General features: G+C 67.0%; 107 protein-coding genes (1 of these 107 only partly in view). 74 read left to right on the top strand and 33 right to left on the bottom strand.

Annotated features, from left to right (window positions below; genetic code table 11):
- Both ASC95_RS09660 and ASC95_RS09665 read right to left on the bottom strand, forming a co-directional pair.
- On the bottom strand, positions 1–51 hold the 5' end (the start) of the coding sequence (locus tag ASC95_RS09660) for an SDR family oxidoreductase (RefSeq protein WP_057297527.1). It extends 849 nt beyond the left edge of the window; only the first 51 of its 900 coding nucleotides appear in the window; the start codon lies at positions 49–51; its stop codon lies beyond the left edge, outside the window.
- 14 nt (positions 52–65) lie between these two features.
- Entirely contained in the window at positions 66–824 is a 759-nt protein-coding gene (locus ASC95_RS09665) for an SDR family oxidoreductase (protein WP_235537858.1), read from the bottom strand.
- Positions 825–966: 142 nt separating this feature from the next.
- Here ASC95_RS09665 and ASC95_RS09670 point away from each other — a divergent pair, with 142 nt between their 5' ends.
- On the top strand, positions 967–1,860 hold the full coding sequence (locus ASC95_RS09670; RefSeq protein WP_057297529.1) for a LysR family transcriptional regulator: 894 nt from the start codon (positions 967–969) through the stop codon (positions 1,858–1,860).
- 60 nt (positions 1,861–1,920) lie between these two features.
- On the top strand, positions 1,921–2,709 hold the full coding sequence (locus tag ASC95_RS09675) for a DUF4440 domain-containing protein (RefSeq protein ID WP_057297530.1): 789 nt from the start codon (positions 1,921–1,923) through the stop codon (positions 2,707–2,709).
- 3 nt (positions 2,710–2,712) lie between these two features.
- Here the strand turns inward: ASC95_RS09675 and ASC95_RS09680 are convergent, their stop codons facing one another.
- Positions 2,713–3,630 carry a LysR family transcriptional regulator gene (locus tag ASC95_RS09680; RefSeq protein ID WP_162250749.1) on the bottom strand — a complete coding sequence of 306 codons (918 nt, stop codon included), beginning with the start codon at positions 3,628–3,630 and terminating at the stop codon, positions 2,713–2,715.
- Between the two features lie 92 nt (positions 3,631–3,722).
- Here ASC95_RS09680 and ASC95_RS09685 point away from each other — a divergent pair, with 92 nt between their 5' ends.
- Positions 3,723–5,330 carry a GMC family oxidoreductase gene (locus tag ASC95_RS09685; RefSeq protein ID WP_057297531.1) on the top strand — a complete coding sequence of 536 codons (1,608 nt, stop codon included), beginning with the start codon at positions 3,723–3,725 and terminating at the stop codon, positions 5,328–5,330.
- Positions 5,331–5,354: 24 nt separating this feature from the next.
- A complete protein-coding gene (locus ASC95_RS09690) occupies positions 5,355–7,304 on the top strand; it encodes an alkyl/aryl-sulfatase (protein WP_057297532.1) in 1,950 nt (649 codons plus the stop codon).
- 6 nt (positions 7,305–7,310) lie between these two features.
- On the opposite strand, the gene ASC95_RS09695 is transcribed toward ASC95_RS09690, so the two are convergent.
- The 4 genes from ASC95_RS09695 to ASC95_RS09710 are packed head-to-tail and all read right to left on the bottom strand — an operon-like array spanning position 7,311 to position 9,594.
- A complete protein-coding gene (locus ASC95_RS09695) occupies positions 7,311–8,450 on the bottom strand; it encodes an MBL fold metallo-hydrolase (protein ID WP_057297533.1) in 1,140 nt (379 codons plus the stop codon).
- A complete protein-coding gene (locus ASC95_RS09700; protein ID WP_057297534.1) occupies positions 8,447–8,806 on the bottom strand; it encodes a YkgJ family cysteine cluster protein in 360 nt (119 codons plus the stop codon). The genes ASC95_RS09695 and ASC95_RS09700 overlap by 4 nt, the downstream gene beginning before the upstream one ends.
- A gap of 9 nt (positions 8,807–8,815) precedes the next feature.
- Positions 8,816–9,196 (bottom strand): RidA family protein, encoded by a 381-nt coding sequence (locus ASC95_RS09705; protein WP_057297535.1) that lies wholly within the window; start codon positions 9,194–9,196, stop codon positions 8,816–8,818.
- A 14-nt stretch (positions 9,197–9,210) separates the two neighbouring features.
- Positions 9,211–9,594, bottom strand: a complete 384-nt coding sequence (locus tag ASC95_RS09710; RefSeq protein ID WP_057297536.1) for a cupin — start codon at positions 9,592–9,594, stop codon at positions 9,211–9,213.
- A 96-nt stretch (positions 9,595–9,690) separates the two neighbouring features.
- Between ASC95_RS09710 and ASC95_RS09715 the strand changes: the two genes are divergently transcribed.
- The gene (locus ASC95_RS09715) at positions 9,691–10,014 is read left to right on the top strand and encodes a hypothetical protein (RefSeq protein WP_057297537.1); all 324 of its coding nucleotides are present in this window, start codon (positions 9,691–9,693) and stop codon (positions 10,012–10,014) included.
- Between the two features lie 18 nt (positions 10,015–10,032).
- Here ASC95_RS09715 and ASC95_RS09720 read toward each other — a convergent pair whose 3' ends face one another.
- The 4 genes from ASC95_RS09720 to ASC95_RS09735 all read right to left on the bottom strand — a co-directional run bounded on the left by ASC95_RS09720 (position 10,033) and on the right by ASC95_RS09735 (position 15,219).
- Positions 10,033–11,895, bottom strand: a complete 1,863-nt coding sequence (locus ASC95_RS09720) for an AMP-binding protein (protein ID WP_057297538.1) — start codon at positions 11,893–11,895, stop codon at positions 10,033–10,035.
- Between the two features lie 89 nt (positions 11,896–11,984).
- Complete coding sequence (locus tag ASC95_RS09725; protein ID WP_057297539.1) at positions 11,985–14,042, bottom strand: HAMP domain-containing sensor histidine kinase; 2,058 nt, start codon at positions 14,040–14,042, stop codon at positions 11,985–11,987.
- A complete protein-coding gene (locus tag ASC95_RS09730; protein ID WP_057297540.1) occupies positions 14,039–14,752 on the bottom strand; it encodes a response regulator transcription factor in 714 nt (237 codons plus the stop codon). The genes ASC95_RS09725 and ASC95_RS09730 overlap by 4 nt, the downstream gene beginning before the upstream one ends.
- Positions 14,753–14,817: 65 nt before the next feature.
- The gene (locus ASC95_RS09735) at positions 14,818–15,219 is read right to left on the bottom strand and encodes a DUF1801 domain-containing protein (RefSeq protein ID WP_057297541.1); all 402 of its coding nucleotides are present in this window, start codon (positions 15,217–15,219) and stop codon (positions 14,818–14,820) included.
- A 98-nt stretch (positions 15,220–15,317) separates the two neighbouring features.
- Here ASC95_RS09735 and ASC95_RS09740 point away from each other — a divergent pair, with 98 nt between their 5' ends.
- Both ASC95_RS09740 and ASC95_RS09745 read left to right on the top strand, forming a co-directional pair.
- Positions 15,318–15,632 (top strand): NIPSNAP family protein, encoded by a 315-nt coding sequence (locus ASC95_RS09740; protein ID WP_057297542.1) that lies wholly within the window; start codon positions 15,318–15,320, stop codon positions 15,630–15,632.
- A gap of 101 nt (positions 15,633–15,733) precedes the next feature.
- On the top strand, positions 15,734–16,114 hold the full coding sequence (locus tag ASC95_RS09745; RefSeq protein WP_057297543.1) for a VOC family protein: 381 nt from the start codon (positions 15,734–15,736) through the stop codon (positions 16,112–16,114).
- Here ASC95_RS09745 and sodC read toward each other — a convergent pair.
- Entirely contained in the window at positions 16,111–16,632 is a 522-nt protein-coding gene (gene sodC, locus ASC95_RS09750; protein ID WP_057297544.1) for a superoxide dismutase family protein, read from the bottom strand. The genes ASC95_RS09745 and sodC overlap by 4 nt on opposite strands.
- 254 nt (positions 16,633–16,886) lie before the next feature.
- Between sodC and ASC95_RS09755 the strand changes: the two genes are divergently transcribed.
- The 11 genes from ASC95_RS09755 (at position 16,887) to ASC95_RS09805 (ending at position 25,177) form a co-directional block, all read left to right on the top strand.
- Positions 16,887–18,140, top strand: coding sequence for an SPFH domain-containing protein (locus tag ASC95_RS09755; protein WP_235537859.1), 1,254 nt, complete (start codon positions 16,887–16,889; stop codon positions 18,138–18,140).
- A 6-nt stretch (positions 18,141–18,146) separates the two neighbouring features.
- Entirely contained in the window at positions 18,147–19,628 is a 1,482-nt protein-coding gene (locus ASC95_RS09760; RefSeq protein ID WP_235537860.1) for a hypothetical protein, read from the top strand.
- A gap of 118 nt (positions 19,629–19,746) precedes the next feature.
- The gene (locus ASC95_RS09765) at positions 19,747–20,094 is read left to right on the top strand and encodes a YciI family protein (RefSeq protein ID WP_057297546.1); all 348 of its coding nucleotides are present in this window, start codon (positions 19,747–19,749) and stop codon (positions 20,092–20,094) included.
- 283 nt (positions 20,095–20,377) lie between these two features.
- A complete protein-coding gene (locus ASC95_RS09770; RefSeq protein ID WP_057297547.1) occupies positions 20,378–20,782 on the top strand; it encodes a YciI family protein in 405 nt (134 codons plus the stop codon).
- Between the two features lie 10 nt (positions 20,783–20,792).
- On the top strand, positions 20,793–21,335 hold the full coding sequence (locus tag ASC95_RS09775; RefSeq protein WP_057297548.1) for an SRPBCC family protein: 543 nt from the start codon (positions 20,793–20,795) through the stop codon (positions 21,333–21,335).
- Positions 21,332–21,772, top strand: a complete 441-nt coding sequence (locus ASC95_RS09780; RefSeq protein ID WP_057297549.1) for an SRPBCC domain-containing protein — start codon at positions 21,332–21,334, stop codon at positions 21,770–21,772. The genes ASC95_RS09775 and ASC95_RS09780 overlap by 4 nt, the downstream gene beginning before the upstream one ends.
- 11 nt (positions 21,773–21,783) lie before the next feature.
- Positions 21,784–22,185 carry a VOC family protein gene (locus ASC95_RS09785; RefSeq protein WP_057297550.1) on the top strand — a complete coding sequence of 134 codons (402 nt, stop codon included), beginning with the start codon at positions 21,784–21,786 and terminating at the stop codon, positions 22,183–22,185.
- Positions 22,186–22,193: 8 nt separating this feature from the next.
- Positions 22,194–22,598: a VOC family protein gene (locus ASC95_RS09790; RefSeq protein WP_057298309.1), complete on the top strand. Its 405-nt coding sequence runs from the start codon at positions 22,194–22,196 to the stop codon at positions 22,596–22,598.
- A gap of 177 nt (positions 22,599–22,775) precedes the next feature.
- The gene (locus tag ASC95_RS09795) at positions 22,776–23,267 is read left to right on the top strand and encodes a VOC family protein (RefSeq protein ID WP_057297551.1); all 492 of its coding nucleotides are present in this window, start codon (positions 22,776–22,778) and stop codon (positions 23,265–23,267) included.
- A 4-nt stretch (positions 23,268–23,271) separates the two neighbouring features.
- Positions 23,272–24,531 (top strand): RNA polymerase sigma factor, encoded by a 1,260-nt coding sequence (locus ASC95_RS09800; RefSeq protein WP_057297552.1) that lies wholly within the window; start codon positions 23,272–23,274, stop codon positions 24,529–24,531.
- A gap of 1 nt (position 24,532) precedes the next feature.
- A complete protein-coding gene (locus tag ASC95_RS09805; protein WP_057297553.1) occupies positions 24,533–25,177 on the top strand; it encodes a glutathione S-transferase family protein in 645 nt (214 codons plus the stop codon).
- 36 nt (positions 25,178–25,213) lie between these two features.
- Here the strand turns inward: ASC95_RS09805 and ASC95_RS09810 are convergent, their stop codons facing one another.
- From ASC95_RS09810 to ASC95_RS09820, 3 genes are all read right to left on the bottom strand, one after another.
- Positions 25,214–25,408 carry a PEP-CTERM sorting domain-containing protein gene (locus ASC95_RS09810; RefSeq protein ID WP_057297554.1) on the bottom strand — a complete coding sequence of 65 codons (195 nt, stop codon included), beginning with the start codon at positions 25,406–25,408 and terminating at the stop codon, positions 25,214–25,216.
- A 144-nt stretch (positions 25,409–25,552) separates the two neighbouring features.
- Positions 25,553–28,066 (bottom strand): bifunctional diguanylate cyclase/phosphodiesterase, encoded by a 2,514-nt coding sequence (locus ASC95_RS09815; RefSeq protein WP_057297555.1) that lies wholly within the window; start codon positions 28,064–28,066, stop codon positions 25,553–25,555.
- Between the two features lie 95 nt (positions 28,067–28,161).
- Complete coding sequence (locus tag ASC95_RS09820) at positions 28,162–28,722, bottom strand: DUF2242 domain-containing protein (protein WP_057297556.1); 561 nt, start codon at positions 28,720–28,722, stop codon at positions 28,162–28,164.
- A gap of 299 nt (positions 28,723–29,021) precedes the next feature.
- On the opposite strand from ASC95_RS09820, the gene ASC95_RS09825 reads away from it, so the two are divergent.
- The gene (locus tag ASC95_RS09825) at positions 29,022–29,687 is read left to right on the top strand and encodes a hypothetical protein (RefSeq protein WP_157256061.1); all 666 of its coding nucleotides are present in this window, start codon (positions 29,022–29,024) and stop codon (positions 29,685–29,687) included.
- Here the strand turns inward: ASC95_RS09825 and ASC95_RS09830 are convergent.
- Entirely contained in the window at positions 29,660–30,286 is a 627-nt protein-coding gene (locus ASC95_RS09830; RefSeq protein ID WP_057297558.1) for a DNA-3-methyladenine glycosylase, read from the bottom strand. The genes ASC95_RS09825 and ASC95_RS09830 overlap by 28 nt on opposite strands.
- Positions 30,287–30,372: 86 nt before the next feature.
- Here ASC95_RS09830 and ASC95_RS09835 point away from each other — a divergent pair, with 86 nt between their 5' ends.
- Positions 30,373–31,281: a YihY/virulence factor BrkB family protein gene (locus ASC95_RS09835; RefSeq protein ID WP_057297559.1), complete on the top strand. Its 909-nt coding sequence runs from the start codon at positions 30,373–30,375 to the stop codon at positions 31,279–31,281.
- Positions 31,282–31,378: 97 nt separating this feature from the next.
- Here ASC95_RS09835 and ASC95_RS09840 read toward each other — a convergent pair whose 3' ends face one another.
- On the bottom strand, positions 31,379–31,930 hold the full coding sequence (locus ASC95_RS09840; protein WP_057297560.1) for a hypothetical protein: 552 nt from the start codon (positions 31,928–31,930) through the stop codon (positions 31,379–31,381).
- A gap of 201 nt (positions 31,931–32,131) precedes the next feature.
- Between ASC95_RS09840 and ASC95_RS09845 the strand changes: the two genes are divergently transcribed.
- Entirely contained in the window at positions 32,132–32,587 is a 456-nt protein-coding gene (locus ASC95_RS09845) for an OsmC family protein (RefSeq protein ID WP_057297561.1), read from the top strand.
- A 63-nt stretch (positions 32,588–32,650) separates the two neighbouring features.
- Here ASC95_RS09845 and ASC95_RS09850 read toward each other — a convergent pair whose 3' ends face one another.
- From ASC95_RS09850 to ASC95_RS09875, 6 genes are all read right to left on the bottom strand, one after another.
- Positions 32,651–33,427 carry an ABC transporter ATP-binding protein gene (locus ASC95_RS09850; protein ID WP_057297562.1) on the bottom strand — a complete coding sequence of 259 codons (777 nt, stop codon included), beginning with the start codon at positions 33,425–33,427 and terminating at the stop codon, positions 32,651–32,653.
- Positions 33,417–34,178 carry an ABC transporter permease gene (locus ASC95_RS09855; protein WP_235537867.1) on the bottom strand — a complete coding sequence of 254 codons (762 nt, stop codon included), beginning with the start codon at positions 34,176–34,178 and terminating at the stop codon, positions 33,417–33,419. Before ASC95_RS09855 ends, ASC95_RS09850 begins: the two co-directional genes overlap by 11 nt.
- Complete coding sequence (locus ASC95_RS09860; RefSeq protein WP_057297564.1) at positions 34,175–34,609, bottom strand: hypothetical protein; 435 nt, start codon at positions 34,607–34,609, stop codon at positions 34,175–34,177. Before ASC95_RS09860 ends, ASC95_RS09855 begins: the two co-directional genes overlap by 4 nt.
- Complete coding sequence (locus tag ASC95_RS09865; RefSeq protein WP_057297565.1) at positions 34,606–35,178, bottom strand: SCO family protein; 573 nt, start codon at positions 35,176–35,178, stop codon at positions 34,606–34,608. The genes ASC95_RS09860 and ASC95_RS09865 overlap by 4 nt, the downstream gene beginning before the upstream one ends.
- Positions 35,175–36,203, bottom strand: a complete 1,029-nt coding sequence (locus tag ASC95_RS09870) for an ABC transporter substrate-binding protein (RefSeq protein ID WP_235537869.1) — start codon at positions 36,201–36,203, stop codon at positions 35,175–35,177. The genes ASC95_RS09865 and ASC95_RS09870 overlap by 4 nt, the downstream gene beginning before the upstream one ends.
- Before the next feature lie 155 nt (positions 36,204–36,358).
- A complete protein-coding gene (locus ASC95_RS09875) occupies positions 36,359–37,630 on the bottom strand; it encodes a Glu/Leu/Phe/Val dehydrogenase (protein WP_057297566.1) in 1,272 nt (423 codons plus the stop codon).
- A 183-nt stretch (positions 37,631–37,813) separates the two neighbouring features.
- Between ASC95_RS09875 and ASC95_RS09880 the strand changes: the two genes are divergently transcribed.
- The 3 genes from ASC95_RS09880 to ASC95_RS09890 all read left to right on the top strand — a co-directional run bounded on the left by ASC95_RS09880 (position 37,814) and on the right by ASC95_RS09890 (position 43,579).
- Positions 37,814–39,802, top strand: a complete 1,989-nt coding sequence (locus ASC95_RS09880; RefSeq protein ID WP_057297567.1) for a cation:proton antiporter — start codon at positions 37,814–37,816, stop codon at positions 39,800–39,802.
- A gap of 125 nt (positions 39,803–39,927) precedes the next feature.
- A complete protein-coding gene (locus tag ASC95_RS09885; protein WP_057297568.1) occupies positions 39,928–41,190 on the top strand; it encodes an acyl-CoA dehydrogenase family protein in 1,263 nt (420 codons plus the stop codon).
- Between the two features lie 223 nt (positions 41,191–41,413).
- Positions 41,414–43,579 (top strand): DUF1631 family protein, encoded by a 2,166-nt coding sequence (locus tag ASC95_RS09890; protein WP_057297569.1) that lies wholly within the window; start codon positions 41,414–41,416, stop codon positions 43,577–43,579.
- Between the two features lie 49 nt (positions 43,580–43,628).
- Here the strand turns inward: ASC95_RS09890 and ASC95_RS09895 are convergent, their stop codons facing one another.
- Positions 43,629–45,350, bottom strand: a complete 1,722-nt coding sequence (locus ASC95_RS09895) for an ATP-dependent DNA helicase RecQ (protein ID WP_057297570.1) — start codon at positions 45,348–45,350, stop codon at positions 43,629–43,631.
- Positions 45,351–45,379: 29 nt separating this feature from the next.
- Positions 45,380–46,138 carry a triacylglycerol lipase gene (locus ASC95_RS09900; RefSeq protein WP_057297571.1) on the bottom strand — a complete coding sequence of 253 codons (759 nt, stop codon included), beginning with the start codon at positions 46,136–46,138 and terminating at the stop codon, positions 45,380–45,382.
- A 175-nt stretch (positions 46,139–46,313) separates the two neighbouring features.
- On the opposite strand from ASC95_RS09900, the gene ASC95_RS09905 reads away from it, so the two are divergent.
- The 17 genes from ASC95_RS09905 (at position 46,314) to ASC95_RS09985 (ending at position 72,215) form a co-directional block, all read left to right on the top strand.
- Positions 46,314–46,547 carry a DUF2805 domain-containing protein gene (locus ASC95_RS09905; protein WP_057297572.1) on the top strand — a complete coding sequence of 78 codons (234 nt, stop codon included), beginning with the start codon at positions 46,314–46,316 and terminating at the stop codon, positions 46,545–46,547.
- 164 nt (positions 46,548–46,711) lie between these two features.
- Positions 46,712–47,944: an AGE family epimerase/isomerase gene (locus ASC95_RS09910; protein WP_082567664.1), complete on the top strand. Its 1,233-nt coding sequence runs from the start codon at positions 46,712–46,714 to the stop codon at positions 47,942–47,944.
- A gap of 327 nt (positions 47,945–48,271) precedes the next feature.
- Positions 48,272–51,154 (top strand): TonB-dependent receptor, encoded by a 2,883-nt coding sequence (locus ASC95_RS09915; protein WP_057297574.1) that lies wholly within the window; start codon positions 48,272–48,274, stop codon positions 51,152–51,154.
- 82 nt (positions 51,155–51,236) lie between these two features.
- A complete protein-coding gene (locus ASC95_RS09920) occupies positions 51,237–52,202 on the top strand; it encodes a family 43 glycosylhydrolase (RefSeq protein WP_235537871.1) in 966 nt (321 codons plus the stop codon).
- Between the two features lie 152 nt (positions 52,203–52,354).
- Complete coding sequence (locus tag ASC95_RS09925; RefSeq protein WP_057297575.1) at positions 52,355–54,109, top strand: IlvD/Edd family dehydratase; 1,755 nt, start codon at positions 52,355–52,357, stop codon at positions 54,107–54,109.
- Positions 54,110–54,118: 9 nt separating this feature from the next.
- Positions 54,119–55,705 (top strand): aldehyde dehydrogenase (NADP(+)), encoded by a 1,587-nt coding sequence (locus ASC95_RS09930; protein WP_057297576.1) that lies wholly within the window; start codon positions 54,119–54,121, stop codon positions 55,703–55,705.
- Positions 55,706–55,740: 35 nt separating this feature from the next.
- A complete protein-coding gene (locus ASC95_RS09935) occupies positions 55,741–57,294 on the top strand; it encodes an alpha-N-arabinofuranosidase (RefSeq protein ID WP_057297577.1) in 1,554 nt (517 codons plus the stop codon).
- Between the two features lie 3 nt (positions 57,295–57,297).
- The gene (locus ASC95_RS09940; protein ID WP_082532317.1) at positions 57,298–58,854 is read left to right on the top strand and encodes a glycoside hydrolase family 43 protein; all 1,557 of its coding nucleotides are present in this window, start codon (positions 57,298–57,300) and stop codon (positions 58,852–58,854) included.
- Positions 58,851–61,217 (top strand): glycoside hydrolase family 127 protein, encoded by a 2,367-nt coding sequence (locus ASC95_RS09945; protein WP_057297578.1) that lies wholly within the window; start codon positions 58,851–58,853, stop codon positions 61,215–61,217. Before ASC95_RS09940 ends, ASC95_RS09945 begins: the two co-directional genes overlap by 4 nt.
- A gap of 140 nt (positions 61,218–61,357) precedes the next feature.
- Positions 61,358–63,403 (top strand): alpha-L-arabinofuranosidase C-terminal domain-containing protein, encoded by a 2,046-nt coding sequence (locus ASC95_RS09950; RefSeq protein WP_200960118.1) that lies wholly within the window; start codon positions 61,358–61,360, stop codon positions 63,401–63,403.
- 207 nt (positions 63,404–63,610) lie between these two features.
- Positions 63,611–64,561 (top strand): ABC transporter substrate-binding protein, encoded by a 951-nt coding sequence (locus ASC95_RS09955; protein ID WP_057298313.1) that lies wholly within the window; start codon positions 63,611–63,613, stop codon positions 64,559–64,561.
- 89 nt (positions 64,562–64,650) lie between these two features.
- The gene (locus ASC95_RS09960; RefSeq protein ID WP_057297579.1) at positions 64,651–66,204 is read left to right on the top strand and encodes a sugar ABC transporter ATP-binding protein; all 1,554 of its coding nucleotides are present in this window, start codon (positions 64,651–64,653) and stop codon (positions 66,202–66,204) included.
- A gap of 41 nt (positions 66,205–66,245) precedes the next feature.
- Positions 66,246–69,176: a TIM-barrel domain-containing protein gene (locus ASC95_RS09965; RefSeq protein WP_235537873.1), complete on the top strand. Its 2,931-nt coding sequence runs from the start codon at positions 66,246–66,248 to the stop codon at positions 69,174–69,176.
- Positions 69,177–69,193: 17 nt separating this feature from the next.
- On the top strand, positions 69,194–70,180 hold the full coding sequence (locus ASC95_RS09970) for an ABC transporter permease (protein WP_235537874.1): 987 nt from the start codon (positions 69,194–69,196) through the stop codon (positions 70,178–70,180).
- On the top strand, positions 70,177–71,151 hold the full coding sequence (gene yjfF / locus ASC95_RS09975; RefSeq protein WP_057297581.1) for a galactofuranose ABC transporter, permease protein YjfF: 975 nt from the start codon (positions 70,177–70,179) through the stop codon (positions 71,149–71,151). The genes ASC95_RS09970 and yjfF overlap by 4 nt, the downstream gene beginning before the upstream one ends.
- 40 nt (positions 71,152–71,191) lie before the next feature.
- The gene (locus ASC95_RS09980; protein WP_057297582.1) at positions 71,192–71,899 is read left to right on the top strand and encodes a DUF6250 domain-containing protein; all 708 of its coding nucleotides are present in this window, start codon (positions 71,192–71,194) and stop codon (positions 71,897–71,899) included.
- Between the two features lie 16 nt (positions 71,900–71,915).
- Positions 71,916–72,215 carry a hypothetical protein gene (locus ASC95_RS09985; RefSeq protein ID WP_057297583.1) on the top strand — a complete coding sequence of 100 codons (300 nt, stop codon included), beginning with the start codon at positions 71,916–71,918 and terminating at the stop codon, positions 72,213–72,215.
- A gap of 30 nt (positions 72,216–72,245) precedes the next feature.
- Here ASC95_RS09985 and dnaA read toward each other — a convergent pair whose 3' ends face one another.
- A complete protein-coding gene (gene dnaA / locus ASC95_RS09990) occupies positions 72,246–73,706 on the bottom strand; it encodes a chromosomal replication initiator protein DnaA (protein WP_057298315.1) in 1,461 nt (486 codons plus the stop codon).
- Between the two features lie 380 nt (positions 73,707–74,086).
- On the opposite strand from dnaA, the gene rpmH reads away from it, so the two are divergent.
- The 6 genes from rpmH to ASC95_RS30515 all read left to right on the top strand — a co-directional run bounded on the left by rpmH (position 74,087) and on the right by ASC95_RS30515 (position 78,585).
- On the top strand, positions 74,087–74,221 hold the full coding sequence (gene rpmH / locus ASC95_RS09995) for a 50S ribosomal protein L34 (protein ID WP_054021782.1): 135 nt from the start codon (positions 74,087–74,089) through the stop codon (positions 74,219–74,221).
- Between the two features lie 56 nt (positions 74,222–74,277).
- On the top strand, positions 74,278–74,757 hold the full coding sequence (locus tag ASC95_RS10000; protein WP_082567666.1) for a ribonuclease P protein component: 480 nt from the start codon (positions 74,278–74,280) through the stop codon (positions 74,755–74,757).
- A gap of 26 nt (positions 74,758–74,783) precedes the next feature.
- Positions 74,784–75,083 (top strand): membrane protein insertion efficiency factor YidD, encoded by a 300-nt coding sequence (gene yidD / locus ASC95_RS10005; protein ID WP_057298316.1) that lies wholly within the window; start codon positions 74,784–74,786, stop codon positions 75,081–75,083.
- Positions 75,076–76,797 (top strand): membrane protein insertase YidC, encoded by a 1,722-nt coding sequence (gene yidC / locus ASC95_RS10010; RefSeq protein ID WP_057297584.1) that lies wholly within the window; start codon positions 75,076–75,078, stop codon positions 76,795–76,797. Before yidD ends, yidC begins: the two co-directional genes overlap by 8 nt.
- A 196-nt stretch (positions 76,798–76,993) precedes the next feature.
- A complete protein-coding gene (gene mnmE, locus ASC95_RS10015) occupies positions 76,994–78,358 on the top strand; it encodes a tRNA uridine-5-carboxymethylaminomethyl(34) synthesis GTPase MnmE (protein WP_057297585.1) in 1,365 nt (454 codons plus the stop codon).
- Between the two features lie 53 nt (positions 78,359–78,411).
- Entirely contained in the window at positions 78,412–78,585 is a 174-nt protein-coding gene (locus tag ASC95_RS30515; protein WP_157256063.1) for a hypothetical protein, read from the top strand.
- On the opposite strand, the gene ASC95_RS10020 is transcribed toward ASC95_RS30515, so the two are convergent.
- Genes ASC95_RS10020 through ASC95_RS10035 form a run of 4 tightly spaced genes read right to left on the bottom strand, consistent with a single transcriptional unit; the run spans position 78,586 to position 81,817 of the window.
- Positions 78,586–79,506: an SMP-30/gluconolactonase/LRE family protein gene (locus tag ASC95_RS10020; protein WP_057297586.1), complete on the bottom strand. Its 921-nt coding sequence runs from the start codon at positions 79,504–79,506 to the stop codon at positions 78,586–78,588.
- Positions 79,496–79,966, bottom strand: coding sequence for an acyl-CoA thioesterase (locus ASC95_RS10025; RefSeq protein WP_057297587.1), 471 nt, complete (start codon positions 79,964–79,966; stop codon positions 79,496–79,498). Before ASC95_RS10025 ends, ASC95_RS10020 begins: the two co-directional genes overlap by 11 nt.
- A 16-nt stretch (positions 79,967–79,982) precedes the next feature.
- Complete coding sequence (locus tag ASC95_RS10030; protein ID WP_057298317.1) at positions 79,983–81,053, bottom strand: aldose epimerase family protein; 1,071 nt, start codon at positions 81,051–81,053, stop codon at positions 79,983–79,985.
- On the bottom strand, positions 81,053–81,817 hold the full coding sequence (locus tag ASC95_RS10035) for an SDR family NAD(P)-dependent oxidoreductase (protein ID WP_057297588.1): 765 nt from the start codon (positions 81,815–81,817) through the stop codon (positions 81,053–81,055). The genes ASC95_RS10030 and ASC95_RS10035 overlap by 1 nt, the downstream gene beginning before the upstream one ends.
- 220 nt (positions 81,818–82,037) lie before the next feature.
- On the opposite strand from ASC95_RS10035, the gene ASC95_RS10040 reads away from it, so the two are divergent.
- From ASC95_RS10040 to ASC95_RS10110, 15 genes are all read left to right on the top strand, one after another.
- Positions 82,038–82,967, top strand: a complete 930-nt coding sequence (locus tag ASC95_RS10040; protein WP_057297589.1) for a dihydrodipicolinate synthase family protein — start codon at positions 82,038–82,040, stop codon at positions 82,965–82,967.
- A gap of 129 nt (positions 82,968–83,096) precedes the next feature.
- A complete protein-coding gene (locus ASC95_RS10045) occupies positions 83,097–84,020 on the top strand; it encodes an arabinan endo-1,5-alpha-L-arabinosidase (RefSeq protein WP_057297590.1) in 924 nt (307 codons plus the stop codon).
- A complete protein-coding gene (locus ASC95_RS10050; protein ID WP_235537875.1) occupies positions 84,004–85,128 on the top strand; it encodes an ABC transporter ATP-binding protein in 1,125 nt (374 codons plus the stop codon). Before ASC95_RS10045 ends, ASC95_RS10050 begins: the two co-directional genes overlap by 17 nt.
- A complete protein-coding gene (locus tag ASC95_RS10055; RefSeq protein ID WP_057297591.1) occupies positions 85,125–86,015 on the top strand; it encodes a carbohydrate ABC transporter permease in 891 nt (296 codons plus the stop codon). Before ASC95_RS10050 ends, ASC95_RS10055 begins: the two co-directional genes overlap by 4 nt.
- Entirely contained in the window at positions 86,012–86,848 is an 837-nt protein-coding gene (locus ASC95_RS10060) for a carbohydrate ABC transporter permease (protein WP_057297592.1), read from the top strand. Before ASC95_RS10055 ends, ASC95_RS10060 begins: the two co-directional genes overlap by 4 nt.
- Complete coding sequence (locus tag ASC95_RS10065; protein ID WP_057297593.1) at positions 86,845–88,176, top strand: extracellular solute-binding protein; 1,332 nt, start codon at positions 86,845–86,847, stop codon at positions 88,174–88,176. The genes ASC95_RS10060 and ASC95_RS10065 overlap by 4 nt, the downstream gene beginning before the upstream one ends.
- Positions 88,177–88,289: 113 nt before the next feature.
- Positions 88,290–89,813: an alpha-N-arabinofuranosidase gene (locus tag ASC95_RS10070; RefSeq protein WP_057297594.1), complete on the top strand. Its 1,524-nt coding sequence runs from the start codon at positions 88,290–88,292 to the stop codon at positions 89,811–89,813.
- A complete protein-coding gene (locus tag ASC95_RS10075) occupies positions 89,810–90,748 on the top strand; it encodes a family 43 glycosylhydrolase (protein ID WP_057297595.1) in 939 nt (312 codons plus the stop codon). The genes ASC95_RS10070 and ASC95_RS10075 overlap by 4 nt, the downstream gene beginning before the upstream one ends.
- Before the next feature lie 4 nt (positions 90,749–90,752).
- Positions 90,753–92,648, top strand: coding sequence for a glycoside hydrolase family 97 protein (locus ASC95_RS10080; protein WP_157256065.1), 1,896 nt, complete (start codon positions 90,753–90,755; stop codon positions 92,646–92,648).
- Positions 92,649–92,677: 29 nt separating this feature from the next.
- Complete coding sequence (locus tag ASC95_RS10085) at positions 92,678–93,430, top strand: FadR/GntR family transcriptional regulator (RefSeq protein ID WP_057297597.1); 753 nt, start codon at positions 92,678–92,680, stop codon at positions 93,428–93,430.
- A gap of 13 nt (positions 93,431–93,443) precedes the next feature.
- Entirely contained in the window at positions 93,444–94,424 is a 981-nt protein-coding gene (locus ASC95_RS10090) for a LysR family transcriptional regulator (RefSeq protein WP_057297598.1), read from the top strand.
- A 289-nt stretch (positions 94,425–94,713) separates the two neighbouring features.
- On the top strand, positions 94,714–95,100 hold the full coding sequence (locus tag ASC95_RS10095; protein WP_235537876.1) for a nuclear transport factor 2 family protein: 387 nt from the start codon (positions 94,714–94,716) through the stop codon (positions 95,098–95,100).
- Between the two features lie 228 nt (positions 95,101–95,328).
- The gene (dnaN, locus tag ASC95_RS10100; protein WP_057297600.1) at positions 95,329–96,444 is read left to right on the top strand and encodes a DNA polymerase III subunit beta; all 1,116 of its coding nucleotides are present in this window, start codon (positions 95,329–95,331) and stop codon (positions 96,442–96,444) included.
- A gap of 94 nt (positions 96,445–96,538) precedes the next feature.
- The gene (gyrB, locus tag ASC95_RS10105; RefSeq protein WP_082567668.1) at positions 96,539–99,088 is read left to right on the top strand and encodes a DNA topoisomerase (ATP-hydrolyzing) subunit B; all 2,550 of its coding nucleotides are present in this window, start codon (positions 96,539–96,541) and stop codon (positions 99,086–99,088) included.
- Positions 99,089–99,125: 37 nt separating this feature from the next.
- Positions 99,126–99,440 carry a nucleotidyltransferase family protein gene (locus ASC95_RS10110; protein WP_057297601.1) on the top strand — a complete coding sequence of 105 codons (315 nt, stop codon included), beginning with the start codon at positions 99,126–99,128 and terminating at the stop codon, positions 99,438–99,440.
- Positions 99,441–99,945: 505 nt separating this feature from the next.
- Here the strand turns inward: ASC95_RS10110 and ASC95_RS31820 are convergent.
- Together ASC95_RS31820 and ASC95_RS10115 are read right to left on the bottom strand one after the other, a co-directional pair.
- The gene (locus ASC95_RS31820; protein ID WP_235537877.1) at positions 99,946–100,983 is read right to left on the bottom strand and encodes a hypothetical protein; all 1,038 of its coding nucleotides are present in this window, start codon (positions 100,981–100,983) and stop codon (positions 99,946–99,948) included.
- Positions 100,953–103,214, bottom strand: a complete 2,262-nt coding sequence (locus tag ASC95_RS10115; protein WP_235537878.1) for a DEAD/DEAH box helicase — start codon at positions 103,212–103,214, stop codon at positions 100,953–100,955. Before ASC95_RS10115 ends, ASC95_RS31820 begins: the two co-directional genes overlap by 31 nt.
- A gap of 227 nt (positions 103,215–103,441) precedes the next feature.
- Here ASC95_RS10115 and ASC95_RS10120 point away from each other — a divergent pair, with 227 nt between their 5' ends.
- The 12 genes from ASC95_RS10120 (at position 103,442) to ASC95_RS10170 (ending at position 112,627) form a co-directional block, all read left to right on the top strand.
- Positions 103,442–103,807 carry a helix-turn-helix transcriptional regulator gene (locus tag ASC95_RS10120; protein ID WP_157256069.1) on the top strand — a complete coding sequence of 122 codons (366 nt, stop codon included), beginning with the start codon at positions 103,442–103,444 and terminating at the stop codon, positions 103,805–103,807.
- Between the two features lie 5 nt (positions 103,808–103,812).
- Positions 103,813–104,421, top strand: a complete 609-nt coding sequence (locus ASC95_RS10125) for an ImmA/IrrE family metallo-endopeptidase (protein ID WP_235537879.1) — start codon at positions 103,813–103,815, stop codon at positions 104,419–104,421.
- 376 nt (positions 104,422–104,797) lie between these two features.
- Entirely contained in the window at positions 104,798–105,097 is a 300-nt protein-coding gene (locus ASC95_RS10130; RefSeq protein WP_057297603.1) for a hypothetical protein, read from the top strand.
- Between the two features lie 108 nt (positions 105,098–105,205).
- Entirely contained in the window at positions 105,206–105,577 is a 372-nt protein-coding gene (locus ASC95_RS29880) for a lecithin retinol acyltransferase family protein (RefSeq protein ID WP_157256309.1), read from the top strand.
- Positions 105,578–105,707: 130 nt separating this feature from the next.
- The gene (locus ASC95_RS10135; RefSeq protein ID WP_057297604.1) at positions 105,708–106,622 is read left to right on the top strand and encodes a WYL domain-containing protein; all 915 of its coding nucleotides are present in this window, start codon (positions 105,708–105,710) and stop codon (positions 106,620–106,622) included.
- Between the two features lie 9 nt (positions 106,623–106,631).
- Positions 106,632–106,868: a multiubiquitin domain-containing protein gene (locus ASC95_RS10140; protein WP_082567670.1), complete on the top strand. Its 237-nt coding sequence runs from the start codon at positions 106,632–106,634 to the stop codon at positions 106,866–106,868.
- Between the two features lie 8 nt (positions 106,869–106,876).
- A complete protein-coding gene (locus ASC95_RS10145) occupies positions 106,877–107,281 on the top strand; it encodes an E2/UBC family protein (protein ID WP_057297606.1) in 405 nt (134 codons plus the stop codon).
- Complete coding sequence (locus ASC95_RS10150; protein WP_057297607.1) at positions 107,278–108,615, top strand: ThiF family adenylyltransferase; 1,338 nt, start codon at positions 107,278–107,280, stop codon at positions 108,613–108,615. The genes ASC95_RS10145 and ASC95_RS10150 overlap by 4 nt, the downstream gene beginning before the upstream one ends.
- A gap of 1 nt (position 108,616) precedes the next feature.
- Entirely contained in the window at positions 108,617–110,266 is a 1,650-nt protein-coding gene (locus ASC95_RS10155; RefSeq protein ID WP_057297608.1) for a phosphotransferase, read from the top strand.
- Positions 110,263–110,787, top strand: coding sequence for a DUF6527 family protein (locus ASC95_RS10160; RefSeq protein ID WP_157256073.1), 525 nt, complete (start codon positions 110,263–110,265; stop codon positions 110,785–110,787). Before ASC95_RS10155 ends, ASC95_RS10160 begins: the two co-directional genes overlap by 4 nt.
- 20 nt (positions 110,788–110,807) lie before the next feature.
- Complete coding sequence (locus ASC95_RS10165) at positions 110,808–111,323, top strand: PEP-CTERM sorting domain-containing protein (RefSeq protein WP_057297610.1); 516 nt, start codon at positions 110,808–110,810, stop codon at positions 111,321–111,323.
- Positions 111,324–111,355: 32 nt separating this feature from the next.
- Complete coding sequence (locus ASC95_RS10170) at positions 111,356–112,627, top strand: RES family NAD+ phosphorylase (protein WP_235537880.1); 1,272 nt, start codon at positions 111,356–111,358, stop codon at positions 112,625–112,627.
- Between the two features lie 199 nt (positions 112,628–112,826).
- Here the strand turns inward: ASC95_RS10170 and ASC95_RS10175 are convergent, their stop codons facing one another.
- Positions 112,827–113,411 carry a hypothetical protein gene (locus ASC95_RS10175; RefSeq protein ID WP_235537881.1) on the bottom strand — a complete coding sequence of 195 codons (585 nt, stop codon included), beginning with the start codon at positions 113,409–113,411 and terminating at the stop codon, positions 112,827–112,829.
- Between the last annotated feature and the right edge of the window lie 25 nt (positions 113,412–113,436).

The raw sequence follows: 113,436 nt of genomic DNA on the forward strand, positions 1-113,436 counted from the left end.
GATGCCGCTGGAAGCACCGGTGACGAGGATGACTTGTTGTTGGTTGTTCATGATGCTGTCCTCCTTCAGACGATGCCGCCGTTGACGCGCACCGTCTGGCCGTTCACCCAGGCGCCTTGCGGCCCGGCCAGCACGCCGACCATCGCCGCGATGTCCTCGGGCTGGCCCAGGCGCTCCAGCGGCGCCATCCTGGCCAGGCGCTCGACCTGCTCGGGCGTCTTGCCGTTCAGGAACAGGTTCGTCGCCGTCGGGCCGGGTGCCACCGCATTGACGGTGATGGCCTTGCCGCGCAGCTCCTTGGCGAGGATGTTGGTCATGGTCTCGATGGCGCTCTTGGTGGCGGCGTAGACGGCATAGCCCGGCAGGGCCAGACCGATGACGCTCGTCGAGAAATTGATGATGCGGCCGCCGTGGCGCAGGCGCTTCGCGGCTTCGCGCATGGCGAGAAAGCTGCCCTTCACGTTGATGTCGAAGAGGCGGTCAAAGGTCGCGTCATCGGTGTCGGCCAGGTGGGGCAGCTCGTTGGCCATGGCGCCGGCGTTGTTGACGAGCACGTCCACGCCGCCGAAGGCCTCGGTGGCGGCGTCGAACAGCAGCCTGGCGGCGCCGGCAGCGGCCACGTCTGCCTGCACGGCGATGGCGCGGCCGCCACGCTCCACGATCGCATCGACGACCTTTTGCGCTTCAACAGCATTGCCGGCGTAGTTGACGACGACGGCGTGGCCATCGGCCGCCAGCTGCCGGGCGATCGCCGCGCCGATGCCCCGCGAGGCGCCGGTGACGATGGCGACGGGGGAAGAGGAAGAAGAAGTGGTGTTGCTCACGGGGTGCTCCAGGTCGTTGGGTTGGAAGGCAGGACCGAGGAGCGGCCCTGTGAGTTCAATGTATTGTTCGATCGCTTTCGGATAAATCAGACGAACAAGACATCACAATCCAATTCAACTAAACAATTGGAGCCAAACGGCCATGGACCGACTCGATGCGATGCGCCTGTTCGTGCGCATCGTCGACCTGGCCAGCTTCACCAAGGCCGCCGACGAACTGCAGCTGCCGCGCGCGTCCGTCAGCCTGGCCCTGCAGCAGCTGGAGGCCCGCCTGGGCGTGCGCCTGCTGAACCGCACGACGCGGCATGTCAGCCCGACGCTGGATGGCCAGGCCTATTACCTGCGTTGCCAGCAGATCCTGCAGGACGTCGGCGAGGCCGAGGACTTGTTCCGCAGCAGCCAGTTGAAGCCGCGCGGCAGGCTGCGCGTGGACATGCAGGGCAACCAGGCCCAGCGCTTCGTGCTGCCCTTCCTCGGCGACTTCCATGCCCGCTACCCCGACGTCGAGCTGGAGATCGGCCTGGGCGACCGCTTTGTCGACTTGGTGCGCGAGGGCGTGGACTGCGTGCTGCGCTCAGGCGAGCCCAAAGACTCGTCGATGGTGGGCCGGCGCGTCGCCCAACTGCGCCAGGTGACGTGTGCGAGCCGCGACTACATCGCCCGCCGCGGCCTGCCGCGCACGCTGGAGGAGTTCGCCACCCACCAGGCCGTCAACTACATCGGCAGCAGTGGCCGCGTTTTGCCCTTCGACTTCATCGTCGATGGCGAACCGATCAGCCTGGCGCTGCCCGGCCCGGTCACCGTCAGCAGCGCAACGGCCTATGGCGCCTGCTGCCTGGCCGGCCTGGGCTTCATGCAAGCGCCGCGCTACAACTTCGAGGCGGAACTGGCGAGCGGCGAGCTGGTCGAGGTGTTTGCCGACTGGCAGCCGGCGCCGCTGCCGGTGTATGTGCTCTATCCCCACGCCCGCCAGCTGTCGTCGCGGGTGCGGGTGTTTGTGGATTGGCTGGCGGAGAGGATGGCGAGCGCGAGTTGAGCGGCGGGCGAACTACTAGGATGCGTCTTGCCGGGCCGATCCTGGCGAGGAGAGCATCCCATGCCGATCTCTTGCACTCGCTCTGGTAAATGGCGCCGCTGCGTTCGCGCCGCCGCGCTGATCGCAGCCGGTCTGCTGGGCCATGCGATCAGCTTGGCCGCCGAGACGGTGGACCAAGTGATCGCCGAGGTGAAAGCCCGTGACGCTGAACTGTCCGCGGCGCATGGACGCGGCGATATGGCCACCTATCTGCAAGGCCTGTCCAAGCACTATGTCTACATCGACGTCGGCGGCCGTCGTGTCACGGCCGAGAAGCTGTCGACGCGGCGCAGCAATGACCAGCTTCGTCAGGTCGCCTCCGAGACGCTGGAAGAAGAAAGCCTGCGCGTCTCCGAAAGCGTGGTGCTGCTCAGCGGCCTCGAGCGCGCCAGCTTCACCTATTTCGGCGGGCTGCCCCGGCAGGGCAGCACCCGCTGGACGGCGCTGTGGGCGCGTGAAGACGATGGCCAGTGGCGGCTTGTCGCCGAGACCGCGACGCCGGTGACGGGTGATGGTGGCCTGCCCTTCACCGCCGCCAGGCAGCCCGAGTCGGCCGTGCGCTCCCGCCAGGGCGCATGGCTGCTGGACCTGCCTCAACCCATGCGGCTCGAGTTGAACGCCGAACGTGGAAGGCTGATCGGCACGCTGCCGGGCCAGTCGATCAAGCTGACCTTCGTGCCGGCCTCGCCCACGCATTACTACGCCCTGGAGCGTCCGTTCGAACTGCGCTTCAGTAGCGATCGGCAGAAGCTCACCCTCGTCACCTGGGGCATCGAGACGGCCGCCCGGCGCGTGGCACCCGCGCGCTGATCGTCAGCTGCCCGAACCCGCGACCGCCCTGAAAAGCCGGATCGCCGTCTCCGCGGCCGGCGCCAGCGTGCGGCCGCGCAGCCAGACGGCGTGGGCGTCCACGTAGAGGTCGCCGAAGGTCTTCACGCCGCGCAGCGGCTGCAGGCCCAGTTCGATGGCGGTGGGCAGCGCGCGAGGCAGCAGGGCCAGCATGTCGCCGTCGGCCGCCAGCCGCGCCAGCGTGGTCACGTCGTCGCATTCGACGACGACGGGCAGCTCGCCCGGGCTGGCAAAGCCCAGGCCCTGTGCGATGTAGACGAAGAGCTGCGGCGATGTGGACACGACGCCCAGCCCGAAGCGCGTCAGGTCGGCCGTCGTCGCGTGAGTCGAGTCCAGCAGCGGGTGGCCATCGCGGACGTAGACGCCGCCGCGGATCTGCGCCACGGGCGTCATGTCCAGGCGGCTGGCGTCGGTCAACATGCGGCGGTCGGCGACGAAGAACTCGATGGCTTCGTCGGCCAACAGCGTCAGCAGGCTCGGCACATTGCCGTAGCGAACGCGCGCCACGACTTGCGGCGCCTGGCGGCGCAGCTCGGCCAGCAGCGGCGGCACCAGCACGGCGGCCGGCACCGGCCCGGCGCCAAAGGCCAGTTCGCCCAGCAGGCCGCCGCGCAACAGCTCGGCGTCGCGCTCCAGGCAGTCGGCGTCGAATACAAGGCGGCGGGCGCGCTCCACCAGCGTGCGGCCGGCCGGCGTCAGCACCGCGCCCAGCGGCCCGCGCTCGAACAGGCGCAGCCCCCAATGGGCCTCGAGGGCCTGGATGCTGCGGCTGAAGGCGGCCTGGCTCAGGTGCACGCGCTCCGCTGCGGCGACGAAGCGGCCTTCGTCGGCGAGGGCGATCAAGTGGCTGAGCTGGCGCAGGTTCATATGCAGAAAACGCAATGAATGCCGGCCAATTATGCGTTGGACGAAACGCGCGGCGGCTTCCATCCTTCGCTCCCCGGCCCGCTCAGAGGCTGGAGGAGACAAGCGCCGTGGAGTTCGATTACGTGATCGTGGGCGCCGGTTCGGCCGGCTGCGTGCTCGCCGCGCGCCTGAGCGAAGGCCCCGGCGTGACGGTGGCCCTGCTGGAAACCGGCGGGCCGGACAGCAGCGTGCTCATCCACGCGCCGGCCGGCGTCGTCGCCATGGTGCCCACGCGCATCAACAACTACGCCTACCAGACCTTGCCGCAGCCGGCCTTGATGGGCCGCCGCGGCTACCAGCCGCGCGGCAGGACGCTGGGTGGCAGCAGCTCCATCAACGCCATGCTCTATGTGCGCGGCCACCGCTACGACTACGACCAGTGGGCCGGCTTCGGCAACGCCGGCTGGAGCTACGACGAGGTGCTGCCCTATTTCCGCCGCGCCGAGCACAACGAGCAGTTCGGTGACGATCCCATGCACGGCCGCGGCGGCCCGTTGAACGTGACGCTGCCGCGCAGCGCGAGCCCCATCAACCAGGCCTTCCTCGCCGCCGCGGCCCTGCAGGGCGTGCCCCAGATTGGCGATTACAACGGCGCCGAGCAGTTCGGCTCCTTCATCTACCAAGTCACGCAGCGCAACGGCGAGCGCTGCAGCGCCGCCAAGGCCTACCTGACCCCCAACCTCGGCCGGCCCAACCTCCAGGTCATCACCCACGCACAGGCGACCAAGCTGCGCCTGGCCAACGGCCGCGCGGTGGGCGTGGACTACCGGGTCGGCAACGAGACCCGCCTGCTGCGCGCGCGCCGCGAGGTCATCGTCAGCGCCGGCGCCTTCGGCTCGCCGCAGCTGCTGATGCTGTCCGGCATCGGTCCCGGCGCCCATCTGCAGCAGACCGGCATCGACGTGCAGCACGACCTGCCGGGCGTCGGCCAGAACCTGCAGGACCACATCGACTATGTGCAGACCTGGCGTTGCAGCTCGGACACGCCCACCTTCGGCGTCTCGCTGCGCGGCGGCGCGCGGCTGGCGCGGGCGGTGGGCGAATGGCGGTGCCATCGCACCGGCCTGCTGACCAGCAGCATTGCCGAGTCCGGCGCCTTCCTGCGCTCTTCGCCCGAGGTCAGCGTGCCCGACCTGCAGCTGGTCTTCGTGCTCGGCATCGTCGACGACCACGCCCGCAAGCTGCATTGGGGCCATGGCATCTCCTGCCATGTCGACGTGCTGCGCCCGCACAGCCGCGGCACGGTCGAGCTGGCCGGGCCCGACCCGCAGCGGGCACCGCGCATTGACCCACGCTTCCTCAGCGACGAGCGTGACATGCGGCTGCTGCTCAAGGGTGCCCAGATCCAGCAACGCCTCATCGAGTCCTCACCTTTCGATGGCTTGCGCGGCGACATGCTCTACCCAGTGCGCGCCGACGACACCGAGGCACTGGCCACCGACATCCGTGCCCGTGCCGACACGCAATACCACCCGGTGGGCACCTGCAAGATGGGCCCATTGGGCCGCGACCCGTTGGCCGTGGTCGACGACAGGCTGCGCGTGCACGGCATCAGCGGCCTGCGCGTCGTCGATGCGTCCGTCATGCCCACCATCGTCGGCGGCAACACCAACGCCCCGACGATCATGGTGGCCGAGAAGGCCGCCGACATGATCCGCGCCGACGCGCGGATCTGACAACAACAACGAGAGGAGACGACGATGAAGACGATGACGACGGCGCTGATGGCCGCCCTGGCCCTGGCCGCCTGCAGCCGCGAGACGGCGGCCCCCTCAGGCGATGCGAGCTCCACAACCGTGCAGGCGAACGCGCAGTTCACGCAGACCCTGCCGCTGGACGAGGCCCAGGGCTTCGAGGACGCCAAGCGCGGCCTCATCGCCCGCCCAGAGGGCAAGATCCTCGCGGCCGACGGCAGCGTGTTGATCGACTTCGACGCCTTCAAGTTCGTCGACGGTGCGGCGCCCCCGACCGTCAACCCCAGCCTGTGGCGCCACGCCAAGCTCAATGCCCAGGCGGGGCTCTTCAAGGTCGTGGACGGCGTCTACCAGCTGCGCGGCTTCGACATCGGCAACATGACGCTGATCGAGGGCAAGACCGGCTGGATCGTCATCGACGTGCTGACCTGCCGCGAGACCGCCACAGCGGCGCTGGCTTTCGCGCGCCAGCATCTCGGCAACAAACCCGTCACGGCGCTGCTGTTCTCGCACAGCCACATCGACCATTTCGGCGGCGCCCTTGGCGTGCTGACGCCCGAGCAGGTGAAGGCCGGCGTGCCCGTCATCGCTTCCGCCGGCTTCATGGAAGAAGCCACCAGCGAGAACGTCCTCGTCGGCGCCGCGATGGGCCGCCGCTCGGCCTACCAGTTCGGCAAGAACCTGGAGCGCTCGGCCAAGGGCCTGGTCGACACCGGCCTGGGCAAGGCCGTGGGCTACGGCACTTTCGGCGTGCTGGCGCCCACCGATCTCATCACCCAGCCCACCGAAGAGCGCGTGCTGGACGGCGTGCGCTTCGTCTTCCACAACGTGCCCGGCGCCGAGGCGCCGGCCGAGATGACCTTCTCGGTGCCGTCGCTCAAGCTCTATGGCGGCGCCGAGAACCTCGCGCAGACCATGCACAACCTGCTGCCCGTGCGTGGCGCCAAGGTGCGCGACGCGCTGCGCTGGGCCGGCTACATGCAGGGCGCGCTGGACCAGCTCGGCGACGCCGAGGTTTACGTCGGCCAGCACAACTGGCCGGTCTGGGGGCACGACCGCATCGCCGACTTCATCACCAAGCACCGCGACGTCTACAAATACACCCACGACCAGACCGTGCGCCTCATCAACGCCGGCCTGACGCCGGCGGAGATCGCCGACCAGATCCGCCTGCCCAAGTCACTGCAGAACCACTTCGGCGCCCGCGGCTACTACGGCGACCTGCGCCACAACGTCAAGGCCGTCTACCAGTTCTACCTGGGCGCCTACGACGGCAACCCTGCCCACCTCGACCCGCTGCCACCGGTGGATGTGGCCAGGCGCTATGTGGCCCTGGCCGGCGGCGCCGACAAGGCCGTGGCCGCCGCGCAGACCGCCTTCGACCAGGGCGACTACCGCTGGGCCGCCGAGCTGCTGAACCATGTCGTCTTCGCCGACGCCGGCAACAAGGCCGCGCGCGGGCTGCTGGCACGCGCCTACGACCAGCTCGGCTACGTGGCCGAGGCCTCCACCTGGCGCAACAGCTACCTGACGGCGGCCGCCGAGCTGCGCGGCGGTGCGCCCAAGCAAGGCGTCAACCGTGCGGCCTTTGTCGACATGCTGGCCCAGACGCCCATCGAGCGCTTCCTCGAAGCGATGGCCGCCGGCCTCAACGGTCCCGCTGCTGAAGGCAAGGACTTCAAGATCAACCTCGTGCTGACCGACACCAAGGAAAGCTATGTGCTGTGGATTGAGAACGCCGTGCTGCACCACCGGCGCGCCGAGCCGGCGGCGGATGCCAACGCGACGCTGGCGCTGACCCAGGGCTTCTTCGTCAGGATGATGGCCGGCACGGCCGGCGCCAAGGATCTGCTGATGTCCGATGACGTCAAGGTGACCGGCAGCAAGATCGATCTCGGCCGCTTCCTGAGCCTGATGGACAAGGCGACGGGCACCTTCCCCATCGTGTCGCGCTGACGCGTCCTAGTCCAGGGGCCAGGGCATGGCCTTGGGCATCTTGGTGGGGTCTTCGGGCTCCACCGCCTTAGCGCTCCTGCGCGCCGGCGCGTCGGCCTCGCGCCACCACGGCGTCGCGGGCTCGCCCCTGGCCGGCTCCACCGCTTCGCCCAGGCGCGGCATCAGCAGCTGGGCGCCCTGCCTGGGCCCCAGTTCCAGCAGCGTCTCGGCCGGTGCATCCCAGTCGTGCAAGGCCAGCGAGAAGGTGCCCCAGTGCACCGGCAGGAAGGCACCGCCGCCGAGCAGCTGGTAGGCCTTCAGCGCGTTCTCCGGCCCGAGGTGGATGTCGCCCCAGGAGGGATGGAAGGCGCCGACTTCCAGCATGACGAGGTCAAAAGGACCGAAGCGCTCGCGGATGGCCGCGTACTCGGTCGTCAGCCCCGTGTCGCCGCTGAAGAACACGCGGTGCTTCGGCGTCTCGATGACGATGGACGACCACAGCGTCGCGTTGCGGTCGGTCAGCGACCGGCCCGAGAAGTGCTGCGACGGCGCCGCGTGGATGCGCAACTCGGCGCCCGGCGCCTGCCAGTGCTCCCACCAGTCCAGCTCGACGATGCGCTCGGGCGGCACGCCCCAGGCCTCCAGGTGGGCGCCAACACCCAGTGACGTGATGAAGGGCACCTGCTGCAGCTTCACCAGCTCCTTGATGGTGCCCATGTCCAGGTGGTCGTAGTGGTCATGGGAAATGACGACGGCGTCCAGCCGGGGCAGGGCCTTCAACGCCAGCGGCACCGGCTGGAAGCGCTTGGGGCCCGCCAGCTGTGTCGGCGAGGCGCGCTTGCCCCAGACGGGGTCGGTCAGCACGCGCAGCCCGTCGATCTCGATCATCACCGTGGAGTGGCCCAGCCAGGTGGCGCGCAGGCCGGTGTCGCTGGGCTGCAGCCAGGCCTCCAGCGGGTTGACCGAAGGCAGGGTGCCAGCGGGTGTGCGGCGGCCGTCGGCGCAGATGAAGTCACCCAGCGATGGCCGCTCGGTCCGGTCACGCAAACCCAGCTGGATGGGGTGGACGTTGCGAAAGCCCTCGCCCGCCTCCGTGGCCAGGTAGCGCGGCGAGGCCCGCATGCGTTCGAGACGGGGGCCGGTGGCGCGTTTGCCGAGGGATTTCATGGCTGCAGGTGTTGGGGCAGACCTGCCGAGATGGCGCCGTGGCGCCGGCTTTCAAGGCCGTGGGCGGCGCGGGCCTTCAGGCACTGGCTGTCGCCGGGCTGCACGCTGCGGCAGGTGCTGGAGCGCTGGGCGTAGATGGCGCAGGCCACATCGCCACCCACCTCGCCGCGCAGCGCGATGCAGCGCACCGGCCGCGCCTCGGTGCCGGCCATGCAACGGTGCAGCGAGCCGACCGGCCGCGTCAGCGCCACCGGCACCGTGCCGCCGGGCGCGTCATCGGCTTCGGCCCAGTAGAAAGACACGCGGAAGACGGCACAGCAGGCGCCGCAGCGCTGGCAGTCGAAGTCCTCGTCCATCGCTTGGGGTCAGGCCTCGGCGATCGCCGCGATGGAAACCTTCAACCCCGGCACGCGAGCCGGCAGCTTGGCGCCCTGGCGGGCCGGCGGGTCGACCGGGAACCAGCGCAGGTATTCCTCGTTCATGCCCGCGAAGTCGTCCTCGTCGGCCAACACGATGGTGACGCTGACGATCCTGTCCATCGAGCTGCCCGCGGCGTCGAGGATGGCGGCTATGTTGGTCAGGCACTGGCGGGTCTGTTCCTGCACCGTGGTGCCGACGAACTGGCCGGTCTCGGGGTCGGTCGGGGCCGTGCCGGACACAAAGACCAGCCCTGCCGCCTTGACGGCCTGGCTGTAGACGGGCGGCGGCTTGGCGGCCTTGGGCGTGTAGACGATGTTGCGAGGCACGGAGTCTCCTTGTGTCAGACCGGCTGATGCTTGGTGCCGGCACCCATCGTGACGAAAAACATGCGGCTGGGCCGGAACACCTTGGCCGTGTGCCACACGCCGCGCGGCACGACGACGGCGCCGCGGTCGGTGATGCGTTGCGAAGTCATCACCCCCTCAGCCGTCTCCATCTGGAATTCGATGTCGCCGTCCAGCAGATAGACGAATTCCTCGCCATGGGGGTGCATCTCCCAGCTGCCCCAGTCGGCGTCGCAGAGGAATTCGGACACCAGCCAGTCCTTGCCCAGCGCGTCCAGGGCTTCCTGCGGCTGGGCCCAGAACGCGCGGCCGCCGGTTTCCTGGCGGATGCCGCCGGCAGCGTCGAGCAGGGCGTAGGTTTCGTCGGGCAAGAACTTCATCAGGGCGACCTCCTGGCGTCGATTGTGCGGGGCCGGTGTGCAACATGCCGCAACCGGGTGGCTTGAAAAGTGTGGGGGTGGCGGCATGTGGGACGCATGCCTTCCGTCATCAAGCTCGCTGTCCCCGCCGAACTGCTGTCCCTCGTGCGCCTGGCCCAGTTGCTGCAGGCGCTTGAAGGCCAGGACCATGCGGCGGACCCCCACCAATACCAGCTCCTCGTGCAGAAGCTAGGCGTCGAGTTGCGCGAGCACCAGGGCCACCCGGTGCTCGCCAGCCTGCTCGACCACTTCCCTGCGGCGGCTGAGGTCTACGAGAACCTGCAATACGGCCATGCCGGCCTGGTGCGGGCGCCGCTGGAGATGTCGCTCAGCTCGGAGCTGGCGACGCGCAGCCTGCTGGACCGCATCCGCGGCGGCTGACGGCCAACCGGGCTGTGATCAGCTGCTGCTGACCTCGGCCTCGAACAGATAGCCGGCCAGCGCGCGCTCCACGGCCGCGACGGCGTCCGCGCTGGCGGCCGGCAGCGTCACCGCGACCCGCATGCCGCGCCGCCCGCCCTCGCGCACCTGCACCTGCGCGTCGGCATGGCCGAGCTGCTCGTGCACGAGCTGCGTCACCAGCCGGGACGCGGCGTCGCAGCGCAGCTGCGGCTTGTAGATCTTGCCCACCGAGGTCAGCGGGATCGCGTCGATGACGTGGATGCGCTTGGGCCAGGCCGGCCGCTCGCCGATCAGCGCCTGGGCATGGGCCTGGAGTTCGTCCTCGCTCACCTGGGCACCGGGGCGCAGCGCCACATAGCAGACCGGCAGCTCGCCGGCATAGCCGTCGGGCATGCCCACCGCTGCGGCCAGCGCAACGGCGGGATGCTCGGCCAGCGCGTTCTCAATCATCAAGGGGTCGATGTTGTGGCCGCTGCGGATGATGAGGTCCTTGGCACGGCCGGCAATGTGCAGGCGGCCGGTGTCGTCTACACAGCCGAGGTCGCCGCTGTTGAGCAGGCCGTCCTCGAAGATGCCGACGTTGTGCTCGGGGTTGCGGTAGCCCGGTGAGACGTGCGGCCCTTCGACGGTGATGACGCCGATCTCGCCGCCGTCGCAGGCCTCGCCCAGCCGCCCGTCGGCCTGCAGCCGGCGCACCACCACGCGTGTGTAGGGCAGGGGCCAGCCCACCGAGCCGACGCCGCCCGGGCCGCCCACCGCGTCGATGGCGATCAGGCCCGAGGCCTCCGTCATGCCGTAGACCTCGTACAGGCCGCGGCCCGTGACCTGGCGGAAGCGCTCGCCCACCGCCAGCGGCAGCGAGGCCGCGCCGCAGAAGCCCGCGCGCACGGCGCTGATGTCGGCCCCGGCCAGTGGCGACTCGAGCACCGCGCCCACCGAGGACGGCACGGCGCCCGCCAGCGTCACGCCGTGCTGCGCCACCAGCCGCCAGAAGCCCTGCACCATGGCCGGGTTGCGCAGGCCCGAGGGCGACATGATGAGCAGGCTGACGCCGGCCATGAAGGCGCTGAGCGCACAGAAGATGGTGCCGCCGACGTGAAAGAGCGGCAGCGTGGCCGTGAGGATGTCGGTGGGCCGCAGGTCGGCCAGCACCGCGCCGCCCAGCGCCGCTACCAGCTGGCTGCGGTGGGTGTGGGCCACGAGGCGCGGTGTGCCGGTGGTGCCGCCGGTGTGGAAATAGGCCGCCACGTCGGCATCGCGGCCCGGGTTGTCGAAGACGAGGCGGTCGGCCGGCTGCGCCGCCAGCGCCGCGGGCAGGTCGATGACGCCATCCTCGGCCGGCGTGCCGGGTGGCGCCACGCGCACCAGGATCAGCCCGGGCAGCTGCTCGCGCAGGGCCAGCGCCTTCTGCCAGATGTCCAGCACCGGATGCGGCCCTAGCGCCACCAGCACCCGCGCGCCCGAGGCCTTGAGCAGTGCGGCGATGTGCCCGGGCTGCAGCAGGAAGTTGATCGGCACCGCATAGCCGGCCGTCTCGGCGCCCCACAGTGTGGCGTGGGTCTCGATCAGGCTGGGCAGCATGTAGGCCACGCCGGGCCGCGGGCCGGCCAGCGTGTGGAAGAGATTGGCGGCGCGCCGCACCAGGCCCAGCAGCTCGCGGTAGTTGACGCGCCGCGGCACCTCGTCGGGCGCGCCGGTCATCAGCTGGGTCAGCGCGGTGCGCTCGGGCCAGCATTCGGCGGCGTTGGCGAGCACGTCCAGCACGCTGCGCTCGGGCAGGCGCGCGTCCAGCGGCATCTCGGCCTCGAAACGGCGCAGGTCGTCGAGGGTGCGGATCGGGGTCACCGGCAGTTGGGCCATGCGCGCTGCTCCAGGCAATGAGACTGGCCGACGCTACCGGATCGGCCTGCGGCGGGGAACGGCAAACACCCGCGTCGACCTGATCAAGCCTAGCCGCGCCGCAACCCGATCTCGAAGACGACACCATCTTCGACATTGCGCGCCGCGATGCTGCCGCCCATCTTGGCCAGATAGGTCTTGGCGACGAACAGCCCCTGGCCCCGCCGGACGCCGTCTTCCGGTTCGGCGTCGCTGACGCCGTAGTCGAAGATGCGCGCGAGCAGGTCCGCCGCAATCTGCGCGCCCTGGTTGTGGACGTCCACGAGCGCCAGCTCGCCTTCGACGCGCAGCGTCAGCGTGATGGGCGTGCCGGCGACGCGGTAGCGGTCGGCATTGGTCAGCACGTGGGTGATGGCGTCTTCGAGCGGATATTCGTCGGCCTGCACCCAGGCCGGCTCGCCCGGCGTGTAGGCCACGTTGGCAATGCCCGCGTAGGCGGCGTTCTCGGCCACCTGCCGCAGGAAGGCGTCCAGGTCCAGCCGGCCCACGGCCAGTGTCGCGGCGGCCAGGGCTTCGCTCGGTGAGGCCTGGCCGTAAAGCACCTTGACGGCCTGCTGCATGCGCTGCACATAGCGCCGGCTCGGGTCGGCATCGCCGGCGTGCAGCAGCATCAGCGACTGCAGCGGCGACATGATCTCGTGGCCCACCGCATGCCACTGGTCGTGCTCGCGCTCGGCGCGCAGCTGCTCGCGGCGCAGGCTGTCGCGGGCGTGCTGTAGCAGGTCCGACAGGCTGCCGGCCAGGATGCCCAGCTCATCGCGGCCCCGCAGGTCGGCCACGTCCAGCGTGCCGAGCTCGAAGCGCTCGGGCGATTGCAGCTGGTGCGACAGCGCGGCGGCGCGCTTGGTCAACTTGGCGACGCGGCGGATCAGGCCCATCTCGATGATGAGCCAGGCCAGCGCAATCGCCGCCAGCATCGCGCCCACCGGCCAGGCCAGGCGGGCGGCGCTGGCGCTCAAGGTTCGGTCCAGGCCCTGCAGATCGCCGCTCAGCGTGATGTCGAAGCGGCCCGCGGGCGTCGTCACCGTGTCCCGGGCCTGCAGGGTGCGCGGCGTGGCCGGCGCGGGCAGGTGCTGGATCAAGGCCGTCAGCCACGGCGACGGCGGCGCAGCGGTCTCGTCGGCGCCCTGCAGCAGCGCGGTGACCGTGCTGCCGCGGGTGATCTTCAGCGTCTCGCCCGGCGCCAGCGTGCCGGACAGCCGCGCCAGCGTCAGCGGCGGCTGGGCCACGGCGCTGCTGCTGTCGAACAGCACCGTGCCGCCCGGGCCCAGCAGGGCCAGGCGCAGGCCGGTGCGAGACAAATCAGCCGGCGGCCATTGCGGCCCGCCGGGGCGGAACAGCGCCTCGCGAAAGGCTTCCACCGGCAGGCGGATGGACACCGTCGTGCGGCGCGCGCAGGGTTCGCTCGTGCTCAGGCACGGCCCTTCGCGCCAGACCCAGCCGCGGAAATCGCGCTGCGGCCGGGCCTTGTACGGCAGCGTCGTCGTGTTGCCGGCGTCGTTGACAGTGAAGCCGGGCAGCTGGCCGCGCTGGGCATCGATCATCTCCACGGGTGCCAGCCAATGCTGCTCGGCGCCGTCGCGCTTCAGGCTGATGTGCACGCGGTGCATGTCGGCCAGCTCCAGCGTGCCACGCTCACGCGACACCAGCGGCGGCGCATCCAGCGCGGCCACGAGATAGACGAAGCCACCGGCGTAGGCGTTGCTGCCCACCGCCGTGCACAGGCTGGCGCCGCCGGGGTATTGCAGCGCGCAGCCGGCCATCTCTACAGCGCGCTGGGCCTTGGTCGCGTCGTCGAAATCGATGGCCGCGAAAGGCAGTACCAGCGGCGCAACCCAGCCCGCGTCCACCTGGGCGGGCTCGGGGTTCATCAGCGCCAGCTGGCCGGAGGGGTGGCGCAGCTGGGCCACGATCTCGGCCAGCGACTTGGCGAAGGTCTGCTCGTAGCGCTGGGCATTGCGCTGGCGCTCCTCGTTAAGCAGGGCCAGCGCCAGGGCCAGCGTGGCCAGGGCCAGGGCGATGAAGACGAGGTGGAAGACGATGCGGTTGCGAAAGGCCGCGACGCCCAGGCGCGGCATGTCGGGCAGCTCCACCCGGCCGAGCTTCATCCGCCCGGCGCCCACCGAAAGCCGCGCATGGGGATGTTCTCGATGCCGTCAAACGTCGGGTCCACGTCCCTGAACGCGTCGCGGATGGTCGCCACGTGCTTGCGCACGTTGTCGCGGTTGCGGCCGCTCTTGACGACGTCGAACAGCTCCTCGTAGCTGACCACCTCGCCGGCGCGGGCATGCAGCGAGGCGAGGATGCGCTGGGCCGTCAGCGGCAGGTTGATGCGCTGGCCGCGCCACATCGGCGTGCGCTGCTTCAGCGGATCGAGAAGCAGGCTTTCGTCGCCGGCCTTGATGGCAGGCGTGGCCGGTTTCAGCGCCGGTTCACGCAGCCTCGCCGTGCGCAGGATGTCCAGGAAGGTCTCGATGAACTCGGCCTCATCGAAGGTCGTCTTCTGCAGGTAGTCCCAGGCGTCCAGCGCCTTCATGATGCTGCGGTAGATGGCCGCCGGCATGGCCGACACCACCAGCACCGGCGTGCCCAGGCCCTGCTTGTTGATCTCGTTGATCAGCGCCACGCCGGCATTGCGCTCGCGGCCCAGCTCGATGTCGAGCACGACGAGGTCGTAGCGCTCGCGCAGCAGGGCGGCTTCCGCCGCGTCGCGGTCCAACCATTGGTCGACGGTCAGCTCGGGGCGGGCGGCACGAATCCAGCCGGCCAGCTGCTCGCTGGTGGTGGGGTCGTCTTCGATGACGGCGATGCGGGGCATGCGGTGATTATGTGGAGGCCTGCACAGCCGGTCGCGGAAGGATTCTTCCGCTTGGCCGCCATGGCTTAGACGTGGCGGATCCAGCCCTTCAGCACTGCCTGCAGCGCGGGCAGCTTGGCCATGAAGTCGGCTGCAGAGGTGAATTCGACTTGTGCGCGGTCCTTGCCCAGCCACTTCAGCAGGCCGGTGGGGTCTGCGATCTGCAGGCCGCCTTCGGGCAACTCGCGAGCCTTGGCGCCCAGGTGCAGGATCAGGCCCAGGCCGGCCTTGCTGCGCAGATGGGTGGTGGCGAAGTAGTCGCTCGTGCGCCAGCTCGGCGCATTCCACTTGATGCCCTCGGCGATGGACGGGTCGACGGCCCGCATGGCCCGGCGCAGCGCCTCGATCTCGGCCTTGAAGGGGTGATCGAGCGCCGCCATGAACTGGTCCACGGCAGCGGTGGTGTCGGCGGTGGCCAGCTTGGGCATGGCAGGATTCTGGCGAAAAGGCCGGCGCCCGCTGCATGTCGCCTCAGCCGGCGAATGCGCCACAGAATCAGCAAGTCACCGAACTGCGACCCGCCTCCATGATCACCTGCTATCTGCGCTACGTCATCGACCCCAACAAGGCCAAGGAGTTTGAGCACTACGGCAAGCTCTGGCTGCCGCTGGTCGCGAAGTTCGGTGGCACGCACCATGGCTACTTCCTGCCGTCCGAAGGGGCCAACAACTTTGCCCTGGCCTTGTTCTCCTTTCCGTCGCTGGCGGCCTATGAGGACTACCGCAACCGCTCGCTTCAAGACCCGGAATGCCAGGCTGCCTTTGCGTATGCGAAGGAAACGCAGTGCTTCCTGAGCTACGAGCGCAGTTTCTTCAGGCCCGTCCTGACGGACGACGCCTAGGAATCCCATCCACTGACCGGAGGTGGCGCCGGCTTGGCGCCCGTCCTATGCTCAGCGCCCGGCCAGCCTTCGCATGACCGGCACGAGCGAAAGGACTGCATATGCTGAACAGCGCTCCCGTCACGACGATGCTGCCCGTGGCCGACATGGCCCGGGCCCGGGCCTTCTACGAAGGCTGCCTGGGCCTGGTGCCCGGCGGCCTGAAGCCGGATGGCAAATTCGTCTACAACGTGGCAGGCAGCACGCTGGCGCTCTTCCCCAAGCCAGGCGGCACCAAGGCCGATCACACAGCCATCAGCTTCAAGGTGGACGACATCGCCACCAGCATCGCCGAGCTCCAGCGCGCCGGTGTCGTGTTCGAGGACTACGACTACCCGGACTTCAAGACCGTCGACCACGTCTGCGTTCTCGGCTCCGAGAAGGCGGCGTGGTTCAAGGACACGGAGGGCAATTACCTCTGCATCCACGAGGATCTGGCTTAGCCGCCAATCACGCCACAGCCCATGCGTGCACCACCGCCGCCCAGCGGCATCGGATGGTCAGCGTGGTTGTCGCCGCCGGCGTGAACCATCAATGCATGGCCTTTGACATCGGCCAGCTTGAGACGCGGGCCCAGAACGGGCGAAGTGGCCGTGCCGTCGGCGGCCGCGTAGAGCGGCGGCAGGTCGCCCAGGTGGCCATCGCCCCAGGGCTCGCCATGCTTCTTCGTACCCTGCGGGTCGAGGTGGCCGCCGGCGGCACCGGCCGGCACGACGGCGCCGTTGCTCTCGGCGGGCGCGCAGGAGGGCTTCTCGTGGACATGGAAGCCATGCAGGCCGGGCGGCAGGCCCTTCAGCTGGGGATAGAAGGCCAGGCCATAGGGCGTCTCGACGATGCGAACGGTGCCGAGGGCGGCGCCGTCGCCCTGCTTTTCGGCCAGGTTGAGGGTCACGGTGGCTTCGGCGGCCACGGCCAGCGAGCTGGCAAGCAGGCAGGCGCCGGCGATGAACAGGCTTTTCATGAGGTCTCCTTGGTAGGTTGCCAAGCGTAGGCACTGGCTCACGGCGTTCGAATGTGACATGTACCGGCTTGACGGTACATGTCGTCTGCGTTGAGGGGATGGCCCACGAAGGTGGATGCTGACATGTCCGGAAGATTCCTTCCATGACGTCGGAAGACACTCACCGCGCCTCGCTCTCGTCCCTTCCCGCATGACTGGGAACCATGGCCGCCATGCATCGAACACCGATGCACATCGCCCAAGGAACCCTCACCATGCTGCAACGCCTCAAGATCCTCACCGCCTCCCTCCGCCACGCTTTCAGCCGCGGAGCCAGCCGCGACCTTGAAGCCACGCCCACGGCCGCCCGTTCGCTGCGTCGCGCCCTGCCGCCGCTGCTCATCCTGACGGCCGTGACCGGCGTTGGCTATGCGGTCGTCACCCACCCGCCCTTGCAGGCCGTGCCCCATGGCCAGGCGGCGCTGCGCACCAACCAGTTCAGCGGCGGCACCAGCGAGTTCCGCGACGGCAGCTACGTGCGCATCCCCGGCCTGCACGAGGTGCGTCTGTTCCCGCTGCGCGATCAGAGCTACCACCCCGCCGCCATCGCCCGGGCCGGCGGCCCGGCGCCGTTGCAGTCGGTGGAAGGCCTGTCCCTGGGCCTGGACATGAACGTGCGCTGGGCGGTCGACACGACCCGCCTGGCCGAGCTGTCGCGCAAGCTGCCCGACGACATCGAGGCAGACGTCATCGCGCCGGCCGTGCAGGCCGTCGTCTACAAGCAGATTGCCAAGCGCACCGTGCGCGAGATCTTCTCCAGCCAGCGCGCCGAGATCGCCGCGGCGCTGGAGGCCGAGTTGCGCGCCAAGCTGGCCGGCGACGGCATCGTGCTCAAGGGCGTGCAGATCGGCTCCGTGGACCTGCCGCCCGACTACCGCCGCGGCATGGACAGTTTGCTGGCCGACAGCCTGGCCAGTGAGCGCATGCGCTACACGCTGGAGATCGCCGACAAGAAGGTCAAGGAGACTGAGCTGACCGCCGCCGCCGACAAGGTGCGCCGCGAGACGGCTGCCGAGGCCGCCGGCCGCGAGCAGATCATTGCGGCCAAGGCCCAGGAAGAGGCCATGAAGCATGTGCTGCCCTTCAAGCAGAAGCAGATCGAGCAGCGGGCCCTTGAAGCCCAGGCCGACAGCGCCGCGCGCATCCAGCAGGCCGAAGGCCAGGCCAAGGCACGCCGCATCGAGGTCGACGCCGAGGCCTCTGCGCGCCAGAAGCTGGCCGATGCCGAGGCCTACCGCCTGGGCCAGGTGGGCAAGGCCAATGCCAGCCAGATGGCCGCGGAAGGAGCGCTGCTGACCCGCCATCCGCTGCTGGTGCAGAAGGCCATGGTCGACAAGCTGTCGGACAAGGTGCAGGTCATCATCGCCCCGCCCGGTTCGGGCGGCTTCATCGGCAGTGCGCTGCTTGGCGGCAACTCGCCCAAGGCCGCGGTCGCCGAAGGCAACGGCGAAGCGATGGTGAAGGAGTAAGCCATCATGCGTCGCATTGCCCTGATCGTCGTGGCCGCCGCGGTCGCTGCCGTCGTCATGACGAGCGCCAACGCCACCGACTTGCTTTCATTCCCTCGGGCCGGCCTCGTGGTGCAGGACGCCCCGCTGCGCGGTGCGCCGCGCGACACCGCTTCGCTGCAAGCCCAGATGGCGCGCGGCGAGGCGCTGGAGATCCGCGCCGAGCGTGGCGACCACTGGCAGGTCTGGGACTACCGCCGCGAGCGCGGTGGCTGGCTGCGCAAGGGCCAGGTCCTGGTCATGCCGCGTGGCGATGGCGCCAGCGCCGAGGTCCTCGCTCAACTTCGACTGGCCCGCCAGCAATGGGGCACCGAGGGCCTGGGCCTGGGCCTGACCGCGGCCTATGTGCAGCTGGCCACGCCGGCCGAGTTCGCCGGCCCCGGCGGCGCCGAGGTGCTGGATGCGATGGGCACTTTCGCCGAGCGCATCGCCGACCGCGCGTCGCAGCCGGCCGCCAGGCCGGCCGAGGGCCAGCTGGCCGCTCAGATGGACGTGGCGGCGCGCTACGGCCTGAAGTTCGAGTCCTTCGACGTGGAAGAGGGTCGCGTGCAGGTCTGCTACGACGGCGAGGCCTTCCGCCGCCTGCTCGTCACCGCCGCCACGCCCGAGCAGCGCGTGCATGCGGTGCTCGCACTCACGCGGCCCGACTGCCTGAACCCACGTGCCACGCCGCGCGAGGCCGAGGCGCGTGACCAATGGCGCCAGCAGGTGCTGGCCCAGGTGGATGCGGCCGCGCTGCCCGTGCACTGGAAGAACCGCCTGCAGATGCGCCGTGCTAGCGTCGCCGCCAGCCTTGCCTTTGCCCAGGCGCGCCGCGGTGCGGGGGGCGAGGCCGTGCCGGCCCTGGCCGAGTTTGCCGGCATCACGCCGACCGAGCTGACCGAGGACGACCAGGCCGCCTATGCCGACGCCGCCATGCGCGTGAACGCGGCGCGCTGGCTGGGCACGGCCGCCACGGCACGTGACTTCGGCGCCGTGCAGCTCACGCTGCTGCCGGGTGCCGACGGCGAGCGCTGCGTCGAACTGAAGGAAGGCGGTAAGCTGGCCGCGCGCCGCTGCAGCTATGGCCAGATTGCGCTGGCCTCGGCCTCGCTGAACCGCGAGGGTCGCGCGCTGACCCTGGCCGCCCAGCCGCTGGATGGCTGGCGCGAACTGTGGGTGTTCTTGAAGGAGCCGGGCAGGAACGGCGGCTGGCGCATCGAGGTCATGCCACCGGCTCCGGCCCAGCCGGGCCTGGGCGTGGCCGAGTTCGCCGGCTGGGTACCGGGCGGTGCGCAGATGCTGCTGGCCCGCGAGTTCCGCGCCGAGGGCAAGTACCGCCGCAGCTTCGAGGTCGTGTCGCTCAGCAACCTGGCGACCGAACGCCAGTCCAGCGAGCCGGCATTGATGGGCGCCTTCCAGCGCTGGGCCGACCCCGCCTGGCGGGGCAGCTCGCCGATGCGGCGTTGAGCGAAACCTCGCTGGCGCTTCGGCTGTGGCTCATGACGCCGTTCAACCCAACTGCCAGGAATGAGATTCGACAGGCGCCAGAATGCCGGCCTGTTGCCACGGACTGCGGAACCCGACCATGCCCCAGATGCTGCTCATCGTCGAACCCACGGGCCAGCGCGCCGAACGCGGCCGCGTTGCCGGCGAGGCTGTCTACCAGCGCATGCTGGACTTCACCGCCGAACTCAAGGAAACCGGCCTGCTGCTGGGCACCAACTCCCTAGGCACGGCGGCCAAGCGCTACGCCAAGCGCGGCGGCGACGCCCAGATCTGGGACGGCCCGTTTGCCGAGGCCAAGGAGATGGTGGGCGGGTATTTCCTGCTCGACACCGAAGACCCTGCCGTCGCGATGGCCTGGGCCGAGCGCTGCCCGGCCGCCGAATGGGCCACCGTGGAGATCCGCGGTGTCGGCCCCTGCTATATGTGAGCCCCTCGTCCAGTCGCGCCTCGCTGAACGAGGGCGCACCCGACCGGTCCCCCGGTGGGCCGGCTCGGCGAACTGGAGTCGGACACAAGCAGTCCCTGCGGACTGCTTGTGCCTACGACAGGCCATGGGCCTCTGGCCCATGGCAGCCCAGCGCTCGGCCCGGATAGCCCCAATTTCGAAATATCAGTAGTTTCCCGAGGCTTGTCGAAACCGGGTCGCATGGATCGTCGTGGAGATGAAGGCAGCAAAACGAGCGCTGTCTCAGCCACCCAGGAGACCCGCCATGCGATTCATGATCCAAGTCCGCGCCCGAGCCACCAGCGAGCGCGGTGACCCGCCCGGCCCCGAATACGCCAAGCTGTTCGAGGAGATGGGCGCCTTCCACGAGGAGATGGCGCGCGCCGGCGTGCTGCTGGACGGTGCCGGCCTGCGCCCGAGCCGTGACGGCTGGCGCCAGCACTACGGCAAGGACGGCAGCCGCACCATCATCGACGGCCCCTTCGCCGAGACCAAGGAGCTGATCGCCGGCTACACGCTGATCCAGGTGCGTTCCGTCGAGGAGGCGCGTGCCTGGGCCAGCCGCTTCCCGCAGCCCTTCCTCAGCGAGGACTGCGAGATCGAAGTGCGCCGTCTCTATGAAGACGCCGACTTCGCCCCCGGCGGCGACATGGCCATCCGTGCCGAATAAGGAGAGCACCATGAGCAACCTCTCCATCATCCTGATCTGCCTGGGTGTCGCCCTGGTGCTGCTGCTGGCCTACGCCGCCACCCGCCCCGACGAGTTCCGCGTCGAGCGCCGCGCCCGCATCGCCGCCCCGGCCGACAAGGTCTGGCCCCTGGTCAGCGAGCTGCGCGCCTTCAACCGCTGGAACCCCTATGAACGCAAGGACCCGCTGATCAAGAGCGCCTACAGCGGCGCCTCGAGCGGCATCGGCTCCCGCTATGACTGGGACAGCAAGGAGGTCGGCAGCGGCAGCCTGGAGATCGTCAGCCAGCAGCCCGGCCGCGCGGTGCAGATGAAGCTGGATTTCGTGAAGCCCTTCGAGGCCCACAACCAGGCCGAGTTCGCCCTGCAGCCCACGCCCGACGGCGCCACCGAGGTGCGCTGGGCCATGCACGGCCCCGCCAACTTCATCAGCAAGTTGATGGGCGTGTTCATCGACATGGACAAGATGGTGGGCCGCGACTTCGAGGCCGGCCTGCAGAACCTGCGCCAGCTTGCGGAAGGCCCCAAGTCATGAAGGATCTCGACTTCAGCATCGACATCGCCGCCCCGGTGGCGCGGGTCTGGGACTGCATGTTCGACCCCACCGCCTACCGCGACTGGACCCGCGCCTTCGCCGAGGGTTCCTATTACGAAGGCGTCTGGGCGGCGGGCCGGCGCATCCGCTTCCTCGACCCCAAGGGTTTTGGCATGGAGGCCGTCGTCGACGAATGCGTCCTGCACGAGCGGCTGTCGCTGCGCCTGGTCGGCGAGATCAAGGACGGCCGTCCGCTGCCCGACAGCCGCCTGCACGATGAGCCCGCGCATGAGCGCTACGTCTTCAGCGCCACGCCCGCCGGCACGCAGTTGACGGTGCACCTGCAAAGCTGGGACGACGGCTTCACCGACTTTCTCCAGACCACCTGGCCGCAGGCGCTGCGCCGCCTCAAGGCCCTGGCCGAATCCATTCACTGAAAGGAATCATCATGCAGATCAAGATTTCCTCCGTCATGGTCGACGACCAGGACAAGGCCCTGGCCTTCTACACGGGCAAGCTCGGCTTCACCAAGATGGCCGACATCCCGATGGGCCCGACCTACCGCTGGCTGACCGTCGTGTCGCCCGAGGGCATCGCCGGGGTCGAGCTGGCCCTGGAGCCCATGGGCTTCGCGCCGGCCAAGGTCTACCAGAAGGCCTTGTACGACGCCAACATCCCGGCCACCGCCTTCGTCACCGACGACGTCGAGGCCGAGGCGCGCAAGCTGCGCGAGCGCGGCGTCGTCGTGCGCGGCGAGCCCGAGAACATGGGGCCGATCAAGGCCGTCATGTTCGAGGACGGCTGCGGCAACCTCATCCACCTCGTCCAACCCCTGATCAAACCCGAGTGAGCATCACCATGCACAAGCAGATCTACGTCAACATGCCCGTCAAGGACCTGGCCAAGAGCAAGGCCTTCTTCGAGGCCGTGGGCTACAAGTTCAACCCTCAGTTCACCAACGACAAGGGCGCCGGCATGGAGCTGGGCGAGAACCTCTACGCCATGCTGCTGGCCGAGGACTTCGCCAGGACCTTCACCCCCAAGGCGTTCCCGGACGCCAAGACCGCCACGACGGGCTGGGTGTGCCTGAGCTGCGAGAGCCGCGAGGAGGTCGATGCCCTGGTCGCGAAGGCCAAGGCCGCCGGCGGCAACATCCCGAGCGAGGCGCAGGACCATGGCTTCATGTACGGCCATGGCTTCGAGGACCTGGACGGCCACCACTGGGAACTCGTCCACATGACCGGCATGCCGCCTCAGGGATGAAGCCCCTCGTCCAGTCGCGCTCGCTGAACGCGGGCGCACCTGGCCGGTCCCCCTGGGGGACGGCGATGCTTGGCGGCTCGACCGCCAAGCACATCGCCTGCCGGGCCGGCTTGGGGCGGCCCGGCGCGCGGCCCGAAACACGCTCGTCAGACGGCGAGATTTGAATCAGGAACGACTATGAAAATCCAGCAGAAACTCACGCCCTTCGTCTGGTACCAGAGCGGCGCCGAAGTTGCGGTGGCGCACTACCTGAAGGTGTTCGGCGCCGACAAGGGCCGCGTCATCCACACGCAGCGCTGGGGCGAGAACTCTCCCGGCGCGGCCGGCACCGTCATGGTGGTGCAGTTCGAACTGCTCGGCCAGCAGATGACGGCCTTCAACGGCGGCTCGCACTTCAAACTCAACGAGGCGTTCTCGCTGATGGTCGCCTGCGAAGACCAGGCCGAGATCGACCACCTCTGGGAGCAGCTGCAGGCGGGCGGTGGCAAGCCCAAGGCATGCGGCTGGGTGGAGGACGCCTGGGGCCTGTCCTGGCAGATCATCCCCGCGGCCTGGTTCGAGATGATCCGCGACCCCGATCCGGCACGCGTGCAGCGCGTGTTCCAGTCGATCTGGTCGATGGAGAAGATCGACCTGGCCGCGCTCCAGCGCGCCTACGACGGCACCTGAAGCCGTGAACCATGCTGAACTTGCAGCCGGCGTCTGGCGCATCGAGCGCAGCCGCCTCGTGGGCGCGGCGGCCAAGATGCTGCGCGACCTCGACGAGGCAGAAGACTGTGCACAGGACGCCCTCATCGCCGCCATGGAGAACTGGCCGCGCGACGGCCAACCCAACAACCCTGCCGCCTGGCTGATGACTGCCACCCGCAACAAGGCCCTGGACCGGCTGCGCCGGCGCGCGATGCTGGAGCGCGAACACGAGCACCTCGCGGCCGACGACGAGGCCGCCGGCACCCATGTCGTGCCCGACTTCGTCGACCACCTTGACGCCGCCCGCGACCAGGCCGAAATCGGCGACGAGCAGCTGCGCCTGATCTTCATCGCCTGCCACCCGGTGCTGCCGCGCGAGGCCCAGGTCGCGTTGACGCTGCGCCTGCTCGGCGGCCTGGAGACGCCCGAGATCGCGCGCGCCTTCCTGCAGCCCGAGGCCACCGTGGCGCAGCGCATCGTGCGCGCCAAGAAGGCGCTCAACGGCCAGGCCTACGAGCTGCCGAGTGCCGGCGAGCGCGAGCAGCGCCTGGGCGCCGTGCTGGCGGTCGTCTATCTGATCTTCAACGAGGGCCACAGCGCCGGCAGCGGCGCCAGCCTGCTGCGGCCGGCCCTGTGCGACGAAGCCCTGCGCCTGGTGCGCCAGCTGCAGCACCTGCTGCCTCAAGATGCCGAAGTGCACGGTCTGGCCGCGCTGCTGGAGATCCAGGCCTCGCGCCTGCCCGCGCGCATGGACGCCCAGGGCCGCCCGGTGCTGCTGCCCGACCAGGACCGGCGCCGTTGGGACCCGCTGCTGATCCGCCGCGGCCTGGCGGCGCTGGAGCGCGCGCTGAGCCTGGGCGAGCCGGGGCCCTACACGCTGCAAGCGACGATCGCCGCCTGCCACGCCCGCGCCGCACGCGCCGAGGACACCGACTGGCACGCCATCGTCGGCGGTTATGACCGCCTGCTGGCCCTCAATCCTTCGCCCGTCATCGCCCTGAACCGTGCCGTGGCCGTCAGCTTCGCCGACGGGCCGGCCGCTGCACTGCCGCTGCTGGAGCAGCTCGCTGCCGAGCCGCAGCTCAAGCGATACCCTTTCCTGGCCGGCGCCCAGGCCGATGTGCTCGAACGACTGGGCCGCGCCGTCGAAGCGCGCGAGGCCTATCTGCGGGCCGCGGAGCTGACAGACAACGAGATGCAGCGCGAGCTGCTGACCACACGCGCCAGGCGACTGGCGAATTGACATGACCATCACCATCACTGCTTTTGACCGCTCGCCTGATGGCGGCAAGGGACTGGCGCGCGACACCCGCGTGCGCTGGGCGCTCGAGGAGGTCGGCCTGCCCTACGAGGTGCGCCTCGTGCCCATGCCCGCGATGAAGCAGGCCGCGCACCTGGCGCTGCATCCCTTCGGCCAGATTCCCACCTACGAGGAAGGCGAGCTGACGCTGTTCGAGACCGGGTCCATCGTGCTGCACATCGCCGAGCGCGGGCCGGGTCTGTTCCCCGCCGACGCCAACGCCAGGGCGCGTGCCATCACGTGGATGTTCGCTGCGCTCAACTCGGTCGAGCCGCCCATCCTGGAACTCGTCATCGTCAAGTTCGCAGAAGGCGACAAGCCCTGGAAGGACGAGCGCCAGCCTCTGGTCGAGAACCGCGTGCGCGCGCGGCTGACCCAGCTGGCAGACCGCCTGGGTGATGCCGACTGGCTGGACGGCGATTTCAGCGCTGGCGACCTGCTGATGGTGTCGGTGCTGCTGCGGGCCCGGCCATCCGGCCTGCTCGATGAGTTCCCCAGCCTGGCTGCCTACGTCGCCCGCGGCGAGGCGCGGCCCGCCTACCAGCGCGCCTTCGCGGCACAACTGGCCGTCAACACGCGCCCAGCCTAGGCCTGGGCCGGCCTGTGGCGAGCCCGGCGGGCGGGGTTACTTTCGCCGAATGAACTTGACGGCGACCAGTACGCCCAGGGCCAGCGCCACCAGGGGCCAGCTGCCGGGCTCCGGCGTCGGGCAGGGCGGCGTGCCCGGCTGGCCGCAATTGGCCTGGGCCTGAGCCAGGGCGGGCAGCAAAGCCATGCCGGCCACGGCCGCGCGGCTCATCAGGGTGGACAGGGTGTTCATCGTTGTCTCCTTGCCCGGAATCCCTCCGGTATGAAGAGCTTGGGCGGCGCGTGGGCCGCTTTCAACCGGGCTTGTCCTGCAAACGGGCGGCAGACCCCGCAGATCCGGGGGGCCTTCTCCTTCGCTTGACGACTCGGCCGCTCCTCAGAGGTCGCCGCTGCTGAAGCGCGTATCAGGCAACTGCAGCAGGCTGCGCAACTGCAGCCGTGTCGACGGCCAGGCCGTCAGCGGCGGATTGACGGAGTCGAGGTGGGCCTCGCGTGCGGCGCCCAGGCCCTGGCGGTGGGCCAGCTCGACGAAGGCCTGGGTGGCGTCGCGCGGCAGGGCTTGGGCGAACAAAAAGCCCTGGCCCAGACTACAGCCCAGCTCGGTCAGCACCTGGTGCTGCTCGGCGGTCTCGATGCCCTCGGCCACCGTGTGCAGGCCCAGGGCCTCGGCAAGGTCGTGGATGGCCGCGACGATGGCGCGTGCCGTCGGGCCGGCCCGCGGGTGGTCGAGATCGGCGATGAAGGCGCGGTCGATCTTGAGCTGGTCCAGCGGCAGGCGGCGCAGATAGGCCAGCGACGAGAAGCCGGTGCCGAAGTCGTCCAGCGCAGTGCGCACACCCAGCGCGCGCAGCCGCGTCAACAGGTCGATGGCGTGTTGGCTGTCCTTCAGCAGGGCCGATTCGGTCAGTTCGATCTCCAGGCGGTCGGCGGGCAGGCGGCTGCGCTCCAGAGCCTCGAGCACATGCTGCTCGATGGGGCTGCGTTCGAACTGCAGGGCCGACACGTTGACGGCCACGCGCAGCTCGCCCGGCCAGCGCGCAGCGTCCCGGCAGGCGATGAGCAGGGCCCAGGCGCCGATGGCGATGATCAGGCCGCTGTCTTCGGCCAACGGGATGAAGACGGCCGGCGGCACCAGGCCGCGCACGGGGTGGCGCCAGCGCATCAGCGCCTCGAAGCCGCGCAGCTTGCCCGTGGCCAGCTCGATCTGCGGCTGGTAGTGCATCTCCAGCTGACCCGCGTCCAGTGCCAGGCGCAGGTCAGCCAGCAGCGCCAGGCGGTCCTGGGCGGCCTGCTGCAGGGCCGGCTCGTAGAGCACGAGGCGGTCGCGCCCGGCGGCCTTGGCGGCGAACAGGGCCAGGTCGGCAGCGCGCAGCAGCGGGTCTACCGCCTGCGCATGGCGCGGTGCGCAGGCCGCGCCGATGCTGACGCGCACGTCGATTTCGTTGCCGTCGATGGCAACCGGCACGCGCAGGGCCGAGCGCAATTGCTTACCCAGGCGCTGCATGGCTTCGGGGCTGAGCTCGCCGCGCAGCAGCACGGCGAATTCGTCAGCGCCCAGCCGCGCGACCAGGTCGCCGTTGCCGCGCCGCGCTGCCAGGCTGTCGCGCAGCCGTTCACCCACGGCGGCAAGCAGGTGGTCGCCGGCAGCGTGGCCCAGGCTGTCGTTGACCTGCTTGAAGCAGTCCAGGTCCAGCAGCAGCACGGTGCACGGCGAGATGGGCCCGCCGCCGCCGAGATACAGGGCCAGGCGGCGGTGGAACTGGTGGCGGTTGGCTAGGCCGGTGACGGTGTCCTGGTCGGTCAGGCGCAACAGCTCGCGTTCGCGCTCGCGCACCTCGCTGATGTCACTGCCCACGCCGCGCCAGCCGCCGTCGCCTTCCAGGCGCCGCCCGCTGAGCGTCCACCAGACATCCTGGCCGCCAACCCGCAGATGCAGCGCATGATCGCCCAGCGGTTCGGTCGCCAGCAGCGCGTCGCCCAGCCGGTCTAGGCGCTGCTGCGCGTCGGTGTCATTGGCCGGCAGGTGTCGGGCCAGCACGGCCAGCAGCGGCTGGCCGATCAGCTCCTGTGCCTGCTGACGCAGGCTTTCGGCCATGCGCTGCGAGACATGGCGCAGCCGGCCGTCGCGGCCCAGTTCCCACAGCCAGTCGCTGGCGTGATGTTCGAAGTCGCGCAGCAGCAGCGACACGGTCAGGCGGTCACGGGCGGCCTCGTGCTGGGCGTGGCGGCCCCGCAGGAAGAGGCGGGCGTTCAGCAACGCTGCCATGCACAGCGCGATGGCGTACAGCGGCAGCAGCGGCAGCAGGCCGTTCATCCAGGGCAGGGGCAGCAGCGCGATGCCGATGGCCAGCGTGCCGCAGGCGCCCAGCACCCAGCCGATGGCCACGGCAGGCAGCAGCGCGAACATCCAAGCCGCCGCGGCAATGGCGCCGGCCGCGGTAGCCACCAGCGGCGCCTGCAGACCGGGCTCGGCCTGCTGGGCGACTTGCAGCAGCAGCACCGCGTCCAGCACGCCGCCGGCAAAAAGGTCCAGCGCCAGCAGCAGGCCGGCACGGATGCCGCGCGGCGGCGCGTCGGGCGGGCGGTGGTGGCGCTCATGCCGCCACAGCGCGAAGTTGAAGCCGTTGAGCGCCACCAGCGCCATCAGCGTGGGCGCGATGGGCAGCAGGTCGATGCGCCCTTTCAGCGCCACCAGCAGCAGCGCGATGGCGATGGCCGTGGCCACGACCGAGGCCGGCAACTGGTCGACGACGGCGCGCCACTGGTCGCCCCGCAGCCTTGCCGCCTCTTCCGGATCGCCCGGCACCTCCCAGGCGGCGTGGATCAGCCGCTTGAATCCCGCCAGCGGCCGCCCGGCAGGCAGTGCAAAAGGGGGCAGTGGCTCGGCCATGGCCGGGCCATCCTAGGCGGGCCCCGGCCGGCGTGGGTGTGACGCAATGCCCAATCCGCCGCAAATCAGCGCGGCGCAAGCTTCACGGGGCAGGCTCAGCGCTGGGCCGTGTTCTCGCGCAGCATGCGCTGCATCAGCGTGAAGAAGCGGTCGTAGAACTCGCCCGCGGGAATGGTCTCGGAGGCCACCTTGACGAGGGAGTCATCGCTCGATGACAGCGGCACCGAGATCGAGCCCAGTGCGCTGACGCCGAGGCTGGCGGCCTGGTTGCTTTTCTTCAGCGCGTAGCGGTCCTGCTGGGCGCTGACATAGGCCGTCGCAATCTGCTGCTTGGGGCCATCGCCCACGCAGACAACGTTGAAGCCGATCTCCACATGCACATCGCCCGCAGGCTGGAAGTGCTTGGCACCGCGCACGACGCCACTTTCCGCCTTGCTGATCACATAGCCCTGGCTGAGCAGGGCGCGCCGGGCGGCCTCACAGGTGTCGTCGACATTGGCATCGAACAGCCGCGAGAAGGTCTCCTCGGCGGCGAAGCTCTCACCCTGGTAGACCGACTTCTGGGACTTGTCCGACCTCGATGGCAGGCCACCGCAGCCCGCCAGCAGCGTGAGGAGCAGGACGGCAGACAGGGTCAGGGAGCAGAGGCGATGCATGGGGCGATTATTCCGTCCGCGAAAGGGCGCTTTGTTACCGGGCGGGCGCCAGGCCCCGCGCGCAACGCCGCCGGACCGGGATCCGATGACAGGGACATTCAGGGGAAGGTGCGGCATTCAGCGTGCCCATCAGCCGGCCCACCGGAACGCGAAGCGGCAAGGTTGCCATGGTCGGCGCAGGCAGACGGCAATGTAAGCGCAGGCTCACAACGCGAAGCTCGCCCATGCCCATCCGGACGGCATTGACCGTCGATCTGGTTTTGCTTCACATGCGGCCGTTGACGGCGAAGATGCTCCCCATGAAGCGCCGTACCTTTGCATTTGTCGCACTGCTGCCAGCTCTGGCCTGCGGCGCTGAAGAGACCGCCGAGTCCGCGTTCGGCGGTCATGGCATGGCCGTGTTCGGCGGCCGTGAGGGCCTGTATGCCTCGCACCTGCCGATGTTCCACACACCGCATGACAGCCAGGTGCTGCTGCGCTTTCACCTCGCCGATGCGGCGGCCGACAAGTCGCTGCGCGAGACGCTGGCCCGCCAGCCGAGCTTGTGGACCTTCGACCCCGAGGCCTTCGACCTGCTGCGCTTCACGCCGGGCCACGCCATGCCGCTGCGCGAATTCAAGGCGCGTTTCTTCGCGGGCCACTTCGAGCGTGGCGGCAAGCCACAGCCGGCCGAGCAGCGCGTCGTCGTCGATGAGGTGATGTTGTTTCGGCGGCTGAGCCCCGCTCAACGCGAGGCATCGACCGGGCGCTATCGGCTGATCGGCAAAGGCAGCGAGTGGTTCGCGCTCAAGACCATCGACCGCCGCCCGGACTTCGACCACATCGTGCGCCTGAAGGCGCCTCAGGTCCGCGGCGAGGTCGATGTGCCGCTGCAGGGCGTCGCCAGCCCCGGCGCCACGGTCCAGCGTGCCTTCAAGGCCAAGGGTTTGACGGAGATCTACTTCGAGACCGACGACCTGCGTTGAGGCGTCTCTCCTTGAGGATTGGGGGCGTTCAAAGGCCTGCTCAGGAACGGCGAGTTCGCCAACGCAAACCGCCAGGGTCGGTCGGCCGCCCGCGTGATGCCGATGCGTACGCCGCATGCGACCTCTGCGGGCGCGGTGGGCGCAAGCCATTCAAACGGCGGCGCATCCAGGCGCCTGCCGTCGTGCGACCCGTCGATGCCAAGCGCCGCGCTCACCCGGCCCGGGCCCGAAGCCAGCAGGCGCAAGCACGCGGTGTGCCGGCGCTCCTGCATCTGCGCGATGCCATAGGTCGGTTGCAGGGCCCGGATCAACACGGCTGCACCCTGGCCCGTGCCGCGGCAGACGACGTTCAGGCACCAGTGCAGGCCATAGCTCAGATAGACATAGGCATGGCCCGCGGGACCGAACATGCTGCGGTTGCGGGCGGTGGGCCCGCGAAAGCCGTGCGACGCGGGGTCGTCGACGTCGTAGGCCTCGGTTTCCACGATGACGCCGCCGACGCCATCGACCAGCAGCGTCCAGCCGATGAGCTGGCGGGCAAGGGCCATGGGGGCGGTGTCGAAGTCGGGTGTCATCACGCAGGTCTGGGCAAGGGGCATGCGCGGCCTTGTCGGCATGCACCTACATGGCAAGAGGCTGGGCGCCGGCCCGGGCAGTTTCGCCGCTGACAACAATGGTTGTCGCCATGACTCGCGTGACTTCTCACACTGCCGAGCCTGCCACCAGCTGGTGGGCATTGGCGAAAGAATCGGTGTCGGCCTGGATCGACGACTACGCACCCAGCATGGGCGCGGCACTGTCCTACTACACGGTGTTCTCACTGGCGCCGCTGCTGGTCATCGTCGTGTCGGTGGCCGGGTTGGTGTTCGGCGAGGAGGCCGTTCGCGGCGAGCTCTTCGGCCAGGTTGCCGGTCTGATGGGGGCGGAGGCCGCCAAGGGCATCCAGACCCTGCTGGCCGCTGCCAGCAAACCCAGCACGGGGGCCTTGGGCACCGTCGTCGGTGCCGGGGTGCTGCTGATCGGCGCCACCACGGTGTTCGGCGAACTGCAGGACGCGCTGGACCGCATCTGGCAGGCTCCGGCGCGGGCAAAAACCAGCGGTTGGTGGGCGCTCGTGCGCGCACGGCTGCTGTCCTTCGGCATGGTGCTGGGCCTGGCCTTCCTGCTGGTCGTGTCCCTGGTGGTCAGCGCTGCCATCGCGGCGCTGGGCAAATGGTGGGGCGGCTGGTTCGGTGGCTGGGAAGTCCTGGCCCAGGCCCTGAACGTCGTCGTCGGTTTTGTCTTGACCACGGCCGTGTTTGCGCTGATCTACAAGGTCATGCCGCGGGTCAAGGTCGGCTGGGGCGACGTCTGGATCGGCGCCGCGGTCACCGCGCTGCTCTTCAGCGTGGGGCGCTTCCTGATCGGCCTGTACATCGGCAAGACCGGCGTGGCCAGCGGCTTTGGCGCGGCCGGCTCGGTCGCCGTGGTGTTCGTGTGGGTCTACTACTCGGCGCAGATCTTCCTGGTGGGCGCCGAATTCACCTGGGTCTACGCACGCCGCCTCGGTTCATGGCGGGGCAGGCCGGAGGTGGACCGCCGGGCGCCAGCGTGAAGGCATCATGGGGACTTCAGATCTCCAAGGTCGAACGGACAGTCATCGGGTGTCTCAGATGTATTTGTAGGAATGATTAGGCGGCAGCGGCTGCGATTCACGCGGGCTCGGTGGCCGGCGCTGGTTCTTGACCCTGATCGGTTGGCATGACGCGGACTCGGCTGGGTTCTGCAAGTGCCTTGAGCTGATCCAAACCGCTTGCGCCTGGCAACGCCGGGCACAGGTCAGCGAGCCCGTGACGGGCCTGCCGCAACGCGGCGTCGATGGCCGCGCCGACGTACTGGGTTTGCCCCTCAACTTCCAGGCGGCGAAGCTCGCTCAAGCTGGCGTTTTCATCGCGGCGCAGCAGGTCAAGCTCAGCGTTCTTGCGAGCTGACTGCCTCTGCAGGTAGGCGTCCAGCGTCTGTGTCGGCGCACCTGTCCAGAATCGCAGCCAAGCCCGTGCCTCAGCCGCCGCAGCAACAAAGCCTTGGCGCAGCGCTGGGTCGTCCAGGTGGGGCTGCAAAGCCGCATCCATGGCAATAGGCTCAGCCTTTGCCTTCGCAAAGTTTGAGGCAAGCGCGTTGTTCTGCTTGATGATGAGGTTGACTGCTGCAACCGCGTCTCTGATGCCTTCTTCAAGTCCGTCGGCCAATGGCGTAGGAACCATGGCCGTTGGTCCCGTCACGGAGCAGTGACGACTCATTTGAGTTGCTGGCAAGCTACGTCCTCCTCTCTGATCTACGCATCCTGCATGCCAGGCGTTCGCAACTTTGGCATTTGTGTTGACCGAACGTCGAGGCGTCGGTTCGAAACATTGACCTCCAGTTCGACACTTTGTTATCAACTACCTCCCACAACAGGCCTCTCGATGGACAACCCCAGCGTCACCCTGATCCAGCGTCAGGGCTATCAGTTCGAACACCATTACGCACCGGAGATTGCCGTGCTGCTGTCGGACGAGCCGGCGCCTTTCGGCACCGGGCTGGGGCCCGACCCGGTCGAGCTGCTGGCCTCGGCCATCGGCAATTGCCTCTCCGCGTCGCTGTGGTTTGCCTGCCAAAAGTACAAGGACGACCCGTCGCCGCTGCGCACCGAGGTCAAGGCGACCGTCGGCAGGAACGAGCGCGGCCGCAACCGCGTGCAGGGGCTGGCGGTTGACCTGCACTTGGGTAAGCCGGCGGCGGAGCTTGCGCATATCCAGCGCGTGCTCGACACCTTCGAGGATTTCTGCACCGTCACGCAAAGCGTGGCGCCCGCGATCCCAGTGACGCTGCGAGTGCTGGACAGCACCGGAGCTGTTCTGAAGCCGGCCGCGGTCGTCTGATCTTTTGCGGGCCGAGCGCCGGGCCGTCGCGCTGGCCAGCCCGCGTTGGCGACGCGATTCAGCTCAAGCGGGCATTTCCAGGCCGAGTTCCTTCAGGATCGCCTCGCGCAGCGCATCCATTTCCGGGCTGATCAATCGCCTCGGGTGCGGCATGTCCAGCTCGAAGCGGGCCTGGATGCGCGTGGGCCGCGGCGACAGCACGAGGATGCGGTCGGCCATGTAGAGGGCCTCGTCGACGTCGTGGGTGATGAGCAGCACCGTGTGCTTTTCTTCGGCCAGAATGCGCAGCAGCTCGTTGCGCATGCGCAGGTTCATCAGCGCATCCAGCGCCGAGAAAGGTTCGTCCAGATAGAGGATCTCGGGCTTGACGATGAAGGCCCGCGCCAGCTCCACGCGCTTGAGCATGCCGCCCGACAGCTCGTGCGGATAGGCGCCCTCGAAGCCCTTGAGCCCGACCATGGCGGCGTAGTGGTCGGCCAGCTTGACGCGCTCGGCATCGACGCCATGCTCCTGGCCGGTCAAGCCGAACATCAGGTTCTGCTGCACCGTCAGCCAGGGGAAGACCGAGCCGTATTGCGAGATGACGATGCCCTGCGGGCTGGGGCCGGGATGGGGCTGGCCGTCGATCAGCAGCGAGCCGCCGTCGGTCTTTTCGAAGCCCGCGAGGATGTTCATCAACGTCGACTTGCCGCAGCCGGACGGGCCGACGATGGCGACGAACTCGCCCTCGGCGACGTCGAAGTCCACGCCCTGGATGACGGGCAGCTGGCCGCCCTTGGCGGACTTGAAGCTCTTCGTCAGGCCATTGACAGCGATCTTGGGAGTCTTGTTATCGGACATAGCGCCAACGGACAGTCTTGAGTTTTTCGAGCAGGCGGGTCGCGCCGTCCAGCATCAGGCCGATGACGCCGATGAGGATCATGCTGGCGATGACGAGGTCATAGCGGTTGCCGGCATTGCGCGAATCCATGATGAGATAGCCCAGGCCCGAGCGCAGCGCGATCATCTCGGCCGCCACGACGACCAGCCACGCCACGCCGATGCCGATGCGCATGCCGATGATGATTTCCGGCAGCACGGCCGGGATGACGACGCGGCGGAACATCACCGCGCGCGACACGCCGAAGTTGGTGGCCGCGCGCAGGTAGCGCCGGTCGATGGTGTGCACGCCCGAGGTCGTCTGCACGATCAGCGGGAACACCGACGAGATGAAGATCAGGAAGATGGGCGAGATGTCGCCGACGCCGAACCACAGGATGGCCAGCGGGATCCAGGCGATCGGCGAGATCGGCCGCAGCATCTGGAAGATCGGGTTGAAGGTGCGGTAGGCCGCGTCCACCCAGCCCATCCACAGGCCGAGCGGGATGCCAACGAGCATGGCCAGGCCGAAGCCGATGCCCACGCGCATCAGCGACGCGGTGATGTGCTCCCACAGCGTGCCGTCCTGGGCCAGCTCCAGCGTGCCGGTGACGACGGCCCAGGGTGTCGGGAAGATGGGGCTCTCGGTGTAGACGACGATGCCCCACCAGGCCGCGATGACCAGGGCAATGACCGCCAGCGGCGGCAGGATTCGATTCAGGCGCAGGTTCACCGCCCCTCCTTCCAGTGGTTCTTCATGAGGCGTTGCCAGCGCCATTGCAATGCTGGCCAGCCGCGCGCTGGCGTTGGCGCGACGACGACGGCCATCTGGCCGCTGGCATGTGCGCTGCACGCGAAGCTATAGATCGATGCGACCTCGAAGGGCAGGCGAAAACTCTGCCCCGGCATGATGAGCACGGGGCCGAACTGCTGCGGCACCTCGTCGCGGTTGCGCAGCAGCAGCACGTCGTTCAGGCCGAGGGTCAGGTCAATGCGCTCCGGCAGGATCTCGACCTTGTCACCGGCCATGCGGCGCGCATAGGTGCCGGGCGGGATCTCGAACAGCTCGTCGCGCGTGGCCAGCTCGATGGGTGCCAGCGCCGCCCAGGCCACCAGGGCTACCGGCAGCGTGACCGGCAGGAGCCAGAGCCAGCGCTTTCTCACTTCGAAGCCAAGAGCAGCTTGAGGTCGTGCACGAAGTCCTTGGCCTCATGGCCGTAGGGCATCATGGCCCGCAGCTTGCCGGCGCGGTCGATCAGCCAGACCGACGTGGAGTGGTTCATGCCGTAGGCATTGGGCTGCGCAGAAGCGATCTTCTCGGCGACCACGCCGTAGCGCTTGCGCATCGCGGCCAGCTTGTCCGGTGCCTCGGTGCCACCGATGAAGGTCGGGTCGAAGGCGGCCAGGTATTGGCGGATGCGCGGGATGTCGTCGCGCGCCGGATCCACCGTCACGTAGACGACCTGCACATCCGCGGCGTCTGCGCCGAGCTGCTTGCGCGTTTGTGCAAGCGTGGCCAGCGTCGTCGGGCAGACCTCGGGACAGTGGGTGAAGCCGAACACCAGCAGCACCAGCTTGCCCTTGAAGCGCGCGAGGTTGAGGTCGGCGCCATCGCTGCCCTTGAGCGCGAACTCGGGCGCTGCCTGGGCGGGCTCGAAGACGCCGGCCTTCAGCGTCGGCGCAGCCTGCGCCGTCAAAGGCAGCGCGGCCCATAACAGGGCGCGGCGTTTCATATCGGGATGGGCGCGGCCTTGGCCGCCTTGACGAAGCTGTCGTCCACGTATTTCTCGTAGGCCACCGGGGCCTTGAGCGTGCCGGCCTCGATGGACAGCTGCATCAGGTCGTCGAACTCGGCGCGGATCATGCGCAGGTCGCCATAGGTCACGCGGTCCGTCGGGTTCTCCATCACGAAGCGCAGGATGTTGGGGTCCTGGTTGAAGAACTTGCGGCCGGCGGCGATCTGGATGGCCTTCTCGCGGTTGGCGGCCTGCAGGTCCAGCCAGTTGCCAGCGCCCTGCACGTGGTTCACCAGGTCCTGCACCAGCGGCCGGCTTTCCTTGATCAGTTCCTCGCGCACCGTCAGCACGCAGCAGATGTAGTTGCGCCACTCGTCGCGCGTCATGCGCAGCGGCCGCGCATAGCCGGCGCGCTGGGCCGAGGCACCGAAGGGTTCGCCGGTGCAATACGCGTCCACTGCCTTGGCGTACAGCGCCGCCGGCATGTCGGGCGGCGGCATCTCGATGATCTGGATGTCCTTGGGCGTCATGCCCTCCTGGGCCAACATCTTGCGCAGGAACAGGAAATCCACCGCGAAGCGGCTGGGGATGGCGATGCGCTTGCCGCTCAAGTCCTTGAACTTCTTGTAGGGCGAATCGGTGCGCACCATGATGACGGCGCCCGAGCGGTGGCCCAGCGAGACGATCTTGACGGGGATCTTCTTGTCCGCCAGGTCCATGACCAGCGGCGCCAGCATGTAGGCCGCCTGGATGCGGCCGGTCATCAGCGATTCCTTGATCTCGGGCCAGCCGTTGTACTTGCTGTACTCGAACTGGAAGGCGGAGCTCCCGGATGCCTTGTTGGACGCCAGGCGCGCCGAGCAGGCCACGGGCAGCGTCAAGTTGCAGGTGACGGGCAGGCCACCGACGATCAACGGGCCGGAGGCGGCCGCCACGGGCGGGCTCAGCGTCGGCAGCGCCGACGCCAGCGCGCCGCGCAGCAATTGCCGGCGATCGAGGCCGGCGCGGAGGATTTCAGGCAATTCGTGAGTCATGTCCAGGGCGCATGACTTTGCCAACTTCTAGGGGGCTGTCCATGCGGGATGACCGAATTGTGCCTACGTACCTACTTTGAAACTGCACCGCCGCCAGGCCTTGCGGCGGCTGGCGGCGGTTGGCAGGGAGGGCCGGTGCTGGATTACGGGTAAAGCCCACGCTCCTCACGCGCCTGCAGCACCCGGGTGCAGGCCACCGTGAAGGCGGCGGTGCGCAGCGTGATCTTGTGCAGCTCGCTGGTTTCCCAGATGTGCTTGAAGGCGCCGATCATGATCTTGTCCAGGCGGACATTGATCTCGTCCTCGGTCCAGAAGAAGGACGAGAAGTCCTGCACCCACTCGAAGTAGGACACCGTCACGCCACCGGCGTTGGCGATCACGTCGGGCACGACAACGATGCCGCGGTCGGCCAGCACGGCCTCGCCGTCGGGCGTGGTCGGGCCGTTGGCGCCTTCCAGCACCAGGCGGGTGCGGATGCGCTGGGCGCGCTCAGCGGTGATCTGGCCTTCCAGCGCGGCCGGGATCAGCACGTCGCTCTGCACGTCCCAGAAGTTCTCGTCGGCGATCTTGTCGGCACCGGCGAAGCCCGCCACGCCCTTGTACGCGGCCACATGGTCGAGCAGGCTCTGCATGTCAAAGCCGTTCTCGTTCAGGATGGTGCCGGTGTGGTCCTGCACGCAGACGACCTTCGCGCCGTTGGCGGCAAACAGCTTGGCGGCAATGGAGCCGACGTTGCCGAAGCCCTGCACGGCGATGCGGGCGCCTTCCAGCGGCTGGCCCAGGCGGCGCATCGCTTCGCGGCCAACGACGAACACACCGCGGCCGGTGGCGGCCACGCGGCCGAGCGAGCCACCCAGCTCGATGGGCTTGCCGGTGACGACGCCGGTCGCCGTGGCGCCGGTGTTCATCGAGTAGGTGTCCATCATCCAGGCCATGATCTGGCCGTTGGTGTTGACGTCCGGTGCCGGGATGTCCTGCTGCGGGCCGATGATGATGCCGATCTCGCTGGTGTAGCGGCGCGTCATCTTTTCCAGCTCCTTGAGGCTGAGCAGCTTGGGGTCGACGCGGATGCCGCCCTTGGCGCCGCCATAGGGCAGGTTCACCGCGGCGTTCTTGATCGTCATCCAGGCCGATAGGGCCATCACTTCTTCCAGCGTCACGTCGGGGTGGTAGCGCACGCCGCCCTTGCCCGGGCCGCGCGTCAGGCTGTGCTGCACGCGGTAGCCCTCGAAGTGGGCGATGCTGCCGTTGTCCATCTCGATGGGGATGTCGACGATCAGGGCGCGCTTGGGACGGCGCAGCGTCTCGACCCAGCGGGCCAAGCTGCCGAGATAGGGCTCGACCGCATCGATCTGCGACAGATAGGTTCCCCACGGACTGTTTCGCGTCGGCGAAACAAAGGACAGGTTGGGCATGAAACGCTCCGTAACTTTGAGTGGGGCGAACGGTAGCGCGAAGCTCCGGTCCCTCGGCAGAGCTTGTCTAGCCAAGTCCGTATGCGCTCATGCATGCAATGCATGGCATCGGTTTCGGGTGCCGGATTTCACACTTGGCGGGTCGCGGCGGTGGGCGCGCGGCCGCCCGCATACCATCGCCCGGTGACCTCCCTCGACCTCGCCCTGCTCTACCTCGTGGCCGCCGTGATGGGCGTGGTCGCCTGTCGCCTGCTGAAGCTGCCGCCCATGCTGGGCTATCTGGCCGTCGGCGTGCTGATCGGGCCGAACGCGCTGGCCTTTGCCCATGATTCAGCCAGCATCCAGTACCTGGCCGAGTTCGGCGTCGTCTTCCTGATGTTTGCCATCGGGCTGGAATTCAACCTGCCCAAGCTGCGCGCGCTGAAGACGGCCGTCTTCGGCATCGGCATGGCTCAAGTGGCGCTGACCATTGCCGGGGCCATGCTCGGCAACGCGCTGCTGATCGCCGGCTTCGCGATGCTGGGCAGCGCCTGGCAGATGGGTTGGCAGGGGGCCCTGGTGCTGGGCTCGGCGATGGCCATGAGCTCGACGGCCATCATCGTCAAGTTGATGGCCGAGCGGCTGGAGCTGGAGAGCCCGCACGGCAAGCTGGTCATGGGCGTGCTGCTGTTCCAGGATCTGGCCGTCGTGCCGCTGCTCGTGCTGATTCCGGCGCTGAACAGCACCGGCAGCGAGATGATGAGCGCGCTGGCCTGGGCCGGGCTGAAAGCCGCGGCCCTGCTGACCTTGCTGCTGTATGGCGGCCAGAAGGCGATGCGCTGGTGGTTGACGCTGGTGGCGCGGCGCAAGAGCGACGAGCTCTTCATGCTCAACCTGCTGCTGGTCACGCTCGGCCTGGCCTGGCTGACCGAGCATTTCGGGCTCAGCCTGGCCCTGGGCGCATTTGTCGCCGGCATGCTGATCTCGGAGACCGAGTACCGCCACCAGGTGGAGACCGACATCCGCCCCTTCCACGACGTGCTGCTGGGCCTGTTCTTCATCACCATTGGCATGAAGCTGGACTGGCGGCCGCTGGTAGACACGTGGTGGCTGGTCATCCTGCTCACCCTGGCGCCGGTGCTGGCCAAGTTCGCGCTGATCGCCGGCCTGGCCCGCCTGTTCAAGTCGCCACCGGGTGTCGCGCTGCGCACGGGCCTGTATCTCGCACAGGCCGGCGAGTTCGGCTTCGTGCTGCTGACGCTGGGCACCCAGCACGGCCTGGTGGCGCAGCAGTGGGTCAGCCCGGTGCTGGCCAGCATGGTGCTGTCCATGCTGGGTACGCCCATCCTCGTCATGTACAGCAACCGCATCGTCATGAAGCTGTCCAGCAGCGACTGGCTGATGCAGTCGGTGCAGCTGACGATGATCGCCAAGAAGTCCATCCAGTCCGAGGCGCACGTCATCATCTGCGGCTACGGTCGCTCGGGCCAGAACCTGGCACGGCTGCTGGAGGGAGAACACATTCCCTATATGGCCCTGGACCTCGACCCGGACCGCGTGCGCCAGGCCGCGGCGGCGGGCCAGAGCGTCGTCTTCGGTGACGCGGCCAAGGTCCAGAGCCTGATGGCCGCTGGCCTGGCTCGGGCCAGCGCCGTCGTCGTCAGCTACCACGACACGCCGTCGGCACTGAAGATCCTCGACCTCGTGCGAGCCCATGCGCCCAGGGTGCCGGTCGTCGTGCGCACCATCGACGACACCGACCTCGAGCGGCTCAAGACCGCCGGCGCCACCGAGGTCGTGCCCGAGGCCATCGAGGGCTCGCTGATGCTGGCCTCGCATGCGCTGGCATTGGTGGGCGTGCCGATGCGCCGCGTCATCCGCATCACGCGCGATGCCCGCGACAAGCGCTACGGCCTGCTGCGCGGCTATTTCCACGGCGCCGACGACGACACTGCCGACGAGCTCGACCAAGCCCGCCTGGCGTCGGTGACGCTGCCCGCTGCCAGCGTACATGCCGGCAAGTTGCTGGCCGACCTGGCCCTGCACGCCCTGGGTGTCGCCGTGGTGTCACTTCGACGCGCCAACGGCAAGGGCTTGCTCGTTGACGGCGCGACGCTGGCCAGTGGTGACACCCTGGTCATCAGCGGCAAGCCGGAGGCCCTGGCGCTGGCCGAAGAGAAGCTGCTGGGCTAGGGCCTGGCAACGGGGCGGCAATGGGCCCATTGCCGCCCCGTTGCCAGGCCCTGCCACCTGAGTGACAAGTGCCCGCGGGTCGCTGCGCCACACTGGCGCACCCCGCACTCGAAAGAAGCCGCGCCATGAACTTCGACTACAGCCCCAAGGTCGCGCAGATGCGTGAGCGCCTGCTTGCCTTCTTCGACGAGCACATCTATCCGAACGAGAAGCGCTATCTCGACGAGGTGGCTGCCAACCGTCGCGCCGGCAATCCCTGGGTGCCCACGAAGGTCATCGAAGAGCTCAAGCCCAAGGCCCGCGCCGCCGGTTTGTGGAACCTCTTCCTGCCCAAGTCCGCCCGCGCGCCCGAGGGGCTGTCCAACCTTGAATATGCGCCGATGTGCGAAATCATGGGCCGCGTGTTCTGGGCGCCCGAGGTCTTCAACTGCTCGGCACCTGACACCGGCAACATGGAGACGCTGGAGCGCTATGCCTCCGAGGGGTTGAAGGACAAATGGCTGGAGCCGCTGCTGCGCGGCGAGATCCGCTCGGCCTTCCTGATGACGGAGCCGGCCGTGGCTTCGAGCGACGCGACCAACATCGAATGCCGAATTGAGCGCGATGGTGACGACTACGTCATCAACGGCCGCAAGTGGTGGAGCTCCGGTGCTGGCGACCCGCGCTGCGCCGTCTACATCGTCATGGGCAAGACCAACGCCGAGGCCGGCCGCCACGAGCAGCAGTCCATGGTCGTCGTGCCGGCCAACGCGCCGGGCATCACGGTGGTCCGTCCGCTGTCCGTGTTCGGCTATGACGACGCGCCCCACGGCCACATGGAAGTCGAGCTGAAGAATGTGCGCGTGCCGGCGACCAACATCCTGCTCGGCGAGGGCCGTGGCTTCGAGATCGCGCAGGGGCGCCTGGGCCCGGGCCGCATCCACCACTGCATGCGCAGCATTGGCGCCGCCGAGCGTGCGCTGCAGCTGCTGTGCGAACGCGCCATCGCCCGCACGGCTTTTGGCAAGACCATCGCCCAGCAGACCGTCACGCAGGAGCGCATCGCCGAGTCGCGCTGCATGATCGAACAGGCGCGCCTGCTGACGCTCAAGGCCGCCTACATGATGGACACGGTGGGCAACAAGGTCGCCAAGGCCGAGATCGCGATGATCAAGATCGTTGCGCCCAACATGGCCCTGCAGGTGATCGACTGGGCCATCCAGGTCTTCGGCGGCATGGGCGTCAGCGACGACACGCCGCTGGCCATGATGTGGGCGCACCAGCGCACCTTGAGGCTGGCCGACGGCCCGGACGAGGTGCACCGCAACTCGCTGGCCAAGCTGGAGCTGGCCAGCCACATGAAGCTGCCGCGCGACTCGGTGCAGATGCCGATCACGCGCGGAGCTTGAACAAAGCCCCTCGGCTGGTTCCGTCGCGCTGAACGCACGGGGGGGGCTCAGCCGGTCTTGCAGACACGACAAATCATCAGGACTTGTCGTGTCCGGGGCTCAGCCTCGCGAGGAGGACGGCATGGAAGGCGCCCGGAAGGGCTGCAAGGGCCACCTTTGTAGCCCGACAGCAAGGATGCGCGGCTAGAGTCGGTTCTTCCAACGAAGGACAGCGACCCAGGCCATGGACGTCCACCCGCAGTTCGAGCGCCATATCCACTACCTGGAGTCGCAGGCGCAGCCCTTTGCCCAGCAATGGCTGGACGCGATGCTGCAGTCGATGCGCCAGCCGGTCGGGACGGGAGTCGATGGGCTGGGTCGCAAGGGCACCTATGGCCTGCTCGGCCTGCTGGCGGCGGTCGAGCCGCTGCGCATGCATGTGGCGGAATGCCTGTCCGGCCATCTGCTGCAGGGCATCCAGGGCGCCAGGGCGCGCGCGCTGGGCCTGGGCACGACGGCGTCGGCGCTGCGCGGTTTCGACATCAACGAGCTCAAGCTCGTGGACGAGGCCCAGGTCGAAAAGGACATCGAGATCTCGCGCATCGTGCAGCTGGCCGAGCTCAAGCTCGAATGGGAGTTGCGCGAACTCAACGGGCTTGGCGCGGTGATGCTGCCGCAGGGCCGCTGGGACGAGGACCCGAGCGCCTGCGGACCCGCCGTGTTCGCGCGGGCCATCAGCCAAACGGTCTATGAGCAGACCCTGGAGACCGAGCAGCAGGCGCTATGGATGCGTCTGGCCCCGTCCACGCTGCTGACGCTGTTGCGCCCCCTGCTCGCCGAAGTGACCTCGCAGCTCAAGGTGGCGGGTCTGCAGGCCCCGCGCTACCGCGCCATCCGGGCGCCCGATTCCAGCGCCGTGCTCGGCGGTGCCGCCGCGGCGAACGCGCCGGCGGCGGTTGCCACCATCCCTGCGGAGCAGTTGCAGGCGCTGCTGCGCAGCATGCCCCTGCTGCAGCGCGTCCTGCCCGGCAGCGGCGCGCCGCCTGTGGTGCCCACGCTGCCGTGTGCCGAGGGTGAGCAGGAATTCCGGCTTGAGCCGATGGGCAAGTCCACGACCGAGCCTGAGGCCGCCGCCGTCATGGGCCACGCGCTGCTCGGTCGCTTGTTTGAGCGCCTGCTGGCCGACCCCGAGCTGGCCCCGGCCCTGCGCGGCTCGATCGCGCGGCTGCAGGCGCCGGTGCGCGAGCTGGCGGCCCGCGATCCCGGCGTGCTCAGTTCCGAGCAGCACCCGGCCTGGGCACTGATCAACAAGATCGCGGGTCATTCCATAGCCCTGCCGGCGCATGATGCCGAGCGCGGCCAAGCCTTCCAGCGCTTCGTCGACCCGCTGGTGGCGCGGCTCAGCGCGGCCCCGCCCGCCGAGCCGGAGGTCTATGCAGAGGCCCTGCAGCAGGTGCAGTCCTTCATCGACGACGACCGGCAGCAGCAGATCGAAAGCACGCTGCCCGCCATGGATGCGCTCGGCGAGGCGCAGGCCCGGCGCCGGCTGCTGCCGTTGCTGCGTAGCCAGGTCGAGGTGCAGCTCGGCAAGGCCGAGGAGGTCAGCCCGCTGGTGCAGACTTTCCTGCGCGGGCCGTGGATCGACGTGCTGGCCAAGGTGATGGCCGAAGACGGCGCCGAATCGCCCGCCACGCAGGCGCTGGTGGACACCGTGGACGAGCTGCTGGCCAGCTTGCAGCGGCCGCGGACCGCCGCCGAGCGCGCCGACCTGCGCCGGCGCCTGCCCAAGCTGATCGGCCGGTTGCAGCAGGGCATGGCCCTCATTGAACTGCCCCAGCAGCACCGCAACCGCGTGCTGGCCGAGCTGATGCAGACACACCGCCGCCACCTGGCCGAGCGTGTCGAGGCGCCACCTGAGCCGACAGCCGAGCCCGCGCACCCGCCGGCCCCGACCGTCTCCAACTCGCCCACCGTAGCGGCCGGGCCGGTCGAGCCGGTGGCAGCTGCGGTGGTGGATGACAAGGGCGAGGTGGCCGAGGTGACCGAGCGCGCCGCGCTGCGTGACTGGCAGGGCCACGACACCCACGTCGGCGGCCTGCCCACGGTGCCAATGCCGCTGGGCGATGCGTCCGCCGGCGACCCGGCGGGCGACTGGATCGACGCGCTGCGGCCAGGCATGCGCTGCAAGCTGCACCTGCAGGGCGTCTGGGCCACGGCTCAGTTCGCCTGGGCCAGCGACAACGGTGCGTTCTTCATGTTCACTAGCAACCTCGCTGGCGGCATGCACTCCATGACGCGCCGCGGCCTCAAGCGCCTGCGCAGCGAGGGCCTGGCCACCGACATGGCCGAGGCCAGCCCCGTGCAGCGTGCGCTCGGCGGCTTGCTGCAGGAGCTGGCCGCGCCGGCCTGATCCGGCAGCATCGGGCAGGGACAGGAGCAACCTGGCACGCTCAGCACGCTCAGCGCGCCGTGGTCAGCACGAAGTCCGGGTGGATGTCGCGGATACCGTGGCGCGGGAAGGCGATGCGCACAGCGTCAGCACTACAGGCCTGCACCTCGCCCCAGCCGAAGCGGCGCACCCGCACGCGCTGGCCCGGCTGGTAGGCCGCCGCAGGGGCCGGCGGCGGTGCCTCGGGCGGGGAGGCGGCGCGTTCGCCGGCCAGCAGGCGTTCAAAGCGGGCGCAGCTGTCGCAATGACCGCAGCGACCCGACTCGCCATCCAGCGCTTCGCCGAAATGGGCCAGCACGCCGGCCCATCGGCAGCCGCCGGCCTTGGCATAGAGCACCATGGCGGCAAGGCCGTCGCGGCCGCTCTGCCGGCGTTGCACTGCCACGGCCTCTGCCGCATCGACGACGGCGTCGGGAGCGCGTCGTGTTGCGGGTCGCAGGCCGTCTGTCTCGTTGCCGCGCAGGGCCCGCACCGAACGCAGTGCCGACAGCACCCTCTCTAGGCGCCGTTGCGGCAACCGCGCCATTTCAGCCAGTGCCGCCGGCAGCCAGCCGCCCTGTGGCGTGTGGCTGGCCAGGGCGCGCCAGACCGCGCTCAGCTCCTCGCGTGACGGGCCCTGTCCGCCGGCGAAGAACTGCTGCAGCGCGCGGTCACCTTCGCGGAACAGCAGCACGCAGTCCGCCGCCTCGCCGTCGCGCCCCGCGCGGCCGAACTCCTGCACATAGGCCTCGATGGAAGCCGGCATCTGCGCATGCAGCACGAGGCGGATGTCCGGCTTGTCGATGCCCATGCCGAACGCATTGGTCGCCACCATGATGCGTGTCGCGTCGGCCATGAAGGCCTCTTGCGCGGCGGCTCTGTCCTTGGCGGGCAGTTTGCCGTGATACAGGCCCGCGGGCAGGTCGGCCTCGCGCAAGGCGCGATGCAGGGCCGTGGCCTCGCGCACCGTGGCGCAATAGACGATGGCGCTGCCCGCACAGTCCTGCAGCCGGTGCAGGATGAAAGCGCGGCGCTCCTTCTCCGTTTGCGGCAGTTCCACGGCCAGGCGCAAATTGGGCCGGTAGACCCCATGGCAGAGCACGCCATCGCGCGGAATGCCCAGCGCCTCGGCGATCTCGCGCTGCACCGGCGTGGAGGCCGTGGCCGTCAGCGCCAGCACGGGCGGGCGGCCGAGTGCGCGGCGGGCGTCGCGCAGCGCGCTGAAGGCCGGCCTGAAGTCATGCCCCCACTGCGCGATGCAGTGCGCCTCGTCCACCACCAGCAGGCCCACGCGCTGTTCCTGCAGCACGCCCAGCGTGCGCGCATCGCTCAGCCGCTCGGGTGTCGTGAACAGCACGCGCACGGCGCCGCGCGCCAGCAACGCCTCGTTTTGCAAGCGGCTGTTGGCGTCCAGCGCCGAATGCAACTGCACGGCGGCCACACCCTTGGCGGCCAGGGCTTCGCACTGGTCCTTCATCAGCGCAATCAGCGGCGAGATGACCACGGTGAGCGCGCCGCTGAGCACGGCGGGCAGCTGGTAGCACAGCGACTTGCCCGCGCCAGTGGGCATGATCGCCAGCGTGTTCTGCCCGGCCATCACGCGATGGATGACCTCAGCCTGACCGGGCCGCAGCGCACGCAGCCCGAAGACGCGCTGCAGCGTCTGGCGCAGCCTGGCCGGCGTGACCGGTTCGCGCTGCGGCAGCTTCTCGGGCGGCGGGGCGGGGTCGGGTGAATCTTTGCGGGGGCCCATGCGGCTCGGCCAAGTCGCGGCGGTGATGCTCACGCCGCTGCCTTCCTGCGGCAGCCCAGCACGCCCGTCACGTGGTTCAGCACCTCGGGCGCCCAGCCCATGCCCATGTGGCTGGCCTGCACCTCGATGTCGCGCGCCAGCGGCCAGCGGCGCGCATGCGTGCAGGCTTCCCAGGAGACGACGCCGTCGCGACGGCTGTACAGCGAGATCGTCGGCACCGGTGGCGGCTCCGCCAGGCGCTCGCGCAGCGCCGCCTCGGCGGGGGCCTCCCGTCCGTTGAGCAGGCGAAACAGCCAGCCCACGTTGGTGTCGTCGACGCCGCCATTGAAGGGCGTGCCGATGGTGACGACGTGGTGCACGCGGTCATGCCAGCGCTTGGCCAGCTCACGCGCATAGAAGCCCCCCAGGCTCCAGCCCACGAAGCTGACCTCGCGTGCCGGCGCCACCCGTTCGTGCAGCTTGTCGGCCAGCGCTTCCAGCCAGGCATCGACATCCCCCTTGGGGCCGGTGTTCATGCCCTGGCCCCAGTCCAGCGCCCGAAAGCCGGCGCGCTCCAGGTGTCGACGCAGCGGCCACAGCGTCAGGCCGTCCGTTCCCAGGCCCGGAAAGAGCACCACGGTATGGCCGGCGCCGACCTGGCTGGGCTTCTTCCCCCACTGCAGCAATGCGGCCCAGGCTTCCAGCGTGGCGCGTGCCGGCTCGGAGGCCAACAAAGACAGGGCCGGCCGCCGGTTGGGCGCGGCGACGGGCTTGGGTGGCAGGGTCACGACAGGGGAGGAGGTGGTCATGGCTGTGGTGGCGCGAGCCGATGGATCAGTCAATGGCCCCGATGCTGGCGTGCCGCTCCAAGGCGTGGTGCCAGCGCGACGGCACAGGCGCTGTAGGACGGCACTGGCCGCTTGACGATGGGCCCACCCCTCATTGGCGGGGTGAGCCCGTTGCTTCGGCTGACAAAATGCGTCCATGGCCAAGCCCGCACCCAAACTCAGCCCCGAAGAAGTCAAGCGCGTCGTCGCCACTGCTTTCGAGGACACGCCGCCCTACACCAAGGTGCTGCTGATGCATGGCATTGGCCATGGCGAGCTGGTGGCCCTGCTCAAGCGCGAGCTGACGCCGGCGGCCTACAAGCTCTGGACCGCACGCGGCAGGTCGAGCAAAGGCCCGACCAAGCGGGCCACCTGGCCCCATGGTCGTTAAGACATGGCGCCCCTCGTCCAAGGCGTACCTTGGCCGGTCCCCCGGGGGGACGGCGATGCTTGCCGGATTGACCGGCAAGCACATCGCCATGGCGGGCCGGCTTGGGAGCGGCCCGGCGCTCGACCCGAAGGGCGTCTTGCTCGGTGCTTTGTGAAGCCACTGACATGGGATTGAACATCAACCGCCGGTCTGCCCTCGCGCTGCTCGCCGCCCTGGCCGCCTGCAGCGACCCGGATGCGCGCATCCGCAACCGCATCGATACCGGCTGGCACCGGGACGATCTCGAAGCCCTGCTGCTGCACTGGCACGACCATGCGCTGCGGCCCGACGGCAGCTTCCAGCTGGCTTTCAATCGCGCTTGGCAGCCCCTGCCGCAAGCCGAGCTGGAACTGATCGGCCAGGCCCGCCTGGTCTACGCCTTCGCGGCCGGTCACGAGTTCATTCCCGACGCGGGTTATCTCAAGGTGGCCCGCCGGGGTGCCGACTATCTGTTGCAGCGCTTCCGCGACCCGGTGCACGGCGGCTTCTTCCACACCGTGGGGGCCGACGGCACCCCGCGCGCCTCCATCAAGCGCGCCTACGGCCACGCCTTTGCGCTGCTGGCCCTGGCCGAGCTCTACCGCATCGGTGGCGATGTGCGCTATCGCGACGCGGCGCTGCAGGCCTGGCGCGAGATCGAGCTCAACTTCTTCGATCCGGCCGGTGGCCTCTACAACGAATGCGAGCGTGACTTCAAGCCCATCCCGGGCGCGCGCACGCAGAACCCGGTCATGCACATGTTCGAGGCGCTGCTGGCGCTGCGCGAGGCCACCGGCGACAAGATGGCCGAGGCCGGCGCCCGGCGCCTGGGCGACTTCGTAGCCTACAAACTGCTGCAGGGGCAGGCTGAGGGCAGCGCCCACATCCCCGAGTGGTACGGCGAGGACTGGAAGCCCTTGCCGACGCGGGAAGCTGGCGGCTATATCGATCTTGGCCACCAGTTCGAGTGGAGCCACCTGCTGGCGACGGGCGCTGTCGTCTCCCCCATCTATTCTCAGGTTGCCGAACGCGTGCTCTCGTACGCACTGGCGGCCGGCTATGACGACATCGACGGAGGTTGCGGCCAACGTGCCTTCCCCGATGGCGGCAAGTTGGACACGCGCAAGGGCTGGTGGCAGCAGGCCGAATGCCTGCACGCGCTGATGGTGGCCGCCAAGGAGACGGCACGCAACGACCTGTGGCGGCGTTACGAGCAGACGCAGGAGCTCATCAAGAAGCAGCTCGTCGATGCCGAGCATGGGGGTTGGCGCGCCGCCGAGGCACTGCCTTGCAAGAGCGGCGGCTGCCAGGACGTGCAGCCCGACCCGTATCACATGGTGCGCCTGCATCAGGCAGCGTTGAAGCTGGCGAGCGGCTGAAAGTCCTGGACGCGCCGCTGTGACGGCGCAGCGCACTGCAACGCCCTCGTCATCGAGGGCGTTGTTGTTCATGCTCGACAAGCGCCTTGATCGACGTTCTCTGCGGCAGGTGTCGCGTCAAGAGAACTTGGAAGGCCGCCCCGGGATGGCTAGTGGCTAACCCGGACATGCGATGTGAAAACCAGCATCGAGAAGTCCAAAAATGTGATTAGTCGCGAATCGGTCGGGCCCCTAGCATCATTTCAGACCCGAGTTACATCAGCCCCACAGAGGCTGAAGACGCTGACAGGGTTGGACCCGCTACCCCATAACGATTCCGGAGACACGATGAAGAAACAAGGCCTGGCGCTGCTGCGTGAGCGCGCCCACATCCAGAGCTTGCCCAGCTTTGCCCTCAACCTCATCGCCGGCGCCGCGCTGACCGCCCTGTCCGGCGCCGCCGTGGCACAGGAAGCCGCCAAGAACGACACGCAGCTGGAAACGGTGACCGTCACCGGCGTCAGGGCGTCGCTGACCAAGAGCCTGGCGATCAAGCGCACCAGCGACCAGGTCGTGGAGTCGGTCGTTGCCGAGGACATCGGCAAGCTGCCCGACAACAATGTCGTCGAAGCGCTGCAGCGTGTGACGGGCATCCAGGTCACCAACCGCGCCGGCGGCGAAGTCGGCACCTTGTCCATCCGCGGCCTGCCCGATGTGGCAACCACCTGGAACGGCCGCAATATCTTCACCGCATCCGGTACGCAGGTGGCGCTTCAGGACATCCCGTCGACCCTGGTTCGCCAGATCGACGTCTACAAGACGCGCGACGCCGGCCAGTTGGAAAACGGCATCGCCGGCCAGATCGACGTCAAGTCACTGCGTCCGTTCGATTTCAAGGGCTCGAAGTTTTCGCTTCTGGCGCGTGAAACCTATCTCGACCCGGCGAAAAAGTGGAACCCGCAGCTGAGCGGGCTGGCCAGCAACCGCTGGAAAACCGACGCCGGTGAATTCGGTGCGCTGGTCAATCTGTCGATGGTCAAGACGGACTACCGCAACGAAAGCGTGACGCCGGGTGCCATGGTGCCTTTCACCAGCCCCAATGCCGCTGAAGTTCCGGCAGGCTATACCCCGCTGCAGCGGATCTTCGACAACAACATCTGGACGCCTGGGACCTATACCGGCCTGCCGCAGAAGGCGGGTTCGACGCTGAATTTCAACGGCACTGCACGCCCCTACTACCTTGCGCGGGACGCCGTTTTCCAGAGCGACGTCGCGGGGCAGCGCGAGCGCCCGGCCGCTAACGTCGCCTTGCAGTGGCAACCGAACGACGATGCCGTCTACACGTTTGAAGCGATGTACAACGGGTATCGCGACAAGACGTTCAACAAGCTGCTGTTCAGCTTCGTGGATTGGTGGGGCAGCCTGGGCAGCAACCCCGCGAGCACGATCACGACGTTCCCGGGAACAAACGTCATCAAGACGCGAAGCGTGAATGATGTCTATGGTTTCAACAGCGGCGACTACACCACGTCGGCCACCGATTCCTTCGTCTATGCGCTGAACGGCAAGTGGAATCTCGGTGACCGTCTGCGGCTGGACGGTGACGTGTCGTACCAGACCAGCAAGTACCACTCGGAATTCACCGCCACCCGCATCGATCGCGTTGCGCCGTCCATCAACGTGGATTTCAACTCCGGCGGCGGCAATATGGCCTTCCGCTTCAACGACAACGCCGAGTTGGCCGACCCCGCCAAGTGGAACGTGGCGCAGTTCTACGACAACGCCAACCGCAACCAGGGCAGCGCCGCAACTGCCAGCCTGTCCGGTGTCTACGATGCCGACTGGGGTCCGCTGAAGACACTGCATTTCGGCGGGCGCTTCGACAGCCGCAAGGCGTCGGAGGCCAACCGGACGCAATCGGCCTTCCTGGGCCGCAACCTGGCCTCGCTGGGTGCGAACTACTACCACGTCAATTCGAATTTCGGCACCGATATCTCGGACGTCCCGCGCTCCTGGATCGAGCCGAATGCCTACTACATCCGCGACAACATCGATGCGTGGCGCAAGCTGTACAACTCGGTCGACGCCAATTTCCTGACGACCGACAAGCTGAGCCTGCAAAAGACCTTCGACGTCAAGGAAGACACCACCAACCTGTTCCTGATGGCCGATACCGAGCACGAGTTGTTCGGCCGTCGCCTGCGCGCCAACTTCGGCGTGCGCTACGTGCAGGTCGATACCAGCATGACCGCCTACAAGGTCGATCCCACCACCAAGGTGGTGACGCCGACCAACGGGGAGAAGTCGGCCAAGAAGTTCCTGCCCAGCCTGACGCTGCGCTACGAGCCGGTCAGGGATGTGCTGGTGCGCTTCAATTACGGTGAAACGCTGCGCCGCCCGAACTTCGGCGACCTCAATCCCATCATTCAGCCCAGCGACGACGTTTCCAAGGTGGGTTATGGCGGCGGCAGCGGCGGCAATCCCAACCTGGAACCGACACGCTCCAAGAACCTGGACCTTACCGGCGAGTGGTACTTCCAGAAGGACAGTGCGATCTACGGCACCGTGTTCCAACGCAAGATCGAGGGCCTGGTCGTGCCGCTGCGCCGCCGCATTCACTTGTCCCCGGCCGAAGATCCGTTCCGCAATTCCACGTCGGGAGGCGACCACACGAACGGCTATGACTACGTCATCAGTTCGCCGGTCAATGCGTCCAACGGCAAGATCAGCGGCCTCGAACTGGGCGCCATCTACTTCCCGAAGGGCCTGCCGTGGTACCTGGATGGCCTGGGTTTCCAGGGCAGCGTCACGCGCCTGACGTCTTCGCAGAACGTGCCGACCGCCAACAACGCCGGCGAGATCGTCTCCCAGCTCGAGGGGCCGTTCTTTGGCGTATCCAAGCTGTCATGGAACGCCACGCTGGCCTACGAGAAGGGCCCGGTCGGCGCACGCCTGTCGTACGTCCGCCGCAACGCCTTCCTGTCCAGCAATGAAGCGGCGCTGTTCGCCAACCCGATCGGCATCTGGCGCCAGCCGGAAAAGAGCGTGGATTTCCAGCTGACCTACAACATCAACGATCGCATGGCGTTCGACATCAGCGGCGTCAACCTGACCAACGAGATGCAGCAGCAGTACTACCACTTCGGCGACGCGGGCAGCCCGGAATTGACCAACTTCGGCACGGTCCAGATCGGACGCGCGGTCTCGGTCGGGTTCCGCTGGAAGATGTAAGCCCAAAGGCTGAACGCATCCGTGCCGTGGGCGTTGCACGGGCCCTCGCCGTGCAACGCCCTCCTTTTTTGCCGCCGCAGCCATGTCTGACCTGCCTGAGCCATTGATCACGCCGCTGATCCGCCAGCGCGCCGACCCGCACATCTCCCGCCACGCCGACGGCTTCTACTACTTCACCGCGTCGGTGCCGCAGTACGACCGCGTCGAGATCCGCCGGGCCCTCGCCATCGAGGGCCTGGCGGATGCGCCGGTCTTCGACGTCTGGCACAAGCCCGACACAGGGCCGTACTCGGAGCTGGTCTGGGCGCCCGAGCTGCATTTCAACGACGGCGCCTGGTACGTCTACTTTGCTGCCGCGCCGACCCGGGCGCTGGATGGCCTGGGCATGTTCCAGCACCGCATGTACGCGATTCGCAATCAAGCCGGGGACCCGCTCGGCGGCACCTGGGAGTTCATGGGCCAGGTCGACAGCGGCATCGACAGCTTCTGCCTGGACGCGACCACCTTCACGCACCGCGGTCAGCTCTATTACCTGTGGGCGCAGAAGGACCCGGCCATCCCGGGCAATTCCAATCTCTACCTCGCGCCGATGAAAACACCCTGGCAGCTGGGCGGCGCGCCGGTGTTGTTGAGCCGGCCCGAGTACGACTGGGAGTGCCGCGGCTTCCTGGTCAACGAAGGGCCGTCGGCGCTGCAGCGAAACGGCCGCGTCTTCATCAGCTACTCGGCCAGCGCCACCGACGAGAACTACGCGATGGGCCTGCTGTGGGCGGACGACGGCGCCGACCTGCTGGACCCGGCGAGTTGGCGCAAGTCCGTCCAGCCGGTCATGCGCAGTTGCGCCGAGGACAGCGTCTTCGGCCCAGGCCACAACAGCTTCACGACGGGCCAGGACCCCGACGAGGTGCTGCTGGTCTATCACGCCCGCACCTACACCGAGATCGTCGGCGACCCGCTGTGGAACCCCGACCGCCACAGCTTTGTGAAGCCGCTGCGGTGGTCGGCCGACGGCATGCCGCTGTTTGGTAAGCCTTCCCGGCTGGATTGATGCCGGTTTCGATATCGATACGTTGTGGAATTTGATTGGATCGCGTATCCCTCGGCCCCTAGCATCGTTTGACGGGCTGCCCGCGTCTGCATGGCGCAGCCAGCCCCATGAAGCGGCAAACCTGCGTGCCGGGAACGACATCGAGACAACACATGACGACTGACGACAAGAAGAGCAAGGTCAAGCTGCGCTCCGCCGAGTGGTTCGGCACCCAGGACAAGAACGGTTTCATGTACCGCTCCTGGATGAAGAACCAGGGCATCCCCGACCATGAATTCCAGGGCAAGCCCATCATCGGCATCTGCAACACCTGGAGCGAGCTGACCCCCTGCAACGCCCACTTCCGCAAGCTGGCCGAGCACGTCAAGCGTGGCATCCTGGAGGCGGGCGGCTTCCCCGTCGAGTTCCCGGTGTTCTCCAACGGCGAGAGCAATCTGCGCCCGACCGCCATGCTGACGCGCAACCTCGCCAGCATGGACGTCGAGGAAAGCATTCGCGGCAACCCGATGGACGCCGTCGTGCTGCTGGTGGGCTGCGACAAGACCACGCCGGCCCTGCTGATGGGCGCGGCCAGCGTCGACGTGCCGGCCATCGTCGTCACCGGCGGCCCCATGCTCAACGGCAAGCTCAAGGGCAAGAACATCGGCTCGGGCACGGCCGTGTGGCAGCTGCACGAGCAGGTCAAGGCCGGCGAACTCAGCATGCACGACTTCATGGCCGCCGAGGCCGGCCACTCGCGCTCGGCCGGCACCTGCAACACCATGGGCACGGCCTCGACGATGGCCTGCATGGCCGAGGCGCTGGGCACGTCGCTGCCGCACAACGCCGCGATTCCCGCCGTCGATGCGCGCCGGTATGTGCTGGCCCATTTGTCGGGCATGCGCATCGTCGAGATGGTGTGGGAGCAGCTGACACTGTCCAAGGTGCTGACCAAGGAAGCCTTCGAGAACGCCATCCGCGTCAACGCCGCCATCGGTGGCTCGACCAACGCCGTCATCCACCTGAAGGCCATCGCCGGGCGCATCGGCGTGGACCTGGAGCTGGAGGACTGGACCCGCATCGGCCGTGGCACGCCCACCGTCGTGGACCTGCTGCCTTCGGGCCGCTTCCTGATGGAAGAGTTCTATTACGCCGGCGGCCTGCCCGCCGTCATCCGCCGCCTGGGCGAGGGCGGCCTGCTGCCGCACAAGGACGCGCTGACCGTCAACGGCAAGAGCCTGTGGACCAACTGCGTGGACGCGCCCATCTATGACGACGAAGTCATCCGCCAGCTGGACAAGCCGCTGATCGCCGACGGCGGCATCTGCATCCTGCGCGGCAACTTGGCGCCGCGCGGTGCCGTGCTCAAGCCCTCGGCCGCCACGCCCGAGCTGATGAAGCATCGCGGCCGTGCCGTCGTATTCGAGGACTTCGAGGACTACAAGGCGCGCATCGTCGATCCCGACTTGGACGTCGACGCCAATTCAATCCTCGTCATGAAGAACTGCGGCCCCAAGGGCTACCCCGGCATGGCCGAGGTCGGCAACATGGGCTTGCCCCCGAAGCTGCTCGCTGCTGGCGTCAAGGACATGGTGCGCATCTCGGATGCGCGCATGAGCGGCACCGCCTACGGCACCGTCGTGCTGCACGTCGCGCCCGAAGCGCGCGCCGGTGGGCCGCTGGCCGTGGTCAAGGAGGGCGATTTCATCGAGCTCGACTGCGCCGCCGGCCGCCTGCACCTGGACGTGCCCGAGGCCGAACTGGCCGAGCGCCTGGCTGCCTGGGCCGCGGCACAGACCGTCGACCCCCAGGACGCCAGTGGCTACCGCAGCCTGTACGTGCAGCACGTGCTGCAGGCCGACGAGGGCTGCGACTTCGACTTCCTGCGCGGCAAGCGCGGCTCTGCCGTCCCGCGCCATTCTCATTAAGGACTCCTCATGAGCAACACCATCCAAGGCCTGGCGCTGATCGGCGGCCAGCCGGTGCGCGGCGCGGGCAAGCCCTTCCAGGCTTTCGATCCGGGCAAGAACGAAGCCATCGGCCCCGACTTCAACGCCGTCGACGCGGCCCAGGTGTCTGAAGCCTGTGCCCTCGCCGGCGCCGCGTTCGACACCTTCCGGGCCACCAGCGACCAGGAGCGTGCCGACTTCCTGGAGCAGATCGCCGCGCAGATCCTGGCGCTGGGCGACGACCTGATCGTGCGCGCCATGGCCGAGACTGGCCTGCCGCGTGCCCGCCTGGAAGGCGAGCGTGGCCGCACGATGAACCAGCTCAAGCTGTTCGCCGAGCTGCTGCGCGAAGGCAGCTGGCAGGACGCCCGCATCGACACGGCGCTGCCCACCCGCACACCGCCGCGGCCGGATCTGCGCCTGCGCTTCGTCGGCGTCGGCCCGGTGGCCGTGTTCGGCGCCAGCAACTTCCCGCTGGCCTTCTCGGTCGCCGGTGGCGACACCGCCGCGGCCCTGGCCGCCGGCTGCCCGGTCGTCGTCAAGGCGCACTCGGCCCACCCGGGCACGTCCGAGCTGGTCGGCCGCGCGGTCGTCGAGGCGGTCAAGCTGTCCAAGCTGCCTGCCGGCGTCTTCGCGCTGCTGACCGGCAGCGGCCACGGCATCGGCGACACGCTTGTGCGCCACCCGGCTATCCAGGCTGTGGGCTTCACCGGCTCGCGCAGCGGTGGCATCGCGCTGATGGCCGCGGCGGCTTCGCGGCCCCAGCCCATCCCGGTCTATGCCGAGATGAGCAGCATCAACCCCGTCGTCCTGCTGCCCGGCGCGCTGGCCGCACGCGGCGCCGAGATCGCGACCGGCTTCGCGGGTTCGCTGACGATGGGTGTCGGCCAGTTCTGCACCAACCCTGGCCTGGTGCTGGGCCTGGCCAGCGCGGATTTCGACCGCTTCGCCAGCGCCGCTGCCGAGGCGCTCAAGCCCGTGCCGGCCGCCACCATGCTGACTCCCGGCATCGCTGGCGCCTACCAGCGCGGCGAGGACCAGCTTGCCGGCCAGCCGGCCGTCGACACGTTGCTGCGCGGCGAATCGAGTGCCTGCAAGGGGGCGCCCAGCCTGTTCAAGACGACCGGCGCGGCCTTCCTGGCCAACCACGCGATGCAGTCCGAGATCTTCGGCCCCGCCTCGCTGCTGGTGGCCTGCTCGGACCTGGACGAACTGCTCGCCGTCATCGAGAGCCTGGAAGGCCAGTTGACCGCCACGCTGCAGCTGCAGGACGACGACGAGGTCGACATCGCCGCCGCTCGCCGCCTGCTGCCGGCGCTGGAGCGCAAGGTCGGCCGCATCCTGGCCAACGGCTACCCGACGGGCGTCGAGGTATCGACGGCCATGGTCCATGGCGGCCCCTTCCCGGCGACCAGCGACGGCCGCAGCAGCTCTGTCGGCACGGCCGCCATTCAGCGCTTCCTGCGCCCGGTCTGCTACCAGAACATGCCGCGCGCGCTGCTGCCGCCGGTGCTGCGCGAACCGAACGAGCGTGGCCTCTGGCGCCGCCGCGACGGCGCGCTGACGCGCAACTGAAGATCAACACAAGACAAACGACAGGAGACAAGACGATGAAGAAGCAACTGCTCGCCAAGGTGGTCGCGCTGGGGGCGACCCTGGCCCTGGGCGCCAGCGCCCTGGCCGCCGACATCAAGCTGGTGGTCAACCCCGACCAGCCCGGCCCCGTCATCCACCGCAACATCTACGGCCAGTTCGCCGAGCACCTGGGCACCGGCATCTACGAGGGCATGTGGGTCGGTCCCGACTCCAAGATCCCCAACGTGCGCGGCTGGCGCAAGGACGTCGTCGCGGCGCTCAAGGAGCTCAAGGTGCCGCTGGTGCGCTGGCCCGGCGGCTGCTTCGCCGACGAATACCACTGGCGCGAAGGCATCGGCCCGCGCAAGCAACGCCCGGTCAAGGTCAACAGCAACTGGGGCGGTGTGCCCGAGGACAACGCGGTTGGCACGCACGAGTTCTTCGACCTCGTCGAGCAGATCGGCGCCGAGGCCTACGTCAACGGCAACCTGGGCACCGGCAGCGCGCAGGAAATGTCCGAATGGCTGGAGTACATGACGGCCGAGGGCAAGTCTTCGCTGGCCGAGCTGCGCCGCAAGAACGGCCGTGACAAGCCCTTCCGCGTGCACTACTTCGCCGTCGGCAACGAGACCTGGGGCTGTGGCGGCAACATGCGCCCCGAGTACTACGCCGACCAGTTCCGCCAGGTCGCCTCCTTCCTGAGGGCACCCGGCCACAACCGGCCCATCATCATCGCCAGCGGCGGCAACGGCATGCAGACCGAGTGGACCGACGTGCTCAGCAAGGGCGTGCCGGGCGTCAACGCGATCTCCCACCACGCCTACACCCTGCCCACCGGCAACTGGGAAAAGAAGGGCGCGGCCATCGGCTTCCCCGAGAGCGAATGGATCTCGACGCTGGGCAACGTCCAGCAGATCGAGCAGATGATCGCCAAGAACTCGGCCGTCCTCGACAAGAACGACCCCAGCAAGAAGATCGGCTTCTACTTCGACGAGTGGGGCAGCTGGTATGACGCGGACCCCGGCACCAACCCCGGCTTCCTGGTCCAGCGCAACACGCTGCGCGACGCGCTGCTCGCGGCCCTGCACTTCAACGTCTTCCACGCCCATGCCGACCGCGTGCAGATGACCAATATCGCGCAGATGGTCAACGTGCTGCAGGCCATGATCCAGACGACCAAGGACAAGCTGGTCCTGACGCCGACCTACCACGCCTTCGCGCTGTACACGCCCTTCCAGGACGCGACCTCGCTGCCCGCCAAGATCGAGAACAACCCGGTCTACAAGGTCGGCGCGGCCGAGATGCCGGGCCTGAGCGTGACGGCCGCGCGGGCCAAGGACGGCAAGCTCTACGTCGGCCTGGTCAACGCCAACCCCAACCAGCCCGCCGAGCTGAGCGTGCAGGTCGGCGCCGGTGCAGCCAAGGCCGCGCGCGGCAAGCTGCTGACCGCCGCCGCGATGGATGCGCAAAACGAACTGGGCAAGGCGCCGCTGGTCACGCCGCAGGCCTATGAGGCGCAGGCCGTCGGCGGCAAGCTCACGCTGAAGCTGCCTGCCAAGTCCGTCCTGGTCGTCGCCATCGAAGGCTGAGCCATGAGCGCCCCCAAGCGACGCGAGTTCCTCGCGGGCGCAGCCGTGCTCACCTTGACGGCCTGCGGCGGGGGCGGCGGCGACTCGCCGGCGCCTTCGCCTGCACCGACGCCGGCACCCGCTCCGCCTCCCGCACCTGCACCCGCGCCCGCGCCGGCCCCAGCGCCTGCGCCTTCGCAGGCACCGGTGAGCTTCGCCAACGTCGCCGTGCATGACCCCTCGGTCATCCGCACCGACGGCACCTTCTACGTCTTCGGCTCCCATCTCGCCGCGGCCAAGACGACGGACCTGATGAACTGGACCAAAGTGGCCGATGGCGTCAACGACGCCAACGCGCTGTTCGGCAACAAGGTCACGACGGCCCTGGCGGATACCTTCGCCTGGGCCCAGGTCACCGACCTGTGGGCGCCCGACGTCGCAAGGCTCGACGACGGCAAGTTCTACATGTATTACTGCGCCTGCAAGGGCGACTCTCCGCGTTCGGCGCTGGGCGTGGCCGTGGCCGACAAGGTGGACGGCCCCTACGTCAACAAGCAGATCCTGCTGAAATCGGGCATGTGGGGGCTGCCCAGCGAGGACGGCACGGTCTATGACGCGACCGTCCACCCCAACGTCGTCGACCCCCAGGTGTTCAAGGACGCAACGGGCAAGCTGTGGATGATCTACGGCTCCTACTCGGGCGGCCTGTTCATCCTGCAGCTGAACGCGACGACCGGCCTGCCGCTGCCGGGCCAGGGCTACGGCAGGCACCTGATGGGCGGCAACCATGCGCGCATTGAAGGGGCCTACGTTCTCTACAGCCCGCAGAGCCAGTACTACTACCTGTTCACGTCCTTCGGCGGCCTGGATGCGGCCGGCGGCTACAACGTCCGCGTGACGCGGTCCCTGCAACCCGATGGGCCCTACGTGGATGGTGCCGGCACCGACATGGCCACCGTCAAGGGTGCGGCCGGCACGGTCTTTGACGACGCCAGCATCACGCCGCACGGCATGAAGCTGATGGGCGGCCACCAGTTCGCCAACGCGGCCGGCGAGACCGGCACGGCGCTGGGCTATGTCTCGCCGGGCCACAACTCGGCCTACCACGACGCGGCCACCGGTCAGTACTTCATCATCTTTCACACGCGCTTCCCTGGCACCGGCGAGGTCCACGAGGTGCGGGTGCACGAGATGCATCTGAACGAGGACGGCTGGCTCGTCGTCGCGCCGCTGCGCTACGCGCCGCTGAGCCTGGCCACGCCGGCGCAGACGGCCGACGTCAGCGCCGCGCAGGCGGCCGGCAACTACAAGCTCGTCAACCATGGCAAGGACATCACGGCAGTGAGCAAGACTTCGATCAACGTCACGCTGAACGCCGATGGCACGCTCGGCGGCGGCATGACAGGCAACTGGATGCACAAGGGCAGCAACAAACTGAGTGTGGTGAGCGGCGGAGCGACCTATGCCGGCGTACTGTCCCGGCAATGGAACACCAACTCCAGCGCATTCGTCGTGACCTTCAGCGCGCTGTCCTCCGGCGGCGTGTCGCTGTGGGCGGTTCGCACAGGGAGCTCGCAATGAAACGCCTTCTCGCCATCTTCGCCCTCGCGCTGTGTGCCCACGGCGCGCATGCGGCGACGCAAGCCTTTGCGCTGGATCGTGTACGTCTACAGGACGGGCCGTTCCTCGACGCGCAGAGCACCGACCTGCGCTACCTGATGGCGCTCGACCCCGAGCGCCTGCTGGCGCCCTTCCGCCGCGAGGCCGGCCTGCCGGTGCCTACGCCCAGCTACGGCAATTGGGAGTCCCACGGCCTGGACGGTCACATGGGCGGCCACTATGTTTCAGCGCTGGCGCTGATGTGGGCCTCCACCGGCGACGCTGAGGTCAAGAAGCGACTGGACTACTTCATCGCCGAACTCAAGCGCTGCCAGGAGAAGCTCGGCAACGGCTACATCGGCGGCGTTCCCGACGGCGCCAAGGCTTGGGGCCAGGTGGCCGCGGGCGAGCTCAAGGTCGAAAGCTTCGGACTCAACGGGCGCTGGGTGCCCTGGTACAACCTCCACAAGACGTTCGCCGGCCTGCGCGACGCCTGGGTGCACGCCGGCAATGCCGACGCCAAGGCCATGCTCGTGCGCCTGAGCGACTGGGCGCTGCGCCTGACCACGCCGCTGAGCGACGCGCAGATGCAGGACATGTTGCGCGCCGAGCACGGCGGCATGAACGAGGTGCTGGCCGACGTGGCCGAGATGACCGGCGACCTGCGCTACCTGGCGCTGGCGCGGCGCTTCTCGCACCGGGCCATCCTGCAGCCGCTCGCGGCCGGCCAGGACAAGCTCACCGGCCTGCATGCCAACACGCAGATCCCCAAGGTCATCGGCTTTGCGCGCATCGCGCAGCAGGCTGGCGAGGACGAGGGCTGGCGCGCGGCGGAGTTCTTCTGGCGCACCGTCGTCGAAAAGCGCAGCGTGGCGATCGGCGGCAACAGCGTCAAGGAGCACTTCCATCCGGCCGACGACTTCAAGCCGATGCTCGACGCGGTGGAAGGCCCCGAGACCTGCAACAGCTACAACATGCTCAAGCTGACCGCGCTGCTGGCGCAGGCCCGGCCGAAGCAGGGCGCGGGAACGGGCAAGTACGCCGACTACTACGAGCGCACGCTCTACAACCACATCCTCGCGTCCCAGCACCCGGGCGATGGCGGCTTGGTCTACTTCACGCCGATGCGGCCGCAGCACTACCGCGTCTACTCCAAGGTGGACGACAGCATGTGGTGCTGCGTGGGCTCCGGCATCGAGAGCCACGCGCGTCACGGCGAGTTCATCTACGCGCATGAGGGCGACGACGCACTGGTCGTCAACCTCTTCGTCGCCTCCAAGCTGGACTGGCGCGAGCGCGGCATCAAGCTCACGCAGTCCACCCGGTTCCCCGACGAGTCGCGCACGCGGCTGACGGTGGACGGCGCCGGCAGCTTCGCGCTCAAGGTTCGCTACCCCGGTTGGGTCGCGCCCGGCGCGCTGAGGGTCAAGCTGAACGGCAACCCCGTCAAGGTGACGGCCAAGCCCGGCGACTATGTCGAACTGCGCCGCGACTGGAAGGCCGGCGACCGGGTCGACATCGAGCTGCCCATGCGCACGACGCTGGAGCCCATGCCCGGCCTGAAGAACTACGTCGCCGTGCTGCACGGCCCCATCGTGCTGGCCGCCAAGACGCCGCAGCCGGGCGAGACGCTGAACTTCATGGCCGACAGCGCGCGTGGGGACCAAGTCCCGGCCGGCGCCGTTTGCCCGCAGGACAGCGCGCCGGTGTTCGTCAGCGACAAGGCCGACTTCATCCGCCGCTTCAAGCCCGTGCCCGGCCAGCCGCTCACCTTTACCGCGCCCGACCTCATCCAGGGTGGCAAGGACGCGGACAAGCTGCAGCTCATCCCCTTCTTCCGCCTGCACGACTCGCGTTACATGGTCTATTGGGCGCGGTCCACGCCGGCCCAGCAGAGCCTGATGCGTGCCGAGCTGGCCAAGGCCGAGGAAGAGCGCCTGGCGCTGGACGCGCAGACCATCGACCAGGTCGCCCCGGGCGAGCAGCAGCCCGAGTCCGACCACAGCTTCCAGGGCGAGGGCGCCGAAACCGGCATCGCGCCGGCCGGCCGCTGGCGGCATGCGAAGCAGTGGTTCGGCTACACGCTGAACGACCCGCAGGCACAGGGCCGGCTGCTGCGCCTGATGCTGGCCAGCGGCGATGCGGGCCGGCGCTTTGACGTGGTCGTCAACGGCCGTGTCGTCGCCGAGCTGGCGCTGGCCTCCGAAGCCCAGCCGCTGTATGCCCGCGAAGTGCCACTGCCGCCCGATCTCGTCGCTGCCGCAGGCGGCAAGCTGGAGGTGCGCTTCGTTGCCAAGCCGGGTTCCCTCGCCGGTGGCCTCTACGGCCTGAGGCTGTTGCGTTGACTGATGGCAGCGGCGCAATGTTGCTGCTCATGGACAAGCGCCTGGCCTTGCGTTGTTGGCACCACGTTCGCGGCGCAGATGCCGCGAACCTCACACATAAGCGCCCGCAAGCGCAGTTTCACTCACGGACCATCCTGCCCATGACCTCGAACATTCCATCGCACAGCGCCGCCATGCCCATCGTGCAACGCCGCTTCCGCCTCTCCCGCCTGGTGTCGCTGGTTGCGCTGATCGCCCCGCTGGCGATGGCGCAGACCACCGTCAGGATCGACCTCACCAAGCCTGGCCTGCCGGTCAGCCCGACCCTGTACGGTTTGATGACCGAGGAGATCAACTTCTCCTACGACGGCGGCCTGTATGCGGAACTGGTGCGCAACCGCGCCTTCAAGAATCACGGCTACACGCCGGAACACTGGTCGCTGGTGCAGGACGCCGGCGGCAGCGCCGCGATGGCGCTCGACGAGCGTTACCCGGTCGCCGGCACTGCCCTGACGACCAGTCTGCGGATCGACGCCGAGAACGCTTCGCCGGGTCACCGTGTCGGTATCGCCAATGCGGGCTACTGGGGCATCCCTGTCACGCCGAACACCAGCTACCGCGCCAGCTTCTACGCCAAGACGTCCGGCGCCGCCGGCGTGCCGCTGACCATTAGCATTGAAGGCGTCGACGGCAAGACCGTCTACGCGCAGGCCGAAGGCGGCCGCATCGACGGTCAATGGAAGCGCTATAGCGTCACCCTCACCACCGGTGCGAACGTCAAGCCGACCGCCGAAGCGCGCCTGGTGCTTGCCACCGAAAGCCCGGGCAAGGTGTGGTTCAACCTTGTGTCGCTGTTCCCGCCGACCCACAAGGACCGGCCGAACGGCCTGCGGCCCGACCTGATGCAAAAGATGATCGACATGAAGCCGGGCTTCCTGCGCTTTCCCGGCGGGAACTATGTCGAAGGCGGCAGCGTGACGAACCGCTTCAAGTGGAAGGAAACGCTGGGCCCGATCGACCAGCGTCCAGGCAATCCCGGCACCTGGGGCTACCGCTCCACCGACGGCATGGGGCTGCTCGAATTTCTGCTGTGGTGCGAGGACATGAAGGCCGAGCCGGTGCTGGCGGTGTTCGCCGGCTACGCGCTCAACGGCGAGTCCGTCCCGGTCGGCAAGGAACTGCAGCCCTTCGTCCAGGACGCGCTTGACGAGATCGAATATGTGACCGGCGACGTGAGCACGAAGTGGGGCGCCAAGCGCGCCAAGGACGGCCATCCGGCGCCGTTCAAGCTGCGCTATGTCGAGATCGGCAACGAGGATGGCTTCGAGAAGAACAAGACCTACGACGGCCGCTACACCCAGTTCCACGACGCCATCAAGAAGAAGTACCCGAAGATCAAGCTGATCTCCACCGTCAACGGCAAGGACTGGTTGGGCCAGCAACAGAAGGTGTCCAGCCGGGTGCCCGACCTGGTCGACGAGCATTACTACTACAGCCCGATGAAGATGATGAACGACGCCGCGCGCTACGACAGTTATGCGCGCAGCGGGCCGAAGGTCTTCATCGGCGAATGGGCCGGGCACGAAGGCTCGCCGACCACCAACCTGCACGCCGCACTGGCCGATGCCGCCTTCATGGCCGGCATGGAGCGCAATGCCGACATCATCGAGATGGCTTGCTACGCGCCGCTGTTTGTGAACGTGAACCCGGGCGGCATGCAGTGGCAGCACAACCTGATCGGCTACAACGCGCAGTCCAGCTACGGCTCGCCGTCGTACTACGCGCAAAAGATGTTCAGCAACTACCTGGGCAATGTGTCGCTGCCGGTGCAGGCCGAGAAGGTCAGCATGCAAACCTGGCAGGAGGAGGCCAAGAAGGAGACGCCGCAGGACGTGCCGCCGGCCAGGCAGGTGCCGACGATGTTCTTCTCGGCGACCAAGTCGGACCAGCGCGGCGAGATCTACCTGAAGGTCGTCAACGCGATCGGCAACGCGCAGACGGTGCAGGTCGACCTGGCCGGCGCCGCCAAGGTGGCGGCCGAAGGCGAGGCCATCGTACTGAGCTCGGCGCACAAGGAAGACACCAACACCATCACCGAGCCGACCAAGGTGGTGCCGGTGACGAGCAAGGCGAGCGGGCTCGGCAAGCAGTTCAGCTATAGCTTCGCGCCGTATTCTGTGACGGTGCTGGTGCTGTCGACCAAATAGGTCGCCAGTACCGCGTGGACGCGCTGTGTCGGTTCCTTTGTTTACATGGCATTCCGACACAGATGCGGCGACCGCGCCAGGCGCTCGGCCAGAGGTGAGAGACTGGCCCATACCGAAATCGACATGGCTTGACGGAGAAATGTCATTGGTCGCGCATCACTGGCCTTCCTACCATCGGCTGTCACAAGACCTCAGATGGAGACAACCATGAGAATTCTGCGTCGCAGCCTGCTGGCCGCCGCTTTGCTGACCCCCGCGTTCAGTGCCCTCGCCGCCCCGCTCGTCATGGGCTTCTCCCAGGTGGGCGCCGAAAGCGAATGGCGCACGGCCAATTCCGCGTCCATCAAGGCTGCAGCCAAGGAGGCCGGCATCACGCTGAAGTTTGCCGACGCGCAGCAAAAGCAGGAGAACCAGGTCAAGGCCATCCGCAGCTACATCGCGCAGAAGGTCGACGTCATCGCCTTCTCGCCGGTCGTCGAATCCGGCTGGGACACGGTGCTCAAGGAAGCCAAGACGGCCGGCATCCCTGTCATCCTGACCGACCGCGCCGTCAAGGTGGCCGATCCGTCGCTGTACGTGACCTTCATCGGCTCGGACTTCGTCGAAGAAGGCCGCAAGGCGGGCAAGTGGGTCCTGGAGCGGGCGGCCAAGGCGCCGGGCGGCGCCCTGAACATCGTCGAGCTGCAGGGCACCGTGGGCTCGGCCCCGGCCATCGACCGCAAGAAGGGCTTCGAGGAAGCCATCAAGGGCAACCCCAAGCTGCAGATCATCCGTTCGCAGTCGGGCGAGTTCACGCGTGCCAAGGGCAAGGAAGTGATGGAGTCCTTCCTGAAGCAGCGCGACAAGAAGATCGACGTGCTGTTCGCGCACAACGACGACATGGCGATCGGTGCCATCCAGGCGATTGAAGAGGCGGGGCTCAAGCCCGGTCAGGACATCGCCATCGTGTCGATCGACGGCGTGCGCGGTGCCTTCGAAGCGATGAAGGCCGGCAAGCTCAACGTGACCGTCGAATGCAACCCGCTGCTGGGGCCGCAGCTGATGCAGTTGGCCAAGGACGTGGTCGCCAAGAAGCCGGTAGAAAAGCGCATCACCGTGACGGAGGGCGTGTACACGGCGGATCAGGCGGCCAAGGAATTGCCGAACCGGAAGTACTGAGTGAGGACCGAGGACGGGACCTGCGTCCTGTCCGACGCCTCACGAAGGACTCGGCGCCTGCTGGCGCCGAGTCATGAGAACGCGAAACCATGACTCCCCAAAGAACCGCCGAGCCCGTGCTGGAGCTTTCCGGCATCCACAAAGGCTTCCCCGGCGTCAAGGCGCTCAGCGACGTCAGCCTGCGCCTGTTCCCCGGCGAGGTTCATGCGCTGATGGGCCAGAACGGCGCCGGCAAGTCCACGCTCATCAAGGTGCTGACCGGCCTGTACACGCCCGAAGCCGGCGTCATCAGGCTCGGCGGCGAGACCATCGCCCCGCGCCGCACCGAGGACGCCCAGGCACTGGGCATCCAGACCGTCTATCAGGAGGTCAACCTCTGCACCAACCTCAGCGTGGCGGAGAACATCTGTGCCGGTCGCTTCCCGCGCAAATCACTGCTCGGTATGGGCCGCATCGACTGGTCCGCCGTCAACGCCGAAGCCCGGCGCGTGCTCGCGCAGATGGACCTCGACATCGACGTCACCGCGCCGCTGTCGCGCTATTCGCTGTCGGTGCAGCAGATGGTCGCCATCGCGCGTGCGCTGCGGGTGCAGGCGAAGGTGCTCATCCTCGACGAGCCCACGTCCAGCCTGGACGACGCGGCGGTGCAGCGCCTGTTCACCGTGCTGCGCCGCCTGCGCGGCCAGGGGCTGGCCATTCTCTTCGTCACCCACTTCCTCGACCAGACCTATGCGCTGGCCGATCGCATCACGGTCATGCGCAATGGCGAGACCGAGGGCGAGTACCTGGCCAGTGACTTGAGTCGCCTGGCCCTGGTCAACAAGATGGTGGGCGCGCCGCCCGACCAACAGCCCACCCGCCTGGACAGCCGCGCCGCCGAAACCGGTGCCCCTGTGCTGCGCGCTTCGGGGTTGGCTCGCAGCGGAGCGCTGCATCCGCTGGACCTGGAGCTGCGCCGCGGCGAGGTGCTGGGGCTGGCCGGCCTGCTCGGCTCGGGCCGCACCGAGGCCGCGCGGCTGCTGTTCGGCGCCGACACGGCCGACGCCGGCGAGGTGCAAACCGGCGGCCACACCGGCCGCTGGCATTCGCCGCGCCAGGCCATCGCTGCCGGCATCGCCTTCTGCTCGGAAGACCGCAAGCATGAAGGCGCCATCCTCGACCTCTCGGTGCGCGACAACATCCTGCTCGCGCTGCAGGCCAGGGCAGGGCTGCGCCTGGCCATGAGCCACGAGCAACAGCAGGCCCTGGCCGACGACTACATCAAGCGGCTGGGCATCAAGACCGCGAGCGCCGACACGCCTATCGGGCAACTGTCAGGCGGCAACCAGCAAAAGGCCTTGCTGGCGCGCTGGCTGGCCACCGAGCCCACCGTCCTCATCCTCGACGAGCCCACGCGCGGCATCGACGTGCGTGCCAAGGAAGACCTGATGGACGCCGTCCGGGCGCTCGCCCATCGAGAAGATGAGAACGGTCAACTGGGCATGTCCATCCTCTTCATCTCCTCCGAGCTGCCCGAGGTCCTGCATTGCAGTGACCGCGTCCTCGTCATGCGTGACCGCCGCGCTGCCGGCGAATACCGCCGCGGCGAGCTGGACGAGCGCAGCGTGCTCGAGGTCATCGCGGCCGAACCCGCGACTGCCTGAACCTGGCCCCGCCGCCCCTCGCCATGAATCGGACACCGCACGTGAACGAATGCACCCTGCCGCGCCCTGCCGCGATCCTGGCGGCCTTCGTGCTGGCCGCATTGGCGACGCTGCTGCCTGGCCCGGCCCTGGCCGACGCCCCGAACGGCTTCGACGACAAGGGCCAGACGCTGCGCCAGACGCTGGCGCCCGCGCCGCAAGGCTTCGCGTGGATGCGGGTGGCCGGCGGCGTGCAACTGCAGCTCGGGCCCCTGACCCGCAATGTGGTGTTCTACGGCCCTGGCCTTGTGCGCGTGACGGCCCACCTGGGCCAGAGCTACGCCACCCAGCAGAGCCTGGTCGTCGTCACATCGCCCATGGCCGTGCCCTTCGATGTGAAGGAGTCCGCCGACGCGCTGGTGGTCACCAGCACGGGGGTGCGCGTGGACATCGACAAGCGCAGCGGCGCGCTGGCCTTCTACCGGCCCGACGGCAGCGTGCTCACGCGCGAGCAGGCACCCGCCACGCTCAACCGGGTCGAGATCTCGGGCGCGCCGACCTACGAGATGACACAGGCCTTCAGCCTCACGCCCGAGGAGTCGCTCTACGGCCTGGGCCAATACAACGAGCCCTACATGGACTACCGTGGCCGCGACGTGTCCATGGTTCAGACCAATATCGGCATCGTCGTGCCCTTCATGGTCTCGACGCGTCGGTGGGGCCTGCTGTGGGACGTCTACTCCAAGATGCGCTTCACGGATGACGCCAAGGGCGCCCGCTTCTGGGCGGAAAGCGCGCCGGCTGGTGCCGACTATTACTTCGTGGCCGGCACGACGATGGACGACGTGATGGCCGGCTACCGCAAGCTCACCGGTGCGGCGCCGATGTTCCCGAAGAGCGCCTTCGGCCTGTTCATGAGCAAGGAGCGCTACAAGACCCAGCAGCAGTTGCTGGACGTCGCCAAGCGCTTTCGTGCCGACCACTTCCCGCTCGACACCATCGTGCAGGACTGGCAGTACTGGGGGGGCGACAAGGACGGCACCTGGAGCGGCATGACGTGGAACGCCGAGCGCTTCCCTGACCCGCGCGGCATGGTCGACACGTTGCACCGCGAGCTGAACGCCAAGCTGATGGTGTCCATCTGGCCCTCGATCGGCGACGACACCGAACTCGCGCACGAGCTCGACGCCCAGGGCCTGCGCTTTGCGCCCAAGCACTGGATCTCGGGCAAGGCGCAGATCTACGACGCCTTCAGCGCCCAGGGCCGCGCCATCTACTTCAAGCACGTCAAGAAGGGGCTGCTGGACATCGGCGTGGATGCGCTGTGGATGGACGGCACCGAAGTCGAGGTGGGCGGCGCCGCCCACGACCCCGGCGAGGTCGAGGCCGACATCAAGCGCCTGGGCACCAACGCCATGGGCGACTTCACGCGCTACCTCAACGTCTACAGCCTGGTCACCACGCGCGGCGTCTACGAAGGCCAGCGCGCCAGCGGCGACAAACGCGCGATGACGCTGACCCGCTCCGCCTGGGCCGGCCAGCAGCGCTATGCCGCCATGCCGTGGTCGGGCGACACGACGGCCAGCTGGGCCACGCTGCGCGCGCAGATCGCCGGTGGTCTGAACGTCGGCATGGCCGGCCTGCCCTACTGGACGCAGGACACCGGCGGCTTCTTCGTGCCCTACCCGGGCGGCGAGCGCAACGCCGCCTGGCGCGAGCTGTATGCGCGCTGGAACCAGTTCGGCATCTTCAACCCGATCTACCGCATCCACGGCACCGACGTCGAGCGCGAGCCCTACCTGTACAAGACGCTGGACCCGGCCGTCTACCGCTCGCTGCTCAGCGCCGCGCAGCTGCGCTACCGGCTGCTGCCCTATCTGTACGGCCTGGCCTGGCGCGCCCACGAGGAGGGCTACGTGATGATGCGCGGCCTGGCGATGGACTTCCCCGACCAGACCGCGCTGCGCAAGGTCGACGACACCTACATGTTCGGCCCGGCCTTCCTCGTGCAGCCCGTCACGCACTCCACGCTCTATGCCGAAGTGCCGCCCGCCGCCACCATTCCCGCCAGCGCGCTGCGTACGCCTTCCGGCGAGCCGGGGCTGGCGCTGGAGTACTTCGCCGGCATGAATTTCGAGAAGCCGGCCAGCCGCACCGTAGACGGCCCGGTCGCCCACGACTGGCCGCCCGCGCCGCTCGGCAGCGTGCCGCCCGGCTTGCAGAGCCTGAACCAGTTCTCGGCGCGCTGGCAGGGCACCCTCGTCGTGCCCGAATCGGGTGAGTACGAGGTCGGCGTCGAGGGCGACGACGGCTTCCGCCTGTGGCTGGACGACAAGCTCCTGGTCGACGACTGGAAGAACGGCCCCGCACGCTTCGAAGGCAAGCGCGTCATGCTGAACGCCGGCCAGGCCGTCAAGCTGCGCATCGAGTTCTACCAGGACGGCGGCGGCCGCAAGCTGCGCCTGGCCTGGCGCACGCCGAGCCAGCTGCGCACGCTGGCCGACCAGCAACGCCACATCGACAAGCGCCAGGCCACGCTGCTGCCGGCCGGCGCCGCCTGGTTCGACTTCTGGACCGGGCGCCGCCACGCTGGCGGCCAGTCCGTGGCCCGCGAGTACCCGCTGGACCAGTTCCCGCTGTTCGTGCGCGCCGGCAGCATCGTGCCGATGGGCCCGGTCATCGAACACGTCGGCCAGCAGCCCGATGCGCCCATCGAGCTGCGCATCTACCCCGGCGCCGACGCACAGTTCACGCTCTACGAGGATGACGGTGAGACGTACCGTTACGAGAGCGGCGAGCGCGCCACCGTCACGTTGCGCTGGGACGACGCCCGGGGCACATTGCAAGTCGGCGCCCGCGAGGGCCGTTTCCCCGGCCTCGTCCAGCAGCGCCGCTTCAATGTGACGCTGGTCGATGCCGGCGGCCGCAGCACGAAACCGCAGTCCGTCCTCTACCGTGGCGAAGCGACGGCGCTGCAATTCACGACCCCATGAGTTCTCCCACGCTTGCCATGACTTCTGCGCCCGCGCGCGCCGCCCTCTGGCGCCATCCCCTGCTCCGGCCCGTTGCCGCGCTCGCGCTGCTGCTGGCCGTCGCGGCCCTGTTCGTGCCGGGCTTCCTGCACCTGGAGATCAAGGACGGCCACCTCTACGGCAGCCTGATCGACATCCTGCATCGCGCAGCTCCGCTGATGCTCGCGGCCCTGGGCATGACGCTGGTCATCGCCACGCGCGGCATCGACGTGTCGGTCGGTGCCGTCGTCGCCATCGCTGGCACCGTGGCCTGCGTGCTGGTCGGCTCGCATGGCCTGGCCGTCGCCTTCGCCGCGGCGCTGGGCACCGCGCTGCTGTGCGGGCTGTGGAACGGGCTGCTCGTGTCGGCTCTGGGTCTGCAGCCCATCATCGCCACGCTGATCCTGATGGTTGCCGGCCGGGGCCTGGCGCAGCTGCTGACCGACGGCCAGATCATCACCGTCTACGAGCCGGCGAGCTTCTTCTGGCTGGGCGGCGGCTACCTGCTCGGCCTGCCGGTGTCGCTGTTCGTCGTCGCGACGGTGGGCGGCCTCACGGCCTTGCTGATGAAGCGAACGGCCCTGGGCCTGTTCATCCAGACCGTCGGCATCAACCCCGTCGCTGCGCGCCTGGCCGGTGTGCGCACCGCGGCCATCGTCTTCTTCGTCTACGTCTACTGCAGCCTGGGCGCCGGCCTGGCCGGATTGATGATCTCGTCCAACATCAAGAGCGCCGATGCCAACAACGCCGGCCTGCTGCTGGAGCTGGACGCCATCCTCGCCGTCACGCTCGGTGGCGGGCAGTTGAGCGGCGGCAAGTTCAGCCTGGCCGGCAGCCTGATCGGCGCGCTGATCATCCAGACGCTCACGTCCACCATCTACGCGATGGGCGTGCCGCCGCAGGTCACGATGGTCGTCAAGGCCGTCGTCGTCTTCGCCGTCTGCATCTCGCAGTCGTCCGCCTGGTCGACCTGGAAGAAAGCATGAAAGCCTTGCGCGCGGCCATGGCCGCCCCGTCCTTCACCACCTGGGTCAGCGTCGTACTGATGGCCCTTCTCTTCATCGCCGGCGCCGCCAACTACACCGGCTTCGCGTCCTCGCAGGTCGTGCTCAACCTGCTCATCGACAACGCCTTCCTGCTCGTCATCGCCGTGGGCATGAGCTTCGTCATCCTGTCCGGCGGCATCGACCTGTCGGTGGGTTCGGTGCTGGCCCTCACCACGATGGTGGCGGCCTGGCTGCTGCAGGTGGCGCAGTGGCCGGCCGAATTGGTCATCGCCCTCGTGCTGCTGGGCGGTGCGGCCTTCGGCGCGCTGCAGGGCGCGGTCATCCATGTCTTCAGGCTGCAGCCCTTCATCGTCACGCTGGCCGGCATGTTCCTGGCGCGCGGCCTGTGCTTCCTGATCAGCGTGGACAGCATCACCATCGATGCGCCGCTGTTCGTGACGCTGTCGCAGACGCAGATCTCGCTCTTTGGTGCCTTCCTGTCCCCCGGCGCGGTGATCGCGCTGGCGATGCTGGGCGTGGGCCTGTGGGTGGCGCACTGCACCGCCTTCGGCCGCACCGTCTACGCGCTGGGCGGCAGCGAGCAGTCGGCGCTGATGATGGGCTTGCCCGTGGGCCGCACCAAGGTCGCCGTCTACGGCCTCAGCGGCTTCTGCGCGTCGCTGGCCGGCTTGCTGTTCGCCTTCTACATGCTCAGCGGCTACGGCCAGCACGCCCAGGGCGTGGAGCTGGACGCCATTGCGGCGGTCGTCATCGGCGGCACCGTGCTGACGGGCGGCTATGGCTATGTGGCCGGCGCGTTGTCGGGCGTGCTGGTGCTCGGCTTGATCCAGACGCTGATCGCCTTCGACGGCACGCTCAGCTCCTGGTGGACCAAGATCGTCATCGGCGCCCTGCTCTTCGTCTTCTGCGCCGTGCAGCGCCTGCTGTCCCTGAGGAAGGTCGCTGCCTGATGGTTAAGAGGCGGTCTCTCGCGTCGCCCGGCTGCAAACCATGAAAGTCCCGCGCCGCGCGCTGCTGTTCTGCCTGGCGTCCTGCCTGGTATTGAGCGGCGCGGCGGTGGCCGATCCGGCGACGCTTGGCGAACGCGGCCGGCTGATCTTCAGTGACGACTTCACGCAGCCGCTGGACGGGCAGACCTGGGTCGCGGAGGTCGAGGCCAAGCCGGGCTCCAGGGTGAGCGTGCGCGATGGCCATCTCGTCCTCGACACGGCCGGCGGCGTCACCGTCTGGCTGAACCGGCGCCTGAGCGGCAACCTGCTCATCGAGTACCGCCGCCGTGTCGTCCTGCAGGGCGGCGCCAACGACCGGCTCAGTGACCTCAACCAGTTCTGGATGGCGACCGGCCCCGATGGCGGCTCACCCATCGGCCGCAACGGCGCTTTCGAATCCTATGACGCCCTGAGCTTGTACTACTTCGGCATTGGCGGCAATGGCAACACCAGCACGCGGCTGCGCAAGTACGGCGACGGCCAGCGCGTGCTGCTGCAGGAGCGGCTGGACGCCGAACACCTGCTCAAGCCCAACCACGACTACCTCGTCCAGACCCTCGTCAAGGACGGTCGCTCAGCGGTCTACGTCGACGGCCAGCTGTTCTTCGAGCACCGCGACGCGAGCCCGCTGCGCCAGGGCTGGTTCGGCCTGCGCAGCACCTGGTCGCGCCAGCAGATCGGTGCGCTGCGCATCTACGCGCTGGACTGAGTTAGCCTGCGCAGTGATGCGCTACCTGATCTTCGACTACAGCGACGGCGACGACGGCATCGCCACGCTGGAGGCCATGGCCTCGACGCGGGCCGAGGAGCACCCCCGCGTGCTGGCCGAGGCCCAGCGGGTGCTGGACTGGGCGCACAGCCAGTTTCCCGGCCGCCACGGTCCCGTCGAGGACGGCCAGGCCTGGGACCACGAGCTGCTCGTGCAGCACGAGGAGGGCGGCTGGCTGACCGTCACGCTGACGCTGAGCGCGTCGGCGGAATTCCTCGAGGCCTTCCTGGCGGTCTACGGCGAAGCCGAAGACTGAGCGCCTTCAGTCTTTGATCCAGCCCTTGATTCAACCCTTGAGCGTCTGCTCCAGCACGTGCAGCTGCTGGTTCAGCTCGGTGTTCTTCTGGCGCTCGCCACCGATCTTGCGCACCGCGTGCAGCACTGTCGTGTGGTCGCGGCCGCCGAAGAGTTCGCCGATCTCGGGCAGGCTCTTTTGCGTCATCTCCTTGGCCAGGTACATCGCGATCTGGCGCGGCCGGGCGATGCTGGCAGGGCGCTTCTTGGAGTACATGTCGGCGACCTTGATCTTGTAGAAGTCGGCCACCGTCTTCTGGATGTTCTCGACACCGATCTGCCGGTTCTGGATCGACAGCAGGTCCTTCAGCGCCTCGCGGGCCAGCGTGATGCTGATCTCCTTGTGCGAGAACTTGGCGTAGGCCAGCACCTTGCGCAGCGCGCCTTCGAGTTCGCGCACGTTGGCGCGCACGTTCTTGGCCACGAAGAAGGCGACATCCTCGGGCATGGGCGTGCCTTCGGCCTCGGCCTTCTTGATCAGGATGGCGACGCGCATCTCCAGCTCGGGCGGCTCGATGGCCACCGTGAGGCCGGCGTCAAAGCGGCTGGTCAGGCGCTCGTCGATGTCCACCAACCCCTTGGGGTAGGTGTCCGACGTCATGATGATGTGGGCCTTCTTGGCCAGCAGCGCCTCGAAGGCGTTGAAGAACTCCTCCTGCGTGCGGTCCTTGCCGGCGAAGAACTGCACGTCGTCGATCAGCAGCAGGTCCAGCGAGTGGTACTTGGCCTTGAGCTCGTCGAAGGTCTTGCGCTGGTAATTCTTGACGACGTCGGAGATGAACTGCTCGGCGTGCAGATAGAGCACGCGGGCGTCCGGGCGGTCTTTCAGCAGCGCGTTGCCGACAGCGTGGATCAGGTGGGTCTTGCCCAGGCCGACTCCGCCGTAGATGAACAGCGGGTTGTAGGTCACGCCCGGCGCGCCGGCCACGTGCAGCGCGGCCGTGCGCGCCATCTGGTTGGCGCGCCCGGGCACCAGCGTGTCGAAGGTCAGCTGCGGGTTGATGCGGTGCTTGGCCGAGGCAGGCGCCTGCGAGGGCAGCATGATGGTGCTGGCCGGAGGCGCGCTGACGGGCCGCAGCGCTGCGCTCGGTTCGGCCGCCAACGCTGCTGGATGTTGAGGCGTCGGTGCGGCGCCCGACATCGAGCTGGGCATGGTGATGGGCACGCTCGACGCATCGCGCGCAACCAGAGACAGCTCCAGCCGTGTCGGGCGGCCGGCCAGTTCGGTCAGGATGGCTTCGATGCGGGCCGCGTACTGACGGCGGATCCAGTCGCGCTTGAAGTGGTTGGGCACCTTCAGCGTCGCCACGAGGGCGCTGTCAGCAGCTTCGCCAGACACCGTGGCGGGTGGCAGCGGACGGATCCAGGTGTTGAACTGCTGTTCAGGCAGCTCAGTGGCCAGGCGCTCGCAGCCCCGCCGCCAGAGCTCTGACGCCCAATCCGGCGAATTCATGCCCTCTACGCCCGTCATCACGCCCGTCTTCAAAGCCTGCACCCCATCCACCGTATGTTCTTCTTCGCTCATTGTGGAAAACTTCTTTTCGAGCGGCTGGATTGTACGGACCCGAGGCCACCGAAGGACGGGTTATCCACAGAATTTGGAAGGGGGTCAATCCCTGGCAAACCCGGCTTGAGACTGGCGACTCATTGACCGGGCCCGCGGCTTCTGCTGTAATGCCGGGTTTTCGCGCATTGCCGACCGGTTGCGACTGGTTCGCCACGCGCTTTTCTTGCCAGGTGTCAACCGGCCTTCTTGCCGGATGCCAACCGGCCATTCTTGCCGGGTGCCAACCGCTGTGCCCGGCCTGCACAAACCCTCCAAAGAGGTTTCCCATGAAGCGTACCTACCAAGCCTCCAAGACCCGCCGCGCCCGTACCCACGGTTTCCTGGTGCGCATGAAGACCCGCGGTGGCCGTGCCGTCATCGCCGCACGCCGCGCCAAGGGCCGCAAGCGCCTGGCCGTCTAAGCCTCGCCGTTGATCGAAGACGGCGCCCCGCGCGTCGTCAGCTTCCCGGGCAACCGATGATCGGCAAGCTGCAGCGCCCGGTGGACTTTGAGCGTGTGCTCGGCAAACAAAGCCGGGCTCGCAGCGCGCATTTCGCGCTGCACCATCTCTCGGCCAACCCGGCACCCAGCGCTTGGCGCGCCGCCAAGTTGCGCACAGCCTCAGCCGAGTTATCAACAGGCGACTCACAGCCTGTTCACAACCCTGTGGAACAGAACCCGCCCGTTGCGCCTGAAGGCTGCTGGGTGGGTATCGTCGTTCCCAAGCGGCATGCCAAGCGATCGGTGACGCGTCAGCTCTTGAAGCGCCAGATCCGCGCCGCATTTGTCGAGCGTCCCAGCATGCCGCCGGGTTTGTGGGTCGTCCGCTTGCGCGCTCCGTTTGACCGCCAGAAGTTCCCCAGCGCCGCGTCCGACGCGCTGCGCCGGGCTGCCCGGGCCGAACTGGCCCAGCTCCTGGACAAGGCCATGGCCGCCAAGCCAGGCTCTAAGACGTGAAGCCGAGCTGGCCCGCCCGCGCTTTGATGACCGTCGTGCGCGGCTACCGCCTGATGCTCAGCCCCTGGCTGGGCAACGCCTGCCGCTTCGAGCCGACCTGCTCGCGCTACTCGCTGGGCGCGCTTGAGAAACACGGTGCACTGGCCGGCAGCTATCTGACCGTCCACCGCATCCTGCGCTGCCAGCCGTGGTGTGACGGCGGGCACGACCCCGTGCCTGACCGCGTGCTTGACAATGCGCCGCGGCTGTTTTCCCGCCTCTTCTCTCCCCCCGTGGCGCGCGCTTCCTGCGCGTCCTCTTCCTCGTCCGAGTCTCCTCATGACTGATATTCGCCGCACCGTGCTGTGGGTGGTGTTCACGATGTCTCTCGTCCTGCTCTGGGACGGTTGGCAAAAGCACAACGGGCATCCTTCGATGTTCAGCCCGACGCCCAAGACCGTGTCGACGGCACCGGCAGGGCCTGCATCGTCCGGCGTGCCGGCGGCGGCCACCGCTGGCGGCACCGCTGCTGCCCAGGCGCCAACGACCGCCGCACCGGTGGCCGCGCCGTCCGAGAAGATCACCATCCGCACCGACGTGCTGACGGTCACGGTGGACACCCTGGGCGGCGACATCGTCCGCGCCGAGTTGCCCAAATACCTGACGTCGCCGGATCCGACCGTCACCGACCAGCTGCTGCAGATGGTGCATCTGCAGAAGAAGCCCGAGTTCACCCCCCAGCCGGTCGTTCTGTTCAATGAAGGCCAGCACTACCGGGCCCAGACCGGCCTGGTGAGCGCCCAGGGCCCGCTGCCGGCCCACACCACGCCGATGACGGCGGTGGCCGGCGAGCGCGAGCTCAAGGACGGCCAGAACGAGGTCAAGTTGCGCCTGGAGTCGGCCGAAGTCGGCGGCGTCAAGCTCATCAAGACCTTCACATTCAAGCGCGGCGTCTACACGGTGGGCGTGACGCACGAAGTCGTCAACCACGGCACCGCGCCCGTCACGCCGCAGGTCTATCTGCAATTGGTGCGCGACGGCAGCACCGTCACCGGCGGCGCGGCCTTCACGCCCAGCTTCACGGGCCCGGCGGTCTACAACAGCAACACCAAGTTCAAGACGCTGAAGTTCGAGGACATCGACAAGGGCAAGGTCGACATCGAGAAGCAGGCCAACGACGGCTGGGTCTCGATGGTGCAGCATTACTTCGCCAGCGCTTGGCTCGTCAACGAACCAGGCAACCGCGAGTTCTTCGTGCGCAAGCTGCCCGGCCAGGCCGGCGTGCGCGGCGACGCCTATGCCACCGGCATGGTCTTCACGCTGCCCACGCTCGCGCCCGACACCAGCGCCACCCAGCAGGCCACCCTCTTCGCCGGCCCGCAGGAGGAAAACAACCTCTCGGCACTGGCGCCGGGCCTGGAGCGCGTCAAGGACTACGGCGTGCTGACGATCCTGGCCGAGCCGCTGTTCTGGCTGCTGGACAAGCTGCATGGCGTCATCGGCAACTGGGGCTGGACCATCGTTGCCCTGGTGCTGCTGCTGAAGGTTGCTCTCTACAGCCTCAACGCGAGCGCCTACAAGTCCATGGCCCGCATGAAGGCCGTCGCGCCCCGCATCAACGAGATGAAGGAGCGCCTGAAGGACAAGCCGCAGGAAATGCAGCAGGAGATGATGAAGATCTACCGCGAGGAGAAGATCAACCCCATCGGCGGCTGCCTGCCCATCTTCTTGCAGATGCCCATCTTCATGGCCCTGTACTGGGTGCTGCTGTCCACCGTCGAGATGCGCCAGGCGCCGTGGATGCTGTGGATCACCGACTTGTCGGTGCGCGACCCCTACTTCATCCTGCCGCTGCTGATGATGGCGTCCAGCCTGTTCCAGGTCTGGCTCAACCCGCCGGCGGCTGACCCCATGCAGCAGAAGATGATGTGGATCATGCCCGTGGCCTTCGGCGTCATGTTCTTCGTCTTCCCGGCTGGCCTCGTGCTGTATTGGCTGACGAACAACATCCTGTCGATCGCCCAGCAGTGGCTGATCAACAGACGGTTGGGCGTGAACTGAATCACGTGAATCTGCACAGCCCCCGCACCCGGGGGCTTCTTTCTGCCCGGGGTTAGCAGTTCAATGGCTTCGCGGGGCAGAGAACACCGGCCCGGACGGGACTCACGAGAGCGCCCGAACCGAGCCTCCCCCGCGCCAATTCTTCAAACAGCCACCTCAGGGTGGCTGTTTGCCTTGGCCGCTGACAATTGCGCCCATGCTTGCACGCCACGCCGATCCAATAGCAGCCATCGCCACCGCGCCAGGGCGCGGCGCCGTCGGCATCGTGCGGGTGTCGTCGCCTCAAGACCTGGCTCCACTCATCGAAGCTTTGTGCGGCCGAGCGCTCAAACCGCGCGAGGCGACTTACCTGCCCTTTCGCGATGCGACGGGCGCGGCCATCGACCAGGGCCTTGCTCTGCACTTCCCGGCACCGCACTCCTACACCGGTGAGCATGTGCTGGAACTGCAGGCCCACGGCGGCGCCGTCGTCATGCAGTTGCTGCTGGCACGGGTGATCGAAGCGAGCGCCGGTGTTCGCCTGGCCGAGCCCGGCGAGTTCACGCAGCGCGCCTTCCTCAACGGCAAGCTCGACCTCGCCCAGGCCGAGGCAGTGGCCGACCTCATCGATGCCAGCACCGAGGCCGCAGCGCGCAGTGCGAGCCGGGCGCTGGGCGGCGCGCTGTCGCATGAAGTCGGTGTCCTGCGCGACCAGCTCATCCAGCTGCGCATGCTCGTCGAGGCGACGCTGGACTTCCCGGAAGAGGAGATCGATTTCCTCGAAAAGGCCGATGCATTTGGCCGGCTGGACCGCCTGACCGCGCAACTGAGCGCCGTGCAGGCCCGCACGCGCCAGGGTGCGCTGCTGCGCGACGGCTTGAAGGTGGTGCTCGCCGGCCAGCCCAATGTGGGCAAGAGTTCGCTGCTGAATGCACTCGCCGGCGCCGAGCTGGCCATTGTCACGCCCATCCCCGGCACGACGCGTGACAAGGTCAGCCAGACCATCCAGATCGAAGGCGTGCCCCTGCACATCACCGACACGGCGGGCCTGCGCGATGCGACGGCCGACGAAGTCGAGCGCATCGGCGTGTCGCGCTCCTGGGATGCCATTGCGGACGCCGACGTCGTGCTCTTCCTGCACGACCTGGGCCGCGTCGGCCAGGGGGACTACGAGGCTGAGGACGAGCGCATCCGCGCGCGGCTGGCCGGCGTGGACGCAAGCCGCATCGTGCAGGTGTTCAACAAGGCTGACCTTGCCGGAGCGCCCGAAGGCGAGATTGCGCTGAGCCTGAGGACGGGCGAAGGCCTGGAAGCGCTGCGCCAGCGCCTGCTGCAGACGGCCGGCTGGCAAGCGGTGCCCGAAGGTTTGTTCATCGCTCGCGAGCGCCATGTACAGGCGTTGGCGCGCACGGCCGAGCACCTGACCTTGGCGCGCGAAGTTGCCGCTCAGCGCGACGCCGCGCTGGATCTGCTCGCCGAGGAGCTGCGTCTGGCCCACGATGCGCTGGGTGAAATCACCGGCGCGTTCTCGGCCGACGAGTTGCTCGGTGTCATCTTCAGCAGTTTTTGCATCGGCAAGTAGTCCGACGCCGCCTTTGCTGCGTTGTGGACGAACGCAACGCAAGAGGAGGTCGCATGCGACGCCTTCAGAACTCCAGCTTCACGATCGAAGCCGCACCGCGCCGGCTCATGCCGCAGGCCAAGCCCGTTGCACTTGCCCAGCCGCGCGACGAGATGTGGCGCTCACGCCGCGTGCTGTCGGGGTCCGACTGGATGGATGCCTGGGTGCAGAAACCCGGCAAGCGGTGATCAGGCGTCGTTGAACAGCGGGTCGGGCAAGTAGAGCCCGGGCTCGACGGCCATGCCGAACAGGCTGCCCGACAGCGGGCGGGCCATCAGGTCGGCGGTGCTGAGGCCTTCGCGGGCCGTCGTGACGAGGATCTGGTCGCCGGCCGGGCCGCCAAACGCGGGGCAGGTGACATTGCTGACCGGCACCGAATAGCGGCCCAGCAGCCGGCCGTCAGGCGCGTAGCGGGCCACCGCCGCGTTGCCCCACTCGGCATTCCACAAGCAACCCTTGGCATCGATGACGGAGCCGTCCGGCCAGCAGTTGTCGTCGTATTCCTTCTTCGCGAACAGGCGTGGCTCGCTGACCTGGGCGCTGTCCGCGTCGTAGTCGCAGACCATCATGCGGGTGGTGGTCGTGTCGCAGTAGTGCATGCGCTTGCCGTTGGGGCTGAAGCAGATGCTGTTGGAGATGCCCACGCCGTCCAGCGCCAGCCGGCGCAGGCCGTGGGCCAGCGAGTATTGATAGAAGCTGCCGATGCGCTGGCGCGGGTTGGCTTCGTCCAGCGTGCCAAAGACGAAGTTGCCACTGCGGTCGCAACGCCCGTCATTGGCACGCGTGGTGGGCAGATGAGCTTCCAGCGGCGTGAGGGTCTCGGGCTCGGCGGCGATGCTGCCGGTGGCCTGCAGGTCGGGCAGCGTCAGGCGCGCCAGGCGCTTGGCCATGGCCAGGATGATGGCGCCGGAGCGGCCATGCACGAAGCAGCCGACGCGCTCGGGCAGGCGCACCTGCAGCGTGACGTTGGCGCCGGGGGTCCACGCATAGATGCAGGCGCCCTCGATATCGGTCCACCACCAGCGGCCACTCGCGGCATGCCATTGGATGCCTTCACCGAGGTTGTTGGCCTGGGCAAGGGCGAGGGCGAAAGGGTGTTCAGCTTGCATCGGGTGAGGTTTCCAGGCTCGCGCGGGCCTGCTTGCGTGCGAGGGCCGCGGCGTGGCGGCGGCGCTCGTCGGGAGTGAAAGGGCGCAGCGGCGCCACGGGCACCGGCTTGTTGTCGTCGCCCACGGCCACCATCGTGAAGTAGCAGCTGTTGACGTGGCGCGTCTCCTGCGTGCGGATGTTCTCGGCCACGACCTTGATGCCCACTTCCATCGACGAGGTGCCGGTCATGTTGACGCTGGCCAGGAAGGTGACCAGCTCGCCGACGTGGATGGCCTGGCGAAAGATCACCCGGTCCACCGACAGCGTCACGACATAGCGGCCGGCGTAGCGGCTGGCGCAGGCATAGGCGACCTGGTCGAGCAGCTTGAGGATGTTGCCGCCATGGACATTGCCGGCGAAGTTGGCGGTGTCCGGTGTCATCAGCACCGTCATCGTCAGTTGGTGGGCGGGCAGGTCCATGGCGTTCTCTTCGCGGTCAGGAGAAGCGATGGATTGTGGTGCTGCGCCACACCTCGCCCGGCCTCAGCACGGTGGTGGGCCAGTCGCTGCTGGCTTCGTGGTGCGGTGAGTCGGGGTTGTGCTGGGTCTCCAGGCACAGGCCGTCGCCCTGGCGGTAGATGCGCCCGCAGGGACCGGCCAGGCTGCCGTCGAGGAAATTGCCGGAATAGAACTGGATCGCCGGCTCGCTGGTCCGCATGTCCATGCGGCGGCCGGAGTGGGGGTCTTCCAGCATGGCGGCGTGGCGCAGGCCGTCGGCGCCCGGCTCGCCGTCGAGCAACCAGTTGTGGTCGTACCCCTTGGCGCGCAGCAGCTGCGGGTATCCCTGGCGGATGCGGGCGACGATCGGCGTGGGCGTGCGGAAGTCGAACGGCGTGCCGTCGACCGCGGCGTGGCGCAGCGGGATCAAGTGCTCGTCGACCTCGCTGTAGCGCGAGGCGGGGATGCTCAGGCGGTGGCGCAACGCGCTGCCTTCGCCGGCGAGGTTGAAGTAGTTGTGATGCGTCAGGTTGACGACGGTGGCGCGATCGGTCGTGGCTTCGTAGTCGATGCGCCAGCTGTTGTCCGTCTCACTCAGCGAATAGCGCACGCTGACCTTGAGCTCGCCGGGGAAGCCCTGATCGCCGTGCGGGCTGGTGAGGGTGAACAGCAGTGCCTCGGCCTCGCCAGGCAGGAGATCAGGGGGTTCGACGGGCTCGGCCGCCCACAGCCGGTGGCCGAAACCCTCGGTGCCGCCATGCAGGCAGTTGGGGCCGTTGTTGCAGGACAGCGTGTGCGTTTGGCCGTCCAGCTCGAAGCTGGCGCCGGCGATGCGATTGCCGTAGCGGCCGACGATGGCGCCGAAAAACGGATTGCGGTTGGCGTAGTCGGGGAGGTTGTCGAAGCCGAGCACGATGTTGTCGATGCGGCCTTCCCGATCCGGCACCCACAGGCCGGTGACGATGCCGCCCAGCGTGATGGCCGTGAGCGCCAGGCCCAGTCCGTTGGTCAGCGTGTATTCATGCACCGGCCGGCCGTCGGCCAACAGGCCGTAGTCGCGGCGCTGCATCACGCCCACCCGCCGTCGACGATGAAGTCCTGCGCCGTGCACATGGCGCTGTCGTCGGCCGCCAGGAACAGCGCCATGCTGGCGATGTGCTGCGGCATCAGCGGCGCGTCGATGCATTGGCCCTTGGCGATCTCGACCTTGGTCTCTTCGGTGACCCAGAGCTTCAATTGCTTCTCGGTCATCACCCAGCCCGGCACCAGCGTGTTGACACGGATCTTGTGCGGGCCGAAGTCGCGTGCCAGGCAGCGCGTCAAGCCTTGCACCGCCGCCTTGCTTGCCGTGTACGCCGGCATGCCGCCCTGCTTGAGCATCCAGCTGATGGAGCCGAAGTTGATGATGGAACCGTAACCCGCCGCCTTCATGTCCGCCAGCACGGCTTGCGCAGTGAAGAACTGGTGCTTGATGTTGACGGCCACGCTGGTGTCCCAGAACTCCGGCGTCGTCTCCTCGACGGCGTGGCGCTTGTCGTTGGCGGCGTTGTTGAGCAACACCGTGAACGGGCCGCTGCGCTCGCGCAGCCCGGCGATGGCCCCGCGCAGGGATTCGACGTTGGACAGGTCCGCCGCCATGAACTGCGGCGCGTGGCGCGAACCGGCCAGGCGGGCCGCGAGCGCGTTGCCCTCTTCGGCGGCCAGGTCGATGAAGGCCACCTTGGCACCCTGTTCGGCAAACGCCTGCACCAACGTTTCGCCGATGCCGGTGGCCCCGCCGGTGATCAGGACGCCACGGTCCTGAAGGCTGGGGTAGCGGGCGTAAGAACTCATCAGACTGTCTCCTGCGATAGGCGGCCCGGCTGCTTTGGTCGAGCGCTGAAGGGATTATTAGTCATACTATTTCGTTTGCAAAGCCGGCGAATTTCGGGTTAACCCCGATGAACAAGCATAAATAGTCATACTTTAATGAGAGGTATGCCGGCGATGACAGCCAGCCTTGCGCCGCCAGCCGGCGCCTGAATCAACTTCCCCCAGAGACAAGGGCCCGCACATGAGCGCCTCCACCAGCCGTCCGTATCGCGGCGTCTTCCCCGTCGTTCCGACCATCTTCCACGCCGACGGCACGCTGGACGTTCCCGGCCAGCTGCGCTGCGTCGACTTCATGATCGACGCCGGCTCCACGGGCCTGTGCATCCTCGCCAACTTCTCCGAACAGTTCGTGCTGTCGGATGCCGAGCGCGAGACGCTGACCCGCGCCATCCTCGCGCACGTGGCCGGCCGCGTGCCGGTCATCGTCACGACGACGCATTACTCCACACAGATCTGCATCGAGCGCAGCAAGCTCGCGCAGGACCTGGGCGCGGCCATGGTCATGGTCATGCCGCCGTACCACGGCGCCACCTTCCGCGTGTCGGAAGGCCAGATCGAGAGCTTCTACCAGCGCCTGTCCGACGCGATCGGCATTCCCATCATGATCCAGGATGCCCCGGTGGCCGGCACGCCGCTGTCGGTGCCGCTGCTGGCGCGCATGGCGACAAACATCGCCAACGTGAAGTACTTCAAGCTGGAGATGCCGCAGGCTGCCAGCAAGATGCGCGAGCTCATTCGCGTCGGTGGCGCGGCCATCGAAGGTCCGTGGGATGGCGAGGAAGCCATCACGCTGCTGGCCGACCTAGACGCCGGCGCCACTGGCGCGATGACCGGCGGCGGTTTCCCCGACGGCATCCGCAAGATCTTTGACGCCTTCCACGCCGGCGACCGCGAGGAAGCCGTCGTCCAGTACGGCCGCTGGCTGCCGCTGATCAACTACGAGAACCGCCAGGGCGGCATCCTGACCGCCAAGGCGCTGATGAAGGAAGGCGGCGTCATCAAGAGCGATGCGCCGCGCCACCCCTTCCCCGAGATGAGCCCCGAAGTGCGCGCCGGCTTGATGGACGCCGCCAAGCGGCTCGACCCCCTCGTGCTGCGCTGGGGCAAGTAGCCCAACCCGACTGGCTGCGCCGACCCCTGCAGGGCGGCGCCACGAATGGCCCGGCAAGGCCGGTTCCACGGCGCCACGCGATGGTGGCGTCCCGCGCCGCCGGTCATTCGGCGTACGGAGATGCCTGTGATGCGATTGCTGCTGATCCTGTGTTGCGCCTGGCTTCTTGCCGGCGATGCACGGGCATGGGAGCCGCAGGGCGACACGGGCGCGCATGACCCGACGCTGCTGGGCCAGGGCGAGCACTGGTTCGTCTTCGCGACCGGCCGCGGCCTGCAGCGGCTGGCGTCTGACGATGCCGGCAGGACGTGGAGGCGCCTCGCGCCCATGTTCAGCGAGCCGCCCGCCTGGTGGGCCGACGCGGTGCCAGAGCACAAGGGCCTGGACATGTGGGCGCCCAAGCTGTTCTCGCACCGCGGCCGCTTCTGGGTGCTTTACTCCATCTCCACCTTCGGCAAGAACCGCTCGGCCATCGGCCTGGCCAGCAGCGACAGGCCCGACGGCGATTGGCGTGACGAGGGCCTGGTCGTGCAAAGCCGCGCCGAGGACGATTTCAACGCCATCGACCCCGACTTCTTCGTCGACACCGACGCGCGCCTGTGGTTGAGCTATGGCTCCTTTTGGGACGGCATCCGCCTGACCGAACTGGGTGCCGATACGCTGCGCCCCATCGGCCAGACGCGCTTCATCGCCCGCCGCAAGGGCGGCATCGAGGCGCCGACGATGGTTCGCCACGGCGACTGGGTCTATCTGTTTGCCTCCTACGACCTGTGCTGCCGGGGCGCCGCGAGCACCTACAACATCCGCGTCGGCCGCGCCCGCAGCGTGACAGGCCCCTACCTCGACCGCGATGGCAAGGACCTGATGGATGCGGGCGGCACGGTGCTGCTCTCGGGCGGTGCGCGCTGGAAGGGCCCGGGCCACCAGGACGTCGTTGGCGACTGGCTGGTCCATCACGCCTACGACACCGAACGCGGCGGCAAGCCGCATCTGCGCATCAAGCGCCTGAGCTGGTCCGACGATGGCTGGCCCGTGATTGCCCAAGAAGAATGAACCGGAGACACCCAACGTGGCTGGCCTGAAGCTGGAGAACGTCTGCAAGCGCTACGGCGCGGTGCAGGTCATCGAGAACCTGTCGCTGGACGTGGCCGAGGGCGAGTTCGTCGTCTTCCTCGGCCCCTCGGGCTGCGGCAAGACCAGCCTGCTGCGCATGGTCGCGGGGCTGGAGGAAGTCAGCGGCGGGCGCATCCTGATCGGCGAGCGCGACGTCACCGTCGCCCCGCCGGGGCAGCGCAACCTGGCCATGGTGTTCCAGCACTACGCGTTGTACCCGCACATGAGCGTGCGCGAGAACCTGGCGTTTGGCCTGAAGAACATCGGCATCCCGGCCGACGAGATCGCCAGGCGCATCCAGGAGTCGGCTCGCATGCTGGAGCTGGACACGCTGCTGGACCGCAAGCCGGGGCAGTTGTCGGGCGGCCAGCGCCAGCGCGTGGCGATCGGCCGCGCGGTCGTCAAGGAGCCGGGCATCTTCCTGTTCGACGAACCGCTGTCCAACCTCGACGCGGCGCTGCGTGGCCGCACGCGGCTGGAGCTGGCGCAGCTGCACCAGCGCCTGGGCGCGACGATGGTCTTCGTCACGCACGACCAGATCGAGGCCATGACGCTGGCCACGCGCATCGTCGTCATGAAGGGCGGCGCCATCGAGCAGGTGGCCACGCCGGCGCAGCTGTACCGGCGGCCGGCGACGCGCTTCGTGGCGAGCTTCATTGGCACGCCGGGCATGGGCTTCGTGCCGGTGCAGCGCGCACCGGACGACCGGGGACGCGCCGTGGTCACGGTGCCCGGTGGGCATTGGTTGACGACGCGTGTGGCGACCCATGGCCTGCCTTCACAGGGCCTGGTGCTGGGCGTGCGGCCCGAAAACCTGCGCGTGGCCGAGCAAGGCCCGCTGCGCGGTCGCGTCGAGCTGGTCGAGTTCCTCGGCGAGCGCACGCTGGCCCACTTGAAGCTGGAAGGCGGCAGCCCGCTGATCGTCACAGTGCCCGCCGGCATCTCGCCCAGGCTGGGCAGCCATGTCGCCGTCAGCGTGGACGTGGCCGAGGCGCATCTGTTCGACGAGGCGGGCCGCGCCCACCATGCCCAGGAGTCGCTGGCATGAGCGCAAGCGCCGTCGGGCTGCGCGCCTCTCGCCCGGCCTATGCACTCTTCGTGCTGCCCTTCGTGGCGTGCTACGCACTGCTGCTGCTGTGGCCGCTGGCCAAGGGCGTATGGATCAGCTTGCACGACCACGACCTGCTGTCCAACGACAGCTTCTGGGTGGGCCTGGCCAACTACCAGGAACTCTGGGGCGACGAGGTCTTCCACCAGGTCGTCTGGAACACCATCCGCTTCGTGCTCATCAGCACGCCGATCTTCGTCGTGCTATCGCTGATGCTGGCGTTGGCGCTGAACCGCCAAGGCAAGCTCGCCACCTTGCTGCGCGCCACCTTCTTCTGCGCTTCCGTCTTCTCGGTCACGCTGATCACCCTCGTGTGGAAGCTCGCACTGATGCCCGAACGCGGCCTCATCGCGCAGTTCTTCAACGCGCTGGGTCTCCCGGAACTCCCCCTGCTGACCAGCGACAACCTCGCGCTGCTGACCGTGGCGCTGGTGACTGTCTGGTGGATCATCGGCCTGCCGATGATCATGTTCCTGTCGGCGCTGCAGCAGATCCCCTCGGACATCTACGAGGCCGCCGCGCTGGACAACACGCCGCGCTGGCGCGTGCTGACTCACATCACGCTGCCCAGCCTCAAGCGCGCCATCATCCTGGTCGCGCTGATCGAGGTGATCCGCCAGTTCCAGGTCTTCCCGCAGATCATGCTGATGACCAACGGCGGGCCCAACAACACGACGCGCTCGGTCGTGCAGTTCATCTACGAGCAGGCTTTCATGCAGCTCTCGCTGGGCTACGCTACGGCCGCCTCGCAGGTGCTGCTGGCCATCATGCTGGTGGGCGTGTCGACACAGCTCTGGCTCGAACGCGACAAGGGAGGCCAGCGATGAACCCTCTTCTGAGAAGAAGCTGGTTCGACCGCTTCGTGATGGCAGCCCTCACGCTGCTGGCCCTGGTCTGGATGGCGCCGCTGCTCTGGGTGCTGGCCCTCTCGTTCAAGCCCAACGAGTTCCTGCTGACGCGCACCGACGTCTTCCTCGCGCCGCCCTACACGTTGGCCAACTACCTGGACATCCTGCAGACCTCGCAGGTGTTCCGCTGGCTGGGCAACAGCGCCCTCGTGGCGCTGCTGCAGACCATCGGCGTGCTGGTGTTGTCGTCGCTGGCGGGATACGGCTTTGCACGATGCGAGTTCCCGGGCCGCAAGTGGCTGTTCGCGCTGGTGATGTTCGGCCTGGCCGTGCCGGCGCAGTCGGTGTTCATCCCGCTGCACCGGCTGTTCTCGGACTGGAACCTGCAGAACACGATTGCCGGCCTGACGCTGCCTGGCCTGGCCGCGCCCTTCGGCGTCTACCTGATGACGCAGTACTTCAAGGCCATTCCGGCCGAGCTGGAAGAGGCCGCGCTGCTCGACAACGCCTCGCGCTTCAAGACCTTCCTGACCATCATCCTGCCGCTGACGCTGCCGGCGCAGGCGACGCTCGGCATCTTCACCTTCCTGGGCTGCTGGAACGACTACTTGTGGCCGCTCGTCATCGCGACGCAGCCGGACATGTACACGCTCACGCGCGGCCTGGCGTCGACGCAGACCAACTTCGCGCAGTCGGAAGGTCTTGGCTTCCTGATGGCGCAAGCCGTGTTCGCGGGCATGCCGGCGCTGATGCTCTATCTCTTCTTCCAACGCCATCTGGTGACGGCCGTGGCAGGGACGGGCAAGTCATGAAGCGTCTGCTCATTTGCCTTTTCACCGCGCTGCTCGCCGCCTGCGGCGCCAGCAAGGACAACGCGGGCAAGACCGAGATCACGCTGATGCGTTTCTTCGGCAGCTGCGAGGCGCAATACGGCCAGGTCGTGAAGACGTCCGAAGGCGTCGGCGAATGCGGCATCGTCACGGCATTGGTCAACGAGTTCAATGCGACGAACACCGACGGCATCGTGGTGAAGACACAGATCGGCGAGTGGGGCCCGTACTACGACCAGCTCACCGCCCGCCTCGTCTCCAAGGACATCCCGACCGTCGCCGTCATGCACGAGTCGGCCCTGGGCGACTATGTGCGCCGCAAGCTGGTGCTGCCGCTGGACGAGGACTTCAAGCGCATTGGCGTGCCGGTGGACGACTTCACCGAGCACGCGCGCCGCGGCACTTCCTTCAACGGCCAGACCTATGCGCTGCCCTTCGACACCTGGGCCTGGTTGTGGCACATCAACACCGGGCTGATGAAGAAGGCGGGGCTCGCTGGTGTGGACGGCCAGCCGACGCTGCCGCACTCGCCCGACGAGCTGCTGGCGCAAGCTCGGCAGTTCAAGCATCGCACCGGCAAGCCCTACTTCGCCTGGGCCGTGGCCAACGAGACAGCGGCGAACGACCGCACCTTCCTGACGCTGGTGGCGCAGCAGAACGCCCAGCTGTTCTCGGCCGATGGCAAGACCATCAACATGCACCAGAGCGCCGTCGTCAACGCACTGACGTTGATGCAGACGCTGTACCGCGAAGGCCATGTGCGGCCCAACCTCGACTACGCCGCCGCCAACCAGGCTTTCCTGAACGGCGAGGCCGGCGTCGTCGTCGTCGGCACCTGGACCATCGACCAGTTCCTGCGCGAGTCGCAAAAACCCGAGTCCAAGCTCCAGGGCGCTTACACCGTCAGGCCCTTCCCGCAGCTCTACGACAAGCCCGCCGTGTTCGCCGACGGCCATTCCTGGGCCCTGTTCAAGGGCGGCACCAAGGATGCCAAGGCGCACGAGGCCAGCGTCAAATTCCTGAAGTTCGTCTGGGACCACAGCGCCGAGTGGTCGCGCACGGGCCACCTGCCCGTCAGCAAGACCGTCGCGCAAAGCGACGCCTTCCGCGCACTGCCGCTGCGCGCGGCGCTGACCGAGATCACGCAGACCGGCGTCGGCATGCCTGGCAATGTGCCGACGCAGCGCGGCATCGAGCTGCTGATCGGCGAGGACGTGGCCAACGTGATGATCTCGGGCAAGCCGATTGACGAGGTGCAGGACAGCGTCGAAAGGCGCGTCAACAAGGCACTGAAAAAGGCGCGCCGCTGAAATGAAACGCGAATACGACCACAGAGACACAGAGGCACAGAGGAATCACAGAGAAGGCCTTTCTCTGTGTCTCTGTGCCTCTGTGGTTGCATTTCCGGTACGGGACCGCTGACATGTTCAACGCCTCACTCATCGTCGACCGCGACTTCAACCTCGCGCCGCTGGACCGCCGCCTGTTCGGCGTCTTCGTCGAGCACCTCGGTCGCTGTGTCTACAACGGCATCCATGAGCCCGGCCATCCGACCGCCGACGAGCAGGGCTTTCGGGGTGACGTGGCCGAGCTGACGAAGGAGCTGGGCGCCACCATCGTTCGCTACCCCGGCGGCAACTTCATGTCGGGCTACAACTGGGAAGACGGCGTCGGGCCGAAGGACCAGCGCCCGCGCCGGCTGGACCTGGCCTGGTTCTCGACCGAGACCAACCAGGTCGGCACGCATGAGTTCATGGCCTGGTGCCGCAAGGTCGGCATCGAGCCGATGTTCGGCGTCAACCTCGGCACGCGTGGGCCGGACGAGGCGCGGCACTACCTCGAGTACTGCAACCACCCCGGCGGCACGGCGCTGTCGGACCTGCGCCGCAGCCATGGCGCCGAGGAACCGCTGGGCATCAAGTTCTGGTGCCTGGGCAACGAGATGGACGGCCCCTGGCAGATCTGCCAGAAGACACCCGACGAGTACGGCCGCATCGCCAAGGAGACCGCCAAGCTGATGCGCTGGGTGGACCCAAGCATCGAGCTGGCCGCCTGCGGCTCGTCGGCCTACGACATGCCGACCTACGGCATCTGGGAAGACCGCGTGCTGGAGCATTGCTTCGAGTTCGTCGACTACCTGTCGCTGCACAGCTACTTCGTCAAACCGCCGCTGGATACCAGCACGGAAAGCTTCTTCGCGCAGATCGAGACGAATGCGCGCTACATCGAGGACACGGTGGCCATCGCCGACTCGGTGGCCACGCGCAAGCGCTCGACCAAGCGGCTGAAGCTGTCCTTCGATGAATGGAACGTCTGGTACCGCGCCCGCCACGGCGAGCACCTGCGCCAAGCGGGCTGGCCCGAGGCGCCGCGGCTGCTGGAGGAGGTCTACACCGCCGAGGACGCGCTGCTGATCGGCGGCATGTTGACGATGTTCATGAACCATGCGGACCGCCTCAAGGTCGCCTGCATGGCGCAGCTGTGCAACGTCATCGCGCCCATCATGACCGAGCCCGGCGGGCCGGCCTGGCGGCAGACCATCTTCCACCCCTTCGCCCAGGCTGCGCGCTGGGCCCATGGCCAGGTGCTGCGGCCCGTCATCCGCTCGCCCGGCTTTGCCAACCCGCGCCACGGCGAGCTGCCCTATCTGTGCGCCAGCGTCGTCGATGACGCCGCGACGGGGCAGACGGCCGTCTTCCTGCTCAACCGCAGCCTCACCGACGAGATGGACCTGTCCATCACGCTGCGCGGCCTGGGTCTTGAGCGCCGTCTCGTGCAGGCGGAGCAGCTTCACTGCGCCGACCTCAATGCCACGAACACCGTCGACGCGCCCGACCGCGTCACGCCTCAGGTCCTGGATGGCATCGCCATCGCCGGCGAGCAACTGCGCGTGAAGCTCAAGCCCGCCTCCTGGAACGTCATCGTCACGCAAGCCGTGCGCACATGAACTGGAACAACCCCCTCATCGAACAGCGGGCCGACCCGCACCTGAGCTTGGTCAACGGCCGCTACTGGTTCACGGCGTCGGTGCCGAGCTATGACGCCATCGAGATCCGCGTTGCCGACAGCATCGCCGGACTGGCCACCGCACCCGCCAAGGTGATCTGGCGCGCGCACGACAGCGGCCCGATGAGCTTTCACGTCTGGGCGCCCGAGCTGCACCGCATCGATGGCCGCTGGTATGTCTACTTTGCCGCCAGCGAGCGTGACGACATCTGGAAGCTGCGCATGTACGTCCTCGAATGCGCAGGCGACGACCCGCTGGTCGACGCCTGGGTGGCGCGCGGCCAGATCGTCACGCCCGAGGAGGGCTTCTCGCTGGACGCCACGCCCTTCGAGCACAACGGCCGCCGCTACCTCTGCTGGGCGCAGAAGAGCCCACCGACCGAGAGCAACCTCTATCTCGCCGAACTGGCCAACCCGTGGACGCTGGCCAGCGAGCCGGTCGTCATCACGCGGCCCGAGCTGGCCTGGGAGCGCATCGGCTTTCACGTCAACGAAGGCCCCGCCGTGCTCAAGCGCAACGGCTGTGTCTTCATCGCCTACTCGGCGGCCGCGACCGACGCGAACTACTGCATGGGCCTGCTGTGGGCCGACGCAGGCGCCGACCTGCTGGACCCACCGAGCTGGCACAAAGCGCCCACGCCGGTGTTCTGCACCCACGCCGCCGCGAGCCAGTTCGGCCCCGGCCACAACAGCTTCACGACGACGCCCGACGGCAAGACCGACCTGCTGGTCTATCACGCCCGCAACTACCGCGACATCGTCGGCGACGCGCTGAACGATCCCAACCGCCACACCCGCGTGCAGGCCTTCGGCTGGCGCGACGACGGCTTCCCCGACTTCGGCGTGCCGGTCGCCGACGGCCCTTATTCGATCTGACGCCATGAAACTCATTGCCTCGCTCCTGCTCGCGATTCCCGCCCTCGCTCAGGCCCTGAGCAGCCCCGACGGCCAACTCCAGGTCGACGTGTCGGTCAATGCCGAGCAGCAGCTCGTCTATACGGTGCAGCGCGCCGGTCAGCCGGTTCTGCTGGCTTCGAGACTGGGTCTGGTGCTTGAGGATGCGGACTTCGCGAGCGGGCTGAGCCTCGTCGGCGCATCTCCGGTCAAGCCGCATCGCGAGCAGTACACGCTCGCAGCCGGCAAGCGCAGCCGCGTGGACTATCGCGCCAATGAGCAAAGCTTCATGTTCGCCAACGCCAGGGGCAGGCAGTTCGTGCTGCAGCTGCGCGCCTCCAACGACGGCCTGGCCCTGCGCTACACGGTCGACGGCCCGGGGCGCAAGCAGTTCAAGGACGAGCTGACCAGCTTCGCCTTCGCGCCCGAGGCCCGCGCCTGGCTGCAACCCATGGCGACCGCCAAGTCGGGCTACAAGCGCGTGAACCCGTCCTATGAAGAGCACTACCAGATGGGCGTCGCCGTCGGAACGCCGTCGCCCATGCCGGCTGGCTGGGTCTTCCCGGCGCTGTTTCGCAGCGGCGCCAACTGGGTGGCGCTGACCGAAGCCGGCATGGACGGTCGCTTTCACGCGTCGCGCCTGCAAGCTGACTCGACCGGCGGCACCTACCGCATCGGCCTGCCCGATCCGAGCGAGGTCTTCACCGGCGGCCACCTGCTGGCGCAAGTCGATGGCCCACTGACCACGCCCTGGCGCGTGCTCGCCATCGGCCCGCTGAAGACGGTCATGGAGTCCACCCTCGGCACCGATCTCGCCGCCCCCGCCATACCCTTCGACAAGGCCAGGCTCAAGCCCGGCCATGCCTCCTGGAGCTGGGCGCTGCTCAAGGACGAGGCCACTGTCTTCGACGTGCAGAAGCGCTTCATCGACTACGCGGCCGACATGGGCTGGAACTACACGCTGGTGGACGCCGAGTGGGACCGCCAGATCGGCGACGCCAAGATGAAAGCACTGGCCGACTACGGCCGGACGAAGGGTGTCGGCCTGCTGGCTTGGTACAACTCCGCGGGCGACTGGAACGACACGCCGCAGACGCCCCGCAGCGCGCTGCTGACCGCGGCCGACCGGCAGCGCGAGTTCGCGCGCATGAAGGCCATCGGGGTGAAGGGCCTGAAGGTGGACTTCTTCGGTGGCGACGGCGCCTCCATGCAGGCCTACTACGTGGACTTGCTGAAGGAGTCCGCGGCGGCCGGCCTGCTGATGAACTTCCACGGCGCCACGCTGCCTCGCGGCTGGAGCCGCACCTATCCCCACCTGATGACGGTAGAGGCGGTGCGCGGCATGGAGTTCACGACCTTCACGCAGGAAGACCAGGACGCCGTCGCCACGCACGCTGCGATGCTGCCGTTCACGCGCAACCTCTTCGACCCCATGGACTTCACGCCCATGGTGTTCGGCGACGTCCCCAACATCAAGCGCGCCACGCGCAACGGTTTCGAGCTGGCCGAGAGCGTGCTGTTCCTGTCGGGCATCCAGCATTTCGCCGAGACGCCCGAGGGAATGGCCACCGTACCGGCCTCTGTGAAGGGCCTGCTGCGCGAGCTGCCGCGCCACTGGGACGAGGTGCGCTTCCTGGACGGCGAGCCGGGCAAGTTTGTAGTCATCGCCCGCCGCGCCGGCAAGCAGTGGTTCATCGCCGGCATCAACGCCGACGGCCAGCCGCGCGATGTGCAACTGGACCTGGCCTGGTTGGGCACCCGCGAGGGCCAGCTCATCACCGACGGCGCGGGCGAGCGTGAGTTCGCTGAAGGCAAGCTCACCGCACCGACCGCCAAGGTGACGCTGGCGCCCCACGGCGGCTTTGTCGCCCGCTTTCGATAATGAAGGCTTTTGCGGCTAGCCTCGCGCCCATGCGAACCCGAGCGGACCACTCCACCTACAGCGCTCAAACCGAGGGCAAGAGCCAGCACGGCCGCATCGTCAGCGAGCTGGGCCTGGCCATCGTGGGCGGCGAACTGCAGCCCGGCGACAAGCTGCCGTCCGAGGCCCAGCTGCTGGAGCGTTACGAGATCAGCCGTCCCGTGCTGCGCGAGGCGGTGCGCGTGCTCGTCGCCAAGGGCCTGGTGGTGTCGCGCCAGCGAGCCGGCGCCATCGTGCGGCCGCGCAACGAGTGGCATCTGCTGGACCCGGACGTGCTGTACTGGCTCATCCAGTCCCGTCCACAACGCGACTTCGTGCAGACGCTGCTGGAAGTGCGCCAGATCTTTGAGCCCGCCGCCGCGGCGCTGGCCGCCCGCGCCGCGACGGACCAGCAGCTCAAGTCGATAGCCGCCGCCTACGAAGGCATGGCCGCTGCCAGGACCACCGAGGAGCTGCTGGAGCCTGATCTGGCGTTTCACCGCCGCATTGCCGAAGCCACCGGCAACGACTTGCTGGCCTACATCGGCAACATGCTGTCGCTGGCGCTGCGCGAATCCATCACGCTGTCCAGCCAGCTGCCCAACACGCACGAGCTTTCGCTGCCGCGCCACAAGGCCATCCTGACGGCGCTGCAGGCCCGCGACCCGCTCGGCGCCCGCCAGGCGACGCTGGTGCAGCTGGACGAGACGGGTGACGACATCAACAGCGTCTTGGCCAACGATGGCCGGGTCAACCTTGCTTAAGAAAGTCACCTCCATGGCCCGCGACGACGACGATGACGCCAACGGCCTGACCGACGCCAGCCCCAATCCCAACTGGTTCCTGCGCGCGCGGCTGAAGACGCGCCAGCTGCTGCTGCTGATTGCGCTGGACGACGAGCGCAACATCCACCGCGCCGCCGAGGTGCTGTGCATGACCCAGCCGGCCGCATCCAAGCAGCTCAAGGACCTGGAGGACATGCTGGACGTGAAGCTCTTCGAGCGCCACCCGCGCGGCATGGAGCCCACGCTCTACGGCGAGACCATGATCCGCCACGCCCGCATGGCGCTCACGTCGCTGTCCGCCGCCCACGACGACATCGTGTCGCTGAAGAACGGACTGGCCGGCCAGGTCGAGGTGGGCGTCATCATGACGCCGGCCATGGGCCTGCTGCCGCGCGCCATCTCGCGCATCAAGCTGCAGGCACCCAAGCTGCGCATCGGCGTGCACATGGAATCGAGCAAGCACCTGGTGGACATGCTGCAGCGGGGCAAGCTGGACTTCGTGATCGGCCGCATCGTCGAAGAGCACAACGCCGCCGGCCTGCACTACGAGGAGCTGACGGTCGAGCCCGCCTGCGCCGTGGCGCGCGTGGGCCACCCGCTGCTCAAGGAAGACAACCTCAAGCTCGCCCACCTGGCCGACCAGCCCTGGATCCTGCCGCCCACGGGCAGCGTGCTGCGCCACCGCTGGGAGCTGATGTTCCGCCGCGCCGAGCTGGAGCCGCCGGCCAACAACGTCGATACGACGGCGCTGCTGCTCATCACCGCGCTGCTGCAGCAGACCGACTCCCTGCACGTGATGCCCGTGGAGGTGGCGCGCTACTACGCGTCGCTGAACGTGCTGGCCATCCTGCCCATCGACCTGCCCTGCCACATGGACGCCTTCGGCATCATCACCCGCGAGGGGCATCTGATGTCGCCCGGCGCGCGGCAGCTGCTGCATGAGGTCAGGTCGGCGGCGCGGGACCTGTACTGAAGCACGCCGGGCTCGGTGGCAGGCAAATGGCCGGTTCACGGCCCATGGCGTGCGCGACACCGGCATAGACTGCGCGACGAAGCAATTAACGCTGCGACGGGCCAGGCGCCTGGCCCTGGCCGCCGTGTCAAATTGGCGCCGTGAACTCGGCTAGGGATTCTGTTTGCCCCAACGCAGCCGCTCTCAATGCCACCCCATGACCCGATTCATTCTGGCTCTGGCTTCCTCTGCTGCGTTCAGCGGCGCGGCGTCGGCTCAGACAGTGCACGCCAGCATCCCAGACGCCGAGTTGCCCGAGATCATCGGCAAGCTGGATCAAAAGCACTTCGACGCGTTCAACAGCTGTGACGTCGACACGCTGTTTACCCTCTTCGCGGAGGACGTGGAGTTCTTCCATGACCTCAATGGGCGAATCCTGAACCGCGAGCAGTTCATTCAGGCGGTCAGGAAGAACATCTGCGGCAAGGTGCACAGGCGAGCCCTCCCAGGGACCATGGAGGTCTTTCCGATGGCCAAGATTGGAGCCATCCAGATGGGCCAGCACTGCTTTGCGGAAACGGACAAGTCGGACTGCATCCAACGCGCCAGGTACTACATCCTTTGGCGCTTCGACGGCGCGAACTGGCGGATCGCGAAAGTCTTCAGCTACGACCACCGGCCGATGACTGGCGGCTGAAGCGCCAAAAACAGGGAAGTGGCCCTCGGCGCGATCTCGGGCAGGAGCGCTAAAACCCCCAAAAGCCGGGCTTGGCGACGCCTTGGGCGTCTCCGGGTTGACCCGTAGCTCCCACAAGAGCCCCGCCCGCCGGCCGGGCACCGTTTCCGGGCGACAATCGCAGCTTCGCGCGCGCGTTGTGCATGGGCGCGCCCGAACTGCCCCCCAGAGATCCCCCAAGAGGCCTCCATGATCGTTTTGAAAGCTCCCCAGGATCAGGTGCTCGGCGCGCTGCAAGCAGTGGCTGGCATCGTCGAGCGGCGCCACACGCTGCCCATCCTGGCCAATGTGCTGATCCGCAAGACCGGCAACCAGGTGGAGCTCACGACCAGCGACCTCGAGATCCAGGTGCGCACCACCGTCCAGTTCGACGGCGACGCCGGCAACCTGCAAACCACGGTCGGCGCCCGCAAGCTGATCGACATCCTGCGCTCCATGCCGGCCGACCAGGTCGTCAGCCTGACCAGCAACGCCAACAAGATGACCCTGCAGGGCGGCAAGAGTCGCTTCACGCTGCAGACCCTGCCGGCCGACGATTTCCCCCTCGTGCAGGAAGCCGCCGACTTCGGCCCCGCCTTCAGCGTGCCGCAAAAGGCGCTCAAAGGCCTGATCAACCAGGTGCACTTCGCCATGGCGGTGCACGACATCCGCTACTACCTCAACGGCATCCTGTTCGTTGCCGAAGGCAAGAACCTGACGCTGGTGGCTACCGACGGCCACCGCCTGGCGCTGGCCCAGGTCGAGCTGGACACCGACATCCCCAAGCAGGAAGTCATCCTGCCGCGCAAGACCGTGCTGGAGCTGCAGCGCCTCTTGAAGGACGGCAAGGACGACGCCGCTGCCATCGAGATGCGCTTTGCCGGTAACCAGGCCAAGTTCTCTTTTAGCGGCATGGAGTTCGTCACCAAGCTGGTCGAGGGCAAGTTCCCCGACTACAACCGCGTCATCCCCAAGAGCCACAAGTTCCGCCTGACGCTGGGCCGTGCGCCGCTGCTGTCCAGCCTGCAGCGCGCCGCCATCCTGACCAGCGAGAAGTTCAAGGCCGTGCGCCTGACCTTCGAGCCGGGCCTGCTGTCCATCGCGTCCAGCAACGCCGAGCAGGAAGAGGCCAAGGAAGAGATCGAGATCGACTACGCCGGCGACAAGATCGAGACCGGCTTCAACGTCACCTACCTGATGGATGCCCTGGCCAACATGAGCCAGGACATGGTCTGCATCGACCTCAACGACAGCGCCAGCAGCGCGCTGCTGACCATCCCCGACACCACCGGCTTCAAGTACGTCGTGATGCCGATGCGAATCTGAGCCAGCACCTGGCTTGGACACAGCGGGCTTCGGCCCGCTTCAGTGCTTTTAAAGGGCGATGAATTTGTCGCCCGCGAGTGAGAGAGAGTTCCCGATGAGTGATGTTTCCAGCAGTGCCGAACACCCCGATGGCCTGAACGCCAACCAGCAGGCGGCCGCCGCGGCCGAGGCCAAGTCGGGCGCGGTGTACGACGCCAGCTCCATCCAGATCCTGGAAGGCCTGGAAGCCGTGCGCAAGCGCCCCGGCATGTACATCGGCGACACCTCCGACGGCACCGGCCTGCACCACCTCGTCTTCGAAGTGGTGGACAACTCCATCGACGAGGCCCTGGCCGGCCACTGCGACGACATCGTCGTCACTATCCACACCGACAACTCCATCTCCGTCATCGACAACGGCCGCGGCATCCCCACCGGCGTCAAGATGGACGACAAGCACGAGCCCAAGCGCTCGGCCGCCGAGATCGCGCTGACCGAGCTGCACGCCGGCGGCAAGTTCAACCAGAACAGCTACAAGGTGTCGGGCGGCCTGCACGGCGTGGGCGTGTCCTGCGTCAACGGCCTGTCCAAGTTCCTGCGCCTGACCGTGCGCCAGGGCGGCAAGACTCACTTCATGGAGTTCGCCCAGGGCATTCCGCAGGACCGCGAGATCGTCATGGTCAACGGCGTGGAAACCAGCCCGATGAAGGTCATCGGCGAGACCGACAAGCGCGGCACGGAAGTCCACTTCCTGCCCGACACCGAGATCTTCAAAGAGAACAACGACTACCACTACGACATCCTCGCCAAGCGCCTGCGCGAGCTGTCCTTCCTGAACAACGGCGTCAAGATCCGTCTGGTCGACGAGCGCAACAACAAGGAAGACAACTTCGCCTATGCCGGCGGCGTGAAGGGCTTTGTCGAGTTCATCAACAAGGGCAAGACGACCCTGCACCCGAACATCTTCCACGCCATCGGCGACAAGATGAGCGACCAGCAGACCAACATCGGCGTCGAAGTGGCGATGCAGTGGAACGACGGCTTCAACGAGAACGTCCTCTGCTTCACCAACAACATCCCGCAGCGCGACGGCGGTACCCACCTGACCGGCCTGCGCGCCGCGATGACGCGGGTCATCAACAAGTACATCGAGGACAACGAGCTAGCCAAGAAGGCCAAGGTCGAAGTCGCCGGTGACGACATGCGCGAAGGCCTCGCGTGCGTCGTTTCGGTCAAGGTGCCCGAGCCCAAGTTCAGCTCGCAGACTAAGGACAAGCTGGTCAGCTCCGAAGTGCGCGGCCCGGTGGAAGACATCGTCTCGCGCCTGCTGACCGACTACCTGCTCGAGAACCCCACCGACGCCAAGATCATCTGCGGCAAGATCCTCGACGCCGCCAGGGCCCGAGAAGCCGCTCGGAAAGCTCGCGAGATGACACGCCGCAAGGGCGTGCTCGACGGCCTGGGCCTGCCCGGCAAGCTGGCCGACTGCCAGGAAAAAGACCCGGCGTTGTGCGAGATCTACATCGTCGAGGGCGACTCCGCCGGCGGCTCCGCCAAGCAGGGCCGCGACCGGAAGTTCCAGGCCATCCTGCCGCTGCGCGGCAAGATCCTGAACGTCGAGAAAGCCCGCTACGAGAAGCTGCTGACCAGCAATGAAATCCTGACGCTGATCACGGCGCTGGGCACCGGCATCGGCCGCGGCGCCGGCGGCGACGACTTCAACCCCGACAAGCTCCGCTACCACCGCATCATCATCATGACCGACGCGGACGTGGACGGCGCCCACATCCGCACGCTGCTGCTGACCTTCTTCTACCGCCAGATGCCCGAGCTCTGCGAGCGAGGCCACATCTACATCGCCCAGCCGCCGCTTTACAAGGTCAAGGTCGGCAAGCACGAGCAGTACTTGAAGGACGCGCCCGAGCTCGACAGCTTCCTGCTCAAGGTCGCGCTGCAGGACGCGAGCCTGGATACCGGCGCAGGCGACACCCTCAAGGGCGACACCCTCGACACCCTGGCCCGCAAGTACGTGGCGGCCCAGTCCGTCATCGGCCGCCTGTCCAACTGGATGGACATCGAAGCCCTGCACGTGCTGGCCAACGGCCTGGCGCTGGACCTCGACACCCCCGAAGCCGCCGAGGCCAGCGCGGCCAGCCTCAAGGGCCTGCTGCACGACGCGCTGGTGACGGTGGAGACCGACCCGCGCACCGACAAGCTGTTCCTGAAGATCGCCCGCACCCACCACGGCAACGTGCGCGCCAGCGTCATCTCCGCCGACTTCGTGCACGGCGCCGACTACGCCGTGCTGGCCGATGCTGGCCTCAGTTTCCAGGGCCTCATCAAGCCCGGCGCCATCGTGCGCAAGGGCGAGGGCGAGAAGGCCAAGGAAAGCAAGGTCGAAGACTTCCGCGCTGCCATGGCCTGGCTGATGCAGCAAGCCGAAGGGGCAGTCGGCCGCCAGCGCTACAAGGGCCTGGGCGAGATGAACCCAGAGCAGCTCTGGGAAACGACGATGGACCCCAACGTGCGCCGCCTGCTGCGGGTGCAGATCGACGACGCCATCGAGGCGGACAAGGTCTTCACGATGCTGATGGGCGACGAGGTGGAGCCGCGGAGGGATTTCATTGAGACGAATGCGTTGCGGGCGGGGAATATCGACGTCTGAGGTTGACCCGGCCCCGCGCGGCAGTTTGAATCCGCTCATGCAAGTACCGGCCCTTGTCACCGAGCGGAGCGAAGCCATCGCAGAGCTTTGCAAGCAAGCCCGCGCGCGCAGGCTGGATTTGTTCGGGTCCGCCGTCCGGGAGGACTTCGATGCCGGGTCCAGCGATCTCGACTTCCTCGTCGTATTCGAAGACCTGCCGCCCGTGCGTTATGCCGAGGCGTTCTTTGAGCTGAAGCGCGGCCTGGAACGGTTGTTCGCCCGGCCGGTCGACTTGGTCGTGGAGCGTGCGATTCGCAACCCGTACTTCAAGCAACGGGTGAGCGCAGAGCGACAGCCGGTCTATGGCGCCTGACCTGCGCAAGTACATTTGGGATGCCAAGGAAGCCGCCGCGCGTACGCTGCGATTCACTGCCGGCAAATCCCTTGGCGACTACCTGGGAGACGAGTTGCTGCGCTCCGCCGTCGAGCGCCGTTACCGTGACGAGTCCGATTCGTCGGTGCGTCACTTCGCCAACTTCTATGGTGGTGCGTTGGTCGAAGCCGTGTGTAGGAGGCCTCCACCGGGTTGGCTACTACCTCAGACCCCACATGATTCCCTGGTTCTGCCTGGAGCAGTATGGGACGGCCACTGGGGGTAGCAGGTCCCGGCCTCGCGGCCAGAGACGCTTTGAAGGAATCCGTGCCCCTGCGGGCACGTCGGCAACTGGCTAATGACCTGCTTCTTCGGGCTGGATCTTTGTGGGGATCCTGTGGGGATTCAAAGTTAGAGCGCTTTTGTCAAAGTTGTTGCACCAGCTTTTGCAGAGTTGGTGTCGCCGGCCGTTGCGCTTGCCTAGTGTTGGCACGACCGTACTCTGCTAGCTGCAATAGATCTGCAAGGGGATCAGATAGGTCTCGTGAAGGAACTTCTCGGTGACGCCCAGCACCGCGAGCTGATGCTCAGCCGCCTGGACCTTGGACAGACCGGGTTGCACGATGAAAACGCGAATCGCGATCCTGCAGGTGCGACTTAGGTCTCTGATCTGGATCAGTCGTTCCCTGGTGCCCACCTCGAGGCGAGTAGCCCTGCCGCTCTCGATACGCAGCGCTTCGCGCTTTAGCAAGTGCGCGAAAAGATCCGTTCGACGGTCCTTGTTGTGCATCCAAAGCACACTTCGCTGCGCCTGACCGCAGACTTCGTACATGTCACCGATTCGCCCACCTGGCTCCGGCGCGCTTGAATACTTGCAGTGGTAAAGGTCGACCGTGATCAGCTTCGGCAGGGTCAGGCTGTCAAGGCTGATCCCGACAATGTCGGCCGCCTCACCCTTGCCATCGTCGTCGAAAAGGATCTCGTGGCGCGCTTCCGCCTTGACGTGTTCGATCATCCGGAACTGCACAGATTCGGCCCGACGCTCTTCACGTTGAGACTCCTGCGTGAGGTCGATGTCGGTCCAATCCAAGGTGACAAGCCGGTCGCGCGAGTACAGGGCGGTATCTGTGCGCAATTGGATAAGCACGTTGCCGTCGAGCCTGGACCCATCCGCAAACCAGATCGTCGGCGGGTACTCCGTCAAGAAGTCGCACAAGTCGTACTCGGCGCCGCGTTTTATGGTGGCCCGGCCGTCACTTTCGTAGACGAATGCAAAGTCCGCGCTCTTGCCGCGCCCGACGAAGTTGAGGCGGACCTGCGCTTCCCGCTGATCACAGCTGACCCTCAGTACGATGGGGCCGCTGTCGGTGTAGTCACGGGGCTCAATGCTGACGTAGGTCAGGTGCTGGTTGATCGTGGTTCCAAACGAGATCGTTGTCGCCGACTCCACGAGATCGAGAATTTCGAGTGGCCAGTCCACGCCGACTGGAACCGCCATGGGCCGGCTGTCGATCAGCGTCGGAATGAGCGTGCCACGCAGCACCTGCTCTGGGTCAATGTTCGGGTCGTCGATCTTGGACCCGATGTTCTTGCACCAGGTGGCGAACTGATCGACGCGTAGTCGCAGGCTAGACCACACCCGTCCCCGCTTGCCTGCACCGACAGAAGCCGGTCCACCTTTCTCGAAACCGACCCCGGCCAACACAGCCTTGGTGGTGGTCGCCAGCGTGGCTTCTGCCAGCAGCGCCCCACATCGGGGCCCATCCGGCCGGTGTAGCGAATCTGGCGACCCAATTGCTCGTCCAACCCGACGTTGGTGAGCATCAGCCGGTTGATGCCAGAGAAAACCCGGAAGACATCCGGCGCCTTGATGAGTTCGACGGTGTCGCCGCACAGCGCCTTGGCGAGATCCGAGTAGTTGCCATTGTTCGCCGAACCGTGGATGTAAAGCAGCGATTTGTCCTTGTCCCAGATCGCAATGCAGAGTTCCCAAGCAATGCCATCCACCGTGGCGATGTCCGTCCATGGAACACCTTGTCGGCGAGCAGCGATGACGACCAGCATCCGCTCCGTTTCGTTGAGGATCGGGTGCACTTGCTCGGCGTCGCTGCCGCCCTTGAAAGCGGCCTTGTACTTGTCGGGCGTCCAATTCCCGCACTGAGTGCGATAGACCACCATACTCGCGGCCGGCTGAATCTCGGTCAGCGGGATGTCATCCAGCTGACCCACGAATCCTCCGATGAAACGCTGCGCCTCCAGTTCCTGCCCAATTGCGCCTTCACTGAGGTGGGGAAGCAGCAGGTTCCAGTCCGGGTCCTGCGCGTACAGAGCACGCAGTTCCTCTTTGAGATTGACGTCCGCCGTGTTCGCGATGAAGACGGGCTCGCCGAGGTCCTCCCGCGCTCGTGTGAAGCGACCGGCGAGCTGAAGCGTGACCGCCAAGCTCTTCCTCAGATCATGGAACGCCGCGATCTTGAGCTCGGGCATGTCGAAGCCTTCGCCCAGCATGTCGACACAGATGACGATCCGCGACTCACCGCTCTCAAGCTTTTTGCGGGCAGCATCGATCTCGGTTTCTTTGAGGCCACTGTGGATGGCGACCGGGTTGAATTGCCCCAGGGCCTCATAGATCGCATGAACTTCGGCCGCCCGCAGCTGGGTTGATACGCGCGCCATGGCGACGTGCAAGCCGGTGGTGTCGGCGTGCAACTCCTCAATCACCTTTGCCGCGATGTCCCGATCGGCACGAGCGCTGTTGAAGGCATAGACCGAACTGAACCGGATGGGCTTGAAGTAGCCCTCGCTCTGCGCTTGGCGCATCGGATACACGTAGATGATCTTGCCGTCCAGGGGCTGGCCATCCTCACGAAAAGGAGTGGCAGTGAACTGCAGGATCAGGCTTTGGCCTTTGAAGTGGGACTTGAATCGCTTCCACGTTGCCGCCTCTGCGTGGTGGGCCTCGTCAATGAACAGGTGCGAGCACAGCTCCGCCATGCGCGCCTGGACCTCTGGCGAGCATCTGCCAGCCAATGCGCTGGTTGTGACGACGACATTGCACTGCCGAAAGAACTCTTCGACCTCCTCCGGATTCACCGGCTTCTTGGTCAGCATCCCCACGACGGGACGCACGACGCTTGGCTGTAGCAGGCTTGCGCTCGGGTCCTTCAAGATGCCCATCGTGAAGAACTTCTGGGCTATCTGGGTCCGCAGTGCGTCGGTCGGCACGAGCACCAGCACGCGTGTACAACTGGCGGATACCAAGGTGGCCAGCATCGTTTCAGTCTTGCCAGTGCCTGTTGGCATGACGACGGTGGCAACCTCCTTGCTCGTCGACCAATGCGCATGAATGGCATGGAGAGCGCCCAACTGAGGACGCCGCAGACCGATCCGACCATCACCAGCCTCGTCTTCGCCCACGTACCGGAAACCGTTCAACCAGGTCTCGCGAGCTCTCACGGCGCCCGCATCGGGACCTCCGACTGCAGGATGGGCCAGCCACTTGGATGCCCGGAGGTCGATATGTTCGGCCGCGCCATCAGGAATAGGCCCAACCAGGACGCTACCGTCCGTAGGCACCTGATCGTCCTTGGGCGCCTTGGGGAAGGCGTAGAGGACCTCGCCGTCGGCCGGCGCGAGCCTCTGGCCGGTTGCTGACGGCAGGACAAATCGCGTCCACTCACCCTCGACCAACCGTTCCGCAACCATCAACTGGCCAATGAAGCCAGTTCGATGTTTGACATCGACGCCCTTCACGGGCGGCACGTTCAATCGCATCTTGTTCCCTCCCCAGGGACTCGGCCGCAGGCGCATCCGCGGCGCTTTTGGATCCATTCGATGGTAGCCGCGCCCAGCGCGCCTCCAGCCTGCTCTCTCCTCCGCAACCCGCCCTCCGTCATCACAAGAATGGAGATAGTTTCGCAAAATTGAGAATTCGTATACATTCGAAGGTAAGAAGGCGATGTACCCGCAGTACCTTGGCCGTTGCAACCAGAGGAGTCCCGATGAAGCTCACCCCCTTCGGCGAAGCAGTTCGCCACCTACGAATGCGATATGACGCATCGCTCAAAGCGATGGCAGAAGCAATGGAGATCAGCTCGTCGTATCTGAGCGGGATCGAATACGGTGACCGCCGCCTGTCTCAGAGGCACATCGACGGCGCGCTCGCCTTCTTCGACGGCGTCGCTACCGCTGACGAGCTGCACAAGCTGAGGGATGCCGCTGAGCAGTCCAAGGAGATGGTCAACATGAGTTCGCTGTCGCCTGATGCGCGGGGGCTTGTTGCGGCGTTTGCTAGACGGCTGCAAGAAGGCGCCGCTCCCACGCCGGAAATCGTGAGCTGGCTCGCTAAGAAAGGGGTCAAGAAATGACGACGATGGGAACCGCAGAAGGTGGCGCGCGCACTCCTTCCGGGATGAAGGTCGCGCCGATGAGCTACGAAAAGCTGGAGATCGTGGCCAATGATTTGCGCCCCCTGCTACCCAAGCTCTCCCAGGCCGGACGGTCGCCGTCTGCGATTGACTGTCTCCGAGTGCTGGAGCACATCCTTCCGAAGGCCGGCTACAACTACATGATCGTGGAAGCCGCCGAGCTTCAAGATTGCGCCGCTTTCACGATTCCCGAGGAACACATCGTGGTTCTGCGCGAGGACGTTTACGAAGGCCTGTTCAGCGATGGCGTTTTCTCGCGGAGCACGGTGGTTCATGAGCTGTCCCACATAGTGCTGAAGCACGCTGTGACGCTCCACCGCGGCGCCGTCCTGGGCCTGCATCAATTCTGCGAAGACTCCGAATGGCAGGCCAAAGCACTGACTGCGGCGGTCATGATGCCCGTGGACGTCTGCAGGGAAGCTCGATCAGCACATGAGCTTGCCCAGTTGTGCGGCACAAGCGCGCAGGCCGCTGGCTATCGCCTTGAGAACCTAGTCAAACGGGGCCTGATCCAGGCCAAGGTCGAAAGGGGACTTTTCGATGACCTGATCTAAAAGAGAGCCCGCGAAACGGTTGCAACGTTTGCGGGCTATCCGGGTGAGGTGAATCAGGGTCTACCTCATCCACCTGGGATCACCCAACGTCTTGGGGAAGACTTTGGAAGTGTATTCGTGCACTGGTCCCGGGCACAAGTCAAAACTCTGCGGCCTTCTTCACAGGAGGTAAGCATGCCTTACGCACGAGTGAAGAGCGTCTTCGTGACGGCCTACCACCGCTTCCGCTTCGGAAAGCGGGAATCGGTATGCCAACACTGGCGCTCACATCCGGGCCAGTTGACGCTGTTCTAGCAGCGCCGCTGGTTCTCAAGCAGCGTGGTCGCTCATGGCGACCACGCCCTGCGGCACGACCGCGCTTTGACACTTCCACATCATGTCTCTCATTTCCGCCAACGAACTTCTCTTCAAAGACTACAGCTGGACCAGCTACCGCGGCGACGACCCGCGGCTCACTGGCGCACCGGACTCGACCCTCCTGAACCGTCACGAGGGGTACGAGATGCTGTACTTCATCAACAGGTTTTGCGAGCGCCACAGTTGGACACCGCCGCCGGCGACGAAGGCTACCGCCCTGAAGGCGGAGCGATTGATCCGCCAACATCTCCCCGGTTCGGTCCGGTCACGGGCCAACATTGACCAGTGGCTGATTGAGAACTGGCGCCAGTACCAATAGGCAGAAGTCCGCTGCAATGCCGACGACCGGCCTAGACCGCGCCGATCGTCGGCACCTTCTACAGCTCAGCGGTCCAGAAAGGTGAGGTCCAAAATGTTCCTTCAGCCAATGCCAAAAACCCGTTTTGTTGGGCGAATCTCGCGACCAAAACTCACAGGCACCGGACAGCATGCAGGCGTACTGCTTCCTGATGGCACCGTCGCGCATAAGACCCCAGACGGGGCGGCAATCGTCAGCTTCGAAGAGTTTTCTGCCGGAAGACCAGTGAAGGCTGAGAAGGCGGCAGCGCCCGAATCACATCGTCAGCTTCTTCTACGGGCTCACGCGTCCATTGGTCGAGTCCCTCCATATCACCTTGGGCAGCGCAACTGCGAGCACTACGCCACATGGCTGATGGGCGAAGCGCCGCGGAGCGAGCAGGTCGACGGCCTGGCCACGCTAGGACTGCTTGGCGTTGTGTTGCTGGCGTGCTCCTCTTAGGCAAGCTGATACGCCGAGGGCACGTTGTCTGACGAGGCATCGCGGATGCACGGCAGAGGGGCTTGCAGAACCTTAGCCGCAGCCCTATCATCCGTCCATAAACTTTATTGATCAACAAACTAGACGCATCGTGAGCGACGCCGAATCCAAGTCCGTTCCAAGCCGCTGGGGCCCCGAGCGACGTCGAGAGTTCATCGATTTCCGCCTCCAGTGGGAGGGGCGCATTAATCGCGCGGAAATTGTCGACTTCTTCGGCATTTCCACGCAGCAGGCCTCGGCCGATCTGGCGAACTATGCAGAACTTGCTCCCGACAATTTGGAATACGACAAGAGCGCCAAGGTCTACCGAGCAACGTCGAACTTCAAGCCGGCGTTCCCGGTCAGCGATGCACGCCACTACCTCGGCCAGCTCGCCGATCTGCATCAAGGTACTGCTTCCCCAGCTAACACCTTTATCGGATGGGCGCCGCCCTGCGACGTGATTCACTACCCGGCGCGGCCTGTTCAGACGGGAACGCTGCTGCGCATGTTGGGCGCGATCCGCTACGGTGAAGAACTGCAGGTGACGTATCAGTCCATGCGACGCGCATCACCGTCGTCTTTGTGGATAGCTCCGCATGCCTTCGGAAGTGATGGTTTGCGTTGGCACGTCCGCGCGTGGAGCCAAGAGCACCAGGAATTCCGAGATTTCGTGCTTTCGCGGATCCATGCCATCAAGGGCGGCCGCAAGCGTGAGATCGATCCTGCAGCAGACGTGCTGTGGCAGAGCTACGTGGACATGATCGTCGTGCCGCGCACTGGTCTGACAGACGACCAACGCAAGGCTATCGAGATCGACTACGGCATGAAGCGTGGCCGGCTCGTCATCAACTGCAGGAAGGCACTGGTTTGGTACGCCTTGCGGCAGTTGCAGTTGGACCGCAGCGACGAAACGCCATTGCTCGAGCAACCGCTGGAGCTGGCCAACCAAGATGAACTTGGTGCCCTGATCGCTGCAGCCAAGAAACAGCCCATCGCGGCTGAGGCAAGTCAACCCAATGTTTAGGAGAGAGCCATGAGTGATATGAAACCTGTTCTCCACCACTTCTACGTGGACAACAAAGAGTACTCGACCGACAAGAATTTCCTGACGGGCCTCGAGATCAAAAACATTGCGGGCGTGCCCGGCAACTACCAGCTGTTCCTCGAGGAAGAAGGAGACAAGCCAGACCGCGCCATCTCCGACGGCGACACAGTGCCGATCGGCCGCAAGGAGCACTTCTTCGCCGTGCCGCCCGCAACCTTCGGCTGAGGTTCGACATGATCGAAGAACAATTCAACCGGCTCAGGGAACGAATCGCCGCCAAGAACCCCAACTCGGTCGTCACAAAGACCGACATGGGCAACGGCGGCTTCCTTATCACCGTGACTGAGGTCAACCTCGGTCAGGGCTGGAATCGTCCCACCGCGACCGTCTTGTTCGTCGCTCCGCCCGGCTACCCGAGCGCCGCGCCAGACTGCTTCTGGGTCCAGCCGGGCGGTCTGCGGCTGGAAGGTGGTGGAACACCGAACGCGTCGAATGACGGAAATCCGATTCCGGGCGATCCGCAGCTGGGTCGCCACACAACGTGGTTCTCCTGGCACGTCCAGGCCTGGAACCCCAATTCGGACACGCTGCTGGGCTACTACCAGCGCATCCTGGACCGACTGCTGCCTGCGCGATGAGAACCGAGCTCAGCATCGCTCAAGCCGATGTCGAAACGCTGCGCCAGCAGTTACTGGGCGTCGACTTCGAGCGCTGCGCCGTGCTGTTGGCAGCAAAGAGCACCCGCAGTGATGGCCGGACTCGCATGCTGGTGCGTGAGGTGATCTTTCCGGATCCGAAGGAGTACACCAGCCAGAGCGCGCTTGACGCCGAGCTTAGCCCGCTCTTCGTGGCCCAGGTGGCGAAGCGCGCGGCCAAGGACAAGCTCGCGCTGGTCTTTGTGCACACCCACCTTGACGACGGCGTGCCCGACTTTTCGCGCGTCGACGACCGCGGCGAGCAGCCGCTACGGACGTTTCTCGAAAACCGCGGCATCGATGGGCCTCACGCCGCGCTGGTCATCAGCGAAGGTGGTATGCGCGCCCGCCTGCTGGGTGCGCAAGAAGAACTTCGCGTCGTCTCGGTCGGTTCCAAGCGTCGCATCGAGTTCGACCCCGACCTCGACGACTCGGCTACATCGGCGACGTTTGACCGTCAGGTCCGTGCCTTCGGTGTGGCTGGCCAGAAGCAGCTGGAAAAACTGACCGTCGCGATTGTGGGGCTTGGCGGCACGGGCTCGATCATGGCGCAGCAGTTGGTCCATCTCGGCATCCGAAACTTCATCTTGATCGACCACGACAGCATCGAGGAAACAAATCTGAACCGCGTGGTTGGGTCTGCTCGGTCAGACCTGGGCGCCAATAAGGCCGAGGTCGCTGCGCGATACGTCAACGGATTCAGCAGCCAGGTCCGTGCCGACGTAGTTGCCGGCGACGTGTCCCGCGACTCTGTGGCTCGCCGCCTTGTCGAGGCTGACGTGATCATGTGCTGCACCGACTCGCATGGGAGCCGCTCTGTCATCCAGCAGGTGAGCTATCAGTATTTGATCCCGTGCATCGACATGGGCTCCACCATCATCCAGGAAAAGGGCGAGGTAACGGGCATCTTCGGGCGCGTGCAACTTCTCGCGCCTGGCCTGCCGTGCCTGTGGTGTAGCGGCCTGCTCGATGCCGCGGAAGTTCGCCGCGACATGATGAATGAAGCCGAGCGTAGGCTTGACCCGTACATCGTAGGCAGCCGTGAGCCAGCACCCTCTGTCATTTCGCTGAACGGCACAGTCGTCTCGCTCGCCGTCACGATGCTCCTGGGTCTCACTGTCGGCGCACCGATCGACGCCACGCGGCTCATGTACAACGCACGCATCCCCGCGCTCCGCGCCGTACATGGCGAGCCGAAGGTCGACTGCTTCATCTGCTCCAGGAAGGGTGCCTTGGCCTGGGGCGATCACCGCCGCTTGTTCACAAGACTGGACTGATATGGCCATTCCACTGTTCGGGAAAGTGATCGATCGAAAGCGGGTCGGCTTCGTCGGTGAAATGCCGGTCGACGCCGTCAAAGCCCTCAAAGAACGTGGGTACGAGTCTTATGCCTTGATAGCCGAGGAGCTGCATGCCGATGGCGTTCTAGACACGACCGGATCCATCGTGCTCACCCAATCGGCCACGGACCTGCAGGGGATCCGCAAATTACTGCTGAGGTTTGCCGACGCGTTGATCCATGACTGCCGGATCTACGTCAGGCACGCCGATGACCCGGTCGCCGATGGCAAGACTGCGCTGCTGCATATTCTTGGCACGCTTGGGCTGCCTGCCTCGGGTTTTCGGGAAGATGAGCGAATCCATCTGCTTGAACCGCCAGGAGATGAAAGCGTCCCTGTTTATGCGCCGTTTGTGCACATTGTGGAGGTGCCCGGCGACGGCGTCGCACTGGCGAACACTATCACCGCCAACCCGCCAGGCCATCCGCCCAACAAGCACCTCAAGATCGAGGTCATCGATGAGGACGGGAAAGCTGAGACGCTAAGTTCTGAGCGAGAGCTGCTCGTGCAACGAGCGTTCTGGAACTGCAAGCTCGTTCGGCTGTTCGCGAAAACCGATGGGTTATCCCCCGCAGCCGCGTACGAAGGCTTCGCATACCACGGCGAGAACATCGTTGCGGGGGAATGGCCGTACCGTGTCATGGTGAAGATCGGACCTCGTCGTGATGTGGCGCGGGAGTACTACAAGTACCGGAACATCTTTCTTGAGAACGTTCCTTTCCACCTCGGGCCGCGGCTCAGGGTTGACCGGTGTGTTCTCGGACGGTCGTGCGGCGTCATCGTCAGCGACTTTGTTGCGAACGCGCAGACAATTCGCGACGTAGCGCGCAAAGGCCGAGGCGTCGCAGCCATCGCAAGCTTGTTCAACGTCACCCTGGTGGCATGGCGCAGAGCCGCAAAGCCCAATCGAGACTTGAAGCTCAATGAGTTTCTCGCGGACACGGTGCTGGCAGAGAGAACTATCCCAGCGCACCGGCAAGCACGGATGGCAAATTTTGGTAGCAAGCTGCCGCTAAGCCACCTTGTGCAGGCGATTCGAGAGGCCGACATCGGTGACGAAGTGCTAACTGGCACGGTGCACGGCGACCTGCATGCGACGAACGTACTCGTGCGTATGCACGACGCTGTCATCATTGACCTCGAACGAATCGAGCAAGGTTGGCCGCTGCTGTTCGATACGGCCTCGCTCGAGGCCGGACTCTTTATCGATGGTTTCATCAAAGACAAGAGATCGCCGAAAGCAATTCTGACGTCCGTCACACGGTTGTTCGAGGCCCAAGCGTTTGATCACGACGATCACCACTGCGATCCAACCGACCCGTCAGCATGGTTCTTTGAGTGCGCCCGCCAAATCCGTATGCAGGCGATTCAGATGGAGCGGTCGCAGTATCAGTACGCCTGGGTTCTGGCTGCACTCTTCATCAAGAAGGCGTGCCAAGAGAAGAACTTCGCGGAAGGCAAAAGGGTTGCCTTCCGCGCGGCACCGCGGAACGAAAGGGTCGGTCGTGAAGCGATCCGCCAGCTTGCGTATGTGATCGGCGAGAAGATCGTGTCCAGTTTGACAGCGTCGAAGGAGACTCTCCGGTGAGGCGAAGCAAGATTTCTCTGAAAGCGGAAGTGTCCTCGCGCGGCGGCGTCAGCGATTTGCTGAAGGAGCCTGGCGATGCAGTGCTGATACAGCGCGGGGTTCCCCGTTGGCTGATGCTTAAGTGCCCGTGCGGTTGCGGCGAGGAAATTCCAGTGAACCTCGACGCGCGGGCCGGCAAGGCTTGGCGTCTCTACCGCAGCAAGACCGGCCTGACCTTGTTCCCGTCCGTCTGGCGAGACACCGGCTGCGAAGCCCATTTCATCATCTGGCGCGACCAGATCGTGACCTTCGGTGGCGGCCAGGCATCGAACAACTCGCCAGCGCTAACACTCGACGTTAGCGATCTAGCCAGGAGGACCCTAGCCGCTTGGCCAGGGGGTGACTTCATCTCGTACGTTGATGTCGCCGACCAGCTTGGAGAGATTCCCTGGGACGTACAGGAGGCCTGCTACCGCCTGGTTGAAAAGGGTCTGATGGTGGCAGGTAAGGGAAGCAACCGCGGCTCGTTCCGCAAGGTCTAGTCGCTATCAAGGAGCAGCAAATGAACATCAAATCGATCGTCAACTACATGTGCGCGGCCATCCTTGCACTTTTGAGTGCGGCAGCCACGGCAAGCCCGCTGTACAAGTTTGAGCTCAGTGGTTCTTACACGGCGACATGGGAAATGACGATGACCGTCGCGCCAAACGATTCGTTCGCCAGCCAGCAGTTCACGATTTGGAACGTCGTTGGCGCCTTCGAGAACGCCAGCACGTCGAAGGTGGACCTCACGTTCTTCAATAGTGCTGAAGGTGGCGGCCTCAACATCTACGACTTTGCGGCGAATGTGAATCTACTGTCGACCGACGGACCACAGCTCTACACCGGTACCGAAGGCTCCCCCGTCTTCACGACGGGCACATTCGCACTCACGCAGTTCCAGGGCATTGGGCAGTACGCACTGGTAGTGTCAGAAGTCGCATCTGTACCCGAACCGGCAAGCCTATCGCTGATGCTGTGCGGTTTGCTGGGGGCAGCAGGCGCGTCCTGCAGGAAGCGGCGCGACCCGATGGCCTAATTTGCGAGCCTTGACCCGAAGCGATGGACTTGGTGGCAAAGCTGTTCACCATAACCAGTGCGCAAGAAGGAAACCAGAACTTGCAACAGCTGACGCTCAATGGCGAGCGCGGGAGAGGTCCGTGGGTGTGCCAGGATTGCCTGGCGGACTCGATCCTGAGGCAACTCTTCGCCGATCCGATGGAAGCCCATCAGTGCGACGTTTGCGGTTCCGAGAAAACGAACGTGCTGACCGTGGAGCGCATTGCCAGCTTTATCCGAAAAGGCCTGGAGGACCACTTCGAGCTCGACGAAGGTCTGTACCCGGGCTACGAGCTTTCGCTGCAGGCGGTGGTCCAGCAAGCGATCGGTTGTGAATCGGGCAGCATCTGTCGAGCTATTGCCGACCAGTTGGAAGACGCGGATGCCGACGAGGACGATTTCTACTTCCCCGGACAGACCTACTTCCTGGCCGCCAGTCCTTTTGACGACGAAGCGCATGAGCGGTGGTATGTCACGGGCGAGTGGCACCAGCTCGCGATGGAGTTAGGCCACGACCGCCGCTTCTTCAATGAGCGGGCGCGGCAGTTCTTTGAATCGTTGATCAACGAAGCCTTGGAGGCGCGCGACGAACAGCGGCAAGATGCTCCGGCCGTTGTCACGGCACTCCCGGCCGGAACATCCTTCTACCGGGCCCGGCGCGCCGGTGGCCCCACGGAGGCCAAGAAGTTCGCGGCCAATCCCATTGAAGAGATGGGGGCGCCTCCCAAGGAAAGGGCTGCCAACAACCGCATGAGCGCTTCAGGCGTTCCGCTGTTGTATGTCTCCGCCGGCGCTGATACGGCCATTGCAGAAATCCGGCCCGCCATCGGTGACACGGTTGCAGTGGGACGCTTCGTATCGACCGCGCCACTCCAGTTCTTTGATTTCACGGCGCTCAGCCGTCGTCTGCAACATACGCGGCTGAGCTTCTTTGACCCGCGGCACTTGGAACGTGAACAGCATCGCAAGCTGTTGCAATACCTCCACGATGAGATCGCGCGTCCCGTCGGCGCAACCGATGTGGAGTACGTGATGACGCAGGCTCTGGCCGAACTCATCCGCTACGACAAGCCGGGCGCGTTTGACGGCATCTCGTTCCGCTCTGTCCAGCACGAGGGGGGCGTGAATTTCGTGTTGTTTGGCAAGCAGGACCACCTCCTGCGCGCGATGCGCAGTCCCGAATGGCGGCCGGAGTTTGACGTTGCAATCGACAGCTCGGACGTCACGTTTCGCAAGATCGAGGGCGTCGCCTACCGCCACACGGTCGCGCCTCGTACGGATTGACGAGGTCGAAGGAGTCGGAGAACAAAGTTTCGAACCCGTCAGCCAGTAGAGCCAAGGCCATCTGGCAAGCTATAAGTAGCGGCAATGTTTCGAACTCTTGACGCTCGGGACGGGTCGTCGCGGCGGATGTTGAAGGTCAATGTGTCGAACTGATGTTCCCGCACAAAACACTTAGCGCCCTGTCGAGCCGGTGGAGCAGCTACAAGAGGGTGTGTATAAAGTGTCGAAACCTACTGGAACCGGGCTGCTGCGGGCCGGAAATCTCGACCATGTAGGCCTTGCCTTTGGTGAGATAGACCTTGACGCCGAGGTCCTCAAAGACCACGGTCTTCGTGGCCGATTCCACTTTGACAACATGCGGCGTCCCGAGCCGAAGGACTTCCTCCTCAGTGGCGCCGCCTTCAATACCCGCAATTGCCTCCCAGCACTTCGCCGACGTGCAATAGACGCCGAGCGACTTCACCTGGCCGTTTGCGCCGAACGTCACGGTGAGCCTAGCTGGATCGCCGGAGGCTTCGTAGGACCATTCCAGATAGTCTTCAATTCGCTTGCCAGCGGGCATGCGATTCACGTCATCGGGTTCTGCATTGACCGAATAAACAAGCTGGAAACGCTGAGCCTCTGGAGAGTCGAGCGTTTTCGGGTCAATGACGTGGCTTGGTGTGCCCAGGCGATAGAGAACCTCATCACGTGCGTCAGCGAGCTTGACTCCTCGAAGTTCAGTCAAGCTGCCTCGGAATTGCGTGTACCGGCTATCAAGGTAGACAAAGGCGGCGATGAACAAGCTGACCAAGAGCAGGACGGCGAAG

It is taken from the genome of Pelomonas sp. Root1217, assembly GCF_001425705.1.
Lineage (GTDB): Bacteria > Pseudomonadota > Gammaproteobacteria > Burkholderiales > Burkholderiaceae_C > Pelomonas.

Excerpts from the sequence above, each read along its gene's own strand:
- ASC95_RS09670 (WP_057297529.1), top strand. The coding sequence starts at position 967 with ATGGACCGACTCGATGCGATGCGCCTGTTCGTGCGCATCGTCGACCTG.
- ASC95_RS09675 (WP_057297530.1), top strand. The coding sequence starts at position 1,921 with ATGCCGATCTCTTGCACTCGCTCTGGTAAATGGCGCCGCTGCGTTCGC.
- ASC95_RS09690 (WP_057297532.1), top strand. The coding sequence starts at position 5,355 with ATGAAGACGATGACGACGGCGCTGATGGCCGCCCTGGCCCTGGCCGCC.
- ASC95_RS09695 (WP_057297533.1), bottom strand. The coding sequence starts at position 8,450 with ATGAAATCCCTCGGCAAACGCGCCACCGGCCCCCGTCTCGAACGCATG.
- ASC95_RS09700 (WP_057297534.1), bottom strand. The coding sequence starts at position 8,806 with ATGGACGAGGACTTCGACTGCCAGCGCTGCGGCGCCTGCTGTGCCGTC.
- ASC95_RS09710 (WP_057297536.1), bottom strand. The coding sequence starts at position 9,594 with ATGAAGTTCTTGCCCGACGAAACCTACGCCCTGCTCGACGCTGCCGGC.
- ASC95_RS09715 (WP_057297537.1), top strand. The coding sequence starts at position 9,691 with ATGCCTTCCGTCATCAAGCTCGCTGTCCCCGCCGAACTGCTGTCCCTC.
- ASC95_RS09720 (WP_057297538.1), bottom strand. The coding sequence starts at position 11,895 with ATGGCCCAACTGCCGGTGACCCCGATCCGCACCCTCGACGACCTGCGC.
- ASC95_RS09725 (WP_057297539.1), bottom strand. The coding sequence starts at position 14,042 with ATGAAGCTCGGCCGGGTGGAGCTGCCCGACATGCCGCGCCTGGGCGTC.
- ASC95_RS09730 (WP_057297540.1), bottom strand. The coding sequence starts at position 14,752 with ATGCCCCGCATCGCCGTCATCGAAGACGACCCCACCACCAGCGAGCAG.
- ASC95_RS09735 (WP_057297541.1), bottom strand. The coding sequence starts at position 15,219 with ATGCCCAAGCTGGCCACCGCCGACACCACCGCTGCCGTGGACCAGTTC.
- ASC95_RS09740 (WP_057297542.1), top strand. The coding sequence starts at position 15,318 with ATGATCACCTGCTATCTGCGCTACGTCATCGACCCCAACAAGGCCAAG.
- ASC95_RS09745 (WP_057297543.1), top strand. The coding sequence starts at position 15,734 with ATGCTGAACAGCGCTCCCGTCACGACGATGCTGCCCGTGGCCGACATG.
- sodC (WP_057297544.1), bottom strand. The coding sequence starts at position 16,632 with ATGAAAAGCCTGTTCATCGCCGGCGCCTGCCTGCTTGCCAGCTCGCTG.
- ASC95_RS09755 (WP_235537859.1), top strand. The coding sequence starts at position 16,887 with ATGCTGCAACGCCTCAAGATCCTCACCGCCTCCCTCCGCCACGCTTTC.
- ASC95_RS09760 (WP_235537860.1), top strand. The coding sequence starts at position 18,147 with ATGCGTCGCATTGCCCTGATCGTCGTGGCCGCCGCGGTCGCTGCCGTC.
- ASC95_RS09765 (WP_057297546.1), top strand. The coding sequence starts at position 19,747 with ATGCCCCAGATGCTGCTCATCGTCGAACCCACGGGCCAGCGCGCCGAA.
- ASC95_RS09770 (WP_057297547.1), top strand. The coding sequence starts at position 20,378 with ATGCGATTCATGATCCAAGTCCGCGCCCGAGCCACCAGCGAGCGCGGT.
- ASC95_RS09775 (WP_057297548.1), top strand. The coding sequence starts at position 20,793 with ATGAGCAACCTCTCCATCATCCTGATCTGCCTGGGTGTCGCCCTGGTG.
- ASC95_RS09780 (WP_057297549.1), top strand. The coding sequence starts at position 21,332 with ATGAAGGATCTCGACTTCAGCATCGACATCGCCGCCCCGGTGGCGCGG.
- ASC95_RS09785 (WP_057297550.1), top strand. The coding sequence starts at position 21,784 with ATGCAGATCAAGATTTCCTCCGTCATGGTCGACGACCAGGACAAGGCC.
- ASC95_RS09790 (WP_057298309.1), top strand. The coding sequence starts at position 22,194 with ATGCACAAGCAGATCTACGTCAACATGCCCGTCAAGGACCTGGCCAAG.
- ASC95_RS09795 (WP_057297551.1), top strand. The coding sequence starts at position 22,776 with ATGAAAATCCAGCAGAAACTCACGCCCTTCGTCTGGTACCAGAGCGGC.
- ASC95_RS09805 (WP_057297553.1), top strand. The coding sequence starts at position 24,533 with ATGACCATCACCATCACTGCTTTTGACCGCTCGCCTGATGGCGGCAAG.
- ASC95_RS09810 (WP_057297554.1), bottom strand. The coding sequence starts at position 25,408 with ATGAACACCCTGTCCACCCTGATGAGCCGCGCGGCCGTGGCCGGCATG.
- ASC95_RS09815 (WP_057297555.1), bottom strand. The coding sequence starts at position 28,066 with ATGGCCGAGCCACTGCCCCCTTTTGCACTGCCTGCCGGGCGGCCGCTG.
- ASC95_RS09820 (WP_057297556.1), bottom strand. The coding sequence starts at position 28,722 with ATGCATCGCCTCTGCTCCCTGACCCTGTCTGCCGTCCTGCTCCTCACG.
- ASC95_RS09825 (WP_157256061.1), top strand. The coding sequence starts at position 29,022 with ATGAAGCGCCGTACCTTTGCATTTGTCGCACTGCTGCCAGCTCTGGCC.
- ASC95_RS09830 (WP_057297558.1), bottom strand. The coding sequence starts at position 30,286 with ATGCCCCTTGCCCAGACCTGCGTGATGACACCCGACTTCGACACCGCC.
- ASC95_RS09835 (WP_057297559.1), top strand. The coding sequence starts at position 30,373 with ATGACTCGCGTGACTTCTCACACTGCCGAGCCTGCCACCAGCTGGTGG.
- ASC95_RS09840 (WP_057297560.1), bottom strand. The coding sequence starts at position 31,930 with ATGGTTCCTACGCCATTGGCCGACGGACTTGAAGAAGGCATCAGAGAC.
- ASC95_RS09845 (WP_057297561.1), top strand. The coding sequence starts at position 32,132 with ATGGACAACCCCAGCGTCACCCTGATCCAGCGTCAGGGCTATCAGTTC.
- ASC95_RS09850 (WP_057297562.1), bottom strand. The coding sequence starts at position 33,427 with ATGTCCGATAACAAGACTCCCAAGATCGCTGTCAATGGCCTGACGAAG.
- ASC95_RS09865 (WP_057297565.1), bottom strand. The coding sequence starts at position 35,178 with ATGAAACGCCGCGCCCTGTTATGGGCCGCGCTGCCTTTGACGGCGCAG.
- ASC95_RS09875 (WP_057297566.1), bottom strand. The coding sequence starts at position 37,630 with ATGCCCAACCTGTCCTTTGTTTCGCCGACGCGAAACAGTCCGTGGGGA.
- ASC95_RS09885 (WP_057297568.1), top strand. The coding sequence starts at position 39,928 with ATGAACTTCGACTACAGCCCCAAGGTCGCGCAGATGCGTGAGCGCCTG.
- ASC95_RS09890 (WP_057297569.1), top strand. The coding sequence starts at position 41,414 with ATGGACGTCCACCCGCAGTTCGAGCGCCATATCCACTACCTGGAGTCG.
- ASC95_RS09895 (WP_057297570.1), bottom strand. The coding sequence starts at position 45,350 with ATGGGCCCCCGCAAAGATTCACCCGACCCCGCCCCGCCGCCCGAGAAG.
- ASC95_RS09900 (WP_057297571.1), bottom strand. The coding sequence starts at position 46,138 with ATGACCACCTCCTCCCCTGTCGTGACCCTGCCACCCAAGCCCGTCGCC.
- ASC95_RS09905 (WP_057297572.1), top strand. The coding sequence starts at position 46,314 with ATGGCCAAGCCCGCACCCAAACTCAGCCCCGAAGAAGTCAAGCGCGTC.
- ASC95_RS09910 (WP_082567664.1), top strand. The coding sequence starts at position 46,712 with ATGGGATTGAACATCAACCGCCGGTCTGCCCTCGCGCTGCTCGCCGCC.
- ASC95_RS09915 (WP_057297574.1), top strand. The coding sequence starts at position 48,272 with ATGAAGAAACAAGGCCTGGCGCTGCTGCGTGAGCGCGCCCACATCCAG.
- ASC95_RS09920 (WP_235537871.1), top strand. The coding sequence starts at position 51,237 with ATGTCTGACCTGCCTGAGCCATTGATCACGCCGCTGATCCGCCAGCGC.
- ASC95_RS09925 (WP_057297575.1), top strand. The coding sequence starts at position 52,355 with ATGACGACTGACGACAAGAAGAGCAAGGTCAAGCTGCGCTCCGCCGAG.
- ASC95_RS09930 (WP_057297576.1), top strand. The coding sequence starts at position 54,119 with ATGAGCAACACCATCCAAGGCCTGGCGCTGATCGGCGGCCAGCCGGTG.
- ASC95_RS09935 (WP_057297577.1), top strand. The coding sequence starts at position 55,741 with ATGAAGAAGCAACTGCTCGCCAAGGTGGTCGCGCTGGGGGCGACCCTG.
- ASC95_RS09940 (WP_082532317.1), top strand. The coding sequence starts at position 57,298 with ATGAGCGCCCCCAAGCGACGCGAGTTCCTCGCGGGCGCAGCCGTGCTC.
- ASC95_RS09945 (WP_057297578.1), top strand. The coding sequence starts at position 58,851 with ATGAAACGCCTTCTCGCCATCTTCGCCCTCGCGCTGTGTGCCCACGGC.
- ASC95_RS09950 (WP_200960118.1), top strand. The coding sequence starts at position 61,358 with ATGACCTCGAACATTCCATCGCACAGCGCCGCCATGCCCATCGTGCAA.
- ASC95_RS09955 (WP_057298313.1), top strand. The coding sequence starts at position 63,611 with ATGAGAATTCTGCGTCGCAGCCTGCTGGCCGCCGCTTTGCTGACCCCC.
- ASC95_RS09960 (WP_057297579.1), top strand. The coding sequence starts at position 64,651 with ATGACTCCCCAAAGAACCGCCGAGCCCGTGCTGGAGCTTTCCGGCATC.
- ASC95_RS09970 (WP_235537874.1), top strand. The coding sequence starts at position 69,194 with ATGACTTCTGCGCCCGCGCGCGCCGCCCTCTGGCGCCATCCCCTGCTC.
- yjfF (WP_057297581.1), top strand. The coding sequence starts at position 70,177 with ATGAAAGCCTTGCGCGCGGCCATGGCCGCCCCGTCCTTCACCACCTGG.
- ASC95_RS09980 (WP_057297582.1), top strand. The coding sequence starts at position 71,192 with ATGAAAGTCCCGCGCCGCGCGCTGCTGTTCTGCCTGGCGTCCTGCCTG.
- ASC95_RS09985 (WP_057297583.1), top strand. The coding sequence starts at position 71,916 with ATGCGCTACCTGATCTTCGACTACAGCGACGGCGACGACGGCATCGCC.
- dnaA (WP_057298315.1), bottom strand. The coding sequence starts at position 73,706 with ATGAATTCGCCGGATTGGGCGTCAGAGCTCTGGCGGCGGGGCTGCGAG.
- rpmH (WP_054021782.1), top strand. The coding sequence starts at position 74,087 with ATGAAGCGTACCTACCAAGCCTCCAAGACCCGCCGCGCCCGTACCCAC.
- ASC95_RS10000 (WP_082567666.1), top strand. The coding sequence starts at position 74,278 with ATGATCGGCAAGCTGCAGCGCCCGGTGGACTTTGAGCGTGTGCTCGGC.
- yidD (WP_057298316.1), top strand. The coding sequence starts at position 74,784 with ATGACCGTCGTGCGCGGCTACCGCCTGATGCTCAGCCCCTGGCTGGGC.
- yidC (WP_057297584.1), top strand. The coding sequence starts at position 75,076 with ATGACTGATATTCGCCGCACCGTGCTGTGGGTGGTGTTCACGATGTCT.
- mnmE (WP_057297585.1), top strand. The coding sequence starts at position 76,994 with ATGCTTGCACGCCACGCCGATCCAATAGCAGCCATCGCCACCGCGCCA.
- ASC95_RS30515 (WP_157256063.1), top strand. The coding sequence starts at position 78,412 with ATGCGACGCCTTCAGAACTCCAGCTTCACGATCGAAGCCGCACCGCGC.
- ASC95_RS10020 (WP_057297586.1), bottom strand. The coding sequence starts at position 79,506 with ATGCAAGCTGAACACCCTTTCGCCCTCGCCCTTGCCCAGGCCAACAAC.
- ASC95_RS10025 (WP_057297587.1), bottom strand. The coding sequence starts at position 79,966 with ATGGACCTGCCCGCCCACCAACTGACGATGACGGTGCTGATGACACCG.
- ASC95_RS10030 (WP_057298317.1), bottom strand. The coding sequence starts at position 81,053 with ATGCAGCGCCGCGACTACGGCCTGTTGGCCGACGGCCGGCCGGTGCAT.
- ASC95_RS10035 (WP_057297588.1), bottom strand. The coding sequence starts at position 81,817 with ATGAGTTCTTACGCCCGCTACCCCAGCCTTCAGGACCGTGGCGTCCTG.
- ASC95_RS10040 (WP_057297589.1), top strand. The coding sequence starts at position 82,038 with ATGAGCGCCTCCACCAGCCGTCCGTATCGCGGCGTCTTCCCCGTCGTT.
- ASC95_RS10045 (WP_057297590.1), top strand. The coding sequence starts at position 83,097 with ATGCGATTGCTGCTGATCCTGTGTTGCGCCTGGCTTCTTGCCGGCGAT.
- ASC95_RS10055 (WP_057297591.1), top strand. The coding sequence starts at position 85,125 with ATGAGCGCAAGCGCCGTCGGGCTGCGCGCCTCTCGCCCGGCCTATGCA.
- ASC95_RS10060 (WP_057297592.1), top strand. The coding sequence starts at position 86,012 with ATGAACCCTCTTCTGAGAAGAAGCTGGTTCGACCGCTTCGTGATGGCA.
- ASC95_RS10065 (WP_057297593.1), top strand. The coding sequence starts at position 86,845 with ATGAAGCGTCTGCTCATTTGCCTTTTCACCGCGCTGCTCGCCGCCTGC.
- ASC95_RS10070 (WP_057297594.1), top strand. The coding sequence starts at position 88,290 with ATGTTCAACGCCTCACTCATCGTCGACCGCGACTTCAACCTCGCGCCG.
- ASC95_RS10075 (WP_057297595.1), top strand. The coding sequence starts at position 89,810 with ATGAACTGGAACAACCCCCTCATCGAACAGCGGGCCGACCCGCACCTG.
- ASC95_RS10080 (WP_157256065.1), top strand. The coding sequence starts at position 90,753 with ATGAAACTCATTGCCTCGCTCCTGCTCGCGATTCCCGCCCTCGCTCAG.
- ASC95_RS10085 (WP_057297597.1), top strand. The coding sequence starts at position 92,678 with ATGCGAACCCGAGCGGACCACTCCACCTACAGCGCTCAAACCGAGGGC.
- ASC95_RS10090 (WP_057297598.1), top strand. The coding sequence starts at position 93,444 with ATGGCCCGCGACGACGACGATGACGCCAACGGCCTGACCGACGCCAGC.
- dnaN (WP_057297600.1), top strand. The coding sequence starts at position 95,329 with ATGATCGTTTTGAAAGCTCCCCAGGATCAGGTGCTCGGCGCGCTGCAA.
- gyrB (WP_082567668.1), top strand. The coding sequence starts at position 96,539 with ATGAGTGATGTTTCCAGCAGTGCCGAACACCCCGATGGCCTGAACGCC.
- ASC95_RS10110 (WP_057297601.1), top strand. The coding sequence starts at position 99,126 with ATGCAAGTACCGGCCCTTGTCACCGAGCGGAGCGAAGCCATCGCAGAG.
- ASC95_RS10115 (WP_235537878.1), bottom strand. The coding sequence starts at position 103,214 with ATGCGATTGAACGTGCCGCCCGTGAAGGGCGTCGATGTCAAACATCGA.
- ASC95_RS10120 (WP_157256069.1), top strand. The coding sequence starts at position 103,442 with ATGAAGCTCACCCCCTTCGGCGAAGCAGTTCGCCACCTACGAATGCGA.
- ASC95_RS10125 (WP_235537879.1), top strand. The coding sequence starts at position 103,813 with ATGGGAACCGCAGAAGGTGGCGCGCGCACTCCTTCCGGGATGAAGGTC.
- ASC95_RS10130 (WP_057297603.1), top strand. The coding sequence starts at position 104,798 with ATGTCTCTCATTTCCGCCAACGAACTTCTCTTCAAAGACTACAGCTGG.
- ASC95_RS29880 (WP_157256309.1), top strand. The coding sequence starts at position 105,206 with ATGCCAAAAACCCGTTTTGTTGGGCGAATCTCGCGACCAAAACTCACA.
- ASC95_RS10140 (WP_082567670.1), top strand. The coding sequence starts at position 106,632 with ATGAGTGATATGAAACCTGTTCTCCACCACTTCTACGTGGACAACAAA.
- ASC95_RS10145 (WP_057297606.1), top strand. The coding sequence starts at position 106,877 with ATGATCGAAGAACAATTCAACCGGCTCAGGGAACGAATCGCCGCCAAG.
- ASC95_RS10150 (WP_057297607.1), top strand. The coding sequence starts at position 107,278 with ATGAGAACCGAGCTCAGCATCGCTCAAGCCGATGTCGAAACGCTGCGC.
- ASC95_RS10155 (WP_057297608.1), top strand. The coding sequence starts at position 108,617 with ATGGCCATTCCACTGTTCGGGAAAGTGATCGATCGAAAGCGGGTCGGC.
- ASC95_RS10165 (WP_057297610.1), top strand. The coding sequence starts at position 110,808 with ATGAACATCAAATCGATCGTCAACTACATGTGCGCGGCCATCCTTGCA.